This is a genomic window from Pseudomonas sp. NPDC087336 (assembly GCF_044744285.1).
In the GTDB taxonomy this organism is placed as follows: domain Bacteria; phylum Pseudomonadota; class Gammaproteobacteria; order Pseudomonadales; family Pseudomonadaceae; genus Aquipseudomonas.
Window position 1 is genome coordinate 1 of record NZ_JBIUYA010000005.1, and the last position, 114411, is coordinate 114411.

95 protein-coding genes, 1 tRNA gene and 2 pseudogenes (1 of these 98 only partly in view) are annotated in these 114411 nt (G+C 61.8%); 51 read left to right on the top strand and 47 right to left on the bottom strand.

Annotated features, from left to right (window positions below; genetic code table 11):
- Positions 1-155: 155 nt before the first annotated feature.
- The 4 genes from ACIO0C_RS06390 to ACIO0C_RS06405 form a co-directional block, all read right to left on the bottom strand.
- Positions 156-1223, bottom strand: a complete 1068-nt coding sequence (locus ACIO0C_RS06390; RefSeq protein ID WP_401309245.1) for an alpha/beta fold hydrolase — start codon at positions 1221-1223, stop codon at positions 156-158.
- Between the two features lie 166 nt (positions 1224-1389).
- Entirely contained in the window at positions 1390-2655 is a 1266-nt protein-coding gene (locus ACIO0C_RS06395) for an MFS transporter (protein ID WP_401309248.1), read from the bottom strand.
- 67 nt (positions 2656-2722) lie between these two features.
- Positions 2723-3778, bottom strand: a complete 1056-nt coding sequence (locus ACIO0C_RS06400) for a sugar phosphate isomerase/epimerase family protein (RefSeq protein ID WP_401309251.1) — start codon at positions 3776-3778, stop codon at positions 2723-2725.
- 111 nt (positions 3779-3889) lie between these two features.
- Positions 3890-5398: a PLP-dependent aminotransferase family protein gene (locus tag ACIO0C_RS06405; RefSeq protein WP_401309254.1), complete on the bottom strand. Its 1509-nt coding sequence runs from the start codon at positions 5396-5398 to the stop codon at positions 3890-3892.
- Positions 5399-5608: 210 nt separating this feature from the next.
- Here ACIO0C_RS06405 and ACIO0C_RS06410 point away from each other — a divergent pair, with 210 nt between their 5' ends.
- The 7 genes from ACIO0C_RS06410 (at position 5609) to ACIO0C_RS06440 (ending at position 11985) form a co-directional block, all read left to right on the top strand.
- Positions 5609-6589, top strand: a complete 981-nt coding sequence (locus tag ACIO0C_RS06410; RefSeq protein ID WP_401309256.1) for a quinone oxidoreductase family protein — start codon at positions 5609-5611, stop codon at positions 6587-6589.
- 13 nt (positions 6590-6602) lie between these two features.
- Complete coding sequence (locus tag ACIO0C_RS06415; protein ID WP_401309259.1) at positions 6603-7451, top strand: TauD/TfdA dioxygenase family protein; 849 nt, start codon at positions 6603-6605, stop codon at positions 7449-7451.
- An 87-nt stretch (positions 7452-7538) separates the two neighbouring features.
- Positions 7539-8591, top strand: a complete 1053-nt coding sequence (locus ACIO0C_RS06420) for a 3-keto-5-aminohexanoate cleavage protein (RefSeq protein ID WP_401309262.1) — start codon at positions 7539-7541, stop codon at positions 8589-8591.
- 88 nt (positions 8592-8679) lie between these two features.
- Positions 8680-9996, top strand: coding sequence for an MFS transporter (locus ACIO0C_RS06425; protein WP_401309264.1), 1317 nt, complete (start codon positions 8680-8682; stop codon positions 9994-9996).
- On the top strand, positions 9993-10655 hold the full coding sequence (locus tag ACIO0C_RS06430; protein WP_401309267.1) for a DsbA family protein: 663 nt from the start codon (positions 9993-9995) through the stop codon (positions 10653-10655). The genes ACIO0C_RS06425 and ACIO0C_RS06430 overlap by 4 nt, the downstream gene beginning before the upstream one ends.
- Entirely contained in the window at positions 10652-10978 is a 327-nt protein-coding gene (locus tag ACIO0C_RS06435) for a Rieske 2Fe-2S domain-containing protein (protein WP_008066685.1), read from the top strand. Before ACIO0C_RS06430 ends, ACIO0C_RS06435 begins: the two co-directional genes overlap by 4 nt.
- Complete coding sequence (locus ACIO0C_RS06440; RefSeq protein WP_008066683.1) at positions 10975-11985, top strand: YeiH family protein; 1011 nt, start codon at positions 10975-10977, stop codon at positions 11983-11985. The genes ACIO0C_RS06435 and ACIO0C_RS06440 overlap by 4 nt, the downstream gene beginning before the upstream one ends.
- A gap of 267 nt (positions 11986-12252) precedes the next feature.
- Here the strand turns inward: ACIO0C_RS06440 and ACIO0C_RS06445 are convergent, their stop codons facing one another.
- Positions 12253-13296, bottom strand: a complete 1044-nt coding sequence (locus tag ACIO0C_RS06445) for an AraC family transcriptional regulator (protein WP_401309271.1) — start codon at positions 13294-13296, stop codon at positions 12253-12255.
- A gap of 355 nt (positions 13297-13651) precedes the next feature.
- Between ACIO0C_RS06445 and ACIO0C_RS06450 the strand changes: the two genes are divergently transcribed.
- The 8 genes from ACIO0C_RS06450 to ACIO0C_RS06485 all read left to right on the top strand — a co-directional run bounded on the left by ACIO0C_RS06450 (position 13652) and on the right by ACIO0C_RS06485 (position 26586).
- Positions 13652-14218 carry an alpha/beta hydrolase gene (locus tag ACIO0C_RS06450; RefSeq protein WP_008064052.1) on the top strand — a complete coding sequence of 189 codons (567 nt, stop codon included), beginning with the start codon at positions 13652-13654 and terminating at the stop codon, positions 14216-14218.
- Positions 14219-14346: 128 nt separating this feature from the next.
- Positions 14347-16350 (top strand): DUF1302 domain-containing protein, encoded by a 2004-nt coding sequence (locus tag ACIO0C_RS06455; protein WP_401309274.1) that lies wholly within the window; start codon positions 14347-14349, stop codon positions 16348-16350.
- Between the two features lie 41 nt (positions 16351-16391).
- Complete coding sequence (locus ACIO0C_RS06460; protein ID WP_401309277.1) at positions 16392-17750, top strand: DUF1329 domain-containing protein; 1359 nt, start codon at positions 16392-16394, stop codon at positions 17748-17750.
- 112 nt (positions 17751-17862) lie between these two features.
- On the top strand, positions 17863-18951 hold the full coding sequence (locus tag ACIO0C_RS06465) for a WD40/YVTN/BNR-like repeat-containing protein (protein ID WP_401309280.1): 1089 nt from the start codon (positions 17863-17865) through the stop codon (positions 18949-18951).
- A gap of 16 nt (positions 18952-18967) precedes the next feature.
- Complete coding sequence (locus ACIO0C_RS06470; RefSeq protein ID WP_401309283.1) at positions 18968-21487, top strand: RND family transporter; 2520 nt, start codon at positions 18968-18970, stop codon at positions 21485-21487.
- Between the two features lie 6 nt (positions 21488-21493).
- Positions 21494-23272, top strand: a complete 1779-nt coding sequence (locus ACIO0C_RS06475; protein ID WP_401309285.1) for an acyl-CoA dehydrogenase C-terminal domain-containing protein — start codon at positions 21494-21496, stop codon at positions 23270-23272.
- 19 nt (positions 23273-23291) lie between these two features.
- Positions 23292-24935: a fatty acid--CoA ligase gene (locus ACIO0C_RS06480; protein WP_401309288.1), complete on the top strand. Its 1644-nt coding sequence runs from the start codon at positions 23292-23294 to the stop codon at positions 24933-24935.
- Positions 24936-25260: 325 nt separating this feature from the next.
- Positions 25261-26586: an OprD family porin gene (locus ACIO0C_RS06485; RefSeq protein ID WP_401309290.1), complete on the top strand. Its 1326-nt coding sequence runs from the start codon at positions 25261-25263 to the stop codon at positions 26584-26586.
- Positions 26587-26704: 118 nt separating this feature from the next.
- Here ACIO0C_RS06485 and ACIO0C_RS06490 read toward each other — a convergent pair whose 3' ends face one another.
- The 5 genes from ACIO0C_RS06490 to lldD all read right to left on the bottom strand — a co-directional run bounded on the left by ACIO0C_RS06490 (position 26705) and on the right by lldD (position 35700).
- A complete protein-coding gene (locus ACIO0C_RS06490) occupies positions 26705-30796 on the bottom strand; it encodes a molybdopterin-dependent oxidoreductase (protein ID WP_401309293.1) in 4092 nt (1363 codons plus the stop codon).
- Between the two features lie 410 nt (positions 30797-31206).
- A complete protein-coding gene (locus tag ACIO0C_RS06495; protein WP_401309296.1) occupies positions 31207-32913 on the bottom strand; it encodes an amidase in 1707 nt (568 codons plus the stop codon).
- Positions 32914-32997: 84 nt separating this feature from the next.
- Positions 32998-33516, bottom strand: a complete 519-nt coding sequence (locus ACIO0C_RS06500) for an HIT family protein (protein WP_401309299.1) — start codon at positions 33514-33516, stop codon at positions 32998-33000.
- Positions 33517-33738: 222 nt separating this feature from the next.
- The gene (locus ACIO0C_RS06505) at positions 33739-34506 is read right to left on the bottom strand and encodes a metallophosphoesterase (protein ID WP_401309302.1); all 768 of its coding nucleotides are present in this window, start codon (positions 34504-34506) and stop codon (positions 33739-33741) included.
- A gap of 48 nt (positions 34507-34554) precedes the next feature.
- Positions 34555-35700 (bottom strand): FMN-dependent L-lactate dehydrogenase LldD, encoded by a 1146-nt coding sequence (gene lldD, locus ACIO0C_RS06510; protein ID WP_401309305.1) that lies wholly within the window; start codon positions 35698-35700, stop codon positions 34555-34557.
- A gap of 172 nt (positions 35701-35872) precedes the next feature.
- On the opposite strand from lldD, the gene ACIO0C_RS06515 reads away from it, so the two are divergent.
- From ACIO0C_RS06515 to ACIO0C_RS06525, 3 genes are all read left to right on the top strand, one after another.
- On the top strand, positions 35873-36088 hold the full coding sequence (locus ACIO0C_RS06515; protein WP_401309308.1) for a hypothetical protein: 216 nt from the start codon (positions 35873-35875) through the stop codon (positions 36086-36088).
- Between the two features lie 185 nt (positions 36089-36273).
- Entirely contained in the window at positions 36274-36702 is a 429-nt protein-coding gene (locus tag ACIO0C_RS06520) for an NUDIX domain-containing protein (protein ID WP_401309311.1), read from the top strand.
- Complete coding sequence (locus tag ACIO0C_RS06525; RefSeq protein ID WP_401309314.1) at positions 36703-37224, top strand: GNAT family N-acetyltransferase; 522 nt, start codon at positions 36703-36705, stop codon at positions 37222-37224.
- Here ACIO0C_RS06525 and ACIO0C_RS06530 read toward each other — a convergent pair.
- From ACIO0C_RS06530 to ACIO0C_RS06575, 10 genes are all read right to left on the bottom strand, one after another.
- Positions 37211-37546, bottom strand: coding sequence for a hypothetical protein (locus tag ACIO0C_RS06530; RefSeq protein WP_401309316.1), 336 nt, complete (start codon positions 37544-37546; stop codon positions 37211-37213). The genes ACIO0C_RS06525 and ACIO0C_RS06530 overlap by 14 nt on opposite strands.
- Before the next feature lies 1 nt (position 37547).
- Positions 37548-38114: an SCO family protein gene (locus ACIO0C_RS06535; RefSeq protein WP_401309319.1), complete on the bottom strand. Its 567-nt coding sequence runs from the start codon at positions 38112-38114 to the stop codon at positions 37548-37550.
- A 3-nt stretch (positions 38115-38117) separates the two neighbouring features.
- Entirely contained in the window at positions 38118-39254 is a 1137-nt protein-coding gene (locus ACIO0C_RS06540) for a hypothetical protein (protein WP_401309321.1), read from the bottom strand.
- A 12-nt stretch (positions 39255-39266) separates the two neighbouring features.
- On the bottom strand, positions 39267-40799 hold the full coding sequence (locus ACIO0C_RS06545; protein WP_401309324.1) for a multicopper oxidase family protein: 1533 nt from the start codon (positions 40797-40799) through the stop codon (positions 39267-39269).
- 436 nt (positions 40800-41235) lie between these two features.
- Complete coding sequence (locus ACIO0C_RS06550) at positions 41236-42396, bottom strand: GGDEF domain-containing protein (protein WP_401309327.1); 1161 nt, start codon at positions 42394-42396, stop codon at positions 41236-41238.
- A 96-nt stretch (positions 42397-42492) separates the two neighbouring features.
- Complete coding sequence (gene otnI, locus ACIO0C_RS06555; RefSeq protein ID WP_401309330.1) at positions 42493-43278, bottom strand: 2-oxo-tetronate isomerase; 786 nt, start codon at positions 43276-43278, stop codon at positions 42493-42495.
- Between the two features lie 80 nt (positions 43279-43358).
- A complete protein-coding gene (locus tag ACIO0C_RS06560) occupies positions 43359-43997 on the bottom strand; it encodes an aldolase (protein WP_401309333.1) in 639 nt (212 codons plus the stop codon).
- A complete protein-coding gene (otnK, locus tag ACIO0C_RS06565) occupies positions 43994-45286 on the bottom strand; it encodes a 3-oxo-tetronate kinase (protein WP_401309336.1) in 1293 nt (430 codons plus the stop codon). The genes ACIO0C_RS06560 and otnK overlap by 4 nt, the downstream gene beginning before the upstream one ends.
- A gap of 10 nt (positions 45287-45296) precedes the next feature.
- On the bottom strand, positions 45297-46271 hold the full coding sequence (denD, locus tag ACIO0C_RS06570) for a D-erythronate dehydrogenase (RefSeq protein ID WP_401309339.1): 975 nt from the start codon (positions 46269-46271) through the stop codon (positions 45297-45299).
- A 15-nt stretch (positions 46272-46286) separates the two neighbouring features.
- Positions 46287-47597 (bottom strand): MFS transporter, encoded by a 1311-nt coding sequence (locus ACIO0C_RS06575; protein WP_401309341.1) that lies wholly within the window; start codon positions 47595-47597, stop codon positions 46287-46289.
- A gap of 162 nt (positions 47598-47759) precedes the next feature.
- Between ACIO0C_RS06575 and ACIO0C_RS06580 the strand changes: the two genes are divergently transcribed.
- Positions 47760-48542, top strand: a complete 783-nt coding sequence (locus tag ACIO0C_RS06580; protein WP_032831889.1) for a FadR/GntR family transcriptional regulator — start codon at positions 47760-47762, stop codon at positions 48540-48542.
- A gap of 224 nt (positions 48543-48766) precedes the next feature.
- Positions 48767-50320, top strand: coding sequence for an FGGY-family carbohydrate kinase (locus tag ACIO0C_RS06585; RefSeq protein ID WP_401309343.1), 1554 nt, complete (start codon positions 48767-48769; stop codon positions 50318-50320).
- A gap of 3 nt (positions 50321-50323) precedes the next feature.
- Here the strand turns inward: ACIO0C_RS06585 and ACIO0C_RS06590 are convergent, their stop codons facing one another.
- A complete protein-coding gene (locus ACIO0C_RS06590; protein ID WP_401309346.1) occupies positions 50324-51277 on the bottom strand; it encodes a LysR family transcriptional regulator in 954 nt (317 codons plus the stop codon).
- A gap of 287 nt (positions 51278-51564) precedes the next feature.
- Here ACIO0C_RS06590 and ACIO0C_RS06595 point away from each other — a divergent pair, with 287 nt between their 5' ends.
- From ACIO0C_RS06595 to ACIO0C_RS06630, 8 genes are all read left to right on the top strand, one after another.
- On the top strand, positions 51565-52080 hold the full coding sequence (locus tag ACIO0C_RS06595) for a flavin reductase family protein (protein WP_401309349.1): 516 nt from the start codon (positions 51565-51567) through the stop codon (positions 52078-52080).
- Between the two features lie 57 nt (positions 52081-52137).
- Positions 52138-53124, top strand: a complete 987-nt coding sequence (locus tag ACIO0C_RS06600; RefSeq protein WP_180204630.1) for an ABC transporter permease — start codon at positions 52138-52140, stop codon at positions 53122-53124.
- Positions 53125-53173: 49 nt separating this feature from the next.
- On the top strand, positions 53174-54124 hold the full coding sequence (locus ACIO0C_RS06605) for a sugar ABC transporter substrate-binding protein (RefSeq protein WP_401309351.1): 951 nt from the start codon (positions 53174-53176) through the stop codon (positions 54122-54124).
- A 23-nt stretch (positions 54125-54147) separates the two neighbouring features.
- Entirely contained in the window at positions 54148-55647 is a 1500-nt protein-coding gene (locus ACIO0C_RS06610) for a sugar ABC transporter ATP-binding protein (RefSeq protein WP_401309354.1), read from the top strand.
- Between the two features lie 29 nt (positions 55648-55676).
- Positions 55677-56474 carry an SDR family NAD(P)-dependent oxidoreductase gene (locus ACIO0C_RS06615; protein WP_401309357.1) on the top strand — a complete coding sequence of 266 codons (798 nt, stop codon included), beginning with the start codon at positions 55677-55679 and terminating at the stop codon, positions 56472-56474.
- Positions 56475-56678: 204 nt separating this feature from the next.
- Positions 56679-57782, top strand: coding sequence for an LLM class flavin-dependent oxidoreductase (locus tag ACIO0C_RS06620; protein ID WP_401309359.1), 1104 nt, complete (start codon positions 56679-56681; stop codon positions 57780-57782).
- Between the two features lie 69 nt (positions 57783-57851).
- Positions 57852-58742 carry a transketolase gene (locus ACIO0C_RS06625; RefSeq protein ID WP_401309362.1) on the top strand — a complete coding sequence of 297 codons (891 nt, stop codon included), beginning with the start codon at positions 57852-57854 and terminating at the stop codon, positions 58740-58742.
- A 3-nt stretch (positions 58743-58745) separates the two neighbouring features.
- A complete protein-coding gene (locus ACIO0C_RS06630) occupies positions 58746-59726 on the top strand; it encodes a transketolase family protein (RefSeq protein WP_401309365.1) in 981 nt (326 codons plus the stop codon).
- A 498-nt stretch (positions 59727-60224) separates the two neighbouring features.
- On the opposite strand, the gene ACIO0C_RS06635 is transcribed toward ACIO0C_RS06630, so the two are convergent.
- A complete protein-coding gene (locus ACIO0C_RS06635; RefSeq protein ID WP_401309367.1) occupies positions 60225-61130 on the bottom strand; it encodes an NAD-dependent epimerase/dehydratase family protein in 906 nt (301 codons plus the stop codon).
- A gap of 142 nt (positions 61131-61272) precedes the next feature.
- Between ACIO0C_RS06635 and ACIO0C_RS06640 the strand changes: the two genes are divergently transcribed.
- Both ACIO0C_RS06640 and ACIO0C_RS06645 read left to right on the top strand, forming a co-directional pair.
- A complete protein-coding gene (locus ACIO0C_RS06640) occupies positions 61273-62202 on the top strand; it encodes a LysR family transcriptional regulator (RefSeq protein ID WP_401309370.1) in 930 nt (309 codons plus the stop codon).
- A gap of 105 nt (positions 62203-62307) precedes the next feature.
- The gene (locus ACIO0C_RS06645) at positions 62308-63090 is read left to right on the top strand and encodes an SDR family NAD(P)-dependent oxidoreductase (RefSeq protein ID WP_401309373.1); all 783 of its coding nucleotides are present in this window, start codon (positions 62308-62310) and stop codon (positions 63088-63090) included.
- Positions 63091-63105: 15 nt separating this feature from the next.
- On the opposite strand, the gene ACIO0C_RS06650 is transcribed toward ACIO0C_RS06645, so the two are convergent.
- Both ACIO0C_RS06650 and ACIO0C_RS06655 read right to left on the bottom strand, forming a co-directional pair.
- Entirely contained in the window at positions 63106-65232 is a 2127-nt protein-coding gene (locus tag ACIO0C_RS06650) for a TonB-dependent receptor family protein (RefSeq protein WP_401309376.1), read from the bottom strand.
- 180 nt (positions 65233-65412) lie between these two features.
- Positions 65413-66366, bottom strand: a complete 954-nt coding sequence (locus ACIO0C_RS06655; RefSeq protein ID WP_401309379.1) for a LysR family transcriptional regulator — start codon at positions 66364-66366, stop codon at positions 65413-65415.
- A gap of 151 nt (positions 66367-66517) precedes the next feature.
- Between ACIO0C_RS06655 and ACIO0C_RS06660 the strand changes: the two genes are divergently transcribed.
- The 4 genes from ACIO0C_RS06660 (at position 66518) to ACIO0C_RS06675 (ending at position 70299) form a co-directional block, all read left to right on the top strand.
- On the top strand, positions 66518-67351 hold the full coding sequence (locus ACIO0C_RS06660) for an amidohydrolase family protein (protein ID WP_401309381.1): 834 nt from the start codon (positions 66518-66520) through the stop codon (positions 67349-67351).
- Between the two features lie 61 nt (positions 67352-67412).
- Positions 67413-68759 (top strand): MFS transporter, encoded by a 1347-nt coding sequence (locus ACIO0C_RS06665; protein ID WP_401309384.1) that lies wholly within the window; start codon positions 67413-67415, stop codon positions 68757-68759.
- Complete coding sequence (locus ACIO0C_RS06670) at positions 68759-69499, top strand: SDR family NAD(P)-dependent oxidoreductase (RefSeq protein WP_401309387.1); 741 nt, start codon at positions 68759-68761, stop codon at positions 69497-69499. Before ACIO0C_RS06665 ends, ACIO0C_RS06670 begins: the two co-directional genes overlap by 1 nt.
- Positions 69496-70299: a sugar phosphate isomerase/epimerase family protein gene (locus tag ACIO0C_RS06675; protein WP_401309390.1), complete on the top strand. Its 804-nt coding sequence runs from the start codon at positions 69496-69498 to the stop codon at positions 70297-70299. The genes ACIO0C_RS06670 and ACIO0C_RS06675 overlap by 4 nt, the downstream gene beginning before the upstream one ends.
- Positions 70300-70427: 128 nt before the next feature.
- On the opposite strand, the gene ACIO0C_RS06680 is transcribed toward ACIO0C_RS06675, so the two are convergent.
- The 4 genes from ACIO0C_RS06680 to ACIO0C_RS06695 all read right to left on the bottom strand — a co-directional run bounded on the left by ACIO0C_RS06680 (position 70428) and on the right by ACIO0C_RS06695 (position 76060).
- Positions 70428-71981: an amino acid permease gene (locus tag ACIO0C_RS06680; RefSeq protein WP_401309393.1), complete on the bottom strand. Its 1554-nt coding sequence runs from the start codon at positions 71979-71981 to the stop codon at positions 70428-70430.
- A gap of 139 nt (positions 71982-72120) precedes the next feature.
- Positions 72121-73284, bottom strand: coding sequence for an iron-containing alcohol dehydrogenase (locus ACIO0C_RS06685; RefSeq protein WP_401309396.1), 1164 nt, complete (start codon positions 73282-73284; stop codon positions 72121-72123).
- A 3-nt stretch (positions 73285-73287) separates the two neighbouring features.
- Positions 73288-74679 carry an aldehyde dehydrogenase family protein gene (locus ACIO0C_RS06690; RefSeq protein WP_401309399.1) on the bottom strand — a complete coding sequence of 464 codons (1392 nt, stop codon included), beginning with the start codon at positions 74677-74679 and terminating at the stop codon, positions 73288-73290.
- Between the two features lie 7 nt (positions 74680-74686).
- Positions 74687-76060 (bottom strand): glutamine synthetase family protein, encoded by a 1374-nt coding sequence (locus ACIO0C_RS06695; RefSeq protein WP_401309402.1) that lies wholly within the window; start codon positions 76058-76060, stop codon positions 74687-74689.
- Between the two features lie 216 nt (positions 76061-76276).
- Here ACIO0C_RS06695 and ACIO0C_RS06700 point away from each other — a divergent pair, with 216 nt between their 5' ends.
- The 4 genes from ACIO0C_RS06700 (at position 76277) to ACIO0C_RS06715 (ending at position 79983) form a co-directional block, all read left to right on the top strand.
- Positions 76277-76669 (top strand): GFA family protein, encoded by a 393-nt coding sequence (locus ACIO0C_RS06700; RefSeq protein WP_401309405.1) that lies wholly within the window; start codon positions 76277-76279, stop codon positions 76667-76669.
- A gap of 123 nt (positions 76670-76792) precedes the next feature.
- Positions 76793-77791, top strand: a complete 999-nt coding sequence (locus tag ACIO0C_RS06705) for a bile acid:sodium symporter family protein (RefSeq protein ID WP_401309408.1) — start codon at positions 76793-76795, stop codon at positions 77789-77791.
- Positions 77792-77912: 121 nt separating this feature from the next.
- Positions 77913-77987: transfer RNA gene (locus tag ACIO0C_RS06710), tRNA-Gln, on the top strand.
- 319 nt (positions 77988-78306) lie between these two features.
- On the top strand, positions 78307-79983 hold the full coding sequence (locus ACIO0C_RS06715) for an MFS transporter (RefSeq protein WP_401309410.1): 1677 nt from the start codon (positions 78307-78309) through the stop codon (positions 79981-79983).
- Here the strand turns inward: ACIO0C_RS06715 and ACIO0C_RS06720 are convergent.
- From ACIO0C_RS06720 to ACIO0C_RS06740, 5 genes are all read right to left on the bottom strand, one after another.
- Positions 79907-81061, bottom strand: a complete 1155-nt coding sequence (locus ACIO0C_RS06720) for a sel1 repeat family protein (protein ID WP_401309412.1) — start codon at positions 81059-81061, stop codon at positions 79907-79909. The genes ACIO0C_RS06715 and ACIO0C_RS06720 overlap by 77 nt on opposite strands.
- A 9-nt stretch (positions 81062-81070) precedes the next feature.
- Positions 81071-81256 carry a hypothetical protein gene (locus tag ACIO0C_RS06725; RefSeq protein WP_401309415.1) on the bottom strand — a complete coding sequence of 62 codons (186 nt, stop codon included), beginning with the start codon at positions 81254-81256 and terminating at the stop codon, positions 81071-81073.
- Between the two features lie 186 nt (positions 81257-81442).
- Positions 81443-82726, bottom strand: a complete 1284-nt coding sequence (locus ACIO0C_RS06730) for a DUF6396 domain-containing protein (RefSeq protein ID WP_401309418.1) — start codon at positions 82724-82726, stop codon at positions 81443-81445.
- Positions 82726-84543, bottom strand: a complete 1818-nt coding sequence (locus tag ACIO0C_RS06735; RefSeq protein WP_401309420.1) for a phospholipase — start codon at positions 84541-84543, stop codon at positions 82726-82728. Before ACIO0C_RS06735 ends, ACIO0C_RS06730 begins: the two co-directional genes overlap by 1 nt.
- A complete protein-coding gene (locus tag ACIO0C_RS06740) occupies positions 84540-87248 on the bottom strand; it encodes a type VI secretion system Vgr family protein (RefSeq protein ID WP_401309422.1) in 2709 nt (902 codons plus the stop codon). The genes ACIO0C_RS06735 and ACIO0C_RS06740 overlap by 4 nt, the downstream gene beginning before the upstream one ends.
- Positions 87249-87441: 193 nt before the next feature.
- Between ACIO0C_RS06740 and ACIO0C_RS06745 the strand changes: the two are divergent.
- From ACIO0C_RS06745 to ACIO0C_RS06760, 4 genes and pseudogenes are all read left to right on the top strand, one after another.
- Positions 87442-87606, top strand: a pseudogene (locus ACIO0C_RS06745) (DUF6124 family protein); the annotation flags it as partial.
- 130 nt (positions 87607-87736) lie between these two features.
- The gene (locus ACIO0C_RS06750) at positions 87737-87913 is read left to right on the top strand and encodes a hypothetical protein (protein WP_401309782.1); all 177 of its coding nucleotides are present in this window, start codon (positions 87737-87739) and stop codon (positions 87911-87913) included.
- A gap of 48 nt (positions 87914-87961) precedes the next feature.
- On the top strand, positions 87962-89344 hold the full coding sequence (locus ACIO0C_RS06755; protein WP_401309425.1) for an iron-containing redox enzyme family protein: 1383 nt from the start codon (positions 87962-87964) through the stop codon (positions 89342-89344).
- 15 nt (positions 89345-89359) lie between these two features.
- On the top strand, positions 89360-90304 hold the full coding sequence (locus ACIO0C_RS06760; protein WP_401309427.1) for a methyltransferase: 945 nt from the start codon (positions 89360-89362) through the stop codon (positions 90302-90304).
- A 12-nt stretch (positions 90305-90316) separates the two neighbouring features.
- Here the strand turns inward: ACIO0C_RS06760 and ACIO0C_RS06765 are convergent, their stop codons facing one another.
- Both ACIO0C_RS06765 and ACIO0C_RS06770 read right to left on the bottom strand, forming a co-directional pair.
- Complete coding sequence (locus ACIO0C_RS06765) at positions 90317-90472, bottom strand: hypothetical protein (RefSeq protein WP_401309429.1); 156 nt, start codon at positions 90470-90472, stop codon at positions 90317-90319.
- 78 nt (positions 90473-90550) lie between these two features.
- Entirely contained in the window at positions 90551-91075 is a 525-nt protein-coding gene (locus ACIO0C_RS06770) for a cupin (protein ID WP_401309432.1), read from the bottom strand.
- 193 nt (positions 91076-91268) lie between these two features.
- Here ACIO0C_RS06770 and ACIO0C_RS06775 point away from each other — a divergent pair, with 193 nt between their 5' ends.
- Entirely contained in the window at positions 91269-92015 is a 747-nt protein-coding gene (locus ACIO0C_RS06775) for a DUF72 domain-containing protein (RefSeq protein ID WP_401309435.1), read from the top strand.
- On the opposite strand, the gene ACIO0C_RS06780 is transcribed toward ACIO0C_RS06775, so the two are convergent.
- Positions 91999-93216, bottom strand: coding sequence for an MFS transporter (locus ACIO0C_RS06780; protein ID WP_401309437.1), 1218 nt, complete (start codon positions 93214-93216; stop codon positions 91999-92001). The two genes, ACIO0C_RS06775 and ACIO0C_RS06780, sit on opposite strands and share 17 nt — an antisense overlap.
- Before the next feature lie 88 nt (positions 93217-93304).
- Between ACIO0C_RS06780 and ACIO0C_RS06785 the strand changes: the two genes are divergently transcribed.
- Positions 93305-94126 (top strand): AraC family transcriptional regulator, encoded by an 822-nt coding sequence (locus ACIO0C_RS06785; protein ID WP_401309440.1) that lies wholly within the window; start codon positions 93305-93307, stop codon positions 94124-94126.
- Positions 94127-94237: 111 nt separating this feature from the next.
- Here the strand turns inward: ACIO0C_RS06785 and ACIO0C_RS06790 are convergent, their stop codons facing one another.
- The 6 genes from ACIO0C_RS06790 to purU are packed head-to-tail and all read right to left on the bottom strand — an operon-like array spanning position 94238 to position 100988.
- Positions 94238-94795 (bottom strand): sarcosine oxidase, encoded by a 558-nt coding sequence (locus tag ACIO0C_RS06790; RefSeq protein WP_401309443.1) that lies wholly within the window; start codon positions 94793-94795, stop codon positions 94238-94240.
- 3 nt (positions 94796-94798) lie between these two features.
- Entirely contained in the window at positions 94799-97696 is a 2898-nt protein-coding gene (locus tag ACIO0C_RS06795; protein ID WP_401309444.1) for a 2Fe-2S iron-sulfur cluster-binding protein, read from the bottom strand.
- Positions 97693-97992, bottom strand: coding sequence for a sarcosine oxidase subunit delta (locus tag ACIO0C_RS06800; RefSeq protein ID WP_401309447.1), 300 nt, complete (start codon positions 97990-97992; stop codon positions 97693-97695). Before ACIO0C_RS06800 ends, ACIO0C_RS06795 begins: the two co-directional genes overlap by 4 nt.
- A 13-nt stretch (positions 97993-98005) precedes the next feature.
- The gene (locus ACIO0C_RS06805; RefSeq protein WP_401309450.1) at positions 98006-99247 is read right to left on the bottom strand and encodes an FAD-dependent oxidoreductase; all 1242 of its coding nucleotides are present in this window, start codon (positions 99245-99247) and stop codon (positions 98006-98008) included.
- A complete protein-coding gene (gene folD, locus ACIO0C_RS06810) occupies positions 99229-100125 on the bottom strand; it encodes a bifunctional methylenetetrahydrofolate dehydrogenase/methenyltetrahydrofolate cyclohydrolase FolD (protein ID WP_401309452.1) in 897 nt (298 codons plus the stop codon). The genes ACIO0C_RS06805 and folD overlap by 19 nt, the downstream gene beginning before the upstream one ends.
- Positions 100122-100988 carry a formyltetrahydrofolate deformylase gene (gene purU / locus ACIO0C_RS06815; protein ID WP_401309455.1) on the bottom strand — a complete coding sequence of 289 codons (867 nt, stop codon included), beginning with the start codon at positions 100986-100988 and terminating at the stop codon, positions 100122-100124. Before purU ends, folD begins: the two co-directional genes overlap by 4 nt.
- Before the next feature lie 405 nt (positions 100989-101393).
- On the opposite strand from purU, the gene ACIO0C_RS06820 reads away from it, so the two are divergent.
- From ACIO0C_RS06820 to ACIO0C_RS06830, 3 genes are read left to right on the top strand one after another with little or no spacing between them, the layout of a single operon-like run.
- The gene (locus tag ACIO0C_RS06820) at positions 101394-102683 is read left to right on the top strand and encodes an NAD(P)/FAD-dependent oxidoreductase (RefSeq protein ID WP_401309457.1); all 1290 of its coding nucleotides are present in this window, start codon (positions 101394-101396) and stop codon (positions 102681-102683) included.
- Positions 102684-102708: 25 nt separating this feature from the next.
- The gene (locus ACIO0C_RS06825) at positions 102709-103263 is read left to right on the top strand and encodes a helix-turn-helix domain-containing protein (protein WP_008062942.1); all 555 of its coding nucleotides are present in this window, start codon (positions 102709-102711) and stop codon (positions 103261-103263) included.
- Between the two features lie 23 nt (positions 103264-103286).
- Positions 103287-104633: a glutamine synthetase family protein gene (locus tag ACIO0C_RS06830; RefSeq protein WP_401309460.1), complete on the top strand. Its 1347-nt coding sequence runs from the start codon at positions 103287-103289 to the stop codon at positions 104631-104633.
- A gap of 389 nt (positions 104634-105022) precedes the next feature.
- On the opposite strand, the pseudogene ACIO0C_RS06835 reads toward ACIO0C_RS06830, so the two are convergent.
- From ACIO0C_RS06835 to ACIO0C_RS06845, 3 genes and pseudogenes are all read right to left on the bottom strand, one after another.
- Positions 105023-105265: pseudogene (locus ACIO0C_RS06835) on the bottom strand (hypothetical protein); the annotation flags it as partial.
- 138 nt (positions 105266-105403) lie between these two features.
- On the bottom strand, positions 105404-106036 hold the full coding sequence (locus tag ACIO0C_RS06840; protein ID WP_401309463.1) for a response regulator: 633 nt from the start codon (positions 106034-106036) through the stop codon (positions 105404-105406).
- A gap of 7 nt (positions 106037-106043) precedes the next feature.
- Positions 106044-107414, bottom strand: coding sequence for a cache domain-containing protein (locus tag ACIO0C_RS06845; RefSeq protein WP_401309466.1), 1371 nt, complete (start codon positions 107412-107414; stop codon positions 106044-106046).
- Positions 107415-107724: 310 nt separating this feature from the next.
- Here ACIO0C_RS06845 and ACIO0C_RS06850 point away from each other — a divergent pair, with 310 nt between their 5' ends.
- The 4 genes from ACIO0C_RS06850 (at position 107725) to ACIO0C_RS06865 (ending at position 112337) form a co-directional block, all read left to right on the top strand.
- Complete coding sequence (locus tag ACIO0C_RS06850; protein WP_008062959.1) at positions 107725-109794, top strand: carbon starvation CstA family protein; 2070 nt, start codon at positions 107725-107727, stop codon at positions 109792-109794.
- Complete coding sequence (locus ACIO0C_RS06855) at positions 109784-109981, top strand: YbdD/YjiX family protein (protein ID WP_008051268.1); 198 nt, start codon at positions 109784-109786, stop codon at positions 109979-109981. The genes ACIO0C_RS06850 and ACIO0C_RS06855 overlap by 11 nt, the downstream gene beginning before the upstream one ends.
- Positions 109982-110605: 624 nt before the next feature.
- The gene (locus tag ACIO0C_RS06860) at positions 110606-111649 is read left to right on the top strand and encodes a GGDEF domain-containing protein (protein WP_401309470.1); all 1044 of its coding nucleotides are present in this window, start codon (positions 110606-110608) and stop codon (positions 111647-111649) included.
- A gap of 184 nt (positions 111650-111833) precedes the next feature.
- Positions 111834-112337: a hypothetical protein gene (locus ACIO0C_RS06865; RefSeq protein ID WP_401309473.1), complete on the top strand. Its 504-nt coding sequence runs from the start codon at positions 111834-111836 to the stop codon at positions 112335-112337.
- Positions 112338-112483: 146 nt separating this feature from the next.
- On the opposite strand, the gene ACIO0C_RS06870 is transcribed toward ACIO0C_RS06865, so the two are convergent.
- Entirely contained in the window at positions 112484-114049 is a 1566-nt protein-coding gene (locus ACIO0C_RS06870; protein WP_401309475.1) for an aldehyde dehydrogenase (NADP(+)), read from the bottom strand.
- A gap of 8 nt (positions 114050-114057) precedes the next feature.
- A protein-coding gene (locus tag ACIO0C_RS06875; RefSeq protein WP_401309478.1) for an isochorismatase family cysteine hydrolase crosses the window boundary here: on the bottom strand, positions 114058-114411 show its 3' portion. Its footprint extends 270 nt past the window's final position; only the last 354 of its 624 coding nucleotides appear in the window; its start codon lies off the right edge, out of view — the gene reads right to left on this strand; it ends in the stop codon at positions 114058-114060.

Below are 114411 nucleotides of genomic sequence, written 5' to 3' on the forward strand. Positions count from 1 at the left end.
CGCGTCACCGTTGCGCAGGGCTCACGTCATGCGTCGACAGCGGAACGCGGAGCGTCCCTGGCGGCATTCCCACGCAGAGCGTGGGAACGATCACACAGTAGAACGGGTACAGCCGCGAGCGATGGGTCGGTTGTCAGGCCCCTATCGCTAGGACCTCAAAGATGATCGGCATCGATCACCGCCTTGGCGAACGCTTGCGGGTCTTCCTGCGGCAAGTTGTGGCCGATGCCGCCGCTGATCAGGCGGAATTCGTATTTGCCGGTAAAGCGCTTGGCGTAATCCTCGGGGGCCGGGTGCGGCGCGCCGTTGGCATCGCCCTCCAGGGTGATGGTCGGCACGCTGATGGAAGGCGCGGTGGCCAGTTTCTGCTCCAGCGCCTCGTACCGGCTCTCGCCCTGGACCAGGCCCAGGCGCCAGCGGTAGTTGAACACGGTGATGTCGACATGGTCGGGGTTTTCCAGCGCCTTGGCGCTGCGGTCGAAGGTGGCGTCATCGAAGGCCCATTTCGGCGAGGCCAGTTGCCAGATCAGCTTGGCGAAGTCATGGGTGTTTTTCTCGTACCCGGCGCGGCCGCGGTCGGTGGCGAAGTAGAACTGGTACCACCACTGCAGCTCGGCCTTGGGCGGCAGCGGGTTTTTGCCGGCGGCCTGGTTGCCGATCAGGTAGCCACTGACCGAGACCAGTGCCTTGACCCGCTCTGGCCACAGCGCCGAAACGATGCCGGCGGAACGCGCGCCCCAATCATAGCCGCCGAGCACGGCTTGCTTGATCTTCAGGGCGTCCATGAAGTCGATGACGTCGCTGGCCAGCGCGGCCGGTTGGCCGTTTCGCAGGGTTTTTTCGGAGAGGAAATGCGTGTCGCCGTAGCCTCGCGCATAGGGCATCAACACGCGATAACCCTTGGTCGCCAACAAGGGCGCGACCTCGTCATAGCTGTGGATGTCGTACGGCCAACCGTGCAGCAGGATCACCACCGGGCCATCGGCCGGGCCCGTTTCGGCGTACGCCACGTTCAGCAGGCCGGCGTTGACATGCTTGAGCGGACCGAATGCCGAAGTGGCCGCTTGCGTGACGCCAACCGCTGTCGCGCCAGGCTGCGCGGTAGCGGACGTTTGCCCGTGGGCGGCACCCAGGACGCCGAACAGACTCAGCGCGAGGATCGATGCGCCGACCAGACCGCGGCGGGGTTTACCGGGTTTTTCGTTCTGCTGTGCCATCTTCATGATGATGCTCCTTTGCAAGCCGCTGGCCAGGGGATCCGGCCGATCCCCTTCAAACCCTGCCTGCATTTGAGCGTGGTGACGTATCTGGCCTGTGTCGAAGAGCGGGACCGGTGCAAGTATCTGTATCGCGCCGTCGTCCAGATACACAGTGATACACAGCGTCGTATCAAGCCTGCGCTGCACTCACCTGGCTGCTGGCCGTGGACTTCCTGCGCACCGATTGATACAGCAGGCTGGACACCATGAAGCCAATGATCGCCAACCCGCTCATCAGGCTGAATACATAGTTATAGCCCTGCTGGCCGGGGAAGTGGTCGAGGATGGCGCCATAGATCACGTAGGCGAACATGCCCGGTGCATAGCCGATCAGGCAGCCGATGCCGAAGGCCGAGCCGGTGATGTGTTGGGGAATGCCGACTTCACCCATGGGCGCCCAGAACACGCCGCGCATGGAAAACACGATCAGCGCAAAGGACAGCGTGGCGGCCATGCCGGCATAGAGGAAGCTCGGGCTCTTGGGAATCAGCAGGATGACGCCCATCAGTGGCAGCAGCGCCAGGAACGCCCACTTCAGGTAGCGGCTGGTGCTCTTGAACTGCTTGTCGGCGATGAAACCACCGGCAGGTCCGCCGAGGATCTTGAGGAAGTACTGGTTGATGATGCCGTAGGCGCCCACCAGCGCCACGGGTAGGCCGTACATTTCCTTGAGGTAGGGAATGAAGTAGGTCAGGCCGCAGTAGACGATGTAGACCATGAACACATTGAGGCTGACCAGCCAGATGCCCGGCACCTTGATGGCTTCGAACAGATTGGCCAGGCCGTTGCCGGGCTTGGCGGTCGTCTGTGTGCCTGCGCTCTTGAGCAGGAACCAGGTCAGGGTCCCGGCCAGGATGTCGATCACCGAGTAGAACAGGATCGCCGATTTCAGGCCGGCTTCGCCCGAACCCATGGCGACGAACACGCCCAGCGCGCAGAAAGCCACCAGGGTATCGATGACGCCACGTCCGCCTTCCAGCAGGCCGAACAGCCGTCCCTGTTCCTGATCGTCGCCCAGGTTGCGGATGGCCTTGAGCAACGAGGGCCAGAAGATGCAGTCGGCACACACCGCCAGCAGGCTGAACACGATAAGCAGGTTGCTGAAAGGCGGAAAGGTGGCCAGGTACAGCCCCAGGCTACCGGTACCGATCAGGCCGATGGGGATCAGTTTGCGGGTGTCGTAGCGATCGGCGAGCATTCCGCCGACCACGAACAACGCGGTGGCGATGATCGCGTTGGCGCTCAGCAGCAAGCCGATTTCAGTGTGGCTCAAGCCCATGAATTGCTGCATGGGCACATAGAAGGCGTCCTTGAGGTTGGCCAGTTTGTAGATGGTGCCGCCACCGAGGATGAGTATCAGGAATCTGAGCCATTTGGCCTTGTTTTGAGTTGTCATTATTTTTCTCCGGGCGTAATCGGTTCGTAGCGTCGGGTTCAGGCTTGGGGTTATTTGCCAGGGTTAGTCAGGCCAGTGTCAGTTCAGCCAGGGTGCGCAACTCGGCCAGCACGCCGCGCACGTAGGCCACCTGGTTGTTCGCCCAGCGGTGTTCGTCGGCCAGCATTCGTTCCAGCGAGAAACCGGCAGGCAGTGGCGTGTCACTCATTTCCCGATAGGCAATGAAGGGGTCGGCCGCCTCGAGGGCCTGGCGGAACGCCGGTGCCACGTAGTGGTTTTCCTGCTCGAGGATGAAGGCAATCACTTGCGGGCGGGTTTGGCCAAGCATCAACAGCTCGAACAGCAGGCGGGCACTGGGCAGGTCATCTTCGGCGCTGCCCTGCAGCACGCCGTAGTGCCCGAAGCCGTTTTGCTCGGGGACCACGCGCACGCCCTTGAGGTGGGCCTGGCGGATGTGCGGCGCCAGGTTACGCAGCGCCTGTAGCGGTTGTTCGCAGGCATTGATCATGTTGCCGAAGTCAAACAGGGCATGCAGGCGAGGGTGGTCGAGGCGGTTCAGCAGTTGGGCGATCTCGCCGCTCTTGAGCTCTTCGTGCTGCTCGAAGTCGAAGTACAGGTCGTGCTTGTCTGCCTGCTGCGCCAGGTACTGCAGGTCGGTTTCGATCAGGTCCATGACCCGCGAGAGCGTTCCCTCGTAGCGCGAGTAGACGCGGATGTTGCGCACGCCCAGGGCCAGGGCGATGGAGATCACTTGGTCGACATCTTTTTTCTGCGTGCTGCTGATTTCCAGATGCACATCCAGTCCCAGGGCACGGGCCTTGTCGGCAAACACCTGCAGTTGCGCAGGCGTCATCTGGCTCAGGCTGTTGGCCTCGCCGTCGAGCAAGTGCAGGCTCAGGCCTTGCAGCTCGTGGCGATAGGCGAAGTCGAGCAGGTCGGCGGGGGTGACACGACCGTGGGTGAGGTTGGTCAGCAGCGGGTAGGCGTGGGCAAACAGGCGCAGTTGCGCCAGTCGTTCGAGCAACTGCCGGGCCAGTGCGTCAGTCAGCACGGGTGCCGTGCCGTCCTCGACCACGTTGTGGCAAAGCAAGGCGTTGAATCGTTCCTGGATCTTATTGTTCATTCGAGTCGTTCCTGGTTCAGACACGGGTCTTGCGACGCAGCCTTTATCGCGCCAGTCAGGAACTCTCGATAGATCCATTATCAGTTAATTGTTAAGACCACTTGCCCTGTTTCAAGTGGCTTGCGTCAGGCAGCCCATCGCGTCCAGGGCCCGGGCCAGCGCCTCGACGCGCTCCCGGGCCTGGTGTTCGGGGGTGCCGGCAAAACCGATCAGCAGGGCAGGCGGCAGGACGTGCTCGATGCAGTAGTCACTCAGGGCGTAGGTGTGGATGTTGTATCGCGCCAGTTGCTTGGCAATCGCGTCGTCATCGAGCGCGGGAGGTAGCCAGGCGATCAGGTGCATGCCGGCGTCCACCGGAGTGATCCGCAAGAAACCGCCGAGCTGTTGTTGCAGCTGCTCGACCAGGGCCTGCTGGCGCGCTTGGTACAGCGCACGCAGGCGGCGGATGTGCCCCAGGAAGTGGCCTTCGCCCATGAAGTCCGCCGTCGTCGCCTGCAGCAGGGTGGGCGGGCTGCGATCCATGACCGCGCGCAAGGTGCAAAAGGGTTCGACCAGGGCCTGGGGCAATATCACGTAGCCCAGTCGCAGCGAGGGAAACAGCACTTTGCTGAACGTCCCGACGTAGATCACCCGTGCCATCTGGTCCATGGCATAGAGCGCGGGAAGGAGGCGGCCGCTGTAGCGCAATTCACTGTCGCAATCGTCCTCGATGATCCAGCTCTGTTGACGTGCAGCCCAATCGATCAGTGTCTGGCGTCGCGCATAACTGAGGGTCACGCCCAGCGGATGCTGGCGCGAGGGCGTGGTGAACACCAGGCGCGCATCCGGGCATTGGGCCAGGCCTTGCTCGACATCGATCCCCTGCTCATCGACAGGCAGCGGCACCACCTGCGCGCCCTGGGCCTGCAAGGCGATACGCGCCGCGATATGCCCCGGATCCTCCATCCACACGCGGTCCTGCGGATTGAGCAGCAGCATGCCCAATAGGTTGAAGGCTTGCTGCGCACCGGAAACGATCACCACTTGCCCGGCGTCACAGTCGATGCCCCGGGCGTCGAAGACGTACTCGGCAATGGCCGTGCGCAGCGCCTGCAAGCCTTGCAATTCGCCGTAACCGAGCATGGCCTTGGTTGGCTTGAGCAGGTGACGGTTCATCAGGCGCCGCCAGATCGCGTGCGGGAACGCGTCGTAGGTGCTGTGGCTGGGCAGGAAGGAGGTCGGGGTCGACGGATCCCAGTCGGCATAGGACACCCCGCGAAAATGATCGCTACGCAGCGACAGCATCGACTGGCTCAGGTCGGACAGGCGAGGGGGCTGGCGTGCCTGCCCGTCGTCGACAGCCGTGCGGTGTTCCCATTCGGTGCCGACGTAGGTGCCAGCGCCGGTGCGCGAGGCCAGGAAACCCTCGGCGATCAACTGATCGAAGGCATTGAGGATGGTGATGCGCGACAACGCCAGTTCCTTGCTCAAGGTGCGGGTCGACGGCAGGCGCACACCTCCCAGGATCCGGCCACCGAGGATTTGTTTGCGAATCTGCAAATACAGTTGGCGGTACAAGGGGATGGCGCTGGCACGGTCCAGCTCGATGGCCGACAGCAACAAACCTGCGGGGGATTTCATGAAGCGCTCGTCTGGACGGTGTGTCGTGGTGTGCAGGGTAGCGAGCGGCACCGGATAAGTCATCCACTGCCGTGAGCGTCACGGCGAGCACTGTCATGAAATGAAAAGCCATTGTCGTCTGATGAGAAGCGGCTCACCAGGCAGCGTCCTACAGTCCAATCAGCGCAAATCGACGCAGCAGCCAATATTGCAGACTGGAGAATAAGAAAAATGGCCAAGGCCGTACGCTTCTACGAAACCGGTGGTCCCGAAGTCCTTCGTTATGAGGATGTCGAAGTCGGCGATCCGGGTCCCGGTCAGGTTCGCCTGCGTCATGTGGCGGTCGGCCTGAACTATGCCGACACCTACTTTCGCAACGGCACCTACCCGATCCCGATGCCCAACGGGATGGGCGTCGAGGCGTCCGGTGTGGTCCAGGCCATTGGCGAAGGGGTGACCAACGTTCAGGTGGGGGACCGCGTCACCTACACCGGTTTCCTCAACACTTTGGGTGCCTACAGCACCGAACGACTGATCGCCGCCGCGCCGCTGATCAAGCTGCCGGAAACCATCAGTTTCGAAGCGGCAGCGGCCATGACCATGCGCGGCCTGACGTCTTCGTACCTGATGCGCCGCATCTACGACTTCAAGGAAGGCGACAGCATTCTGCTGCACGCGGCCGCTGGTGGTGTCGGCCTGATCGTCTCGCAGTGGGCCAAATTGCTCGGCCTGAATGTGATCGGCACGGTCTCGACCGAGGAAAAGGCCGAAATCGCCCGGGCGCACGGTTGTGACCATACGATCAATTACAGCCATGAAGACGTCGCCGCACGCGTTCGCGAACTGACCGACGGCGTTGGCGTGAACGTGGTGTTCGACAGCGTCGGCAAGAACACCTTCATGGGCTCGCTGGATTCGTTGAAACCCCGTGGCCTGATGGTCTGCGTGGGTACCGCCTCCGGACCGATCCCGGCGTTCGACCCGGTGATGCTGGCGATGAAAGGTTCGCTGTTCCTGACCCGCCCGGCCTTGGCCAACTACATCAGCGACCCTGCGGAAAAAGCCGCCCTGGCCGGTGAGTTGTTCGACCACGTCGGCAGCGGCCGGATCAAGATCGAGATCAACCAGCACTACGCCTTGCAGGATGCGGTGCAGGCTCATCGCGATCTTGAGGCGCGCAAGACCACCGGTTCATCGATTTTCGTCATTTAAGGAGCAGCCAGCCATGAAAGTCGAACAATTGACTTGCAGCATCGGCGCCGAACTGATCGGCGTGAACCTCGCCGACGCGGTGCATGATGACGGTCTGTTTGCCGAGATTCGTGCCCAGTTGCTCAAGCACCGGGTGGTGTTCCTGCGCGACCAGGACATCACGCGCGCCGAACACGTGGCCTTCGCCCGACGCTTTGGCGAGCTGGAGGACCATCCGGTGGCCGGCAGCGATCCGGAGCATCCGGGGCTGGTGCGCATCTACAAGAATCCGGACCAGCCGATGGACCGCTACGAAAACGCCTGGCACACCGATGCAACCTGGCGCGAAGCGCCGCCGATGGGCTGCGTGCTGCGCTGCGTGGAATGCCCGCCGGTGGGCGGCGACACGATGTGGGCCAACATGGTCCAGGCCTATGCGAACTTGCCAGATGACGTAAAGGTCAAGATCGCCGATCTGCGCGCCCGCCACAGCATCGAAGCGAGCTTCGGTGCCGCCATGCCGATTGAAAAACGCCTGGCACTCAAGGCGATGTACCCGGACGCCGAACACCCGGTGGTGCGCACTCACCCGGAAACTGGCGAGAAGGTGTTGTTCGTCAACGCTTTCACCACCCATTTCAGCAACTACCACACCCCTGAGCGGGTGCGCTTCGGCCAGGACGCCAACCCCGGCGCGAGCGAGTTGCTGCGCTACCTGATCAGCCAGGCGTACATCCCCGAGTATCAAGTGCGCTGGCGCTGGAAGCCCAACAGCATCGCCATCTGGGACAACCGCAGTACCCAGCACTACGCCGTCATGGACTACCCGCCGTGCCATCGCAAGATGGAGCGCGCCGGGATCATCGGCGACAAGACCTACTGATCGACCCTTTCTGCATACGCACTCGTAGACACGTCTGCCCGGCACGATCCCGGGTGGGCGGGACAATCATAAGAAGTGGAGTAAACCATGCAATTCTTCGACGATTCCCTGCACCCCGAAAACATGGAAAAAGTGGTCATCACCGTGGCCCCGTATGGCCCGGAATGGATGCCAGAAGACTTCCCTGAAGACATCCCGTTGACCATGGACGAGCAAGTCCAGAAAGCGGTCGATTGCTATGAAGCCGGCGCCACGGTCCTGCACCTGCATGTGCGTGAACTGGACGGCAAGGGCTCCAAGCGCCTGTCGAAGTTCAACGAGCTGATCGCCGGTGTGCGCGAAGCCGTGCCGGACATGATCATCCAGGTCGGTGGCTCGATTTCCTTCGCCCCGGAAAGTGATGGCGAAGCCGCCAAGTGGCTGTCCGACGATACCCGCCACATGCTGGCCGAGCTGACGCCAAAACCGGACCAGGTCACGGTGGCGATCAACACCACCCAGATGAACATCATGGAGCTGCTGTATCCGCAATACCTGGAAGGCACTTCCCTGGCCAACCCGATGGTCCAGGCCGCCTACAGCGAGATGACCGTACCGGCAGGCCCGGCCTGGGTCGCCGAGCACCTCAAGCGCCTGATGGACAACGACATCCAGCCGCACTTCCAACTGACCGGCATGCACGCCATGGAAACCCTTGAGCGCCTGGTTCGCAGGGGCATCTACAAGGGCCCGTTGAACCTGACCTGGATCGGCATCGGCGGCGGTTTCGACGGACCGAACCCGTTCAACTTCTTCAACTTCATCCACCGCGCGCCGGACGGCTGCACCCTGACCTCAGAGTCGCTGCTCAAGAACGTCATGCCGTTCAACACCATGTCGATGGCCATGGGCATGCACCCGCGCGTGGGCAATGAAGACACTATCATTGATCACAAGGGCGACCGATTCGGGTCGGTGGCGCAGATCCAGCAAACCGTGCGCATCGCCCATGAACTGGGGCGCGAAATTGCTAGTGGCAAAGAAGCCCGCGAGATTTATCGCATCGGTGTGAAGTACGACAGCATCGAAGAAACCCTGCTGGCCAACGGTATGGCCCCCAACCGCAAGGCTGGGCACAAAGGTGTGCCGCAACGCGGCTGACCGGTGGTGCGCACGAGAGGCCGTGACCACTCGTGCGCACTGCAAAACGCTTGATAACAAAAATAAATAAAAGCTTTGAGGAGGCTGCATGGCCTTTCACCCAATCGCCGACGATGACGACGCTGGTGGCGTCAACGTTGCGCGTAAATATGCCTGGATTGTTTTTGCGCTGACGTTCGGCCTGTTGATTTCCGATTACATGTCACGCCAAGTGCTGAACGCGGTGTTCCCGCTGCTCAAGAGCGAATGGGCCCTGAGCGACGGCCAGCTTGGCCTGCTCAGCGGCATTGTCGCCCTGATGGTTGGGCTGCTGACGTTCCCACTGTCGCTGATGGCCGACCGCTTCGGCCGGGTCAAGAGCCTGGCGCTGATGGCGATGCTGTGGAGCCTGGCCACCCTGGGTTGCGCGTTGGCGCAGGACTATCAGCAGATGTTCATCGCCCGCTTCATGGTCGGCGTCGGCGAAGCGGCCTACGGCAGCGTTGGCATCGCGGTGGTGATTTCGGTGTTTCCGAAACACATGCGGGCAACCCTGGCCAGCGCCTTCATGGCGGGCGGCATGTTCGGCTCGGTGTTGGGCATGGCGTTGGGTGGTGCGATCGCCGCCAAGCTCGGCTGGCGCTGGTCGTTCGCCGGCATGGCGCTGTTCGGCCTGCTGCTGGCCATCCTTTACCCGATCATCGTCAAGGAAGCGCGCATCGCACCGCAACGGGTTGCCAAGGCTGTCGCGGGGGCCAAGCGTCCGTTGCGTACGCTGTGGTCCAGCCGTTCGGTGGTGGCGACCTACGTCGCCAGCGGCTTGCAGCTGTTCGTCGGTGGCACGGTGATGGTGTGGATTCCCAGCTACCTCAATCGCTACTACGACATGCCCACGGACAAGGCCGGCGGCATGGCCGCGATCATCGTGCTGTGCAGCGGTGCTGGGATGATTGTGTGCGGCATGCTCAGCGATCGGCTGTGTCGCAACTCGCCGGAACGCAAGGTCAGCCTGGCCATCGCTTTTTGCCTGGGCAGTTGCCTGTTGTTGTCGGCGGCCTTCGCACTGACGGCAGGGCCTCTGCAACTGGCACTGATCTGCCTGGGCATGCTGATTGCCACCGGCACCACCGGCCCCGCGGGTGCGATGGTTGCCAACCTGACCCATTACTCGGTCCATGGCACGGCCTTCGCCACACTGACATTGGCCAACAACATGCTGGGGCTGGCACCGGGGCCGTTCATCACCGGAAGGGTCTCGGACCTCATCGGCCTGCACGCCGCTTTCCAGCTGGTGCCATTGGTCAGCCTTGCGGCAGCAGCCGTGTTCTTTTACGCCAAGTGTCATTACCACAAAGATATTGCCCGCCTTCAGGGTCAGCGCGTGCCTGACCCCGTCAGTCAAGCCGGGTTAGAGGTGAAGTTGTGAGTCGTCGTCTAGAGATTGATGTGTTTTTCGATTTTATCTGCCCCTGGTGCCTGATCGGCAAACGCCAGCTGGAGCATGCGCAGGTACAGTTCCGCAATCGCCATCCGGATGTGCAGATCAGCACGCAGTGGCATGGCGTGCAGTTGCTGCCGCAGTTGCCGTTGGAAGGTGAGCCCTTCGCCGATTTCTACCGCAAGCGCCTGGGCAATGCCGATGCCATGACCATGCGCCAGGCCCAGGTACAAAAGGCTGCGGCGGCGGTGGGACTGACCATCGACCTCAGCCAAATCGAGACGATGCCCAACACCGCGGACGCCCATCGCCTGTTCGAACGGGTCAGCGCATTGGGCAATGCTGCCCAGCGTGAGATGTTGCTCGAGCGGATGTTCGCCGCTTATTTCCGCAAACGCGAAAACCTTGGCTGTCGCGAGACCTTGCTTGCCATCGCCCGTTCCTGTGGCATCGATACCGACGCCGTGCTCGATTGCCTGAAGGGCGACGCCACGCCATTTGCCGGATCCCCCGGCGCGACCAGTGGCGTGCCGAGTTTCCAGTTCGATCGCCGCCTGACGGTGATCGGTGCCCAACCTGCCCAGGCGCTGCTCGGAGCCATGCACCAAGCCCTCAAGGAAGGTGAGTGCGAGCGGCAGCTGGCATGACCCGGCGCATTCCCGTACCTGCCGGCAAACACCCGCAGGCCGGTGGCCGGGCGCTGTTCGAATTCGAAGACAAGAGCCTGGCGTTGTTCAACGTCGACGGGCAACTGTTCGCCATCGACGACAGTTGCCCGCACCAGGGCGCCTCGCTGTGTGGCGGGCGTCTGGAGGGGCGGGTGATTCAATGTTGCGCCCATGGTTTGCGCTTCGATCTGCACAGTGGCTACCTGCTCAATTCCAGGCAGGTCAAGGTCAACAACTACCCGGTCGAGATCATCGACGGCCAGGCGTTCATCGTCATCGTTCCTGAGGAGTCCGCGCCATGAGCGCCATCGCCCTTACCCGTATCCATAGCCGCACGCGCGAACTGGCCCCGGGGTTTATCGTCAGTCTGATCGTGGCCGCCGCCGCGTCGTTCCTGTCCGAGCACTACGGTGCCCCCGTCATGCTGTTCGCGCTGCTGCTGGGCATGGCCCTGAACTTCCTCGCCGGCGACGGCGCCTGCAAGGCCGGCATCGAGTTCACCGCGCGTACCGTGTTGCGAATCGGCGTGGCGCTGCTGGGCATGCGCATCACCCTCGAACAGATGGCGGCGCTGGGTTGGAAGCCTGTGGCGCTGGTGGTGATCCTGGTGGTGGTGACCATCGGCGTGTCGGTGATCGCGGCCAAGGCGCTGGGCTTTCAGCGCTTGTTCGGCATGCTCACCGGTGGGGCCACCGCGATCTGTGGCGCATCGGCCGCGTTGGCGCTGGCGGCAGCGCTGCCCAATCACCCGCAGAAAGAACGCGCGACCCTGTTCACGGTGATCGGTGTCTCGGCGCTGTCGACGATGGCGATGATCGTCTACCCGATGATCGCCAACTGGCTGCAACTGTCGCCGCAGGTGGCCGGGGTTTTTCTCGGGGCGACCATCCACGACGTGGCCCAGGTGGTCGGCGCCGGCTACAGCATGTCCACCGAGACCGGTGACACGGCCACGGTGGTCAAGCTGATGCGCGTCGCCATGCTGCTGCCGGTGATCGTCACCGCCGCGATGATCACCCGCATGCAGGGCGCCGATCCGACCGGCAAGCGACCACCGTTGCTGCCGTGGTTCGCCGTCGGTTTTCTGATTCTGGCGTGCATCAACAGCACCGGGTGGATAGCCCCGGTGGTGCAGGGCTCGGTCAATGAACTGTCGCGCTGGTGCCTGGTGGTGTCCATCAGTGCCCTGGGCATGAAGACCCAGCTCAAGGAGCTGGCGGCAGTGGGCATCAAGCCGATCCTGCTGATGGTGGGGGAGACGGTGTTCCTCGTCGTGCTGGTGCTGTTGTTGCTGCACTGGGGGCTCTGACACCTGACGCAATACGCTTTCTGGAAGAGGGCCGCGCCGTGGTTGGCTCCTGGCTGCGGTGGTGTTCTCGACCGGTGTGGACAGCACCGGTTTTTCACGGCGACTGTACCAGCAGTCGCCGTTTTTTTTGTCCGGTGCGTCTGTGGGAGATTGTTGTCTGAGTACATATCCGTTACCGCAGGAATGGATATGTACTCATTCAACAAACAACAGATCGGCTGTTAGGCCGCCATCGCTGGCAAGCCAGCTCCCACAACAGGCGCGATATCAGTAGGGCTTGGGCGGGACAGCGTCCGTAGGGGCTTTTGGCGAACCTTGCTTTTGCGCGCGCCACGTCGCCGGTGGCATGCCGAACTGGCTGATGAACCACCGTGTAAACGAACTCGCCATCGAGTAGCCAAGCATGTCGGCAATGCGACTGAGCGAGTAATTCGGGTTGTCCAGATAACGCAGCACCAGGTCGCGGCGCACGTCGTTGATCACATCATTGAACGCACAACCATCATCCTTCAGGCGACGTTGCAGGGTGCGTACGTTCATGCCCTGGCTCTGCGCGACTTGCTCGATGGTGGCGCGGCCCATGGGCAGCAGCAGGTAGATGGCCTTGCGCACTTCGAACAGCATCGAAGTGCCTTGGTGGCCTTGCAGCGAATCGAGGTAGCTCTGGGCGTAGCGGGCCATGGCCGGGTCGGCATTGGGGTTGGTCATGTCCAGGCTGGCGCCTGCGCAGACGATGCCGTTGAACTCACTGCCGAACTCCAGGGTGCAGCCGAACAGGCGGCGGTGCAGTTGCAGGTTGTCGGGAGGCTGGTGGGTGAAATTGACGCTGTAGGGATGCCAGTGTGAGCCGAGCAGGGCGGCGCACAGGCGGAACATCACGCCGATGGCCAGCTCGGTGGCCTGTCGGCTGGGCAGCGGCGATTCGGTGACCACCTCTTCGCGAATGATCACCATCTTGCCGGCCTCTTCGATGAAGATGGCCAGCGAATCATTCATCAAGTGCCGGTAATGCACCACCACCTGCAAGGCATCACGCAGTGTGCGCTGGTGGCTGAGTAGCAGGCTGACCACGCCGAAGTCCGAGAGCTGGCGTGATTCGGCCATGCTCAGGCCGAAGGTCTGGCAGCCGCTGGCCGCGGCTGAATCTTCCAGCAGGCGCACGGCGGAATCGATGGGGATACGGTGTTCCGGCGCCTGCAGCAAGGTCTTGGTCAGCCCGACGCCGGCCAGCACATCGCGTGGGTTGAACCCCAGGTATTGAGTGACCTCCAGATAGTTGGTCAAGACGGCGGCGCGAACAAGCTTGGTCATGCGAAGGTCTTTCCTGGGCCGATTGCGATTCAAAAAAAGCGTGGCGACTATATCCAGCACATCAGCAATTGAACAGTTGTGAAGTGAGCGGGGTCACTCGCCCATTGCTGTCCGATTTACCACTCTTGCGCAAACCTCGTCTAGGCTCACCCATTGATTACAGTGACCCGCACAGAACCTGCCGGGATTTTAGACCGGTGGTCGCACCGCGCCACCAGCGGAGCATTTGTCATGAAAAGAAAAGTGCATGACGTCCAATGAAAAGCACCTCGGGTGGCCGCTCTTTAATGTCAGTCCTACAAAAAGCCCCTGGCGACAGAGCCAGTCGAGTCATCGAGAAAGCGTAGGTGTTGAAGTGAACAAACTGCAAACTGCCGCAACCATTCTGATCGTACCGGGCCTGCGCGAGCACGTTGCCGAACATTGGCAGACGTTGCTTGAAGCCAGGCTCAGCAAGGTACGTAGTGTGCCGCCGCAGGAGACCGACAAGCTCGATTGCAACAAGCGCGTGCAAGCGATCCAACACGCCCTGGAGCAGATCGACGGGCCGGTGATCCTGGTCGCCCATAGCGCCGGCGTACTGATGGTCGCGCACTGGGCCGCGCAGCACAGCCGGCCGATCAAGGGCGCGCTGCTGGCCGCTCCACCTGACCTCGATGCCCCTTGGCCGTCAGGCTATCCATCGCCTGAAACCCTGCGTAGCCAGGGTTGGGATCCTCTACCCAAAGGCCCGCTGCCATTTCGCAGCCTGGTGGCCGCCAGTACCAACGACCACCTCGCCAGCCTGCAAGCCGTTACGCACCTGGCCGAAGGCTGGGGCAGCGAACTGCTCAACCTGGGTGACGTCGGTCATCTCAATCCTGCTGCCGGGTACGGGCACTGGCCACAAGCCGAAGCCCTCATCCTCGAGTTGGATCGCTGATTCAGGCGCCGGTTGGCCCGCGCCATCCGGTATTTGCCCTCACTCCTGAAAAACGTAAACCCCTGGCACAAGGGGTTACGCGGGGGCAGCTGCGCTTAAAACAAATACAAAAAGGCGGAGACAACGCAATGCACAACAACAAGAGTCACGGGTTCACCGGTTCACGCTACACCTTGCTGGCCTCGGCCATTCTCGCGGCAACGGTGCCGATGGCCCATGCGGCAGAGATCGAGACGGGTAACCCGGACTGGACCGTTCGCCTGGATAACACCGTCAAGTACAACTACGGCGTACGCACCGAAAGCGCGGACAAACGCATGTTGGGTACGCCCAACAACAACGACGGCGACTACAACTTCCGCAAGTCCGGCACCAACATCACCAACCGTGTCGACCTGCTGACCGAGATGGACGTGGTCTACCAGAACCACATGGGCTTTCGCGTCAGCGCCGCCAGCTGGTACGACAAGGCCTACGAGAACACTGGTTCCAATTCCAACCCGTTCGTCAACGGCAACGGTTCGACCTCGGGTCTGATCGCCAACGACCCGCGGCTGGCCGGGGTCACCAGTGACAATGTCGGCAATGGCAGCCCGCACCTGAGCAACTATGCCCAGCGTTACTACAGCGGTCCGTCTGGTGAAATCCTCGATGCCTTCGTGTTCTACAGCACCGAAGTGGGCGAGGAATCGATGCTGAGCTTCAAGGCTGGCCAGCACAACGTGTTCTGGGGGGAGACCATTCTCAACCCTGTGCATTCGATCAGCTACGGCCAGTCCGGCCTCGACCTGGCCAAACTCGCCGCGTCGCCAGGTACTGAAGCCAAGGAACTGTTCGTCCCGCGCAACCAGCTGTCGATGACGTTCACCGTCAACCCGGAATTGACCGTGGGCGCCCAGTACTTCCTCGATTGGGACGCCGCGCGCCTGCCGGAAGCGGGCACCTACTACGGCGGTTCCGACCTGGTTGGCTTCGGTGCGCAATCGTTCTTGCTCGGCAACACCAACGGCGTGGTCCCGGGCAGCCCTCTGGGCTGTGGCCTGGCACCGTGCAACGGCTTGACCAACGTGCGTCGCGGGCATGACCTGACGCCGGACAAGCGCGGCGACTGGGGCCTCATGGCCAAGTGGTCGCCCGCCTGGCTGGACGGCACCCTGGGCGTCTACTACCGCGAAACCTCGGAAATCCTCCCGCAAGCCTGGCTGGATGCCCGCGGCCTGAGCTCGGCCAACCCGAACGGCACCCGTCCCGCCGGGCAGGTACCTGCGGTGATCAATACGCTCAACTCGCTGAGCACCGCCACCTATCAAATGGCCTATGCCGACAACGTCAAGATCATCGGCCTGAGCCTCTCCAAGGACGTCGGCGGGGTGAGCGTGGGTTCGGACCTGAACGTGCGGCACAACATGCCGCTGGCCAGTATTCCGGCGATTGTCAGCACCAACAGTCCGCTGGGCCTGGGCCAGGGTCTTGGCCTGTTGCCGGCGCGCACGCCTGGCACCGGTGTGATCTATGACACCCCGGAAAAGGGCGACAGCATGGCCGCCACCGGCGACACCCTGCACTGGACGATCAACGGTCTGATGACCATGCCGAAAACCCCGGTGTTCGATTCGGCGACCCTGCTCGCCGAGGTGTACTACAGCAACTTGCTCAAGCTCGATAGCAAGAACGAGGCGCTCTACAAAGGCAAGGATACCTACCGCGGCATCGATCAGCCGACCCGCGACAACTGGGGCATCGCGGTCAACTTCACACCGACCTGGTACCAGGTGTTTCCCGGTGTCGACCTCAACGCGCCGATGTCCGTCAACCTCGGTCTCGATGGCGTGTCACCGGTCTCCGGTGGCGGTGCCAAGGATACCGGTAACTACGCCGTCGGCCTCGGGGCCGTTGTGTACAACAAATACTTCGTCGACCTCAAGTACGTGGACTCTTTCGGCAAGGCCGACAAGTGCAACGTCAGTGGTGTGAGTACCGGCCCGACTGGGGGTGACGGCGCTACGCCGAACGCCTTCAGCGGCAACGAAAACTACGCCTGTTACGCCGGTGGCTACTCGTCCTTTTCCGGAGGTGGAGCCACGACTGAGGACCGTGGCGCCGTGTACCTGACGATGAAAACAACCTTTTGATTCACCACTGATTTGCTCAATGCAAGCAGGAGAATAACAAGATGAAATTCGTGAAAACCGTGTTGGCCGCTTCGCTGGCCATGGTCCTTGCCGCCCAGGCACAGGCCGCTGTTTCAACCCAGGACGCTGCCAAGCTGGGCAGCAGCCTGACCTTGGTGGGCGCCGAAAAGGCCGGGAACGCTGATGGTTCCATTCCGGCCTACAACGGTGGCCTGACCACGCCGCCGGCCAGTTTCAAATCCGGTGACAGCATGCGCCCGGACCCGTTTGCCAGTGAAAAACCCTTGCTGGTGATCGACGGCAAGAACGTCGATCAGTACAAAGGCATGCTCACCGCTACCACGGTTGAACTGGCCAAGCGCTTCCCGACGTTCCGTGTCGACGTGTTCCCGACCCACCGCACCGTTTCGCTGCCCAAGGCCATCCTCGATAACGGCGTGAAGAACGCCAGCGGTGCCAAGTCCCTCGAAGGCGGGTTGGCGATCGACAACGTGCTGCCGGGCGTGCCGTTCCCGATTCCGCAATCGGGTAACGAAGCGATGTGGAACTTCCTGTTGCGTTACCAGGGCGTGAGCATCAACTCCAAGTACGACTCCTGGAACGTTGACTCCGCCGGTGTGCCAAGCCTGGCCACCACCGGGCAGGCGTTCATTTCCTACCCGATCTACGAAAACCTTTCGCAGCCGATCAGCAGCGCCGACGTGTACTACCAGATGAAGCTGTCGTACACCGGCCCCGCACGTCGCGCCGGCGAAGCGGTGATGCTCAAGGACGCCGCCAACCCGCTGCAGCAACCGCGTCGCGCCTGGCAATACCTGCCAGGTCAGCGTCGGGTCAAACTGGCGCCGAACCTGGCCTACGACACGCCGAACCCGGGCACCGCGGGTGCAGGCACCTACGATGACGTGTTCGTGTTCAACGGTGCGCTGGATCGCTACGACTGGAAGCTTACGGGCAAGCAGGAAATGATCGTGCCCTACAACACCTACAAGCTGACCTACGCCCAGGATCCGAAGTCGCTGACCACCGCAAACCACCTGGCACCGGACTTTGTGCGCTGGGAAAAACACCGCGTCTGGGTCGTCGAAGGCACCCTCAAGGCGGGTGCCCGGCACATCTACGCCAAGCGCCGCTTCTACCTCGACGAAGACAGCTGGACTGCTCTGGCCTCGGATCAATATGACGCCCGTGGTCAGCTCTATCGTGGTTCCTTCGCCTTCCTCAGCCAGAGCTATGACAAGCAGATCCCGGACTCTACGCCCTTCATGATCTATGACCTGGTCGGTGGTTCGTACAACATCAACGGTGTAGTCGGCCCTTACGGCGGCATCAAGTACATCGATCCGCTCTCCAAGGCGCAGTGGTCGTCGGAATCCCTGGCCGGCAGCGGCATTCGCTAAGCCAACCGCAAAAACGCGCCCGCGCGGTCAACGTCGATCGTCGCGGGCGCCAGGTTCGAACGTCGGGCACACGGTTGTGTGTCCCGGCGCGGTTTTCCGAAGAGGACGCGGTATGTGTTCGTATAAGAATTTCAAGCACGTGGCGTTTGGCCTGGCGCTCGGCCTGTTGCAGGGCGTCACCCATGCGGCCGATTACGTCGATGTGCTGGACCTGCCGGCCAGGGTCAGTGCGTTGGCCAGCAACAGCCCGTTGTCCGGCATGGCCCGCGCCGGTGAGCGCGTGATCGCCGTTGGCCAGCGCGGCCACATCCTGTTTTCCGATGACGCCGGCAAGCACTGGCAACAGGCTGCCGTGCCGGTCAGTGCCGACCTCACCGCCGTGAGTTTTCCCAACGCCAGTCAAGGCTGGGCGGTCGGCAATGACGGCGTGGTGCTGCACACAAGCGACGCTGGCGTGACCTGGAACAAGCAACTTGACGGTCGCCAGATCGGTACCTTGCTGGTCAAGCATTACACGGCGCTGGCCAGTGCCGAACCGGGCAACGAGCAATGGCCACTGCTGGTCGCCGAAGGCCAGCGCCTGGCCGAGCAGGGCGCCGACAAACCGTTGCTCGACGTCTGGTTCGCCAATGACCAGGTCGGCTATGTGGTCGGCGTGTTCAACCTGATCCTGCGCACTGACGATGGCGGCCAGAGCTGGACGCCGTTCCAGGATCGCACCGACAACCCGCAAGGCTTGCACCTCAACGCCATCGCCTCCACCGGCGACGGTCTGTACATCGCCGGCGAGCAAGGCCTGTTGCTCAAATGGGATAACCAGACCCAACGCTTCGCCACCGTGCCGACGCCCTATCAGGGCAGCTTCTTCGGCGTGCTCGGCAAGCCTGGCGAAGTGCTCGTCTACGGCTTGCGCGGCAACGTGCTGCGCAGTAACGACGGCGGCCAGAACTGGACCGCGCTGGACAGTGGCCTGCACGTCAGCATCACCGCCGGCCTCGTCGATGCCCGGGGCAATTACCGCCTGTTCACCCAGGGCGGGCAGATGCTGGTCAGCCAGGGCACTGGCGCGCAATTGCATCTGGTGCAGCAACCGGCACGCACCCCGGTCGCCGGTGCCACCCAGGCCGCCGACGGCGCGTTGGTGGTAGCGGGCAGCCGTGGCGCCCAGGTGCTAGCCGCCGATCCAGCCCTCGAACTTTAATAGCGAGAACCCAGACATGGGCAATATCAAACAAGACGCCATGCCGGTGATCCGCGAGCTGCGCGATTTCGACCGCCGTTCCGGCAACCTGCTCGAACGCCTGGTGTTCAATTATCGGCCGCTGTTCATGCTGCTGATGGCCCTGGCCACCGTGGTCCTGGGTTTCATGGCCGTGACCCGCCTGGAACTGCGCCCCAGCTTCGAAAAAATGATTCCGCAGAGCCAGCCGTACATCCAGAATTTCCTCGAGAACCGCCAGTCGTTGCGCGGCCTGGGCAACTCGGTGCGGGTGGTGGTGGAGAACACCCAGGGCGATATCTTCGACCCCGGTTACCTGGACGTACTCAAGCAGGTCAACGACCAGTTGTTTCTCACCGAAGGCGTCGACCGCGCCTGGATGAAGTCGCTGTGGACGCCTGCCGTGCGCTGGACTGAAGTCACCGAGGAAGGCTTCCAGGGTGGCCCGGTGATGCCCGACACTTACGAGGGCAAGCCTGAGCAAATCGAACAGCTGCGCCAGAATATTTCCCGTGCCGGCATCGTCGGCAGCCTGGTAGCCAGCGACTACAAGTCGAGTATGCTGGTCGTGCCGCTGCTGGACAAGGCTTCGGCTACCGGCCAGAGCATCAACTACCACGCCTTTTCGCGGATGCTCGAAGAGCAGTTGCGCGACAAGATAGAGTTTGCCGGCGACAGCGCGGCGCGTAAATCAGGGGAAGAGGGCAAGGGCCCGTACAAGGTGCGGGTGATCGGTTTCGCCAAGCTGATGGGCGACCTGATCGACGGGCTGATTCAGGTGATGATGTTTTTCGGCCTGGCCGTGGTCACTTCGCTGATCATCATCTACGCCTACACCCGTTGTGTGCGCAGCACCCTGCTGGTGGTCGGCTGCTCGCTGATCGCGGTGGTCTGGCAACTGGGGATCGTCGCCTGGCTGGGTTACGCCATCGATCCGTACTCGGTGCTGGTGCCGTTCCTGATCTTCGCCATCGGCGTGTCCCATGCGGCGCAGAAGATGAACGGGATCATGCAGGACATCGCCCGTGGCACCCACAAGCTGATTGCCGCGCGCTACACCTTCCGCCGTCTGTTCATCGCCGGGGTCACCGCATTGCTGGCTGACGCGGTGGGCTTCGCCGTACTGATGCTGATCGATATCCCGGTGATCCAGGACCTGGCGATCACCGCCAGCATCGGTGTTGCGGTGCTGATCTTCACCTCGCTGTTGCTGATGCCGGTGGCGCTGTCCTATATCGGCGTTGGTGCCAAGGCGGCCGAGCGCGCGCTGAAAATCGACACCCGTGCCGAACACCACAAAGGCTTCGGCAAACTCTGGGACCTGCTTGATCGCTTCACCACACGCCGGTGGGCCACGGGTGCCGTGCTGGTCGCGGTGCTGATGGGCATCGGCGGCTTCATGGTCAGCCTGCAACTGAAGATCGGCGACCTTGAAAGCGGGGCGCCGGAGCTGCGCGCTGACTCGCGCTACAACCGCGATAACGCCTACATCACCAGCCACTACGCGCTGTCCAGCGACCTGTTCGCGGTGATGATCAAGACCGCGCCGGAAGGTTGCCTGAACTACAAGACGCTGGTCCTCGCAGATCGCCTGGCCTGGGAACTGCAGCAGTATCCGGGCGTGCAGGCGACGTCCTCGCTGGTCAACGCGGTACGCCAGATCACCGCCGGCACCTATGAAGGCAACCCCAAGCTCAACAGCATCCAGCGCAACCAGGACGTGCTGAACTACGCCGCGCAGCAAGCCTCGGTCAACTCGCCGGAGTTGTTCAACAACAACTGCTCGCTGATGCCGGTGATAGCCTTCCTCAAGGATCACAAGGCCGAGACCCTCGACGCCGTGGTGGCGATTGCCGACAAGTTCGCCAAGGAAAACAGCACCCAGGATCGTCAGTTCCTGCTGGCCGCCGGCAGCGCCGGTATCGAGGCTGCGACCAACATCGTGGTGCGCGAGGCCAACCGCACCATGCTGCTGTACGTCTACCTGGCGGTGACGCTGTTCTGCCTGATCACTTTCCGCAGCTGGCGCGCCACGCTGGTGGCGCTGCTGCCGCTGGTGCTGACCTCGATCCTCTGCGAAGCGCTGATGGTGGCCATGGGCATCGGCGTGAAAGTCGCGACCTTGCCGGTGATCGCCCTGGGCGTGGGGATCGGTGTGGACTACGCACTGTATCTGCTCAGCGTGCAATTGCACTTCCAGCGCCAGGGCCTGCCGCTGTCCCAGGCTTATCGCAACGCCGTGTCGTTCACCGGCCGGGTGGTCGGGCTGGTCGGTATCACCCTGGCCGCTGGCGTGGTGTGCTGGGTCTGGTCGCCGATCAAGTTCCAGGCCGACATGGGCATCCTGCTGACCTTCATGTTCCTGTGGAACATGCTCGGTGCGCTGATCCTGATTCCCTCCTTGTCGTACTTCCTGCTGCGTGAACGGGCGGTTGCGCCCACTGCCGTTGCGTCAGCCGAAACCACCGAAACCACTGAACGTCCCGGCATGCCCCATGCCGTGACCACTTCCGAGTAAACCAAGATGTCTGATTACAAAGCTCCCCTGCGCGACATGCGCTTCGTACTCAACGAGGTTTTCCAGGTGTCCCGGCTCTGGGCCCGGTTGCCTGGCCTGTGCGACGTGATCGATGAAGAAACCGCCGCCGCGATCCTCGAAGAAGCCGGCAAGATCAGTGGCGAAGTCATCGCACCCTTGAACCGCGCCACCGACGAGCAGGGCTGTACCTGGAGCAATGGTTCGGTCACTGCGCCAGACGGTTTTGCCGAGGCTTATCAAGCCTTCGCCGAAGGCGGTTGGGTCGGTGTCGGCGGTGATCCACAGTACGGCGGCATGGGCATGCCCAAGGCGATTTCAGCGCAGGTCGAAGAGATGGTCAACGCGGCCAGCCTGTCGTTCGGCCTGTACCCGATGCTGACCGCCGGCGCCTGCCTGTCGATCAAGGCGCACGCCAGTGAAGCACTCAAGGAACGTTACCTGCCGAACATGTACGCCGGCACCTGGACAGGTTCGATGTGCCTGACCGAAGCCCATGCCGGCACCGACCTGGGCCTGATTCGCACCAAGGCCGAGCCCCAGGCGGATGGCAGCTACAAGGTCAGCGGCAGCAAGATCTTCATCACCGGCGGTGACCATGACCTGACCGAAAACATCATCCACCTGGTACTGGCGCGACTGCCGGATGCCCCGGCGGGTCCCAAAGGCATCTCGCTGTTCCTGGTGCCCAAGGTACTGGTCAATGCCGACGGTTCCCTCGGCGAGCGCAACTCGCTGTCCTGCGGCTCGATCGAGCACAAGATGGGTATCAAGGCATCGGCCACCTGCGTGATGAACTTCGACGGCGCCACCGGCTGGATCGTCGACGCGCCGAACAAGGGCCTGGCGGCGATGTTCACCATGATGAACTACGAGCGTCTGGGCGTGGGCATCCAGGGCCTGGCGCAGGGCGAACGTTCCTACCAGAACGCCCTGGCGTACGCCCGTGACCGCCTGCAGAGCCGTGCGCCAACCGGCGCGCAGTGCAAGGACAAAGCGGCCGACCCGATCATCGTGCATCCCGACGTGCGCCGCATGCTGTTGACCATGAAAGCCTTGAACGAGGGCGGTCGCGCGTTCTCCAGCTACGTCGCCCTGCAACTGGACATCGCCAAATTCAGCGAAGACCTGACGGAGCGTAGCCGCGCCCAGGACCTGGTGGCTTTGCTGACCCCGGTGGCCAAGGCGTTCCTCACCGACATGGGGCTGGAAACCACCCTGCATGGGCAAATGGTTTTTGGCGGCCACGGCTACATCCGCGAGTGGGGCCAGGAACAACTGGTGCGCGATGTGCGCATCACCCAGATCTACGAAGGCACCAACGGCATCCAGTCCCTGGACCTGGTGGGACGCAAGATCGTCGGCAGCGGCGGGGCGCTTTACCGCCTGTTCGCATCTGAGATCCGCAACTTCACCGCCAGCGCCAGCGCTGACCTCGGCGAATTCACCCAGCCGTTGAACGCCGCCGTGGACACCCTCGACGAACTCACTGCATGGCTGCTGGATCGAGCCCAGGGCAACCCGAATGAAATTGGCGCCGCCTCCGTCGAGTACCTGCATGTGTTCGGCTACACCGCGTACGCCTACATGTGGGCACGCATGGCCAAGGCCGTCATGAGCGGCGATGCCGAAGACGATTTCTACATCAGCAAACTGGCCACCGCGCGTTTCTACTTCGCCCGGTTGCTGCCGCGTATCCACTCGTTGAGCGCATCGGCCAAAGCCGGCAGCGACTGCCTCTACGAGCTGCAAGCCGACCAGTTCTAAAGGACAAGGAACCTTAATCATGATGGCGACAAAAATAATTCCACCCGCCGAAGGCGCCTATGCCTATCCCTTGCTTATCAAGCAATTGCTGCTGTCCGGTGTGCGTTACGAACCGGGCCGGGAAATCGTCTACGCCGACAAACTGCGCTACAGCTACCAGACCCTCAACCAGCGCATCCGCCGCCTGGCCAATGCGCTGACTGCGGCCGGGGTCAAGGCCGGGGACACCGTGGCCTTGCTCGACTGGGACAGCCATCGCTACCTGGAATGCTTCTTCGCCGTGCCGATGATCGGCGCGGTGCTGCACACGGTGAACATTCGCCTGTCGCAGGAGCAAGTGCTGTTCACCATGAACCACGCCGAGGACGACCTGGTGCTGGTGCATGATGATTTCCTGCCGCTGGTCGAGCAGATCCAGGAGCGGCTGACCACGGTCAAAGGCTTTGTGCAGCTCACCGATGACCAGGCGTCCAGCACATCGTTGCCGGTGCAGGGCGAGTACGAGCAGATGCTGTCCCAGTGCCCTGACCAGTACGACTTTCCCGATTTCGACGAGAATTCGGTGGCGACGCTGTTCTACACCACCGGCACCACCGGCGACCCCAAGGGCGTGTATTTCACCCATCGCCAATTGGTCCTGCATACCTTGAACGCCGTGGGCACATTGGGCGTTTATCAGGGAACACCATTGCTGCGTTCCGACGACGTCTACATGCCGATCACGCCGATGTTCCACGTGCATGCCTGGGGCGTGCCCTACGTCGCTACCCTGATGGGCATCAAGCAGGTGTACCCCGGCCGCTACGAACCCAACAGCCTGGTCCGGCTGTATCAGGAGGAGAAGGTGACCTTTTCCCACTGTGTGCCGACCATCCTGCAAATGCTCCTCACGTGTGAGCAAGGCAAGTCCGCCGATTTCAATGGCTGGAAAATGCTCCTGGGCGGCAGCGCGTTCCCATTGGGCCTTGCCAGCGAAGCCAGTGCCAAGGGCATGGTGGTGCACGCCGGCTACGGCATGTCGGAAACCTGCCCGCTGCTGTGCCTGACTTACCTGCGCGATGAAGACCGCACGCTACCCCTCCAGGCCCAACTGCCGACGCGCATCAAGACCGGCACCCCGGTGCCGATGGTCGACCTGAAAATCATCGATGCCAGTGGCAATGACGTTGTGCATGACGGCGAATCCCTGGGCGAAATCGTGGTGCGCGCACCCTGGCTGACCCAAGGCTATTTGAAAGAGCCGCAAAAAGGCGCCGAGCTGTGGCAGGACGGTTGGCTGCACACCGGCGACATGGCTTCCATCGACCCGTTGGGCGGCGTGGAAATCAAGGATCGCATCAAGGATGTGATCAAGACCGGCGGCGAGTGGATCAGCTCCCTGGAGCTGGAAAGCCTGATCAGCGAACACGAGGCGGTGCTGTCGGTCGCGGTGGTGGGGATTGCCGATGAGCAATGGGGTGAACGACCCATGGCCCTGGTGGTGTGCCAGCCCGGGCAGTACCTGGACCGCAAGATCCTGGAGGTGCACCTGCAAGGGTTTGTCGAGCTCGGCCGGATCAATAAATGGGCAATCCCCAAGCAGTTCAAGTTCGTCGCCGAGATCCCCAAGACCAGCGTCGGCAAGATCAACAAGAAGCTGATTCGGGAACAGGCGCTTGCCTAAGCCGTGACGTTCAATACCTAAACATTGTAGGAGCCCGGCTTGCCGGCGAAGGGCTCGAAAGGTCTACGCACCCTTCGAGGACGCCTTCGCCGGCAAGCCGGGCTCCTACAAAGGCGCATTCGCCATACCTTTCATCGAGGTCTGGCACGCCCGATTTCAATGAAAATCCCCCCGCACGTTTTGCAAAAACCATGAGGTTGCGTACCTCATTGCGACAACTCTTATCCCTCTACGGAAATTACTTTCATCTCGTTTGAAGTTCGTGCCTCGAAATGTTCTAAGAGTTTCACAAATATTTCGACGTGACCCTCTTGAGGAGTACCGCATGTTCAAACGAGCAATACCCGCCGCCATCTTGTTGTTCAGCGGTTCGATGGGCGCACAGGCAGCAGAGCCTGGCACGCGCGGCTTTCTGGAAGACAGCAAGGCCAGCCTTTCCATGCGTACCCTGTACTTCAACAGCGACAACCGCGACGGCAGCGCCGCCCCTTCCAAAACCGAAGAGGCCGCCCAGGGTTTCGTGCTGCGTTATGAATCGGGGTTCACCCAAGGCACCCTGGGGTTCGGGCTCGATGCCCAGGCGTTGCAAGGGATAACCCTGGACAGCGGCGCCGGTCGCCACGTCGGCAGCGGCATGATTCCATCGAAGGGCGACGGTGCGGCCGATGCCTGGAGCAGCTTCGGCCCCACGGCGAAGATGCGCATCGCCAAGACCGAATTGCGTTACGGTACGTTGTTGCCGAAGCTGCCGATCCTGCTGTCCAACGATGCGCGGGTGCTGCCGCAGTCCTTCACAGGTGGCCAGGTCACGTCCAGGGACATCGATGGGCTGACCCTGACCGGTGGGGTGCTGGAGCACGCGGTCGGTCGCGCCTCGACCGATCGCACCGGCCTGTCGGTTGCCGGTGGCACCCGGGACAGCAACAAGTTCTACTTCGCCGGGGGCGACTACGTGGTGACCCAGGCGCTGAAGGCGCAGTACTACTTCGCGCAACTGGAAGATTTCTACAACCAGAACTTCATCGGCCTGACCCACAGCCTGCCCATCGACAGTGCAAGCGCCATTACCACTGACCTGCGTTATTTGCGCACCACCTCCAGCGGTGCCAACAGTTCCGCCGCAGGCAGAGCGCAAGGCTATCGCGTGTCGGGTTACACCGAGGACAACAACGGTGAAATCGACAACGACACCTGGGCCGCCATGATCACCTATACCAACGGTGGCCATGCCGTGGCGCTCGGCTACCAGCAAGTGGGCGATGGCAGCAACTTCGTCCAGCCCAACCAGGGCAGCCTGGTGGACAAAGGCGCAGGCGGCGGCAGCGTCTACCTGCCCACCGACCGCATGATCCAGAGCTTTGCCCGGGCCGGCGAGCAAACCGCTTTCGGTCAGTACACCTATGACTTCGCGCCCCTGGGAATCCCGGGCCTGAAAGCGTCAGTGGCGTATCTGAAAGGCACGGGCATCAAGGTGCAAAACGCGGCGGACCAGTCCGAGTGGGAGCGTGACATGACCCTGGACTACGTGATTCAGTCAGGTTCGCTCAGGGGGCTCGCCTTCAGCATGCGCAACGGCAAGTCGAACACTGATGCCGGGCGCAACGTTGACCAGAATCGCTTCATCATCAACTACACCCTGTCGCTGTTGTAATTGCCATTCCATCCTCACGGCGAATGAAACCTTTGTAGGAGCCCGGCTTGCCGGCGCAGGCGTCCGAGAGACCAGCGCAAAATTCCAGACCGCCTTCGCACCGACACCGACCCGCCACTCAATAAACATCCCGCAAATAACGCTTCTGCTCACTCATCTTGCGCCAGTAGTCAGCGGCGCCTTGCGGGTCCAGTCCGCCGTGGTGCTGGGCGACCTGGCGCAAGGCCTGGTCGACATCCTTGGCCATGCAGCTGGCATCGCCACAGATGTACAACCGGGCGCCGTCCTGCAGCCAGCGCCAGAGTTCGGCGCCTTGTTCGCGGATGCGGTCCTGTACGTAGATTTTCTCGGCCTGGTCGCGGGAAAAGGCCAGGCTCAGTTGTGTCAGCAGGCCATCGTGTTGCATGCCTTGCAGTTCATCGCGGTAGTAGAAGTCGCTGGCGGCGTGCTGTTCACCGAAGAACAACCAGTTCTTGCCCTGGTCGCCCCGCGCCCGGCGCTCCTGCAGGAAGGCGCGGAAGGGCGCGACCCCGGTGCCGGGGCCGATCATGATCATCGGCACATCGCCGTCGTTCGGCACGCGAAAGTGTTTTGACGGCTGGACGAAAACCGGTACCTCGGCGTCCTGCGCGCGGTCGGCGAGGAAGGTCGAGGACACGCCCTTGCGTTTGCCGTAGCGCACCGCGGCCACGGTGAGATGGACTTCCCGTGGATGTGCCTTGGCGCTCGAAGCGATTGAATACAGGCGCGGTTGCAGGCGCTTGAAGGTGCCCAGCAGTTCGCTCGCCGAGCAGTCCAGCGGATACTCCTGCAGCACGTCCGCCAGTTGCCGTCCCCACAACCAGTCTTTCATCTGGGCCTTGTGCTCATTGCCCAGCAGCTGTTTCAAGCCGGGGTTGGCGCTGCGCTCGGCGATGAAGGCCAGGGTGTCGCTGTTGGGCCGGGCGATTTCGAAGTGTTCGGTCAGTGCCTGACGCAATGACACCTCGCCGCGTTTATCGACACTCACCGGTGTCTCCCCATTCAGCCGGGTCAGGTCGAGCAGCTCGTCCACCAGTTCCGGGCAGTTGCGCGGATGGACGCCCAGCGCGTCACCCGCTTCATAGCCCAGTCCGCAATCCGCCAGGTCCAGGGAAAACATGCGGGTTTCCTTGTGCGGGCTCTGGCGGTTCAGGTGAAGATTGGCCAGCAGTCGCGAAGCATGGGGCTTGGCCTTGCCGGTCTCGGCAGCACTGTTGGTATGCGCCGGGGCGGCGACCACAGCCTCGGGCTTGAGGGTCTTCTGCAATTGCGCCAGCCAGGTATCGGCGCGCTCCTCGAATTCGGTGTCGCAATCGACCCGTTCCAGCAGGCGGGTGGCGCCCAGTTCCTGTAGGCGCTGATCGAGTTGCTTGCCATGCTGGCAGAACCGCTCGTAGGCCGGATCACCCAGGGCCAGCACGGCAAAGCGCAGCGATTCCAGGCGTGTCTGGGTGGTGCTGAGGGTGTGCCAGAAACCTTCGCCATTGTCCGGCGGATCGCCATCGCCGAAGGTGCTGCTGATCAGGGCCAGATTCTGCGTGCTGGCCAATTTGCTGGCCGGGAAGTCGGCCATCGCGCTCAGCTCCACGGCGAAGCCGCCGTCGCGCAGGCGTGCGGCCAGGCGCTCGGCCAGGGTCTCGGCATTGCCGGTTTGCGACGCCCAGAGCAAGGTCACGGCGGGGGCATCTTCTGCGGTGGCGGGCGACAGGGTTCCAGGCTGGTCAGCCATACCCGCATCGACCCGGCTGAACAAACCGCCCAGGAGTCCGTCCAGCCACAGCCGAGTCTCGGTGGCCAGGGGCGCGCTGGCCGGCAGCACCGGCACGCCAGCGGCCTGGCGACCGGCCGGGGATTGCAGGCCACTGAGAAAACCCGCGAGGTAGGTGCGTTCACTGTCGTTCAATTGCGGGGAGGGCAGGCGACGGATGCCCGCGAGATCGGCGAAGGTCTCGATGCTCGACATGGCGAGTTCCTCTGGTAAGGGGGATGAGTCGACGGTGGCAGGCGTTGGTGTTTGCAGGAACTGATGGTCGATCAGTTCGACACGTTGCAGGGCGACCGCACAGAATTTGAATTCAGGCTGCTGCGAGATCGGGTCGACGGCATCGTTGGTCACGGCATTGATCGCCAGGTTCTCGCCGAACACATCGTTCCAGTGAAAAGGCGCAAAACAGTTGCCTTGGCGCACACGGTCGCTCACCACCGCCGGCAGCACGGCCCGACCTCGCACCGAGCGTACCTCGACCGGGTCCTTGTCCTTGATGCCCAAGGCGCTGGCATCCTCGGGATGGATCTCGACGAAGGGACCCGGATTAAGCTTGTTCAGGGTCGCCACCTTGCCGGTCTTGGTCAGGGTGTGCCACTGGTGCTGCAAGCGCCCGGTGTTGAGCACGAAGGGAAAGGCTTCATCCGGCATTTCGGCGGGTGCCATGTGCGGCCGGGCGAGGAAGATGCCTTTGCCGCGCTCGGTGGCAAAGACGATCGCCGGCTGGCTGCCATCGGCATCGATCCTGAGCGTCTGGCTTACGCCATCGTTGAGGTAGCGAATCGGGTTGCGATCCGCCGCGGTTTCGCTGGCGCACGGCCATTGCATGGGTTTATCACGCAAGCGCGGGTAACTGGCACCGCGAATGTCATAACCGGTCTTGGGGTTCCAGGCCCGCTTGATCTCTTCGAATACCTCGTCGGCAGCGCTGTAGGTGAACGCCGCGGCGAAGCCCATCTCGCAGGCCACCCGGGCGATGATCTGCCAGTCGGGCAGCGTTTCGCCCGGGGGCTCCACGGCTTTTTGCATCAGCGTCAGGTTGCGCTCGGAGTTGATCATCACGCCCTCGGCCTCGGCCCAGAGCGCGCCGGGCAGCAGGATGTCGGCGTAACGGTTGGTCTCGGTGTCGAGGTAGGCGTCCTGGGTGATGACCAGTTCGGCCGCCTGCAGGCCGTCGATCACTTTCTGGCGGTTGGGGCCCGACGCCACCGGGTTGGTGCAGATGATCCAGCAGGCCTTGATCCGTCCGGCGCTCATGTCTTCGAACATCGCCACGGTGCCGCTACCGGCGGTGCGCGGCAGGCGGTCGCGCGGGATGCGCCACAAGTCCTCGATGAACGCGCGGTCCGCCTCCACCAGCATTGAACGCTGGCCGGGCAGGCCTGGCCCCATGTAGCCCATCTCGCGACCGCCCATGGCGTTCGGTTGCCCGGTCAGGGAAAACGGCCCGCTGCCCGGTCGGCAGATCGCCCCGGTGGCCAGGTGCAGGTTGCACAGGGCGTTGGTGTTCCAGGTGCCGTGGGTGCTCTGGTTCAACCCCATGGTCCAGCAACTCATCCACTGCGCGGCTTCGCCGATCCATCGCGCGGCCTGGCGAATGTCCGCCTCGGGCAGGCCGGTGAGGTGCGCGACCCTGGCCGGCGGATAGTCCTCGAGAAATTCCGGCATGGCCTCCCAGCCTTCGGTGAACGCCGCGATGAACGCCGGGTCGGTGTGACCGTTCTTCACCAGCAGATGCAGCAAGCCATTGAGCAATGCCAGGTCGGTGCCCGGCTTGATCGGCAGGAACAGGTCGGCTTTGTCCGCGGTGGCGCTGCGCCGTGGGTCGACCACGATCAGCTTCGCCCCGGCCTTGACCCGGTCCATCATGCGCAGGAACAAAATCGGGTGACAGTCGGCCATGTTGGCGCCGATGACGAAAAACAGGTCCGCATGATCGAAGTCCTGATACGAACCCGGCGGTCCGTCAGAACCGAGGGAGAGCTTGTAGCCGCTGCCGGCGCTGGCCATGCACAGGCGGGAGTTGGACTCGATGTTATGGGTACCGACAAAACCCTTGGCCAGCTTGTTGATCAGGTATTGGGCTTCCAGCGACATTTGCCCGGACACGTAGAACGACAATGCATCGGGGCCGTGGCGATCGAGGGTGTCGCGCAGCCGGCTCGCCGTCTCGCTGATGGCCTTGTCCATGGCGATGCGCACCGGATCGCGGCGGCGTTCGTGGCGCAGGTAGGCATGCTCCATCCGGCCCGACTCCGCGATGGCCTGGCCGCAGGTCGTGCCTTTGGTGCAGAGCCTGCCGGCGTTGGTCGGGTGGGCCTTGTCGCCGCTGACCTTGACGACCCGGTTGTTTTCGACCTGCATGACGATGCCGCAGCCCACACCACAATAGGGACATACACTGCGTACGGTTTTGCTTGCCATCCTCGCCCCTCGAATCTCTTGCCGGCCGTTGCCGATGCCGGAAACAAAAAAGGCGCCATGCAGCCCACCGTCAGAAAAAACGGGGGGACACACGGCGCCTTTGTCGTATGCATGCAATCAGCGTTGACTGCAGGGTTGTGGTGTTACTAGCAAGTCACGCGCCAGAAATGGCCTTGAGGTCGTGATCGTTGTTAATGGGCAGGCGGGCGGGGCTGCGAGGGCACGGCTTTGCCGGGTGAAAACCGCGGTCTTGTGGCGCTGCGGTGAGGGGAACGCCGGAGGGAAATCGTCGACCGACGGTTCAAGTGAAAGGTGCCTGCACTTTTATAAAGCGCCAGGTGCACCCGGGTGCACCAGTCGGTGGCGGTGGCGGGACTGGTGCCTGAAACGCTCCAGTCCCGCCCGCACTATCACTTGCCCAGCGGTGGGGTGCGCGGCGGGATCAAGCGCTTGGAACCGGTGGCCTCGAACGCCGACGCTAAACGCAACAGGCTCGAGTCGTCATAGGCGCGACCGGCAAAGGTCAGCCCCACGGGCATGCCGATGTCCGGCATGACGCCCATCGGCACGGTGACCGTCGGCACACCCAGGTGGCGAATCGCAAGGTTGCCGTTGGCCACCCAGACACCGTTGCTCCAGGCGATGTCCGCCGCTGCCGGATCGACGTCGGCATTGGCCGGGCCGACGTCGGCGACCGTCGGGAATATCACCGCATCGAGCCCCAGCCGATCCATCCACTGCTCAAGATCGATCTTGCGGGTCTGTTCAAGGCCGCGCAGGCCGTCCGGCACCGTCGGGATCTGGTCCCACGGGGTAATGCCGCGCTCGGCCATGCGCACGTACTCGTCCATGCCGGCGGCAAGGTCGCCCTCGCGGTTGGGCAGGGTGCCAGGGTCGTGGGGGAAAATCAGCGGCCCGTCGACATCGACCAGGCGGTTCAATTTCGGATCGCCATTGGCCTGCAGGAAATCGTCGAACGCCCAGGCCGTCAGGTCCCACAACTCGTGATGCAGGAACTCCTTGGACACGATCCCGCGATTGAACACGGTCGGCGCACCGGGACGATCGCCCTCGCAGTTGGAGACGAGGGGGAAATCGACCTCGATGACCTCGGCGCCAGCGGCTTGCAAGGCCTGGCGTGCCTGTTCCCAGAGCCCGATCACCGACGGCCGGGTGTGGATGCGCTGCCCGGTCGGGCCGCCGATGCCAGGGGTTTCGCTGGTGCCAGCTTCGGGGTCGGCGTTGATGTACATGCGCGGAACGCCCAGGCGCTTGCCGGCCAGTGCAGCGGCGTCGACCGCCAGGTCCTGGTAAGAATCAGGGCGCACCGAAGCGACAGCCGGAATCGGCACCCAGGGTTGCAGGCGCCACAGGTCGCCGCGGGTGTCGGCGTCCTCGGCCACCACCACGTCGAGCACCTCGAGCAGGTCGGCCATGGTTCTGGCAAACGGCACGACCACGTCCATGGTCGGCGTCAACGGCCAGTTGCCGCGCACCGAGATCACGCCGCGTGACGGCGTGTAGGCACACAAGCCATTGTTGGACGCAGGGCCGCGACCGCTCGACCAGGTTTCTTCTGCCAGGCCGAAGGCGGCAAAACTGGCGGCCGTAGCCGTCCCTGCACCGTTCGAAGAGCCCGAGGCGAAGGGGGCGGTGAGGTAGTCGGCGTTGTACGGGCTTTCTGCGCGACCGTAGACGCCACGCTGCATTCCGCCGTTGGCCATCGGCGGCATATTGGTCTTGCCCAGGCAGATGGCACCGCCGGCGCGCAAGCGTTCGATGGTGAAGGCATCGCGATAGGCAACCAGATCCTTGAAGGCCGGACTGCCGGAGGCGGCGGTGAGGCCCTTGACCAGGTAACTGTCCTTGGCCGTGTAAGGGATGCCATCAAGCGGGCCCAATGTCTGGCCCTTGGCTCGGCGGGCATCGCTGGCCTGCGCCTCTTGCAATGCATCGGGGTTGCGCACCACCACGGCGTTGAGTGCAGTGGGTGTCTGGGGCGTGTCGTAGGCATCGATCCTGGCCAGGTAGGCCTGGACCAGCGCAACGGCGGTGGTCTGGCCGGATTCGAGCGCAGCGCGCAGTTGGGCAATGGAAACTTCGGTGACTTCGATCATGCGGTGACTGCCGGCAGTGGATGGGGGATGCGCTGGGTGATGTATCCGGGTACGCCCGTCATGTTAGCACCGCGATCGCCGAAGTCAGCTGTCGACTTGAACAAGCAGGCGCTGGCTCACCGGACTGAAGGCTGTGCGCAAACGGTCGATGATTTGCTCGATCGAAGGTCCTTGAATGGCCGGTGGTTGCGCGCTCTCGCCAAATTCACGCCAGATGAACAGGGTCAGTTCCGCGCCGTCGGTCAGGGTGTGTGCGGTGGCGCTGGCGCCGAAGTTTTCCAGCAGCCTGTAGCGCTCATCCTGCCAGAACAGGTCTTCGACCCACTGATACACCGGTATGTAATGGAAATGGATGGGGAAGCGCGGATCATGGCCGAATCGGCTGATGTAAAGCCACTTGGGCTTCAACTCCACTTGCAGGGTTTTCTGGACTCTGGCGAGCAGCACGCCCATCTCGGCCAGGGCCTGCTCGGGAAGGTCAGACAACGAATTGGCGTTGTGCCGGGTTCCCAGGACAAGGTAGCCGGGGAGCGCCGAGGACATATGGTGGTTGAGGATCCAGTGGGCGGTTTCATGAATGATGAAACGGGGTGCGATGTCCATGGGTCAATGTCCGTTGGCGAAGCAGCCGAAAGGGGCGGGTGGGGTTGGCCACGATCGATTCTAAATCCAGCATTATCCAGTGCGAAACGCTTTTTGCGCTGAGGCCATGAGCGAGGCCCAAAAGGCTGTTCCCTTTGGGTGCGGGCAATGTAGGGGCAAACACTGCCGCCGGCCACTGGACAAGGGTGTGGCCGGTTAACGCTTTGGTATGAGGCCAGGGGATCATGGATTCAGGTCAATCACCTGGGCGACGTTGAATTGAGCGTTTTCATTGACACCCCCCTTGGCATAGCCCCGGGCGTTGCACATGACCCGTGTCTTGCCGATCCGGTAATCGAAGCTGCCATGGGTGTGCCCGTGCAGCCAAAGTGCGGGCTGCCACGTCTCGATCCGTTCCCGGAGGTCTGAAACGAAACTCGCGTTGATCGGCGAGTCGGCGAAAGCCGGGCTGATGCTCAACCGTGTCGGCGCGAAATGCGAGATCACCACCGTGGGGATGTCGGGGTCGGTGGCAAAGCAGTCTTGCAGCCAGGCGACCGTCTGCAAGAAAAGCATCTGGGAAATGGCCGGCGTGAACAGGTCTGGAAAATCCGGCGAAACCTTGATGCGGCTGAAGTCGCGGATGAGCCGGGTGGCCATGTCGATCCCCTGCGCCCGCGCTTGTGCCTGATCAAAGAGGCGATAATCGGACCACAGGGTACAACCCAGGAACCGTACGCCGTCGTGAATGTGCGCCGTGCGTTCCAGCACGCGGATCGGTGTGCCTTGCGACAACCTGTGCAACTGCTCGTAGGTAGAGATCAGGTCACTGCCATAGAACTCGTGATTGCCGGCCACGTACAGTACCGGTACCGGGCATGCCCTGGCCCACTCGATGGCCGCGGCCGGTCGGGATATGTCGCCGGCCAGGATCAGGATATCGGCATCCACAGCCGGGAAAGGCAGGGCATCCACGGACAAGTGGACATCGGACAGCAAGGCAATGCGCATGGAACGGTTCCTGGCAGTGTTGACAGTGGATGCGTACGCGCCGGCTCTTTACTTGAGGGGATGACGCACCAGAATCGATTCGTTGATCTGATCAATAGAGGTGACCCCCGTCAAGGTCATGGCCACGCGCATTTCCTTGGCGAAAATATCCAGCATGTTTTCCACCCCGCGTTGACCATCGGCCGCCAGTGCATAAGCCATGGAGCGTCCCAGGAGTACGCCTTTTGCTCCCAGGGCCAACATGCGCACCACATCCAGCCCCGAGCGGATCCCCGAATCGACCAGCACTTTTAGGTCATTGCCGACCGCTTGCATGATCGGCGGCAAGGCTTGGGCCGTGGAGAGCACGCCGTCCAGCTGGCGGCCGCCGTGGTTGGAGACAACAATGCCGTCGGCGCCAAAACTGACCGCATCCCTGGCGTCCTCGGGGTCGAGAATGCCCTTGATGATCATCGGGCCCTTCCAGAAATCGCGAATCCACTCCAGGTCGCTCCAGCTGATCGAGGGGTCGAAGTTGTTGGCCAGCCAGCCGATGTAGTCTTCGAGGGTAACCGCCTTGCCGAGATACTTCGAGACATTGCCCAGGTCATGGGGACGGCCCAGCAGGCCGACGTTGAAGGCCCAGTCAGGTCTAGTGATGGCCTGCAGCATCCGCCGCGACGAAGCATAGGGACCGGACATGCCCGAATGGGCATCGCGATAGCGGGCGCCGGGCGTGGGCATGTCCACTGTGAACACCAGGTTCTGTACGCCGGCGGCCTTGGCGCGTTCCAGGGCGTTTCTCATGAAGCCCCGGTCCTTGAGCACATACAGCTGAAACCAGATGGGTTGTTGAGTGTTGGCGCGGACTTCTTCGATCGAGCACACCGACACGGTGGACAGGCACAGCGCGATGCCCTTGTTTTCGGCGGCCTTGACGGCCTGCACCTCACCGCGGCGGGCGAACATGCCCGTCAAGCCTACCGGTGCCAGCACGATGGGCATCGACAGTCGTTGATCGAACAGGGTGGTTTGCAGGCTTAATGTTTCGACGTTCTTGAGGATGCGCTGGCGCAGGCTGACGTCCGCCAGATCGGCGCTGTTGGCCCTCAGCGTATGCTCGGCATAGGCTCCGCCATCGATGTAGTCGAACAAAAAACGCGGGAGCTTGCGACGCGCTGCCTCGCGATAGTCGGATGCGGACGAAATGATCATATTGCCGATGCCTTGAGCTGATGAGGGACGGTGACGTCTGTCGAGCGTGAAGGCAGATTAGCCCATGCCATCGCAACCCTGTTGAAAAGCCGTTCAAACCTTTTGTGGCTGCAACATGGACGCAACATAACGCGCCTATGATCCGCCTCAACCAAAACTCAGGGAACGACCCATGAATCGGCCATCAAGAAGCCTGCGCAAACTGCTCGACTCCGTCGCCGCCAACAACGAGGGCGCGGCGCTGGATGTGATGCGTGCAGCTGAACAGCTCAAGGACGAAGTGTTGCGCCAACGCTTGCTCAACCTGATTCATCGGCTCAACCAGGACGCCATCGATTTGCGGATTGCGCGCGATGAGATTCAGGGCGGTGGGATCAAGTTGGCGTGAGGGGCGCCCTTCAACCTGCTGAAAGGGCGCCAGGGGGCGGCCGATCCAGGTCGCCCTGAGAGCACTCGCTTTCAAGTGGATCAGCAGCGCAGTATTCAAGACCGCCTTCGCCGGCAAGCCTGGCTCCTACAAATACGTGTCAAAGGCCGTATGATGTTGGCTTCATTGTCGATAAGGACGTCGTCATGTCACCGAACAAGGCTTGCCCCGTCATCCTCTCCAGTACTGATCGGCCACGAATCCTTCTGTTCCGCCATCCCCAGGCAGGCGTGCAACTGGTCAAAGGCACCATCGAATCAGGTGAAACACCCGCCGAGGCCGCTCTTCGGGAATTGAGCGAGGAGTCCGGCATTGACGACGCCTTGGTGGTCAGTGATCTGGGTTGCTGGAACGCCGAACATCTCGAGCAGGTATGGTCATTTCAACTGTGTCAGGCACAGGCGCCGCTGCCGGAGCAATGGACCCATCAGACGCGCGATGACCACGGCCACGCCTTCAGCTTTTTCTGGGCGCCGTTTGATGAGTTGCCGGTTGCCGATTGTCATCCGGTCTTCCGCCGGGCATTACGGTATCTGACGGTCACACTTGGGCCTCATGCACTGGAGACTCGATGAATGAAGGCATTCAGAATTCGCGAGCTGAAAAGTTCGGATGCTCAAGCCTTGCTGGCATTTGAAATCCGCAACCGTGAATGGTTCGAATCCCATATCGATGCGCGCGATCCCTCTTTTTACTCAATGCAGGGTGTCGCCGAACATATTGAAGGCTACTTATCCGATTTTGCCATCGGCGCCTGGCATCCGATTGTTATTGAAGACGGCAGCGGAACAATTGTGGGTCGAGCAAACTTGAAAGGCATCAACCAATCGACGGGTTCCGCGGAAGTTGGCTATCGAATGGGTCGCGACACTTGCGGCCAAGGCCTGGCGACACAGGCGCTCAGACATCTGATCGAGCAGGCACAGAGTCGTTGGCAACTGACGCAACTGGTGGCTTATGTGTTCAAGGAAAATGCAGGTTCGAGAAAAGTACTGGCCCGGTGCGGATTCGTGCTGGAACAACCCTCCAGCAATGAAGCGTCGGAAGCCGAATGCCGATTCGTCCGTGCGCTCAATCCAGACCTTAATGCACGGTGATCGCCCAGGTGATAAACCCTGCAATGGCCGTTGTACAGGTCAAGGCGACCAGGAAAAGCACGTCGACCAGTTTTTCCAGAAAATGATTACGGTTCACGTTGCTGGTGCGCAGCGCCCAGTAGGATAGAAGTGTCGTAATCAAATACAGGATGGCGTTCATCGCAAGAAAGTCGTCACCCAGGGAATCTTCACTTCTCAGCGTGGTGACCACCTGGAAAATACCAATGACCGTAATGCACACGCCCACCATGGCCGCTGAAGCGGTAAAGACATGCACGCAGATATCTTCATTCAAGCTGATCGGCGACTTTTTTTCGTTCATGTCATGTTCCGTCAGCCAGCGCGGTGACCACCTGTTGCTCTATGTCCTTTTCATCCATCGCTCTCCCGAAATGCTTGAGGTAGCGGCCCTGACGGTCGAGTAAAAACAGGATGGTCGAGTGGTCCATCATGTACTGGTCCGGTTTATCGCCCGATGGCACTTTCTTGTAGTACACGTGGTAGGCATCGGTGATCTGGGCGATCTCTTGCGCCGAGCCGGTCAGGCCGACGAAATCGCTCGCGAAGTATTTCACGTAGGCCTTGAGTTTGCCGGGGGTGTCACGTTCCGGGTCGATGGTGACGAAGACCGGCCGCACCTTGATGCCTTGCCGCTGTTGCAATTGCCGGCTGATGCGGGCCATTTTCGCAAGGTCAGTGGGGCAGATGGCCGGGCAGGTCATGAAGCCGAAGTAGAGCAGCACCGGCTCGCCAAAGCTGCGCTCGTTGACCCGCTGGCCATTCTGATTGGTCAGCTGGAACGGCCCGCCGATGTCGCTGCGGGTTGCGGCGCCGGTACTGGTCACCAGCCCCATCAACAGCAGGATCGCTGCCACGCATAGCACTCTCATCGATCAATATCCTCCGGAATAAGTCAGCGCCAGGCCGACGAGCTCGGACATCTGGCCATCCTCTTTCTGGGTGCCGGCTGACAGCCCGAGCTTGATCTGCCCGGTGATGTTGTAGGTCAGGCTCAGCTCGTTCAGGTAATCCTGCCGATCGGCGCCCCCCGTTGATTGGCGATGCTTGTCGGTGCGGGTCGCGCCGAAGGACCAGTTACCGAAATCGAACGTCAGCGATGTGGTGAGGTAGCGGGTGTCGTTGCCCTTGATGCCATCTTCATTGTCGACATCGGCAAATTCGATGAAGGGCACGATATCGAAGTAACGCCCCTCCAGCGTCGGCTCAAGATCCGTGCTCGGTTCATAGGCCCAGATGTAGCGGGCGGACGCGATCTTGATGGTTTCGTCGTCTTCCCCAGGCGGATCGGGTTGCGTCTGGTCCTCGGCCTTTTTGTTGAACATATAGCCGGCCTGCATTTCCAGATAAGGCACCGCCGGGATCGCAATCCAGTTCACCATCAGCGCCCAGGAGTCGAGCTTGCCGGTATTGGAGGGACCGCCGTCGCTGCGTTGCAGTTTCTCGCCGTGGCGCAGATAGGGGCGACCGAGAAACGAATTGTCCGCGGTGTACAGGCTCAGGTTGGGCTCGATCATGCCCAGCTTCTGGTCGAAAAACCGGTACGCCACGGTGCCACCGAGCATGCCGTCGAGGTCATAGGTGCTGACGTAATCACTGGTGTAGAGGCCCGGCGCCTGATCCTGCGCACGTCCGAACGGCACGTGGAACTTGCCGACCGAGAACGCCGAGTTGGCGTTGTTCTGGTAGTAGTTGAGGTCGTTGATCACCAGTCCCACGTCTTCGAAATAGCGCTTTTGCCCGGGCTCGGGCCCGGCGATGGGATTGATCTCGGTGGACAGCTGGATCTGCTGGTCATGGGTGAAGCGAAAGTAGAACGTGGTGTTGATGTCCGGGTAGGCGTCCGTGCTGTTGCGATTGCCGCCCTGGGGCGAATCGGCATGCACGTGGTCATATTGAAAGGTCGCGTCGTAATCCATGCCGACGTTGGGGTATTGCCCGTCATCGGCCAGGCTTGCCTCGACGCCGCACACCGATCCCAGCAACAACACAGCCAAGCGATAGTTGCTCATGGCGCCCCCCCTTTATTTGATGAGCGGGCTGGACGCTTTCGGGTCCTGTCCGGTATTGCGCAGGTAGGAGCACAACTGGTTGTTTTCACCGTACAGGCCGCCCAGGGGTTCGAGCTTGACCGCCTGCTCGTAGTCCTCGGGCTTGACCACCTGGATCGCCTGCATCATGCCGCCGTCCTCATGTTCGAGGATGTGGCAGTGATAGACGAACTTGCCGAGGATCACCGGATCGCGGAAAGGGATACGCACAGTAATCGAACCCGTGGCGGGGATGAACACGTTGTCCCGATAGCCACTGAACTGCACCGCCTTGCCATTGATTTCGGTGACCTGGAAGTCCACCTGGTGGATATGGAACTGGTGCAATTCCTGGGACGGATTGAACAGTCGCCACTCTTCCACATCGCCGAGTTTCACCGTGGTATTGACCCGGTCCAGCTCGAAGCGGGTGCCGTTGATCAGGAACGCATTGGGGTCGGTGTCCGAGTCCTGGAAGGCGAACTGGCGCGTCTTGTTCACCGCGATCTTGCTGAAGTCCTCGGCGGGCGGGTAGGGGCTGGTGATCTGCTTCGTCGCCACCTGTTCACCGCTGGAGCGCAGGACCGCCAGTTTGGCCGAAGGGTAATCATCGCCTGCCGGCCCGGTATTGCCCGAGCCCGCTGCAACTTCATAGGTGCCCGCCGGCGGCCCGACAACCAGCACGCTGAAGCGCGCCGATGGCCCGATCAGCACCTGTTTGGTGTCGACCCGGCGGGTCACGGTATTGCCGTCGCGCGATAGCACCTGCATCGACTGGCCGTCGATGCGGATGCGGAAATACTGGTTGGCGGCGATGTTGATGAAATGCCAGAGCTGGGTTTCGCCCGGCTTGATGTCGATGGTGGGCACTTCCTGGCCGTTGATCGTGCGGATCGACGGGGCGCTGGTGATGATATCGCTGGCGACTTTGCCAGTCAGGGTTTTCTGAAAATTACGCAGGACCAGCACCTGTTCCTTGATGCCCTTGAGTTCGGGAAACGGGTCGAGCATGCCATCGACCAGGATCGGCCCGGCAATGCCCGCCGACACCTGGCGCTGGGAACCGCCATGGAAATGACTGTGGTACCAATAGGCGCCGGGGCTGTGAGCGAGTGGCAGTTTGACGTTGTACTCACCGACTTGATGCGGGCGGGTCACGCGGAAAATATTGTCGCCCTGGTCCAGGGGCGAGACCTGCATGCCGTGGAAATGCAGGTTGGTGATCTCGTCCATGCGGTTATCCAGGCGAATCGCCATGGTACCGCCGGGTCGTGTGCGAATCAGTGGCGAATCGTAGTCGCCGTTGAACACCAGGGACACGTAACGCTCGTTGCCTACATTGACCGGCTGCTCGGCCGCCGTCAGCGTGGCGTGGGTCACGCCGTTGGCATCGTAGGTGAATTCGGGGTTCTGCCGCAGGGGGGGGGACGCAGGTTCGGCGGAGCGCTGGGTCGCACAACCGCTCAATGCCAGAGCGAATACGCTCGCGCAGAGTGCAAAGGAACGGACGCTGAGAGTTCTGGGCATGATCGCGACCTTCGTTGGCTTGGCGAGGAACGACCTGTGTGGTCCGCCCGTGCGTTGCCGAAGGTGATCAGGAGACACACCGGGCAATGCGCAAGGCCACGTCCGGTGTGGCGAACAGTGTAATTGCGAACTTTTCGCAGTGTAGAACAGGGCGGGTGGCTCGCAAGTATTTTGGATCCAGCGTTGCGCCGAAACGATGAAAGGCGATTTTTTACCCAGCAATTACCGTCATTCGGCGATTTTCGACCGTTGTAGATAACGCGATTAGCCTGGCATCCCGTGGCGTGCTAAGGCTTTTCGCGAGCAGGCTAATCGTGGCAAACCCATTCATCGCGATTAGCTCAGAACCTCGTAGGAGCGAAGCTTGCTCCGGGTGGCGTTCCGACGATGGTCGTCAACGATGACGCGGGAAACCGGATGCCCCGCATTGCCTGCCTCAATGGCTGGCAAAGGTCTGATCGACCAGGCGAATGCTGTCGCGTCCACCACGCTTGGATTGGTAGAGAGCCGCATCGCCTTGCTCGATCAACGCCGCCAGGCTCGCTGGCGGATGGTCGAACAGGTTGGCGCCGATGCTCAGGGTCACGGCTACCGGTGTGGCGAACGACTGTGCGGCAGCGTGGTGAAACTGCTCACGCAGGGCGCTGCCCAGCCCGACGATTTGCTCATTCGATGCGTTGCGCAGCAGAACTACGAATTCATCACCGCCCAGTCGCGCCGCCAGTGCGCCTTCAGGCAGGACCGAACGGATCATCTCGCTCAACGTGACGAGCAGGCGGTCGCCAGCAGTGTGGCCGTACAGGTCGTTGACCTGTTTAAAGTTGTCGATATCGATCAGCAGCAAGGCGCCCGGTCGCGCCGTCGATACGTCATCGAGCAGACGCGGCGCTCGCACTTCGAAGGCACGGCGGTTGTACAGGGCGGTCAACGGATCGCGGGCGGCCAGCCGGGCGATGCGTTTCTCGCGCCTGTAGCGTTCGGTACCGGTCATGGACAAGGCGATGAGCATGATCGCCATCGCGCCCTCGACCAGGGAAATCTGAATGATCTCGCCACGAAACGCGGCAAGGTCGATCAGCGTGCCGGGAACGATGGCGGTGATCGACTTGGCCAGATAGAACAGCCCATGGACCAGCAGCACATAGCGCAATTGCACCGCTCCCACGCTCAACGACTTGCCATGGGGGCGCAGGAGGAAGCTGGCCCTGAGCGTCACCAGGGCGACCAGCAGCGAATTGGCCAGCAGCATGACCTTCGACCACGACGACTCGTCCGGCAACAACAGCAAGGCCACCCAGGCGACGAAGATCAGGTACCAGGCACGCGATAGCCGCGTCTGCGTGAAGCGCGCGACACCCAGCAGGAAACACCAGTGGGCCACCACCAGCAGGCCATTGGCGAACCAGATGCCGACCAGCAAAAGGCCGGCGCTGCGCAGCAAGGCGAGTGTCGACCCCAGGGTGATGGTTGCGAAACCCGCGCTCCAGAACAGCAGCGAAGGCTCGCGAATGCTCCGCCATTCGATCGCCAGGTACAGCGCGGCAGCCGCTGCGAGGGCGATCGAAATTGTCAACATCGTGGGTGGATCGAGCGCCATGACCGGTAGAACCTTTCTGATCTGCGATGAAAGGCGTGATTGTAAATGCTGGGCCGGTTTTTCGCAGATTTCAGCGCATTGAAAGGTGATGCCAGATCAGCGGGCCTGCCAATCGCGCAACCATTGCAAACCGTCACTGGTGTTGCCGCGTGGCCGGTACTCGCAACCCACCCAGCCGCTGTAGCCCAGTTGATCGATCAGCTCGAACAGGTAGGGGTAGTTCAACTCGTTGTGCAGGTCCGGTTCGTGGCGATCCGGCACGCCCGCGATCTGGATATGCCCGATGCCGACGAAATCCCGGCGCAGCTTCGTCGCCACGTCACCCTCGACGATCTGGCAATGGTAGATGTCGAACTGCACCTTGAGATTGTCGTTGCCGACGGCTTTGCAGATGGCCTGGGCCTGATCCTGGTAGTTGAGGAAAAACCCTGGAATGTCACGGGTGTTGATCGGCTCCAGCAACACGGTAATCCCGACCTTGGCCGCTTGCGTCGCCGCGTGGCTCAGGTTTTCCAGGTAGGTCTCTTGGTGTCGGGCACGGTCTGCTTCGCTCGCCAGCAGCCCGGCCATGACGTGGATGCGGTCATTGCCCAGGATCGCGGCGTATTCCAGGGCCTGGTCGAAACCTGCGCGAAACTCCGCCTCGCGCCCAGGCAAGGATACGATGCCTCTTTCACCTGCCGCCCAATTGCCGGGCGGTGCGTTGAACAGGGCCTGGACCAGGCCGTTGTCGTCCAGCCGCTGTTTAAGTTGTTGCGCGCTGTAGTCGTAGGGAAACAGGTATTCCACCGCCTGGAAACCATCGGCGGCGGCCGCGGCGAAGCGGTCGAGAAAATCGTGTTCCGGGTAGAGCATGCTGAGGTTGGCAGCGAAACGAGGCATGGTGACTCCTGAAATCAAAAAACACTGTAGGAGCGAGCCGGCTCCTACAATTGAACAGCATTAAGCGCAAGGCCCGGGGGTTACCATTGCACGCCAAAAACTTCGCGCAGTTCATCCAGTGCAGCCTGGTCGAGCGGGGCCGGCTTGGGGTTGCTCATCAGCCAGAGGCGCGCCGTTTCTTCCAGCTCCTCCAGGGCATAGCTCGCCTTTGACACCGAGCTTTCCCACAGCACCGGGCCCAGGCGCTCGAGCATGACCCCGCGCACGCTGTTGGCCAGTTGCGCCACCCGCTCGGCCACTTTCGGCGAGCCGGGACGCTCATAGGCGATCAGCGGGATGTGCCCGACCTTCATCACCTGATAGGGCGTCAGCGGCGGCAGGATGTCATCCTGCTGCCAGACCCCGGCCAGCGTCAACGCCACCAGGTGCGTGGAGTGGGTGTGGACCACGCCGCCGACACCCGGGTTGCGATCATAGACCTCCCGGTGCAAGGCCAGGGTCTTCGACGGTTTGTCGCCGCTGACCCATTCCCCGGCCAGGTTGACCTTGGAGAGGGCGGCCGGGTCCAGGCGGCCCAGGCACGCGTCCGTGGGCGTGATCAGCCAGCCATCGTCGAGCCGGGCGCTGATGTTGCCGGCACTGCCTACCGTGTAGCCACGGTTGTACAACTGCCTGCCGACGTCACAGATTTCTTCGCGCAGGGCGTTTTCGTTGCTCATGCTTGAACTCCCGCCAGGTGTTTCAAAGCTTTGGCGAAAAAGTCAGGGCCACCGAAGTTGCCGGACTTGAGCGCCAGGGCCAGTGGTTCCCCAGGTGTGCTGACACAAGCGGGCACGCCCGGGTCAATTTGCGCACCGATCTGCAATAGCTGGATACCCAGGGCTTGCACCACGGCCCCGGAGGTTTCCCCGCCGGCGACCACAAAGCGCCGCACACCGGCCTGGCGCAGCCCGCTGGCTATCCGGCCCATGGCCTGTTCGACCATGTTCCCCGCACGCTCGGTGCCCAGTTCACGTTGTACGGTCTTGACCTCATCCGGGGAGCTGGTGGCGTAGATCAGCACCGTTTGCGCCGAGTCAGCGGCGAAGGCCAGTGCCTGTTCGATCACCGGCGCTCCCGCAGCCAAGGCCAACGGGTCGATCCGAAAGGCCGGACGACCTGCCTGCAGCCAGCTCGCCACTTGCCCGTTGGTGGCTTGCGAAGCGCTGCCCGCGAGCACCACTTCGCCGCCGTCGACTGCGGGTACCTCGGCTGCATTCAGCTCGCGCAGTTTACCGGCCCGACGGAAGTTCTCCGGCAAGCCCAGCGCCAGCCCCGAACCCCCTGTCAGCAGGGCAAGACCGGCGCAAGCTTCGCCCAACAGATGCAGATCTGCATCGGACACGGCATCGGCGATCGCCAGGCGCACACCCTCGGCGCGAAGCTGCGTCATGCGGGCGCGAATGCTCTCCACGCCCCTGGACACCGTGTCATGGCGCAGCAGGCCGACTTTGCCCTGGCTCTGCGCTTGCAGCACCCGAACCAGGTTGGCGTCGGTCATCGGCGTCAGCGGGTGATGCTGCATGCCCGACTCGCTGAGCAACTGGTCCTGGACGAACAAATGCCCGCGAAACACCGTGCGCCCGTTTTCCGGGAAGGCGGGGCACGCCAGGGTGAAATCACTGTCCAGCGCGTCCAGCAGCGCTTCGCTGACCGGGCCGATGTTGCCGGCGGCGGTAGAGTCGAACGTCGAGCAGTATTTGAAGAAAATCTGTTCGCAGCCACGCTCACGCAGCCAGCGCAGCGCTTCGAGCGAGGCCTGCACGGCGTCGGCGGCCGGCACGGTCCGGGTCTTCAGGGCGATGACGATCGCGTCGGCATCGAGTCGTTCAGCAACCTCGGCACCGGGTATGCCGATGCTTTGCACGGTGCGCATACCGCCGCGCACCAGCATGTTGGCAAGGTCGGTGGCACCGGTGAAATCGTCAGCGATGCAGCCCAGCAGAGGGCGGGCAGGGGCATTCAACATGTCGGGCTCCTCATCCGGGCAGATATTCAGTCATGTACTGCTTGATCACGGCGCGGAAATCCTCATCCGCGGTGAAACCCAGGTCCCGGGAATAGGTGGCGCAAAAGGACCCTGGCCACGAACCGACGATGCGCTCGATCGCCGGATTGCGCTCCAGGCTGATCCGTTCGGCCACTTGCGCGCCCGCGACCTGACGCAAGGCATCGATCATCTGTGCGACGGTAATCGACAGGCCCGGCATGTTGATCACCCGACCCTCGGTCATCTGCTCGCCGGCCAGCTCATGACCCTGGATCAGGTTGGCGATCGCCTGCGCTGGCGACATCAGCCAGAGCCGTGTATCGAGTGGCACTGGACACACGCTGGATTGGCCATTGAGCGGTTCGCGGATGATACCGCTGGCAAAGCTGGAAGCGGCCAGGTTGGGTTTGCCCGGGCGCACCACGATGGTCGGCATGCGCAGGCTGCGACCATCGACAAAACCGCGCCGGCTATAGTCGGCGAGCAGCAGGTCGCTCATGGCTTTTTGCGTGCCATAGGAACTCTGCGGCGCCCACACCTGGTCATCGCGCACGCGTTCCGGCAGTTGCCCGCCGAATACCGCGACGGAGCTGGTCATCACCCATTTCGGGCAGGTGCCGAGCAGGCGAATGCGTTCGAGCATGTTCTGGGTCGCGGTGAAGTTGATGCGCATGCCCAGCTCGAAATCGCTTTCCGCCTGGCTGGAAACCACCGCGGCCAAATGGAAGATGCTGTCGGTGCTGGCGTCGATCAGGCTGTCGAGCACTTCAGGGTTGGCGATATCGCCACACACCACCGTTACCCGCGGATCATCGATGCCCTCGAGCGCGACCCTGTCGAAGGCGACGATTTGCCCGATGGGCTGGGACTGGCCTGCACGGTCGGTGAGCGAGCCGCGCAGCAGCAGGGCTTCGATCAGACGGCGGCCAAGGAAGCCGGCTGCACCGGTCACGAGAATTTTCATGAGTTGCTCCAAACGTCAACGGTTGACGAGTTTTCCGGGAATTCTGAAGACCAGCAGGGCGCCGAGGAACAGTGCGCTTGCCATCACATACATGCCGATCGTGGTGCTGTGGGTGGTGTCCTTGAGGAAGCCCATCAGGTACGGCGAGACGAAGCCCGCCAGGTTGCCCCAGGAGTTGATCAGGGCAATGCCGGCGGCCGCGGCGGTACCGCCGAGGAAGGCCGTTGGCAGGCTCCAGAACAGCGGCAGGGTGCTCATGGCGCCCATGGAGCCGAGGGTCAGGCCGATCATCGAAATGGTGAAGTTGTCGCTCCAGGTGGCGGAGATGAACAAACCGATACCGCCCAGCACCGCGGTCAGCGCCAGGTGCCAGCGACGCTCGCGCAGCCGGTCGGCGCTGCGCGACACCAGGATCATGGTCATCGCGGCGGCGGCATACGGGATGGCGGTGAGCATGCCGACCTGCAAGACATCGCTGACACCGGCCTGGCGGATCAGCGTCGGCAACCAGAAGCCCACGGTATAGAAGCCGGCGATCATGCAGAAATAGATGGCCGTCAGCAGCCAGATGCGCGGCTGCAGGAACACCTCTTTGAGGCTGTGGGTTTGATGGCCAGCGGTCTCGGCGTCGATGCGCGTCTGCAGCAGGGTTTTCTCTTCCCGGGTGAGCCAGCCGGCACTCGAGATGCGGTCGCTGAGGCAGAAGATCACCAGGATGCCGACGGCGATCGAAGGCAGCCCTTCGAGAAAGAACAGCCATTGCCAGCCGGCAAACCCGTGGTCACCGTTGAAGGCGCTCATGATCCAGCCAGACAGGGGCGCACCGATCAGGCCCGAAAGCGGCACGGCCGTGGCGAACAGGGCGTACATCTTGCCGCGGCGATGGGTCGGGAACCAGTAGGACAGGTAGAGGATGACGCCCGGGTAGAACCCGGCCTCGGCGATCCCCAGCAGGAAACGCATGATGTAGAAGGACATCGGCGTGCTGACCAGAGCCATGGCCGAGGAGATGATGCCCCAGGTGATCATGATGCGTGCGATCCACAACCGCGCGCCAACGCGATGCAGGATCAGGTTGCTGGGAATTTCCACGAGGAAGTAGGCAATGAAGAAAATCCCTGCGCCAAGGCCGTAGACGGCTTCGGAAAACTGCAGATCGTCGGACATCTGCAATTTGGCGAAACCCACGTTCACCCGATCCAGATAAGCGACGAGGTAGCACAGCAACAACAACGGCAGGATCCGCCACGCGGCTTTGCGATACGCAAGGTCCTCGAAGCGATCGACGGGCACCGTGGTGCCGGTTTGAATCACTGATTCAGTCATGTGTTTCCCCCATCCTTATTTTTGTAGTGGGTGACGTTGTTTTTATCGGACTTACATGAAGATCGGTTTTTTATCATAATACGTCATACGAATTCAAGGCGCAGAATCCAAAGAGGACGACGGGTCTAAAATGCAGTACCGTTCACCGATTTGAGCCCAGAGATGCCTATGCCAACTCCTGATAAATCCCCCTGTTCCGCCGAGGCGCTGGCCGTTTTGAAGGACTCCGCCAAGGGCACGCTGTCCGATCAGGTGACGGCGGCCCTGAAGGCCTATATCGCCAATGGCGAAGTGCTGCCGGGCGCTCGCCTGCCCACCGAGCCTGTGCTATCGGAGCGTTTCGGGGTGAGCAGGACGGTCATCCGCGAGGCGATCTCGCGCCTGAAGTCGGCCGGCCTGGTCGAGGTTCGCCAAGGCAGCGGCACCGTCGTCAGCGAAGGCGCGCACATCAAGGCGTTCACCATCGACCTGGATGTCAGCGGCTCGATCGAGGCGGTATTGCGGGTCACCGAACTGCGCCGCGGCATCGAAGGGGAGGCGGCGGCACTGGCGGCACAGCGGCATTCGCCGGCGCAACTGGAGGCCATCCACCAGGCGCTCAAGGCCATCGATGCCGCCGAGCAGGCGGGGCGCGACGGCGTCGAGGAAGACCTGGCGTTCCATCATTCCATTTCCAGGGCAACGGGCAATCCGCTGTACCCGTCACTGCACGAGTTCATCGCGCAGTACATCAAGGAAGCGATCCGCATCACCCGCTCCAACGAGGAACGCCGCCACGACCTGGCCAGGACGGTGCATGTCGAACACTCTGCCGTATACGAGGCCATCGCCGCACGCGACCCTGAAGGCGCGCGCCATGCCGCCCTCAACCACATCAACAATGCGGTCGAGCGGCTCAAGAGCGCCGATCCTGCGTTCTGGCAGAATCCTGGGGCGAGAACCTAGTAGCACCGCGCGCGCCGGGCATCGCCTCTGACCCGTGGGCGCCCGGCTTGCCGGCCGACATGGCTCTATACGTTTTCTGTTGGAGCTGTCGAGTACAACGAGGCTGCGATCTTTTGATCTTGAAAAATCAACATCAACAGATCGCAGCCTGCGGCAGCTCCACAAAAAAGCGTGTGCAAGAAAAAAACCAGCCACTGCCCCAGGTCCTTTGATCACAGTATCCTGTGCAAAACCCTCATCGATTCACTAGCGAGCGCCAACCCTTGAAGAGTCGAGCATTACTGGTTGGGGTGGACATGGGCACCTCCAGTACCCGGGTGGTGGTCGTTGACCAGGACGGCTGTCAGCGGGGGGCGGCGAGTCGGCCCGCGCGCTTGGCGAATCCGGCGCGGCAGGTGTTCGAGCAGTGCCCGGACGAGATGTATGCGTCGGTTTTGCTGGCCATCGCCGATGTCATGGCTCAGGCATCCATCAATGCCGGCGACATCGCTGGTATCGCGATCTGCGGGCAAATGGCCGGGATCTCGACCATCGGCCGCCACTGGGAAGCCACCACGCCCTACGACTCCTGGCTGGACTTGCGTTGCGCCAATCAGGTGCAGCGGCTCAAGGCTTTCGAGCCATCGATCATTGCACAGGCGGGCGGCCCCGTCAGCGCCAACCATGCCGCGAAATGGTTGTACTGGCGTGATGAGCAGCCCCGGGTCTATCGCAAGATCGGCAAGATCATCATGCCGGCGGCCTACGTCGCAGGGCGCATGTCGGCGCTGGACGCCGATGCGGCGTTCATGGATGACACCTACCTTGGGTTCAACAGTTTTGCCGACAACCAGGCGATGCAATGGAACACGGCGCTGCTCGATGAATTCCAGCTGGAGGTCGATCGACTCCCCAGGCTGGTGAAACCCTGGGATCGCATCGGCTCGGTGTGCGCAAAGGCGGCGCGCGATTGCGGGCTGTTGGCCGGCACGCCGGTTTTTGCCGGGTGCGCGGATATCGCTGCGTCCCTGCTCGGGACCGGGTCATTCGAGCCGGGGCAACTGTTCGACATTGCCGGTACCGGCTCGGTGCTGGCCACCTTGCTTGACCATTACGCGGTGGACGCGCAGCACCAGACCCTGACGACGTTCCGTCACTGCATCCCCGGGTTGTTTTATTCGATGGCCTACGTCGGTGGCGCCGGCATCACGCTCAAGGCATTCGGCCTGACGGACGCCGAATGCCAGCAACTGCAAGCGCGGGCCGGCGCTACGTTGTCCGAGCGCAACAAGCTGCTGTTCATGCCCCATCTCGGGGGGCGCCATGCGCCGTTCGATGCCGCGCTGGCCGGCGCGTTTGTCGGCCTCGACTGGCGCCACGACCGAACCGACCGGTACCGCGCGATGCTGGAGTCGATCGCCTACGAATACGCGCGTTTTGCGCAGTGCATGCAGGACATGCAGGTCGATTTCGGCAGCGGCGGTGTGATCAGCCTGGGCGGAGGGGCGAACAGTCAGCTGTTCCGGCAGATCAAGGCTGACGTGCTGGGGTTGCCTTATCGCAAACTGCCCGGCGCCGAGTACGGTGTGCTGGGCGCTGCGCTAGTGGCGGGACAAGGTGCGGGGGTGTTTACCGACCTCAAGCAGACGGCCATTGACTGGCAAAGACCGGACGAATGCGTGGCCTTGCCGGACGCGTCCCGGCAGGCGTTCTATGCGGGCATGCGCAAGGCGTACGAGCGCATGCTCAGTAATCTCAAGCCGGTGATGGCTGATCTGCAGGCGGTGCCGTTGGCTTGAGGGTCATGGCATCGTGTGTTCAAGACGGCGCACAGGCGAGGTCAGGATGTGCCGGGCTGGCATTTCCAGGTTCTTGAAGTACTGAACGGCAAAATCAACGAAGGATTTGACTCGCGCCGGCAGCTTCTTCCCGCCTTCGGTGAGCACATGAAACCCGGTGGTCGCACATTGATAGTCCTCGAGCAGCGGTACCAGTCGTTGCGCCTGAATGTCATCGCCCACTTCCCAGACTGACTTCCAGATAATCCCCAGGCCCTGTACCGCCCACTGGCGCAGGGTAAAGCCGTCGTTGGCCAGCCGATTGCCCTTGACCTGGATCGTGCTCGACTGGCCGTTTTTCATGAACTTCCAGCGATCGAGCGCGAAGTCGGCGCGCAGTTGCACCAGGCAGTTGTGCTGATGCAGGTCTTCGGGCACCCGCGGTGCCGGGTGCCGCTGCAGATACTCAGGCGAGCAGCAGACCATTGGCCGGTCGACGCCCAGGGAGCGGGCAATCAATGAGCTGTCTGGAAGATCGCCGAAACGGATCGCGATGTCCGAGCCCGACTCGACGAAGTCGAGAATCCGGTCGGTGAAAAACAGGCGGATGCTGACGTGGGGATTTTCGCGAATGAAGGCATCGACCAGTTGACTGACCCATTGCCGGCCAAGGTCGGTAGGGCAGGTCAGGCCGATGGTCCCGAGCAAGTCGCTGTGACCGTTCTTGATGATGTTGTCGAGGGCATCGACCTCCTCGAGAATCTTCAACGCATTTTCAAACAGCAACTGTCCTTCAGCGGTCGGGCTCAGGCTGCGGGTGTTGCGCTTGAGCAAGCGCAAGCCGTAGAAGTCTTCCATCGCCTTGAGGCGACCGCTCATGGCTGCTGGCGACAGCCCCATTTGCCGGCCGGCCGTGGAAAGGGAGCCTGTCTGCACCACCAGGCGAAACAGCCGCATGTCCTGTAATCGATCAACCATGATATTTCAACTCGCCAGGCTTGTTTTCTGATTGTTCGGAAAGTATCGATCGATTATTCACTTGATTCAATTAATTAAATGTCCAAGGGTTTTTTCCAGTAACGAACAAAGTGCTCTGGAATGGGCGTTTCGGTCGATATGTGAACTTGATTCAAATGAGTTTGTTGTTGGCTTCATCTTACCGAAAACTTGAAAAGTCATTTTTTTAAAAGTGAATAGAAAAGTAGAGGGGATTGTTAATAATGAATGCCTGAGCTTGTGAGTCACCCATAAAAGAGGGTTTAAGTATGCACGTTCAATATCAAGAGGCTGCCCCTTCGATCGACCTGGCCGGCCCATTCAAAATGGCAATGGGGCGTTTCGCCTCTTCCATAACCCTGATCACCACGCTCGACGATGACGGCCAGCCCCACGGTCTGGCGGCTACCGCTTTTTCCTCGGTGTCGATGGACCCGGCCTCGGCCCTGATCTGCATCAATCGCAGCGCCAGCGCCTCGCCGATCATCAAGCGCTCCGGGCTGTTCTGCGTGAACATGCTGCAAAGCCAGCACGAACCGATCTGCAAGATCTTCAGCCAGCCCGACCTGCGCGAACGCCGCTTCGTCGTGGGCGACTGGCGCACCGGAGTGCACGGCATTCGCTACCTTGTCGATGCCCAGGCGGCCATCTTCTGTGAAGTGGTGCAGGAGATTGAACACGGTACCCACACCGTGATGATCGGCAACGTGATCGATGTAATTACCCAACCTTTAGAGGAGCCGCTGCTGTACATGGGAGGGCGATACCGGCAACTGGGTCATTAATCGGCAAGTCGTGTAGTGCTCGGTCTTATAACAATTAGATAAGAAGTGGATGTGGGTATGAACAATCAGTTGTTGGTCAAGTCAAGGCTCGCCGGATCGATTCCAAAGTGGATCGGCCTGGAAACTAACGTGGCCGGCCCGATGGTCGGGCTTTTGTTGTTGTGTGCGGTGCTTACAGTCTTTACCGATAGTTTCCTGACCCTTAGCAACTTGCTCAATGTGCTCGATCAAGTGACCGTGCTGGGCATCATGGCGCTAGGCATGACCCTGGTGATTCTCATCGGTGGCATCGACCTGTCTGTCGGCGCGGTGCTGGCCGTGGCGATCATGGTCATGAGCTGGCTCGAGCAGGTGCTGGGGTTACCGATGTGGGTGGCCATGCTCGGGGCCATGGCCGTCGGTGCGGCCTGTGGATCGACCACGGCCTTGCTGGTGGTCAGGGCTGGCCTGCCGTCGTTCATTGCGACCCTGGCGATGATGTCCATTGCTCGCGGCCTGGCCTACATGGTTACCGATGGTGCGCAAGTCAGCGGCTTCCCGGAATGGTTCAGCAACCTCTCGGTGATTCGCTATGGCGGTGTGTTGTCGCTGACAGTGAGCTGCTTTGCCGTGTTGGCGCTGGTGTTCTGGTTCGTCCTCAAGTTCACGGTCGCCGGGCGCAGCCTGTACGCCATCGGCGGCAGCGCCAAGGTGGCCAAGCTCGCGGGTATCCGGGTCAAGGGCTACACCAGCGCGGTGTACATCATTTCCGGAATTTGCGCGGCCCTGGGCGGCGTCATCATGACCTCGCGGCTGGACACCGCCGGAGCGGGCGCGGGCGTCGGCTATGAGCTGGACGTGATCGCCGCGGTGGTGATCGGCGGCGGCAGCCTCAAGGGCGGGGCGGGCAGTGTGGTTGGCACCCTCATCGGTGTGCTGATCATCGGGGTGCTGCGCAACGGCTTGAACCTGGCCGGCATTTCACCCTTCGTCCAGCAAGTGGTGATCGGCGCCGTGATCGCCTTCGCCGTGATGCTCGATCTGCTCAAGCGCAAGGCCGACTGACCCCAGGCCCTCGCCCTCGTGTCCAAACCAGAACAACAAGGATAAAAACATGAAACTGCCTGCTTTTTCAGTGCGTCTGCTGTGGTTGCCGCTGCTTGGCTGCCTGATGTCGTCCGGTGTGAACGCCCAGACTAAACCCGTGGATCAGATCACCGTCGGGATGTCGATCCCGAGCTTGCAATGGGTGTTCTACCTGATGGTCCGCGATGGCGTGATGGAACAGGCCAAGGGCCTGGGGATCAACAATGTGCTGGTCGCCGACGCCCAGGCCGATCCGGCACGGCAGGTTAGCCAGATCCAGGACATGTTGAGTAAAGGCATCGATGTGCTGCTCTACACCGCCACCGGCAGCGCTGCTTCGGCCGTACCGGTGCGGTTGGCGCGGCAGCAGGGGGTGCCGGTGATCTGCATCGATAACTTCCCGAAAAATGTCGAGTGCGATGCCTATATCTCCACCGACAACCTGGCGGCGGCGGGTGAGCTGGCCCGGCAAATGATCAAGCTGACCGGTGGCAAGGCCGAGATCGGCCTGCTCCAGGGAACCTTGGGCGACTCGACCGAAGTGGCCCGGGCCAAAGGCCTGGACGCGGTGTTGTCCGAGGCGCCGGAGATGAAAATCGTCGACCGCAAGCCGACCGACTGGCTGCAGGACAACGGTTTCAAGGTGGCCCAGGACATGCTGCAGAAAAACCCGAAGATCAACGTGTTCATCGGCCGTTCCGATGCGCCGGCCCTGGGTGCGGCCCAGGCCGTCAAGGTCGCCAACATCGATCACAAGGTCTGGGTCTTCGGTTATGACGGCCTGCCCTCGGCCCTGGAAGCCATTCGCGATGGCAAGCTGGACATGACCATCACCCAGCAAGCCGTGGAAATGGGGCGTACGGCGTTGCGCACCGCGGTCGACCTGCAGCAAGGCAAGCCGGTGACCAAGACTCAACTGCTGCCGGCCTTCGTCACCACCCGCGAAAACGTGGCGACCTTTCTTGAGCAGCACCCTTGAGACCGGCGAAGGAGGGTAACGTCATGAGTGCGATCCAGACCGGGCAGGCACCGCTGTTTCGGGCCAGCAACATCGGCAAGTCATTCAATTCGGTCAGGGTGCTGGAAGACATCAGCCTGGATATCGGCTACGGCGAAGTGGTGGCGTTGCTGGGGGAGAACGGTGCGGGCAAGTCGACCTTTTCCTCCATCGTCGCCGGCGCCTTGACGCCGTCCAAAGGCACGATGTTCCTCGCAGGCGAACCCTACGCGCCGAACGGACCGGGGGCGGCCATGGCCCTGGGCATCAACATGATCCATCAGGAGATTCATCTGCTGCCGGACTTGAGCGTGGCCGAGAATGTGTTCCTCGGTCACCTGCCCACCCGCGACGGCATGATCGACCGCAAGGCCATGCACCGCGAAACCGAGAAACAACTGCGGCGCCTGGGCCTGGACATTTCCCCGCAAACCCCGGTGCGGCAACTGAAGATCGCCGCCCAGCAACTGGTGGAAATCGCCCGAGCCCTGACGCTCAACTCGCGCTTGCTGATCCTCGACGAGCCGACCGCCGCCCTGGGCAAGGATGAAACCGACCTGCTGTTCAAGCAGATCGAGGAGCTGAAAAAGGAGGGCGTGTCCTTCATCTACATCAGCCACCGGATGGATGAAATTGCGCGGATCGCCGACAAGGTCGTGGTGATGCGAGACGGGCACCTGATCGCCCGTCACGATAGCGGCTCGGCGGATGTCAGCGTGCTGGTGTCGCAGATGGTGGGGCGGCCGATCGAGCGCTTGTTCCCGGAGTTGCCGCTGCCCGGGGACGCGGAGGTGCTGCGGGTCGAGCAACTGTCGGACAAGGCCGGGCGCTTTCACGATGTGTCGTTTTCGGTCAAGGCCGGGGAGATCTTCGGGATTGCCGGCATTGTCGGCGCCGGTCGCACCGAGCTGGTCCAGGCGATTGCCGGGTTGAGTGCGCTGAGCCAGGGCAAGGTGATGCTGGGCGATCGGCCGCTGCCGGCCAACAACGTGCAGGCGGCGATCCATGCCGGCGTGGTGCTGATACCCGAAGACCGCAAATCCGAAGGCGTGGTGCTGAGCCAGACCATTGCCGAGAACCTGACCTACTGCAACCTGGACAGCCTGAGTTCCTGCGGGATCATGGCCAACCAGCGGGTCGCAGCTTTTGCCCGTGAGCGTATAGCGACACTGGGGATCAAGGGCGTGGCGGGGCAGATGCTCGACAAGTTGTCCGGTGGCAATCAGCAGAAAGTGGTCATCGCCAAATGGATCGCCCGAAATCCGAAAGTGATCATTCTGGATGAACCGACCCGGGGCATCGACATGGGCGCCCGTGCGGCGATTTACGAGCTGATCATCGATCTGGCGAAAACCGGTGTTTCGGTGGTCGTCGTCAGTTCCGATCTTGAAGAAGTCATTGGCTTGTCCCATCGGGTCATGGTCATGGCGCGCGGCTGCTCCCAGGGCATCCTGCATCGGCCGCAGATTGCTCCTGACAGCATCATGACCCTGGCCACCGCCTGATGACGGGCAGCAATCAAGGAGATTCCACCATGTCTGGTCCCTATCAAGCACTGCCGTACCGACCGTTCGCGCAGTTGCTGGACTTGTCCGGCAAGACCGCCGTCGTCACTGGCGGCGGCAGCGGCATCGGCCTGGCCATCAGTCGGCGCCTGGCCGAAGCGGGTGCCAAGGTATTGATTGGCAGCCTGGCGCCGGAGCGCAGCGGTGAACTGGTCGAGGCCGGATTTGCCGTTGAATTTCTGCCCACCGATGTCAGCCAGCCCGCCGATATCCAGCGCCTGGCGGACATGGCCGTCGAGCGCTTCGGCCGCCTGGATATCTGGATCAATAACGCCGGCGTCTATCCGCTCAAGCCCATCGACGAGGTCGATGCGGACTTCTGGGACCGGCTCCACGCCATCAACACGCGCGGGGTGTTCCTCGGTGCGCAGGCGGCACAGCGGCAGATGCGCCGGCAGCAAAGCGCCGGGGCGATCGTCAATCTGTCGTCGATCTGTGGCCACCGGTCCATGGCCAATCACTGTACCTACGACGCTTCGAAGGGCGCGGTACTGGCCATGACCCGCAGCCTGGCCAAGGACTTGAGCGCCTTCGACATTCGGGTCAACTCGATCTCGCCGGGGCTGACGGCGACCCCGGGCAACCTGGAGCCGGAACTGCTGGAGCAGCACCGGCAGAACAACGTGCTGAACAACATCCCCCTGGGCCGGGCAGCAGAGCCCTGGGAAATTGCCGATGCCGTGCTGTACCTGGTTTCGCCATTGTCCTCCTACGTGACGGGCACTGACTTGCTGGTGGATGGCGGGTGGCTGCTGCATGGAAGTTGACGCGTAACTGAACCCACCGAGGGCCGATGGCGTGCGTTGAAGCAACGCTCGGTCAGCCCCGGATATTGAACCCCTTTGCTTGAACGTTGCGACTCGCGGCGCCGGCACTGGCACGCCTGCGAAACGAGCGCTCGTCATGAAAACGCTGTGTTGCAGCAACCCTGTTCGCAACACAGCGGTCACTGAAAACAGCAGGAGAACGACATGAAACTCGCCATGTTCATGCAGCCACTTCATCACAAGGGCTGGGATTATCACGAGATGTACGACCAGGATATTGCCTGCGCCGTCCACGCCGACAGCGTCGGTTTCGATGAGCTTTGGGTCGGTGAACACACCTCACAACGCACGGAGCCGATCACCAATGCACTGCAATTTCTTTCCACGCTGATTCCGCTGACCCGGCGCATGAAGTTGTGCACCGGTGTACTCAATCTGCCCCATCATTTCCCGGCGCGTATCGCTGCCGATGCGGCGATGTTCGATCACATGTCCAAGGGGCGTTTCATCATGGGCATCGGCCCGGGCGGGCTGGCCTCCGACTTCGAGGTGTACGGCAGCAACGGCAAGGACCGCGGACAGATGATGGTCGAGTGCTACGAGATGATCCGGGCGATCTGGAACTCGGGCGCACCTTATGAGTTTTCGACCGAACACTATCAGGTCAGCCTCAAGGACTCGGTCCATCACGAACTGCAGATCGGCTACATGCCGACCCCGTTCCAGAAACCGTTCCCGCGCGTCGCGACCACGGCGATGAGTCCGTTCTCCGGTACCGCGAAACTGGCCGGCGCCAGGGACTGGGACTTGATGTCCGCCAACTTCAATCCAACGGCAACCGTGGCCTCGCATTGGCAAGCCTACTGCCAGGGCGCAGAAAATGCCGGCATCAAGGCCGACGCCAACAACTGGCGGGTGGCCCGTTCGGTGTTTGTCGCTGACTCCCAGGCCCAGGCCGAGGACTATCTGGCCATGGAGAGTTGCACCCTGCGGCGTTACTTCGACTACATGATCGATAACCTGGCCAGCAACCACTACACGAAGATCTTCAAGACCCGCCCCGACATGACCGACGAGGAAGTGACGGTCGATCACTGCATCAAGGAAATGGTGATCTACGGCGACGTGAATTCGGTCACCGAGCAACTGGTCGCGTTCAGCGAACAGACCGGGCCATTCGGCACCTTGATGACCACCTTCCATGAGTGGGACGACGCAGCGCTGTGGCGACGCTCCATGGAGCTGACCGCGCAGCAGGTCATGCCACGCCTCAATGACTACATGACGCCACGCTTGAAAGCGCAGTGATCGCCTGCGCTGGGCCCGGCCACATCGCGGATGTGGCCGAAACTCTGGTAATGCCCCTGGACACGACACATGACTGATTTGACGACGCAACACTTGCGCGAAAATGCACAGCGCGACTTTCAATTGACCGACGAAGAGCTGGCCCGGCTGCGGGAAAAGGCCCAGTTCATTCGCCTGGAAACCATTCGCCTGATCGAAATCGCCAAGGTTGGCCACTACACCTCGGTGTTCTCCGCCGCCGAGCTGTTCGCCGCCCTGTATTACGACGTGATGGACCTGCGGTTCGCCGAGCCGAAATGGCCCGATCGCGACCGTTTCATGATGGGCAAGGGGCATGCGGCGGTCGGCCTGTTTCCGGTGCTGGTGGAGTGGGGGTTCTTCGAGAAAGAGATCCTCGACAACTACACGCGCCTGGGCAACCCGCTGGGCGATCACCCGGACATGCGCAAGGTCCCGGGAGTGGATTTTTCTTCCGGTTCCATCGGCCATGCCTTGTCCGGCGGGCTGGGCATGGCCCTGGCTGGGCGAATGCTGGGCAAGTCGTTCACCACTTACGTGATGCTCGGCGACGGCGAAATGCAGGAAGGCCAGGTGTGGGAGGCGGCGCTGGGCGCGGCTCACCACAAGGTCCACAACCTGGTGGCGATCATCGACCGCAATGGCTATCAGCTCGACGGCAACGTGGATGACGTGATCGGCATCGAGCCACTGGCGGACAAGTGGATCGCCTTCGGTTGGGAAACCCATGTGGTCGATGGCCATGACCTGGCGGCGGTGACCAGCCTGCTGCGGCGCCTCAAGGCCGACACCACGCGCACGCAACCGGTGTGCGTCATCGCCAATACGGTCAAGGGCAAAGGCGTTTCCTACATGGAAACCGAGCCGGGATGGCACCTGGGTTATCTCGACCCGCAAGACGCACAACGCGCTATCGATGAAATCAAAAGCAAGGTGATCTAAGCCATGAATACCGCACCTCTGTCGAACAACTCCTGGCAGTACCGGGAACTGAACAGCCAGACCCCCAGCTTGAATGCCTTGTCCGATGCGCTGATCGAACTGGTCGAGCGCGGCGAGCCGGTGGTCGCCGGCACCGCTGACCTGCAGTACTCCAATGGTTTGTCGAAGTTCGCCGAACAGCATCCCGAGCGTTTCGTGCAGTTCGGCATTTCCGAACAGAACATGGTGTCCGCCGCGGCCGGGATGGCGGCGGTGGGCATGAAACCGTTCGTGGCGACCTTTGCGTCTTTCCTGCCGTTGCTGTGCTGTGAGCAGATCCGCATGGACGTGGCCTACTCGGCACTGCCCGTGCGCCTGATCGGCCACCACGCCGGCATCTCCCTGGGCTTCTATGGTACCTCGCACCACGCCACCGAAGACCTGGCGATCATGCGTTCGATCGCCGACATCACGGTGGTCGCACCGGCCGATGGCAATCAGCTCAAGGCGGCGATCCTGGCTTCGGCCAACTACCCGCAACCGATCTACTTCCGCATTCAGCGCGGGCGGGATCCGGTGGTCTATGACAGCGTTCCGGACTTTGTCTTCGGCAAGGCCACGGTGCACCTGACGGGCGATGAACTGACCATCATCGCCACCGGCTCCACGGTACACCCGGCCCTTGAAGCCGCGCGGGCCTTGAATGCCGCCGGACGTTCGGTGGGCGTGATCGACATGACCACCATCAAGCCGCTGGACCGCGAGGCGGTGCTGACTGCTGCGCGCAACAGCCGGGCGATTCTCACCGTGGAGGAGCACAACATCATTGGCGGATTGGGCGGGGCCGTGTGCGAAGTCATCGCCGAGGAGGGCATCGGTGTCAAAGTGCGGCGCCATGGCCTCTACGACGAATACAGCCTGATTGCGCCGCCCACCCATCTCTATCGGCATTACCGGCTGGATGCGGCGGGGATCGAAAGCGTCGCGCTGGAGGTGTTGGGTTAAGCCCATTTCTCCCTGACTGTGTTACCCCTTTTTAGGCTTTATGAGCCTGGCGTGCGGCGGGGGACTTCATTGATGAAGGCCCTGGTCGCACGTTTTTTTTTGCCTGGGATTTTTTGTGGGGAGTGTTTTGGTTTTGGGCCTGATGGGTCATGGGTGGGGGTTGAGTACATATCCATTGCTGCGGTAACGGCTGCTTATGGTTCCGCTCTTTCAGCGGGTCACTTTGAAAAGCGCAAAGTAACCAAAAGCTCTAGCCCCACCACTCGGTGCCTCGCTTATGGCTCGGCATGCCCTCTCTCTGGCATTGCTCTGTGGGCCACTGCGCAATGCCTGCGTTCGGCCAGCGTGGTTAACGGGGCGCCCAGATCAAAAACAAAAGCGAGGCGGCCTTAAAGCCGACCTGATTTCAAGTGAACACGTGATCGTTCCAACGCTCTGCGTGGGAACGATCACATCGCGGACACACCTGGAATCAGGTCGGCTATCAGGCCGCCAATATCACCACTGCACACCACTGTTCTCGATCCACTCCAGAATCGACTCACGCTTGGGCTTCCACCCCAACAACACGCGGGCGTTCACGGCGCGAACGCGGCTGTTGGAGCCAATGGCGAAGCGCGCCCAATCACCCAGCAGGGCAATGGCCTCATCCGCAGGCCAACTGCGGATCTCACCACCGAAACCCAGCGACTTGCTGATGGACGTGGCAATCTCGAGGAACGATGCTTCGCCGTTTTCAGCAAAGAACAGCGAGGCGGATGGGGCTTTCTCGATGGCCAGGCGATACAGCTCCGCCAGGTCCTCGATGTGCACATTGGACCAGCGATGCACGCCGGCACCCATGTACGCGCCGGCGCCGTACTTGCGCGATTGGGCGAACAGCTTGGGCAGTTGGTCGCTTTTGGACGGCATCCCCAAGGACTCGCCGTAGATCATGGTCGGGCAGAACACGATGCTGCGAATGCCCTGTTCGACGCCGGCGCGACGCACGATCTGGTTGATTTCGACCCGGTCCTTGCGGATGTCCATCGGGGTGAAGGGCGTCTCGTCGGTGAAGATCTCGGCGCGCTCATAAGCACCGCGTGCATCGTCACCGACCACGCTCGAGCCCGACGTGTGCAGCAGCACTTTTGCGCTGCCGCTCAATGCCTTGATGAAGGTTTGCACCGAAGCCAGGTGGTCCGAGTTCGCGGCGTTGACCACCGCATCGGCCCAACGTGCCTGTTCAGCGAGAATAAAGGCGTCATCCAGGGTGCCGAGCACCGGGCTGATACCCAGGGCCTGCAAGGCACTGCGCTGCTCCGGGTTGCGCAGCAGGCCCCGGACTTCATGACCCGCATCCACCAGGTATTTGGCCACGGAGCCGCCGATGTAGCCGGTCACGCCGGTAACGAAAATCTTCAATGTCTTGTCCTCGTCGCTTATGTGATTACCGCCCTTTGCCGAGCAGCGGGCGGGTATTCCAGTTTCAGGAACGCTTCACCATACGATTGGCCCCGCATATGAGCTAGACTGCTTGAAGGATAATCATCTGTGAATTCAGTTCGTGATAAACATCAAAGACATCAATCGATCCGGCGAGATGGAAGTCTTCACCCGGGTCGTCAACGCCGGTACCTTCTCCGAAGCCGCGAGGCAGCTGGACATGTCGCCCTCGGCCGTCAGCAAATTGATAGCGCGCATGGAGGCTCGCCTCGGCGCGCGCCTGCTGCATCGTTCGACCCGGCGCCTGGAACTCACCGCCGAAGGCGAGCGCTTCAACAGTGAATGCCTGCGCATACTTGAGCTGATCGATTGCGCCGAGCGCGATATCGCCAACGTGAGCAAACCCAGCGGGCTGATCCAGGTCAATGCGAACCTGCCGTTTGGCCTGCATTGCCTGCTGCCACTGCTGCCGGATTTTTTCGCGGCCTATCCGGACATTACCCTCAACGTGGAACTCACCGACACGGTTGTCGACCTGCTCGAGCGCCGCGCCGACATTGCGATCCGTACCGGGCCGATGAAGGAGTCCAGCCTGGTGCAGCGCCGCCTGGGTGAGAGCCGCATGCTCACCGTGGCTTCACCTGGTTACATCGCGCGCTGCGGCCAACCGCAGAACCTTGACGACCTGCAACGGCATAACCGCCTCAGCTTCGGTTTTCATCGACATTCCCAGGCCTGGGTGTTTCGCGGCACCGACGGCCAGCGCATCGAGATCGAGCCTAAGGGCAATGTCTTGCTCAGCGATGGCGAGAGCATGCGTCGCTCGGCACTGGCGGGCCTGGGGATCGCCCGCCTTGCGAATTTCCACATCCACGACGATCTGCAGGCAGGAAGCCTGGTGCCGGTGCTGCAGGCGTACGACAGCGGGGAAACCGAGGCGATTCATGCCGTGTTCATTGGCCCCGGCCAGCAGTTGCCGCACCGCGTGCGGGTGTTTATCGACTTCCTGCTGGACAAGGTCAGTGCGCAGTTGGCGAATGGCCGGGTGTGAGGCGCTTTCAGCCGTTGGCTAAATCAGTCTTCAGCAATCCTTGAAAATCGTCGAACCGGGTCTGGGGCATGATGGCGCGCATAACGACAAAAGAAGGCTGCCCCCATGGATTACCAACTGACTGGAAAAACCGCGCTGATCACCGGTGGCGCGACGGGCATCGGCAAGGCCATCGCCCGGCGTTTCATCCTTGAAGGCGCCCGCGTGGTCATCAGCGGGCTCAATGAAGAGGAGGTCGGTACGGCGCTGCAAGAACTGGGCGAGGGCAGCAGCGGCATGGTTGCCGACTTGACCGACAACGCAGAGGCCGAGCGTCTGGAGGCCCTGGCCAGCGAGGCGGGGCCGATCGATTTTCTGATCAACAACGTGGGCATCTTCGAGGTGCGCGACTTTTTTGCAACCGACGACGCCCAGTGGCTTCATTACTTCAACGTCAATGTCATGAGTGGCGTGCGCATGACGCGCCTGGTGATGAAGGCCATGCTTGAGCGTGGAGAGGGTTCGATCGTGTTCATCAGCAGCGAATCGGCGGTCAAGCCACAGCCGTGGATGGTGCACTACGGTGCGATGAAAACTTGCGTGCTGGGCATTTCTAGGGCGTTGGCGGAATTGACCAAAGGCACGGCCGTGCGCGTCAATTCGATACTGCCAGGGCCGACCGCCACCGAGGCGGTCAAGCGCTATCACCGGGAAATCGCGGGGCAAAAGGGCATCACCGCGCAGCAGGTGGTCGAGGATTACTTCGACGAAACCGAACCGACTTCACTGATCCGGCGCATGATCGACCCCGACGAGGTGGCCTGCAGCGTTCTGCACCTGGCGGCGTCACCGGCGCTCAATGGCATGGCGATGCGCATCGAAGGCGGGACCATACGCTCGATCCTGTAGGGCGTTGGGCGTCGCTTACAACAGGCTCCACGACACCCCGACATACACCCCCATACCTTCACCCGGCGTCGACCGCGCTGCGTCCAACCCTTTGTCGTCGTAGCCCGGCGTGACGGTGGCGGCGTAGTGCTTGTCGGTCAGGTTGCGCATGTCCACCCATGTTTGCCAGTCACCCTTGGGCGCGTTGTAGCCCAGGGTCGCGCCGAACAGCGCGTAGGGATCGGCGTAGTAGCTGTTGGCGTAATCGACCGCCACCTTGGACACCCATTGCGTATTGAGCGCGGCGAAGAAGCCCTGGGGCCAGTCGTAGCGCAGCTCGCCCTGGTAGTAGTGCATCGGCAGGCCCGGCAGACGGTTGTCGCCGAAGCGCTCGTCGTCCTGGTAGTGGAAGTCACTGAAGGTGTAGCTCTGGCGCAGGCTCAGTTGACCGCCATCGTCGCCGGACCACAGGTTGCTCAGCAGGCTGGCTTCCACGCCCTGGTGCACGGTAGGGCTGGCATTGAGCTCGTAGGGCGTGGTGGCGTTGGCATCCGGCAACACCGAGAGCAATTCGTGGCGCACTTGGGAGTAGTACCAGGCCAGGCTCCATTGGCCCATCGCGCTGTCGCCGCGACCGCCCAGTTCCAGGGTGGTCGCGGTCTGGTTTTGCAGCTCGACCGGATCACGCTGGGTACCGGTGGCGGGGCCGCTGCCGGCCGGGAATCGAATGTTGGAGCTGTAGATCAGCGACCAGGGGTGCGGCGCCTCGACCGAGCGGCTGAGGTTGCCGAACAGTTGCAGGTCGGGTGTCAATTGGTAGCGCAGGCCCAGGCGCGGGGCATAGTCCCAGTCGCCCTGACTGGTCTTGCCACCGCCTTGCGGGTAAGTCACCGCGCTTTCCCGGCGGGTGTAGATGGCAGCGAGGCCCGTGGTCAGCCACAGGTCGTCGGCGATCTCCAGGTCATTGCCCACATGCAGGACGCTGTCGGAACCCTGGTAGGTGAAATTGCGCATGGGCGTGCCCGGCGCATAACCTGCGGTGTTGCCGGTGGGGATGCGCACCTGCTCGCTGGCGCCGGCGTTGGGCAGGTGCTTGGTAACGCGCAGGCCCAGGGTGCTCTGGCTCTGCAGTCCCCAGAGGGTGTCGCGACGCTTGTAGTCGAAGGTGCCACTGACATCCGTGTACGCGACCTTCAGGCGGTTGGGACCCTCGCGCAAATCCATGGGATAGTCATGGTAGGCAAGGCCGGCCTGGATGCTCGAATCGTCATCGATGAACCAGGTGGTCTTGTTGCCGATGAAGGTGCTGCCCGGCTGTTCACGGCGATCGTCGCGCGCCACGTAGGCGGGGTTGGCCGCGCGCGGGTCGTGCTCGATGGAGTGCTTGGTGACCCGTCCGGCGAGGTCGTTGTCGGTCTGGCGGTAGCGCAGGTAGAAGCGCGTTTCCAGGTTCGGGTTGAAGCGATAGCCGAAGTTGGCGATGACACCCTGGCTCTCGCTGGCGGTGTGATCCTGATAGCCGTCCGCGCGAGCGTCGGTCAGGGCCAGGTAGTAGTCGAAGTCGCCCAGCACCTGCCCGGAGCTGACCTGACGCTGCTGATAACCGTGGCTGCCCGTGGCATAGCGTACCTGCAAGCGCGGTGCGTTGTAGCCGGTATGGCTGACGTAGTCGATGGCCCCGCCCAGGGCCAGGGCTCCGCGGTCGAAACCGTTGGCGCCGCGCAGCACCTCCACATGGTCAAGCCATAGCGGCTCCAGGAGCTCATAGGGCGTGCCGCCGGGGCCGGTCAGCGGCAGGCCGTCGAGCATGGCGTACAGGCCCGAGGCATGGGCGCCCGGCGCACGGTTGATGCCCGATCCGCGGATCGAGATCTTCACCCCTTCGTTGCCCGCCGACTGGGCATAGATGCCTGGCTGATAAGCCAGCACATCCTGATTGCTCGCCACCCGGCCCTGCAGGGGGCGGCGCATGTCGACCACGTTGGTGCCGCCAGGCACCTGGTCGAGCCGCGCCTTGGCGTCCTCGATCCCCTGGTCCTCGTCACTCGGATTATCGGCCCCGATCAGCACTTGCCCTAACTCCAGTCCCTGGCCCTGGGCGATCGCCGGACAAACAAGGGCCAGGCCCAGCAACGCGGCGGACAGGGATTGGGGCGAGGGCATTGATAAAACTCCAGACGGGGGAAAACGGGCAGTGAAGTCTGCGACGTATGAAAGAACGAAGGGAACACATCACGATTTTGCTATTTTGCCAGGAACAGGCTCATCGGCAGGGGCGAGCCTGCCGTGAAATTGCGAGCGCCGATGTCTGCGCGCCAAGCGCTTCAAACGGGCCTGCGCTGATCAGTCGAAGCTCGGCAACTCGACCCCGGGGATCGCCCGACCCAGTTTGACCGCCTGGCCATGCAGCACCTGCATGAGCTGTGCGGCCGACTGTGAAAGCGGCTCGAACCGCGAGTAGACGAAACTGATATCGAAGTGAATCGCTTCAACCAGCGGCACCACGACCAGGCCGCTGTCCTGGGCCACGAACTCATCGATGATGCTCAGGCCCATGCCTTGCTTGACCAGGGCTACCGCTTCGTTGGCATTGGTGAAGTTGAGCATCGAGTGCAGGTTCAGGCCCTGGCGTTCGATCTCTTCGGCCAGCAATCGGCCAAAAGGCATGTCGGGGCGAAACAGCAACAACGGCTGGTCGACCAACTCGTGCAGTGACAATGAAGCGCTGTCGGCCAAAGGGTGATCAGCCGGCATCACGCAGACCATGCGCGCGCGCATGAAGGCCAGTGAGTGCAGATGGTCGTGGATCAGCGGCAGGGCGGAAATGGCCAGGTCGACTTTCTTCGAGAGTATCTGGTTGGGCATGTCGCCCATCAACGTCGTTTGCCATTCGATGTTCAGTGACGGCATTTCTCGCTTGAGCCGGGCCAGGGCGACCGGGATGACTACCGTCGACAGCGATGCACTGCAGCAGATGCGCAGCTGGCGGTTCGGGCCGTTGGCCAGGGCCCGGGCGCATTCGTTGACCGCCAGTGCGGCCTGGTAGACACGCTCGACTTCGCGGTAAAGGGTCAGCGCCTCGGCGGTGGGCACCAGGCGATTGTTGATGCGCTGGAACAGACGGTAGACCAGCCGGCTCTCGATATAGGCGATCAGCTTGCTGACCGCCGGCTGCGACACGTAGAGCATTTTTGCCGCACCGCTGATCGAGCCAGTGAGCATCACCGCCCGGAACACTTCCATGTGCCGCAGCTTGAACACCATCGAGGTGGCGTCGGGGCCTTCGCCGTTGGGCATGGGTCATTAACCTTTGGTTATTGTTCGAGCGATCTGTGTATGAGCGCTATTCACCGCCTGGCCGTATCGTCACTGCAACGCATCGCCCAAAAGCGGCGAAACAATAACAAAGATCAGTGAGCAAGCGCAGTGACGCTTGGCAGGAGCAGCCTTGAGCATCTACGACGAACCCAAGATCGATTGCCATAACCACCTGTTCGACCCCGCGCGGTTTCCCTATCGCACCGACACAATCTACGCACCCGCCGGGCAGGAGGTCGCGACCCTGGAGCAGTTCGGTCGGGTAATGGACGCCTATGGCGTGCAACACGCGTTGCTGGTGGGGCCAACCAGTGGCTACCGCACGGACAACCGTTGCCTGCTGCATGCGCTGGCGCAAGGCGAAGGCCGTTTCAAAGGGATCGCGGTGGTCGAGCACGACCTCAGCCTGGACGAACTGGCAGCGCTCAAGGAACAGGGGGTGGTGGGCGTCGCCTTCAATCCGGCGCTGGAAGGCATGGCCAGCATGGTTGGCGTCGCAGGCCTCTTCGGCCGGCTCGCCGAGCTGGATTTGTTCGCCCAGATCCAGGTGCAGGGCAACCAGCTGGTCGAGCTGCTGGGCTTGATTGAATCGACTGCGCCACGGCTGCTGATCGACCACTGCGGCCGTCCCGAGGCCCGCGCAGGCGTCGCCCAGCCAGGGTTCCAGGCGCTACTGGGTCTGGCCGGTAGCGGCAGGGCCTGCGTGAAAATCTCCGGCATGCAGAAATTCGCCGCCCACGATCATCTCCAGGAGCAAGCCGGTGCGTACGTACGTGAGCTGATTCAGTCCTTTGGCCCGGATGCTTGTGTGTGGGGCTCGGACTGGCCGTTCATTCGCGAGCAATCGCGGGTGGACTACGGGCCGCTGCTCAAGCTGGCCGAGCAGTTGATGGCCGATGCCAGTGTGCGCAGGAAGGTGATGTGGGACACGCCGCGCCGACTGTTCGGATTCGGCGAGCGTTGAATCCGCCCTCGGGCGGGCTGTGCTGGCGCAATACCCCCGATAACAACAAGGAACAAAAACAATGACGACCGACAATCGATTCGTAGCGGCAACGCTCGCCTGTCCGGCGGCGCAAAGCGTCAGGACCCGCACCCGGTTCATGATCCTTGCGCTGATTTCCGGTGGCACCATGATCAACTACCTGGATCGCAGCGTGATGGGCATCGCCGCGCCCAGCATCAGTGCCGACCTGGGCCTGAACGCGGTCATGATGGGGCTGATCTTTTCCGCATTTTCCTGGACCTACGCCGCCGCGCAGATTCCTGGCGGCATTCTGATCGACCGCTTGGGCACCAAGTTCACCTACTGGCTGGCGCTGACCCTATGGTCGGTATTCACCGGCCTGCAGGGCCTCGCCCAGGGCTTTCTTTCGCTACTGGGCTTTCGCTTGCTAGTGGGCGCCACCGAGGCACCGTGCTTTCCCACCAACAGTCGGGTGGTCGCGACCTGGTTCCCGCAAAGCGAGCGGGCGCGGGCGACCGGCATCTATACCTTCGCCGAGTACGTCGGGCTGGCGTTTCTCACGCCGCTGCTGTTCTGGGTGCTGCACGCCTATGGCTGGCGCGTGTTGCTGGTGGCCGTGGGCATCCTCGGTGTTCTGTATGGCCTGGTGTGGTGGCGCAAGTACCACGAGCCCCACGAGTCGACCACGGCCAATCAGGCGGAGCTGGACTACATTGCCGCGGGCGGCGGGGTGGTCGATGGCGGGCAGAAGGCCACGCGCTTTCGTTGGTCGCAGATTCCGGCGTTGCTCAAGCATCGCAACATGTTGGGGATCTGCCTGGGGCAGTTTGCCTGTAACTCGACGAACGTGTTTTTCCTGACCTGGTTCCCTACATATCTGGTCACCGAGCGGCACATGCCCTGGCTCAAGGTGGGTTGGGTCGCGGTGCTGCCATTCATTGCCGCTTCCCTCGGCACCCTGGCCGGTGGCTGGCTGTCGGACGCCTTGCTGCGTCGCGGCTACTCGCTGAATGTCGCGCGCAAATTGCCGGTGATTGCCGGTCTGTTGACCGCATCAGTGATCGTGCTGGCCAACTACGTGGACTCCGACGCGCTGGTGATCGCCATTCTCTGTGTGGCCTATTTCGCCCAGGGCATGTCCGCACTGGCCTGGATGATCGTGTCCGACATCGCCCCCAAAGGCCTGCTCGGCCTGAGCGGTGGCGTGTTCAACCTGTTCGCCAATGCGGCTGGCATCGTCACCCCGCTGACCATCGGCGTGATTGTCACCACCACCGGCTCGTTCGTCTGGGCCCTGGCGTTCGTTTCCTCGATCACCGTGCTGGGCGCGCTGTGCTACCTGTTCATGGTGCGCGATCTGCGCCGCCTGCCTGAAATCCAATCCGTACAACAAGGAGCAGTTTGATGACTCGATACCTGGAAGGCCAGACGGCCATCGTCACCGGCGGCATGCGTGGCATTGGCCTGGGCATCGCCCGTCGCTTGCACAGCGCTGGCGCGCAGATCGTCATCTGGGACCTGGCGGTCGATGGCTGGGACAGCGTCGCCAATGGCTTTGAACCGGTGTTGCGCCAAGCCGTCAATGTCGCCTCGCTGGCATCCGTGGAGGCGGCTTTCAAGGAGGTCGTCGCCCAACAGGGTCGCGTCGATATCCTGGTCAACAATGCCGGGATCAATGGGCCGGTGATGCCTTCCTGGGAGTACCCGCCAGAGGCCTGGGACCAGGTCATCGCCATCGACCTGACGGGGGTGTTCTATTGCTGTCGCACCGTTATCCCACATATGCGCGAGCGTGGCTACGGACGCATCGTCAATGTCGCCTCGATGGCTGGCAAGGACGGCGTGCAATACATCTCGGGGTATTCGGCGGCGAAGGCGGGTGTCATCGCGTTTACCAAGGCGGCGGCCAAGGAATTGGCCCAGGACGGCGTGCTGCTCAATTGCATTGCCCCGGCCATGGTCGAAACCGGGCTGATGGCGGAAATGACCCCCGAGCACATTACCGCAAGCAAAGCCAAGATCCCCATGGGGCGTTTCCTGCAAATCGAGGAGATCGCCAACATGGTGACCTGGATCGCCGGGCCCGAGTGCAGCTTCACCACGGGGTTTGTGTTCGACCTCAGCGGCGGCAGGGCCACCTATTGAGCGGCCTCGGTGTAGCGCACCTGACCGCGCTGGAACTGGCGCCCATCGAGTGGGTACGCGAGGCGGCACGCGCCGGTTTCAGTTCAGTCGGGCTGCGCCTGCACCCGGCCATGGCGGGTGGCATCGCCTACCCGCTGTTGCCGGGCAGCCAGGCGCTGCGGGAGTTGAAGACTGCGCTGGATGCCGAGGGCGTGACGGTCAATGAGATCGAATTTGTCGAGCTCACACCGCAGGTGAACATCGCCGAGCTCGCGCCGCTGCTGGAGTCCGGGGCGCAACTGGGCGCGCGTTGCCTCACGGTATCGGGGGACGATCCGCAGCATTCGCGGCTCACGGATAATTTTGCCTCCCTGTGCCAGTCGGCGGCAGGTTATGGCTTGCGTGTCGATCTGGAGTTCATGCGCTGGCGCCACATTGCCAACCTGCAACAGGCCGTCGCGTTGATCGTGGCGGCGGGCCAGGCCAATGGCGGCGTGCTGCTCGATACGTTGCACCTGTTCCGCTCCGGCGGCGACGCCGCTGCCGTGGCCGGACTGGAACGGCGCTATATCCATGGCGTGCAGTGGTGCGACGCGCCAGCGCAGGCACCTACGGGGGAGGGCATCATCCGCGAAGCCCGCGAGGGTCGCTTGCCGGCGGGGCAGGGGCAACTGGCCTTGGCGGGATTGCTCGAGGTGCTGGCGCCGCAGGTGCACTGGAGTGTGGAGGTGCCGTGCTCCGAGATTTGTGCACCTGAGCGGTTGGCGCAGGCGTTCACGATGACCCGGGCGTGGTTGGACGGTTATCGCAAAAACCTGTAGGAGCCAGGCTTGCCGGCGAACCGGACCCCGGGGTGTATCTGCTGCACCGCGTCATCGTTCTTCGCCGGCAAGCCTGGCTCCTACGGATGAATCATGTTCCGCGGCGTGTCAGGCAAGCCGCCTTCGCTTCAGCGCTTGTCCAACGCCGCTTCCGCCGCCGCGATTTCAGCCTGGCGCTTGACGATCACGTCGCCCACCGGCGGTCCCTGGAAGCGTCGCGCTTCGAAACCGAACCAGACGATGGCCGTCAACACCAGGAAGCCGATAGTGATGTACAGCGCCCAGTCGTTTGGTGGCTGGATGCCGATGACGAAGATGATCACCATCGACAGGACCGAGAGCAGGGCGAACACCGTGTACCAGAAGCGCCCCATGTTCCACGGTCCCATGGTCGGCCATTTCGAGGTGCCGTAGGCGAACAGACCCAGTACGATGGGAATGACGAAGGAGAAGAACAGGAAGATCACCGTGCAGGAGACCACGATGGTGTAGACCGGCGTCTCGCCGATCGATATCACCGACGATCCCCAGACGAACAGCACCGCGAGTGTGGCACCGGTCCAGATGGCTGCCACCGGGCTGCGAAAGGTTGGCGAGACCGAGGCCAGCGCTTTCGAGCAAGGCAGGCCGCCGTCGCGGGAGAACGCGAAGATCATGCGTGAAACCGAAGTCACGGTCGCCAGGCCACAGAGCACCTGCGATATGAAAATCGCCAGGTACAAGCCGTCCTTGAGCAGCGGATTGACCTGGGTATTCATGGCCCAGAAGAACACGCTCCAGCCTTGCTTGGCCGCTTCGTCCATGCTTGGCAGCATCAGCACGAACGCACTGAGCATCACCCAGCCGAACAGCAGCGACCAGACCACCGACATGACCATGCCCCGCGGCACTGAAATGGCCGCATTGCGGGTTTCCTCGGAGGTGTGGGCGGAGGCGTCGTAGCCGGTGATGGTGTAGATCGGCAGCAGCAGGCCGAGCATGAAGATCCAGCCGTTGGAGACTTCCGGCCAAACGCCGCCACCCGCCGCGCCGGAGTAGTTGCCGAAGGTCACCAGCCGCGAGAACTCGAAACTGGGGGCGGAGATCAGGCAGACGATGGTCAGCGCCAGTGCGGTGGCGAAGATCAGGTAGCCGGAGAAATCGGTGAGCCTGGCGGTCAGGCCGATTCCCAGGTGATTGCACAGAGCCTGGAGGCCGGTGAGGATCGCCAGGAAAATCACCCGTGTCGTGGTGGTGTCTTCCATGCCCAGCGTGGGGCCGAAGGCGCCGAAAAAGAAATAGTAGGTGCCGACGTTGATCGCCCCGAGCACCGTGACCAGCCCCAGCAGGTTGAACCAGGCCGTGAGCCAGCCGGTGAACCGGTTGCCGAGGATCGAGCCCCAGTGATACAGGCCGCCAGCGGTGGGGTAGGCCGAGGAAATCTGCGCCATGGCCAGGGCGAACACCCCGGAAATCAGGCAACCGATCGGCCAGCCGATACCGATCGACGCACCGCCGGCGCCCGAGGTGCCCTGGGCGAGTGAGTTGATGCCGCCGGAGAGGATGCAGATGATCGAAAAGGAAATCGCGAAATTGGAGAAAACCCCCATTCGTCGCGAGAGCTGCTGCGCATAGCCCATGCTGTGCAGCACCTTGACGTCATCATCGTGCGCGTCGGTGCCGGGCTGGCTTGCTGGGTTCATTGTGGTGTGCCCCTTCAGGTTTTGATACGCAGCCACCCGGCGCTCCGGATGGATTGGCTTTCAACCCCTTGTCGTACTGCTCCTGTTTGCAACCGGTGAAACTTGCCTGCTTTTCTGTAGGAGAAAAGCTTGCTCGCTCCTACAGAAGACGGCCGTGGAAGGCCGCTTCGAAAATTTCCGCCACGCCGGCTCGGGTCAAGGGCAACGGGTTGCCACCGGCCGACGGGTCGACCACCGCCATGTCGGCAATCAGGTCGGCCTGCTTGTCATCCACCCCTAGCTCAAACAGCGTGTGCGGCACAGCGATGTCCTTGCGCAATTTGAGGACGAAGGCCAGGAAACTGTCGAAACCCGGGGAGGGCAGGTGCAGGTACGCGGCCAGGCGCGTGATGCGTTCCTCGATGGCCGGGCGATTGAATTTCAGCACATAGGGCATCAGGGTGGCGTTGGTCATGCCGTGGTGGGTGTCGTACAGCGCGCCGATCGGATGCGCGAGGGCGTGCATCCCGCCCAGGCCTTTCTGGAAGGCGGTGGCGCCCATCGCCGCCGCCGCCAGCATTTGCCCGCGTGCATCGAGGTCCGAAGGGGTGTGTACGGCGCGCACCAGGGCATTGCTCACCAGGCGCATGCCTTCGACCGCGATGCCATCGGCCATGGGGTGGAAGCCGGGGGCGCAGTACGATTCCAGGCAGTGGGCCAAGGCGTCCATGCCCGTGCCGGCGGTGACTTTGGCCGGCATGCCGACCGTCAGGGCCGGGTCGCTGATGACCACGCGCGGCATCATTTTCGGGTGGAAGATGATGCGCTTGGTGTGGGTACGATCGTCGATGATCACCGCTGCGCGGCCCACTTCGGAACCCGTACCCGCGGTGGTTGGCACCGCGATGACCGGGGCTATACGGCTTTCATCAGCGCGGGTCCAGTAGTCGCCGATGTCTTCGAAATCCCAGACCGGGCGGGTCTGGCCACTCATGAAGGCGATGAGCTTGCCCATGTCCAGGCCGCTGCCACCGCCAAAGGCCACCACGCCATCGTGGTTTCCCGCACGCCAGGCATCGAGCCCGCCTGCCAGGTTGGCTTCGACCGGGTTGGGCTTGAGGTCGCAGAACAGCGCGGCGCCCAGCCCTGCATTACGTAAAGCGTCCAGCGCAGCGATGGTGATAGACGCTCGCCCCAGGCCGCTGTCGGTGACCAGCAGCGGGCGCTGGATACCCTGGCTGCGACAGGCCTCGGCCAGTTCCGCGATGCGGCCGACACCAAAGCGGATGCTCGTGGGGTAGTTCCAGTTTCCAGTCAGGCTCATGGTTCAGGTCTCGTGGCGCAGATGGAAGGATTTGGCGCGGGTCAACTGTTCATAACCCAGGGCTGACAGCGTGACGCCGCGCCCACTGTTCTTCACTCCGGTCCAGGCCAGGGCCGGGTCCAGGTAATCGCAGCGATTCATGAACAGGGTGCCGGTGTCGATTTCCTCGCCCAGGCGTTCGGCGGCGGCCAGGTCCTGGGTCCAGATCGACGCACTGAGACCGAACTCGCTGTCGTTCATCAAGGCCACGGCTTCGTCGTCGCAGGTAACCGGCATGATGCCGACCACCGGGCCGAAGCTTTCGTCGCGCATGACCGACATTTGATGATTGACCTCGACCAACACTTGCGGGGCGAGGTAGGCGCTGCCCGGCGCGTCGGCGGCAAATGCCCGCGGGTCGATCAGTGCCTTCGCGCCCAAGGCCTGCGCATCGGCAATCTGTTCACGGACGAAATCCGCCGCGCCCGGGCTCACCATCGGGCCGAGGGTGGTGGCTTCGTCCAGCGGATTGCCCAGCACATACTGGCGGGTCAGTTCGGCGAAGCGTTCGACAAACGCCGGGTAGATTTTCTGATCGACGTAGATGCGTTCCACGGCGCAGCAGCTCTGTCCGGAGTTGAAGAAGCTGCCGTCGACCAGGTTCTCCACCGTATGCTCGAGGTTGGCGTCTGCCCGGACATAGGCCGGGTCTTTGCCGCCGAGCTCCAGGCCCACGCGCAGAAAACCATCGACCGCAGAGCGTTGCATTTCCAGGCCGGCCGCCACTGAGCCGGTGAAGTTCACCTGCTGCACCTGGTCGGAGCCGATGACCACCCCGGTATGGATGTGACTGAGCAACAGGTTCTGGAACAACCCTTCCGGTAGATTGGCCTGGCGCATGGCCTGGGCAAAACGCTCGCCCACCAGCAGCGTTTGCGAAGCGTGTTTGAGGATCACGCTGTTGCCGGCCATCAGCGCCGGAATAATTGTGTTGACCGCCGTCAGGTAGGGGTAATTCCACGGCGCGACCACCAGCACGGTACCCATGGGCTCACGTTTGATATACCGGCGAAAACCTGCGACCGGATCGCATTCGAGCGCCGCCAGGGCTTGCGGCGCAATGGCGATCATGTGCCGGGCACGCTCTTCGAAACCACGCAGTTCGCCGGCGCCATAGCGCACCGGGCGGCCCATTTGCCAGGCCAGTTCCGGAACGATTTCATCCTTCATGGCCAGCATGGCGTCCACGGCGGCGCTGCAAAACGCCGCGCGTTCGCTCAATGGCCGGCGCTTCCATTGCGCCTGGGCGCGGGCGGCCGCCGCCAGCGCCTGCTCGATCTGCACGATATCGGCGTACTGACGCTCGGCGACGAGCCGGCCATCGACCGGCGAAATGAGTTGAACAGTGTTGGTCATGGTGCTCTCAATAGCGCTCGAAGCCGCGCTGCAGTTCCCAGTCGGTGATTCGCCGGTCGTACTCTTTCTGTTCCCATTCGGCGGTATGCACGTAGTGGTCGATCACCTCGTCGCCGAAGGCCTCGCGCAACATGCTCGACTTCTGCAAGGCGGCACTGGCCTCACGCAAGGTCTTGGAGACCTCAGGCAAATGCTCGTCCACGTAGGCATCGCCCTCGAAGGGCGCAGCGAGTTCGAGCTTTTCATCGATGCCCGCCAACCCCGCAGCGATCAGCGCGGCGAAGGCCAGGTAAGGGTTGAGATCGGCGCCGCCGATGCGGCATTCGATACGGATCGATTTGCTGCCCTCGGCGCACAAGCGAAAGCCTGCGGTGCGATTGTCCCGGCTCCACACCGAGCGGGTCGGGGCGAAGGTGCCTGACTGGAAGCGTTTGTAGGAGTTGATGTAGGGCGCAAGAAAACAGGTGATGTCGTTGGCGTACTTGAGCTGCCCGGCCACCCAGGCACGCATCAGCTTCGACATGCCGAACTCGGCCTTGGCGTCGAAGAACAGCGGTTTCTTCGCGTTCTTGTCCCACAGCGAATTGTGGATGTGGCTGCTGGAGCCGGCGGCGTCATAGCGCCACTTGGCCATGAAGGTGATCGCCTTGCCCTGCAGCTGGGCGATCTCCTTGCACGCGTGCTTGATGATGACGTGATGGTCGGCCATGGTCATGGCGTCGGCGTAACGGATGTTGATTTCTTCCTGGCCCGGGCCCCATTCACCCTTGGAATTTTCCACCGGGATGCCGCTGGCCTGCAGGTGCTTGCGAATCGCCCGCAGCACCGGCTCTTCGCGGGTGGTCTGCAGGATGTTGTAATCCTCGATGTAGTGCCCGGCGGTTTTCGGCTTGTGGTAGTTGCGCTTGTGGATGGCTTCGTAGCTCTCGTCGAACAGATAGAACTCCAGTTCCGAGGCGAACATGCCGGTGTAGCCGCGTTCACGCAGGCGCTCGACCTGTTTTTTCAGGATCGCCCGCGGACTGTGGGGCAGATCCTGCCGATGGTGATGGTCCAGCACATCGCACAGCACCAGCGCCGTGCACTCAAGCCAGGGCACCTTGCGCAAGGTGCGCATGTCGGGCTTGAGCACAAAGTCGCCGTACCCTTTGCTCCAACTGGCGGCGGCATAGCCCGGCACCGGCTCCATGTCGATGTCGTCGGCCAGCAGGTAGTTGCAGCAATGGGTTTCTTCATGACCGCTGTCGATGAAAAACTCGACCTGGAAGCGCTTGCCCACCAGGCGGCCCTGCATGTCGACCATGCACACCAGTACGGTATCGATCTCGCCGGAAGCGGCAGCACGCTTGAGTTGGTCAAAACTGAGTAACGGCTCGGTCATCACGGCAATCCTGCGCAAATTGTCTGGGCCTGTCTGAGATAGCTGTTGCAGACGCTCTCCAGAAAAACCAACAACTGCCGCCGCGAGCATCGTAGGCAATAAGCTGAGCGTAAGCTTAGCCTACTGTCGCTTTTCGCAAGTTTTTGCTGCGCGGGGTGTGTGACCCTCTACAGTCGTTGAACGGCGACTTTCGAATCCTGGAAGAGGAGGGGCGGCATGCAACGATTTACGGGCGGTTGCCTGTGCGGCAATGTGCGGATTGTGGCGTCGGGTCAGCCTTACCGGGTTGGCCTCTGTCACTGCCTGGACTGCCGCAAGCATCACGGTGCCCTCTTTCACGCTTCGGCGATTTTTCCTGAGGACGCGGTGACGATAGAAGGCGAAACCCGGGATTACGCCGGGCGCTATTTCTGTCCGCGCTGTGGCTCGTCGGTGTTTGCCCGCACCGCCGATGAAATCGAAGTGAACCTGGGCTCACTCGATGCCCCTGACCAGCTGGTGCCCACTTACGAAAGCTGGACGGTGCGGCGCGAGGCCTGGTTACCGGCGTTCCCGCTTGCTCGGCGGTATGAGCGCGATCGCGAGGGCGGTGGTCGATCTGAAGGCTGAGTCGCGCTGGTGCCATGGTTCTTGCTGTCCGTTAGGCGACATCTCCTGGCTTGTTAGCGTTAGTCGGTAATCTGAGGGCGCGCTAGAGTGGTCGCAACATTTCCGGCCGCCTGGATGATCCTGATGACCCGCCCCCGTTTCCTGCCCGACAACTTCACCCTGACCCTGATTGGCGTGGTCCTTCTCGCCAGCCTGCTGCCCGCCAGTGGCCAGGTGGCCGTGGGCTTCGGCTGGTTGACCAACATCGCCATCGCGCTGCTGTTTTTCCTGCACGGTGCAAAACTGTCCCGCGAGTCGATCATTGCCGGTGCCGGTCACTGGCGCCTGCACTTGCTGGTGTTCGGCCTGACCTTTGTCCTGTTCCCGCTGCTGGGCCTGGCGCTCAAGCCTTTGCTGTCACCGATGATCGGCGCGGACCTGTACATGGGCATGCTCTACCTCTGCGCGCTGCCGGCCACGGTACAGTCGGCGATTGCCTTTACCTCCTTGGCGCGAGGCAACATCCCGGCGGCGATCTGCAGCGCGGCGGCGTCCAGTCTGTTCGGCATCTTTCTCACGCCGTTGCTGGTGACCTTGCTGCTGGACGTGCACGGCGAGGGCGGCTCGACCCTCGACGCCATCGTCAAGATCAGCGTGCAGTTATTGCTGCCATTCATTGCCGGGCAGATCGCTCGCCGCTGGATCGGCGCCTGGGTGGCGCGCAACAAGAGCTGGCTGAAATTCGTCGACCAGGGCTCGATCCTGCTGGTGGTATACGGTGCCTTCAGCGAAGCGGTGATCGAAGGCATCTGGCACCAGATTCCATTGCGCGATCTGGCCGGGCTGGTGGTCGCCTGCTGCGTGGTGCTGGGTCTGGTGTTGATGGCCTCCACTGTGCTGGGCAAGGCCCTGGGTTTCAACCAGCAGGACCGCATCACCATCCTTTTCTGTGGCTCGAAGAAAAGCCTGGCCACGGGCGTGCCCATGGCCCAGGTGCTGTTCGCCGGCAGCACTATCGGCGTGTTGATTCTGCCGCTGATGCTGTTCCACCAGATCCAGTTGATGGTCTGCGCGGTGCTGGCCCAGCGCTTCGCCAATCGCCCGGAATCGGTGCCGGAATTGATGGGGCAGGTCGACCCTTGATGGTAAGTCGCTGTTTTAAAATAAAATAATTTGGCGAGGGGGTTCCCAGGCGGCGTAAAACTTGGTAAATTGCCGGCCATTCCTGCTGAGGGCCTTCCCCGGCTCTCCAGGCAGCAGCTACAGGGGCGTCGCCAAGCGGTAAGGCAGCAGGTTTTGATCCTGCCATGCGTTGGTTCGAATCCAGCCGCCCCTGCCATATTTCTGAAAAACAGCACTCGTGCATTGCGCGGGTGCTGTTTTTTTCGTTCTGTAAATCCCTGCGCAACAAAACACTTTCCCACGGCACCATATCTCCATTGCAGGCTCGTTCCTCGATCCCGTTCGCCCGTGATGGCGAGTGGATATCTGCAAGAAGCCGATTATGCTCAATGAAACCTTGCAGCGATGCGAGGCCGTCAGCCTGTGTGCATGCTTTGCGCAATCCGTAATCCGACGACTTCAGCCCCAGGGCCTGGGTGCGGCAACAAGAAAGTGGGGTACTCCGGCCTAAAACAAGAGAAAGACGGAGAACACTCATGGCCGCAATCGACAACACCACCACGGGCAGCGCGCCCAACCGCGGGATCACCAGGGAGGAGCGCAAGGTCATTTTCGCCTCGTCCCTGGGTACCGTGTTCGAATGGTACGACTTCTACCTCTACGGCTCCCTTGCCGCGATTATCGCCAAGCACTTCTTCGCCGGCGTCAACGAGACAACCTCCTTCATCTTTGCCTTGCTCGCGTTCGCCGCAGGTTTTGCCGTGCGGCCCTTCGGCGCCATCGTGTTCGGCCGACTGGGTGACATGATCGGGCGCAAGCACACCTTCCTGATCACCATCGTGATAATGGGTGTCTCTACGGCCGTCGTGGGCTTTTTGCCCGGTTACGCAACCATTGGCGTGGCGGCGCCGATCATCCTGATCACCCTGCGCCTTTTGCAAGGCCTGGCCCTGGGTGGCGAGTACGGCGGGGCGGCGACCTACGTGGCCGAACATGCACCCAAGGGCAAGCGCGGCTACTTCACCTCGTGGATCCAGACCACCGCCACCCTCGGCCTGTTCCTGTCACTGCTGGTGATCCTGGCCTGCCGCACAGTCCTCGGCAACGAAGCATTTGAGGCCTGGGGCTGGCGGATTCCCTTCCTGCTGTCGATCCTGCTGTTGATCATCTCGGTCTACATCCGCCTGCAGCTCAGCGAGTCGCCGGTGTTCTTGAAGATGAAGGCCGAAGGCAAGTCCTCCAAGGCGCCGCTGACTGAATCCTTCGCCCGCTGGGAGAACCTCAAGATAGTGATCATGGCGTTGCTAGGCGGTACCGCCGGCCAGGCCGTCGTCTGGTACACCGGGCAGTTCTACGCGTTGTTCTTCCTGCTGCAAACGCTCAAGATCGACGCGCAGACGGCCAACCTGCTGATTGCCGGTTCGCTGCTGATCGGCACGCCGTTCTTCGTCATATTCGGCAGCCTGTCCGACCGCATCGGTCGCAAGGGCATCATCATGGCCGGCTGCATCCTCGCGGCGCTGACCTACTTTCCGATCTTCAATGCGTTGACCCAGTACGGTAACCCCGACGTGTTCGCCGCGCAGGAGAAGAGCCCGGTCACGGTGGTCGCCGATCCCGACCAGTGTTCGTTCCAGTTCGACCCGGTGGGCAAGGCCAAATTCACCAGCTCCTGCGACCTGGCCAAGACCGTGCTGGCGAAAAGGGCCATCCCCTACAAGAACGAGAAGGCTGAACCTGGCACCGTCGCGCAGGTGCGCATCGGCGACAAAGTGATCCAGAGCTTCGAAGGCACCGGCATGCCGGCCGCCGACTTCAAGACTCGCAACGACGCCTTCGTCGCAACCCTCGGCACCGCCCTCAAGGACGCCGGCTACCCCGAGAAGGCCGACCCGGCCAAGACCAACTACCCGATGGTGCTCCTGCTGCTGACCATCCTGGTGATCTACGTGACCATGGTCTACGGCCCGATCGCCGCCTGGCTGGTGGAACTCTTCCCGGCGCGCATTCGCTACACCTCGATGTCACTGCCTTACCACATCGGCAACGGCTGGTTCGGCGGCTTCCTGCCGACAGTGGCCTTCGCCATGGTCGCGGCCACCGGCGATATCTACTATGGGCTGTGGTACCCCATCGTCATCGCGGTGATGACGGCGATCCTGGGCACGTTCTTCCTGCCGGAAACCAAGGACCGGGAGATTCATCACACCTGAGGCCCTGCATGCTTGGAAACACTGCACTGTAGGAGCCAGGCTTGCCGGCGAAGAGGCCCTCGAGGACGCCTTCGCCGGCAAGCTTGGCTCCTACTAGCGAACCAGACGCTGCGTTGCATCTGCCGCACCGCATAATCGTTCTTCGCCGGCAAGTCGGATCGCCGCCCGCTCGCTCTGAGCTCGGACAGACTTGACCGCTATAGCAGTACGGCGCGGATAAATGAGCCTGGCTGAATGCAGCTGAACCCGGAAGTCCCTTGCCGGTGGTCGGGTCCAGGAGTTTGGCCTTGGCCAGTTGGTTGATCAGCGCTTGGCTGGGCTTTTCCGGCGGGACGTTGGCCCGGCGTGCTTCGAGCCATTGGAGCTTGCTGTCCCAGGCTGGGAGCTTTGCCGGGGGTAAAGGGACGATTTCGTTGATTTCGGGGACTGTGGGGTTGGCGTAGGAAGCTCTCGCGAGTATTCGCCATATTTTTTCATAGCGTTCGGCGCGTTCAGGGTCTTCTTGTTGCCCGAGGTAATCCAGCTTGTTAGTAACTGGAGGGCCTCGGAATGCATCGTCCAAGCGGCCGGCGGCTTCGCTGTTACCTGCGGCGACCCCCATCTGGAGTACTTCAAGCGCTTCCCGATACTGCTCTTTGTGTTTAAGGTAAATACCTAATGCGACGGCCGCTTCGTCATGACCCTGCTCGGCTGCACATTGGTACATCTGGACCGCGATCTCCGGTGCAACATCAATCGGGTCGAGCTTATCTCCCACATAGTATTGTCCTTGTGCACTTCCCTGATCAGCAGACCTGCGGTAGTAACGCAAGGCCATTTCCGGGTCCTGCTTCAACCCCGCAGAACCCTGCTGCAAGAAGATCCCCACGAAGTAATATCCCGTCGCAACACTGGCTTCGATCAGTTGTTGGCTCAGGCGCAAGTGTTCATGGCCGTGAAGCTTGAAATGCTGACGCATCGCTCCGTTCTGAAGGTTGATGTTGGCTTTGTAATGGCCGTTTTCGGCGGCGATGCGGTACAGCCGTTCGATCTCGACGTCGACGCTCTTGTCTTGCTTTAGCTGATTGTTCTTCTGCAACCAGCGGGCTTACTGGAACAGCACATCTGTTTCGGCTGAGGGGGGAGGAATTTTTTCGTGGACGCAGGTAAAGGCGAAATTGGCCTTGATTTCGGTAAGTGGATTCACGTGAGGGTTCTTTTTCATATAGGTAAAGGCATTGCGGCTATCACAAGCAGCCAGCAGCAGGCACAAAAGCAAGAGCACGAGACGCATCAGTCGAGATCCTTCGGGTGGCTTTGTCGTAATAAAAATCGACGAGCGAAGCACAGGGCGCATCCTTCTTTTACTGATCGTTCCCACGCTCTTCGTGGGAATGCATCCTGTGAGGCTTCGCGTCACCATTGCGCAGGTGTCGACAGCGGGACGCAGAGCGTTACTGTCCTGTTTGAGCTGGATTTCTCATCCGAGCAGGCACCATTCAACCGCTTGCTCAGATCGTGTGATCTTGTCGGAGAAGGGCCAGATACGTGGCTGGTAACGTTCGACCAGTTGCTTGGGCAAGATCACGCCCTGCTCGAAATACCGAATGCCGTTGCCGTCCTTAACTGAATGGTGGCGAGGTAGCCAGCCAACCTGCCAGTACCCACTTACCGGACAGACTTGACCGCTATAGCAGTACGGCGCGGATAAATGAGCCTGGCTGAATGCAGCTGAACCCGGAAGTCCCTTGCCGGTGGCCGGGTCCAGGAGTTTGGCCTTGGCCAGTTGGTTGATCAGCGCTTGGCTGGGCTTTTCCGGTGGGACATTGGCCCGGCGTGCTTCGAGCCATTGGAGCTTGCCATCCCAGGCTGGAAGCTTCGCCGGGGGTAAAGGGACGATTTCGTTGATTTCGGGGACTGTGGGGTTGGCATAGGAAGCTCTCGCGAGTATTCGCCATATTTTTTCATAGCGTTCGGCGCGTTCAGGGTCTTCTTGTTGCCCGAGGTAGTACATCGTATTAGTGGAAGGATGACCTCGAAATGCGTTCTTCAAGCGGCCTGCGGCGCTCTCATTGCCTCCGGCTACGCCCGTCTGCAGAATCTCGATTGCTTCGGTGTATTTCCCCTCATCCCTTAGGTAAATCGACAGCATGACGGCTGCGTCCCCATTGCCTTGTTCAGCGGCGCAACGGCGCATCTGACGGGCTACGTCTGGCGCGATATCGCTCGGCGCCAGCTTGTCGCCTACATATGCCTGGGCTTGGGCACTTCCCTGATCGGCGGCCTTGCGGTAATAACGTAACGCCATTTCCGAATCCTGCTTCAACCCAGCCGAACCCTGCTGCAAGAAGATCCCCACGAAGTAATATCCCGTGGCAACACTGGCTTCGATCAGTTGTTGGCTCAGGCGCAAGTGTTCATGGCCGTGAAGCTTGAAATGCTGACGCATCGCTCCGTTCTGAAGGTTGATGTTGGCTTTGTAATGGCCGTTTTCGGCGGCGATGCGGTACAGCCGTTCGATCTCGACGTCGACGCTCTTGTCTTGCTTTAGCTGATTGTTCTTCTGCAACCAGCGGGCGTACTGGAACAGCACATCTGCTTCGGCTGAGGGGGCAGGAATTTTTTCGTGGACGCAGGTAAAGGCGAAATTGGCCTTGATTTCGGTGAGTGGGTTCACATGAGGGTCCTTCTTCATATAGGTAAAGGTGCTGCGGCTGTCACAAGCAACCAGCAGCAAGCACAACAGCAAGAGCACTCGGCACATCAGTCGAGATTCTTCAGGGTGGCTTTGTCGTAATAAAACTCAATGAGCGGGGCATAGGGCACGGGGGAGCATTTGTCTTCTTGACGTTTTTTGTTTTCCTTGACGATGTCCTGCCAAGCCTCGAATGCTAGTACCGGATCATCCTGCGCCCCCATCCCATTCGTATGCATATCCCACAACCGCAGCCGCAGCGTCTGGGTCACGCTCGCCCACTCATGGGCAATGTTCAGCTCGCTGTCCACCTGCATGCTGCGGGTGTTGATGTTGGCCGAGCCGTGGGTGGTGAACACGTCGTTGACGATCATCAGCTTGGAGTGGATGTACACCGGCATCCATTTGTCGCCGGCCTTCAGGTCGTTGGCGACCAACGAGCACACATGAACTTTCAGGTTGGGAATGTTCTCCGGAACAAGGGTGCTGTCCTTGATTTGCCGGATGTGCCAATCGAGTTTTTCCTGCCACTGGGCAAGCTCCTGATGCCCGACGCGATCGCTTGGCTCGGGCCGTGGTCGGGGTGGTGCGTCGGCTTTGAACTTTTCAATGCGTTGTAACTTCGTGACTTCGGGAATGGTGTCGGCGCGCCCGAGGCTCTCGAGCATGCGTTGGGTCTTCACCGCGCCCGGGCCGAGGCCTTGTTCTGTGTCATTGGTGATAACGAACAGATGCAGGCTGCCATGCTCCACAGGATCACGCCCGGCTCTGGCCTGGCTGGCGGCGACGTCCTTGATCAGGTTAGCCAGGGGTGGCCAGCGGAAATACTGGTTCTCGATGTAGATAAATTGGGTCGCGTTGTTGACGGCTTGCAGGTAAAGCTTTTCGATATCCCGCTTGCCTTCCTGGGGTTGGGTGCGCAGCAGTTGAGCCAACTGCCGGGTGGCGCCGGGCAGGCATTGAAGATGTGGTCCCACCTGCTTGGCCTGCCGTAAAGCGAGCAGGTCCTCGCCGGTTTCCTTGCGCCAGGCGCTGGCGAAGTTGTGGTGCAGGTGTTCGAGAATCGGCCCGCTGACCTGACTGGAAATATCCTGACGTGGCGTATCACCACGCGGGCCATGGTCGGGTCTGGGCTTGCTGTTCCTGGATCGATTTAGCGCGGTATGCCTGTCAGTGTCCCAGTACTCGTCGAGCATGTTGTGGCCCATGACGAAACCGATGGCACGGTCTGGCAGCTCATAATCGACCAGCACCGTCTTTTGGTGGTGTGACGCTGTAAACCGCAACGCTTGGCGCATATTGGCGCTGATCTGTGGGTCGAGACTTTCATATTTCACCCAGTGGGAAATTTCAGCTCGCTCTTTCCAACTGAAGCCGCGACTGACAAACAGCGGCAGGCCACTCGTACTTCGTTGGGCAGCATCGAGGTCGGCGACTGCGCAATCGGCAAACCACTGCCGATCATAGGCATATTGGTTATCCGTGGAAGGTTGCATCGCTCGGTTGTAGATTCGGTACGGGCCTTTCCCGGGTAGATTGGCTTCACCCGCCCAACCCGCGCTGTTAAACAATATCTCCCAGCCCAATATCCGCACCTTGACGCTTTCCAGAGCCTTGGCCTTGAGCAGTTCACCGATGCATGGTGCCTTGCCATCACGAATGAAAAACATCGACGGCTGAAAACCCCAGCAGATGATGTCGACCGTTTTCGTGGCTTGGGCGATGGCAAGATGAACAGCCTTGAATGTCTCTTCGCCGTTGACCAACGGCTTATAGGTAGCCATCGCGGGGTGATACTCGGTATTGCACACATACCAGGGCGAACAGCAGGTGGCCTCTTGGGTGTGCTGAAGAGCGACCGGGGTAACGATGTCGGTTGGCCTCATGGTGTTTTCCCTTGCTGATCTTTGATTCCTTCCATCACCGCGGCGTACAGGGCCCGATGATCGGTGTGCGAGGTGGGCTCACTCACCTCGGCATTGGTTCGCGAGGGGTGGTTTTGCAAGCCTCGATTGGCCAAGTGCGCCTGTTCGGGATTGCGGTAGTCGGTGGGAACCGGAATCTGATAGGCAACTCCGTTGGCCATCACCAGCCGATAGGTTTGAGTAACCACCTGGTGGTCAATCAACAGTTGCCCGGTCTTGTCCAACACACCTCGCTTGAGTACCGCGCCGTCGGCGTACAGGGTGTAGGGCATGCCTGCCCAGCCTTCGCTGGAAGCGTTTGGGGCTTGCGGCACATTGAGTCGCAGAACTTGTTTGGACAGGCTTTGCGGATAATCTGGATGGGCGGCGGTCATGTTGGCCGGGCCGCTAAAGGCGAAGTGCGCAGCCTTGACCTTGTGGTCGCCCGCCGTCCCCGATTCGATGCCGCCTGCATCGAGGCTGAGATAGCTGCCCCCGCCATTGAGGGCGATTTTCTTTTTCGCGGTGATATGGATTTCGTCTTCGGTGCTGGTAATCGACAGCCCGTGGCGAGCGAGCAGTTCCAGGGAGTCGTTCTGCGCCTGCACGGAGATCGGTCCCTGGTTGGCAAACAGCTTGATCCCCAGTTTGCGCACAAACAGGCTAAATCCCTGGCCCACACCCATGAACAGGCGCTTGACCACGCTGATGTCGGCTTCGCCGCTGGCGTTGAGCATCAGGTTCTCCTGTGCTGCCAGTTGCAGGTGCTCGCCACTGCTCAAGGCGATGCCTTGGGGCGCGCTGAGCAGGATCACCTGAGCCTCGAGTTCGTCGAGTTGCTCATGCAGGAGTGACAATTGGGCCTGCACATCGGCGGGATCAGCGTGGGCCGCCTGGGCGGCGCTGGACAGGCCTTGCAGTTGCTCGCCAGCCTGTTGCAAGCGTCCCAGCGCGGCCTGCATGTCCAGCACCTGCCCTTGGGCCTTGGGCTGCAGGTCGGCACTGATGAACACACCTTTGCCGCCACGGATGGCGCCGTGCCCATCCGTGCGCAACTCAAATCCTTCGCCACGCTTCTGTTTCTTGGCATCCACCAGATGCCCCAGGTTCAGCTGACTCTTGCCACCGTGCTCAGTGCTGAGCTTGACGTGCTCTTCCCCACGGTTGTCCTCCATGCGCAGCTTGTTGTTGGCCGGGGTGCGCAGCACGTTGCGTTTGTAGTTGCGCAGGGTCACGTGGTCCGGGTGTTCGCTGTCGTGCAGGGCGTGGGCGATGTAGGGGCGGTCGGGGTCGCCCTGTTCGAAGGCGATGGCCACTTCGGTGCCGCAGATCAGCGGCAGGTGCAGGCCGTGGGTGTCGCCGGCGTAGAGGCGCGCCTGGCGGAGCCACATGCTTTCCTGGCCGAGCTGCCACGGGTCGCGATCGAACAGGAAGTTGACCTTGTAGCGGCCTTCGAGGTCGATTTCGGCGTAGGGATCGTTGGCTTTGCCGCTGGTGACGCGGGCCGGCAGGGTGCCGGCGATGATCGGTTTGGGCGGGACCGGCGGGCGGAAGCAGACCATTTCCGCGTAGGGGATGGCCTCGAAATTTACTTCGATGCTGCGGTCGCGGGCGGCGCGGGTGTGCAGGGCGGTGATCACCGCGCCGGGGGCAAAGGCCTGGGGCGCGTCGGCGATTTTCAGCACCTGGCCCGGCGCCAGGGTGGCGCTGCTGCTGGCGCCGCGCAGGTGGGTCTGGCTGTTGAGGTAGCGTTCGTGGCGCAGGCGGGCGTAGAAAAAACCGCTTTCGCTTTGCAGGTCTTCGTCCTGATCGAGGCGATCGCCGAGCACGCGGTAGGGTTCGGCGTAGTGGTAGGCCTCGCCGTAGGTGGTGGTCGTGGTGCCGCGGGTCTGGTCGACCTCGCCATCGAGCCGGGCCCGGGCGTCGCGGTGGTGATAGGCACGGAAGTTGATGGATTTTTCCACCACCTGATGACGTGTCTGCAGATCCCACACACCGTCCTCGCCGCTGGCGAAGCCGGCCGGTGCACGCAACGGCAGCTTCACGCCGAACTGGTAGTGGCGCTGGTCGTCGTGGAACTCGACGACGTCGATCTGCAGGCGGTCATCGTGGCTGAAGCAGTACCAGATGCCGACCTCGGCCAGCAGCCGTTCGATGAACGCCAGGTCGCTTTCGCCGTATTGCATGACCTGCTCGCGACGGGGGTATTCGCGCACCAGCTGGAACAGGAAATGCTGGCCGAGAAAGTCATGGCGGCTGCGCAGGATGTGCTCGACGATCTCCGGCACCGACTGATGCTGGTACAGGCGGTACTGGCGGCCACGTGCGAGCAGCGCCAGGCGCGGTTGCAGGGTGATTTCGTAGCGGGCTTCGTCGCGGGAGCTGGACAGGCGCTGGAAGCGGTTGACCATGCCGTACAGGCTGCGCAACGGCTTGTACTCGGGCGCTGGCAGGCCTGGGTAAGGTGGCTTGGGCGGCAGGGGGTAGAGGCTGAAACTGGCGTCCTTGTTGAGCATCTGCTCGGCGCTGAGGTCCTGCTCGGTGCAGGTGAATTCGATACGGTAGGTGAAGGGTTGGCTCAGGTGTTCCTGGCCTTCGAAGGCCAGGACGTCGAACACGGCGTCGAACCAGCGGATGGCGAATTTGTGGCGAGTGTGGTTGAAGAAGATGCGCGGTGTGCTGGACAAAAATCAGTCCTCCCTGGGCTGGATGCATACGGGGAGGTTTGGTTTTCCCCCCTCGTTCAAGCACCCGACAGCTTTCAGGAATCTGATAAAGGTTGGGATAGGATGCTTCTGATGAGCGCGTAGGATGCGTCGGAGATGGCTGCGCGTCGGATCTGTAGGATTATTTTCGGGTTTGAGGAAGGGAGGGCGCGCGGAAACTCTGCTGGCCCACGCCTGTGAGTCTCTGGCTTCGGCCAATGTCATGACCTTGCATTTGGCGGATCATATGGCAGGGACGAGTCGCAATTCCCTGCTGGGGATTTCCCAGGTCATCATGCTGGGCGAACTGGCGGTGAATCGGGCGCTGGATCGGATTGATCGGGCGCCTTCGCCGGCAAGCCGGGCTCCTACAAGGGCATGCCGCTCGTCTACTCGAAGGCACGCTGACGCCTGGACACCTTCAAAGCTGTACGACCCGGAAAACCCGGGTCCGGTTTGTGAGGTGAGACATGTCCAGCGAGTCGACTTTCCAGGGCAATAAACAAGACCCGAAAGATCCGGGCAAATACGATCCCCTGACCCAGCCCGACCTCGAAGAAGACGAGGACGCGCGGGATTGGAGTGAGCGCGACAGGAAGCTTCCCGAAGCAGATGAGCAAACGCCTTTGTCCGATGACAGGCGCTAGAAAAAAGCGCCCGGTGTTAACCCGCCGCACCGCCCAGGAGAACAGCCAATGACCCTATTCACGCCCTTGACGGGTTCGCCTTCGACGCTTGCAGATGCCGACGCCGGCGGTAGGTACCGCGAGTTCTACGATTTGCTGTACAGCAATGATCCGCAAGCAAAAGAGCGGGGCGAACAGTTCTTGCGCGAGCAACTGGCCCTGGCCGCCGAGCTCCCCTGTGACCTGCCCGAAGCGCCAGAACAGTTGTCGTCATGGACGCAAAAACATTGCGCCGCTGTGGCGCGCGACTATGCCATCTACCTCAAGGCGCGCAAGCAGGGCGGGCCACGTCGGTATTTCTCGAACAAGGCCCATGCCCTGTTTTTCCTGCAACGAGTGGCACCGACCAAGGAGGTCGACGGCGCTTGGCTGACCGGTGTGCTCGAGCACTGGCAGGACATGCGTTACAACGGATTGCTGAGCACCTATCTGGAAGAGTTGGGCAACGGTGGCCCGCGGCACAATCACGTGGTGATCTACCGCAAGCTGCTGGCCGCTCACGATTGTGGCGACAGGCAGGGACTACTCGACGAACACTTTCGCCAAGGCGCGATTCAACTGGCCCTGGGGCAGTGCAGCGCGATGTTCATGCCGGAGGTGATTGGCTACAACCTCGGCTACGAGCAACTGCCGCTGCACCTGCTGATCAGCGCCTATGAGCTGCGTGAGCTGGGGATCGATCCGTATTATTTCACCCTGCACGTGACCATCGATAACGTCAGCAGCGGTCACGGGCGCAAGGCGATTGAAGCGCTACTCGAGCTGATGCCCATGGCGCAGGGGAGGGAAGAGTTTTATCGGCGTGTCGCCGTCGGCTATCGACTCAATGACCTCGGGCCGGGCTCGACGGCGGTGATTGCAAGCTTCGATCTGCAACAGGAAGTGGTCGCCATGCTCGAACGCAAGCGCCGCTTCGGCCAGCACATGCATTCCGATTATTGCCAGGTCGAAGGCAAGACCGTCAATCAGTGGCTGGCGACCCCTGGCCATATCGAAGATTTTCTCGGCGCGCTGCAACGCAAGGGCTGGATCAAGCGGCAATGCCCACCCGGGGAGAGTCGCTTCTGGCAATTGATCGAGGGCGATCAGGCGGCCATGTTCGGTGTGTTCAGCGGCTTTGAGAAACAACTGCTGCACGACTGGATTGCCGGTGACTGGCAAGCACCGCAGCGGCGGCCAGCGATACGCCGCGCGCCATTCGACGATGCCCGGGCCGATGAAATCGGCGCAGACGATCCCGAGCTCAATACATTGCAAGAATCCCTGCACGACCAGTCACCGCGACAGCAATTGCAAATGCTGATCCCGTGGCTCTCGGCACAGCGTCATTGTCGGCCCGCCGGACTTTTCGCCACCCGGCGCTTTATCGAATGCGTGGCCCATCTGCGCTGATTTCAGGAGTCATGCATGTCAGTACAACAGATCGCTGATCGGACGTTGCTCGAGCTGGGCCTGCGTCTGGTTGCCAAAGGCTACCGTTTCATCACGCCCACGCCCTTGACCCATGAACGGGTGTGCCAGCGGTGTGCGCCAGCCTTGGCCAAGGACCTGCGCGACGTGTTCGGTTGGTCGATGCCCTTCGAACACACGCTGTTTTCCCAGGAAGAACTGGCTGATCTACAGCAGGCGCACATCGTCGAAAAGGACGGTTCGCTGTGGCGCAGCACGGTGCGCTGGTCGAGCCTTGGGCACTTGTTGATTGCACATTCGGCTTTCCCGACCACGCAGTCCGATTCGGTATTTTTCGGGCCCGACAGCTACCGCTTTGCACAGTTGATCGAAGCTTACTTGCAAAAGTGCTCCGAGCCCGTGCGGCGGGTGGTGGACATTGGTTGCGGGGCGGGCATCGGTGCGCTGGTCGTTGCTCGTGCCCGCCCGGAGGCCGACGTGCTTGCAGTGGATATCAACCCACGGGCGCTGCGGTTGTCGGCGGTGAATGCCGAGCTGGCCCAGGCCTGCAATATCAGTGCTTACCACAGCGATGTATTGGGTAGTGTCGAAGGGCTGTTCGACCTGATCATCGCCAACCCGCCATACATGAACGACAGCCAGCAACGCGCGTATCGCCATGGCGGTGGCGCGTTGGGGGAAGCCTTGTCACTGCGCATCGTCCGCGAATCGCTGCCGCGCCTGCAAAAGGCGGGCAGCTTGTTGCTGTACACCGGGGTGGCGATGGTGGCCGGGACGGATCCCTTTCTTGAAGCCATCCAGGCACAGCTTGGCGACGACAGGTTCAGCTGGACTTATCGAGAGCTGGACCCTGACGTGTTCGGCGAGGAACTGCTCAAGCCCGGATATGAGCGGGTGGAGCGCATCGCCGTGGTGGCGTTGACCGTGACCCGGCGGCATTGATGCGACGCCGGTTCAATTGCCGTCCGCCACTTTGCGTTCTATCTCGGCAACTTTTTGCCTTAGATCCTCGGCTTCCTCCTCGGTGGTTTCGGGGGGAGAGTGCTCAAGCGTCTCATCCTCCTCGGTGGGCGGGGTGTCGGCGGGGGTGACGCGGTCGTCGTTGTTCATGGTGCTTGCCTCCAGTGTCTTCACGTTGGATCGGGGACTTGGCTGGGAGTTCGAGATTTATCGACAAATACCCCAGGGCTAGCCTCTGGACCAACACTCGCTCACCGCGCCGTGGGCACCTTGCACCGGGTCCTGGTCGGGGAACGGAAGGGTGTCGATGCTCTGCTGTTGCGTGGCGCTCGGCGCTTCACGGCAAATGTCGGCATGCTGGCCCGGCGGATAGGCACCGACCACCAGAAAGTCGTCGCTGGAATCCAGGTTGCAATGACCGGTTCCGGCCGGCAACAGCAGCGCATCCCCCGCACTGACTTCCAGCATTAGGCCATCGGGGCCGCCCAGCATCAGGCGTGCATGCCCGCTGGCAATCCCAAGTACTTCATGGCCTTCGGTGTGGTAGTGGTGAAAGTCATAAACGCCATAGCGCCATTGCGGCGGCCAGCCGTTGGCACTGAAGGTTTGCTCGAACAGGGCCGCTGGATCGTCGCCCTGGACAGCGATGGCCTTGGGATAGACCAGTACCGGCAGGCGAGGGTTGTTCGGCACCCAGCCATTGCGTTCAAACATGAATTTTTGCGCGGGAGTACGCGCTTGCGAGCTGGTCATCTGAGATCTCCGCCGTTGCTCCAACGATCTGAAGGCAATCTTTGAAGTGTCTATTGAACAGAGACATTGCCTGGGCACGGGCGGTTCGAAAAATCGCCACTCACAACGCCCGACCATCGATCAGGTGCCATGGATGAAAAAAGGAACCGATGCATCCGCGCCACGCCCTTAGTCATAAGCGGGGTAGAGGCAGATGGACGTGAACATTCAGTCAATTTTCACAGGCTGTGCCGGCTGGAGCCTGGGCAGGGACTATTCAGCCGCCTTCACGGCAGAGGGCACCCACCTGCAGCGTTATGCGGCGCGACTGAACTGCGTCGAGATCAACAGCTCGTTTTATCGCCCGTATCGCGTCCAAACCTACCAGCGCTGGGGCGCCAGCGTGCCGGCCGGTTTTCGTTTCAGCGTCAAGGTGCCCAAGCTGATCACCCACGTACAGCGCCTGCAGGACTGTGACCAGGCGCTCGAGGAATTTGTGCAGCAGTGTTCCGGGTTGGGCGATCGTCTGGGCTGCCTGCTGGTGCAGCTGCCGCCGTCGCTGGAATTCGTCGAAGGGGTGGCCGAGGGTTTTTTCGTCAGTCTCAGGCGGTGTTTTTCCGGGCTTGTGGTGCTTGAGCCCCGACATGAATCCTGGACGGGGGCCGAGGCTCTGCTGGTGCACCATCGCATCGCCCAGGCCGCGGTGGATCCTTCGTGCATCAGCACCGACTCATCGCCACGGGGTTGGCCGGGGTTCAAATACTGGCGGCTGCATGGCTCGCCGCGCATCTACTACAGCCCCTATGACCCGCAGCGGCTGGAACGCCTGGCAGGCGAGATGCAGGCAGCCGCCGCCGATGGGTTGGCTGCCTGGTGCATCTTCGACAACACCGCCAGCGGCGCGGCCTTGGGCAATGCCTTGACGCTGGCGCAATGCCTGGCCGCTAAACGCCTTTGGTAGACGGCAACAGGATCGTCAGGATGCCCAGCAGCGGCAGGAACGAGCACAGCGTGTACACGTATTCGATGCCGTGGATGTCCGCCAGGTGCCCGAGCAGCGCCGCGCCAATACCGCCAAAACCGAACATCAGGCCGAAGAACACCCCGGCAATCATGCCGACGTTGCCGGGTACCAGTTCCTGGGCGAAGACCACGATGGCAGAGAAGGCCGAGGCGAGGATGAAACCGATGATCATGCTCAACACGCCCGTCCAGAACAGGTCGACATAGGGCAGGGTAAGGGTGAAGGGTGCAGATCCGAGGATCGAGAACCAGATCACCTGCTTGCGCCCGATCTTGTCGCCGATCGGTCCGCCGAAGAAAGTGCCGGCCGCCACCGCGCCGAGGAACAGGAACAGGTACAGCTGCGAACTGGCCACCGACAGGTCGAACTTCTCGATCAGGTAGAAGGTGAAGTAGCTGGTGAAGCTGGCCATGTAGAAATACTTGGAGAACACCAGCAAGGCCAGGACCACCAACGCGAAAGTCACCCGTTGCCTGGACAGGCCATGGGTGGCCTTGGTGCCTTGCTTGAGCTTGAACAGGTTCAGGTGGTTGCGGTACCAGCGGCTCAGGCCGTATTGCACGAGGATGGCGAACACCGCGAACAGGCCGAACCAGGCGACGTTACCCTGGCCGTAGGGGATGACGATGGCTGCTGCCAGCAGCGGGCCGAAGGCGCTGCCGGCGTTGCCCCCGACCTGGAAGGTCGACTGGGCCAGGCCGTAGCGTCCGCCCGAGGCCAGGCGCGCAACGCGGGAGGTCTCCGGGTGGAAGGTCGAGGAGCCTATGCCCACCAGGGCCGAGGCCACCAGGATCGCGCCGAAGCTGCCGACCATGGCCAGCATCAGGATGCCGATCAGGGTGCAGACCATGCCGGCCGGTAACAGCCACGGCTTGGGGTGGCGGTCGGTGTAGTAGCCGACCCAGGGTTGCAGCAGCGAAGCGGTCAGTTGAAAGGTCAGGGTGATCAGGCCGACCTGGGTGAAGGTCAGGCCATAGGTGGCCTTGAGCATCGGGTAGATCGACGGCAACACGGCCTGGATCAGGTCGTTGATCAGGTGCGCCAGGGCACAGGCGCCGATGACGCGCATCACCAACGGGCTGGCCTGGCTGGCCACCGAGGCGGTGGCAGTGGGGGAGGCGGTGGTACTGATGGACATGGGATCCTTCCAGATAAAAAAGCACGGCGGGCACTGGGTAAAAGCGCTAGCCATTTCAGGGTTCAGCGCTATCCTAAGTGCCGTCCGATTGCCTGTCTCGCGCAATTCGGGAATCGACTATCGCAAAAAGGGCATCATGATCAAGTCGCTGGATGAATTCCTCAGGGAGATCGACGGACGAGCCTGTGCCGTGAGCAGCAGCGCTACCGACTATCCGGAGAACTGGGTGATCGAAGCGCATTCCCATCAAGCCCACCAACTGATTTACGCCATCGAAGGCGTGATGGTGGTGCACTCGGGATTGAGCCAATGGACGGTACCGCCCAGCCGCGGGATATGGATGCCGAGCCGGCACATTCACTCGATTCGCTGCGTCGGTCCGTTGAAAATGCGTAGCCTGTTCGTGCGTCCCGAGGCGTTTGCGGACATGCCGAGCGAACCCAGGGCGGTGAGTATTTCGGCGTTGCTCAGTGAGCTGATCAAGGTCTCGGTGGATATCACCGCACCTTACGACGCGGATTCGCGCGAAGGCCGGGTCATGCGCCTGATCCTCGATGAACTGAGGATTTTGCCCACCTTGCCATTGCACCTCCCCCAGCCCTCGGATCCACGGATCAAGGCGGTGTGTTCAGCGTTGCAACGCGATCCCGGCGATGGCTCGACCCTGGCGCACTGGAGCGCACGCCTGGACCTCGACGAGAAAACCATCCAGCGCCTGTTCCGCAAGGAAACCGGGATGACCTTCGGCCAATGGCGTCAGCAGGCGCGTTTGCTACTGGCCCTGGAGCGCATCGCCGTCGGCGAGAAGATCATCGACATTGCCGGGGAGCTGGGATACGACAGCCCCAGTGCGTTTACCAGTATGTTCAAGAAGCAGTTCGGCAAGACACCCAGTCATTTTTTCAGGTAGGTGCTGCGGTGTACCTGCTGCACCGCGTTACCGTTCTTCGTTTTGTAGGAGCCAGGCGCTGCGGTGTGTCTGCTGCTGCGCGTTATCGTTCTTCGCCCGCAAGCCTGGCTCCTACAAGGCATCCATCAGCGCCTCGTGAAAGTAAGCCTTCGATGCCCGGTCGCAGAGGATGAACAACCTCGGCTGCTGCACGGTTGTCGCGTTGATCACGATCACGTTGATGCGCGCCGCCGAGGTTTGCGCCACGGCGCCGGGGCCGAACACCTGGGGGTTCAAATCGACGCCGCAGAGTTTGGCCATGACCTCGGGAAAGTGCTGGCCACTGAGCTGGAACCAGGCATGGCTGTCCTGGCGCGGCAGCAGGTAATTGGCTTGCTGGTCCAACGCCCAGCAGTCCTCTTCATCGGCAATGCGTTGGCCCTGGTCCTGCGCACTGCCCAGCAGCAGGTATTCGGTCTGGGACAGGCGCACGGTATAGCTGCCGTCCACCTGGGCGACGGCGCGGTTGGGCGCGTCCGGCAGCACGAAGTCCCGACTCTGCAAATAGCGCGCGCTGTCGGCGCCGCGAAACCCGACCCGGGGCAGATCGGTCAGGTCGGTCAGCGCACAGGTGGGCAGGAGGGCGAGGGCCGGTTGCCCGGCGCTGTGTTGTTGTCTCAGGCTGGTCATGGCTCAAAGCTCCTGGCGCAGGTTGGAGGGGTCGAAAAAGGGTAAGGGCACCACATCGGCGTGCACCACGCGGCCACCTTCGACGCGGATCGCAATCCGTTGCCCGGGTGTGCTCTGGTCGATGCCCGCGTAGGCCAGGCCAATGATCTTGCCCAGGCTCGCCGAGTACTCGCAGGACGTGACGTTGCCGCTGATGTCCGGACCATTGAGCACCAGATGACCTTCCAGCGGTTGCGCGCTGTCCTTGGGCAAGGTGAAACCCACCAGTTTGCGTGTTTGCGGCTGGGCTTCGAGGATGTCCACCGAGCGCCGTCCGACGAAGAACGGTTTGTTGCGACTGACGGCCCAGCCCATGTCGATTTCCGCAGGATGGGTCATGCCGTCGGTGTCCTGGCTGATGATCACATGGCCTTTTTCCAGGCGCAGCAAACGCTGGGTCTCCACGCCGAACGGGCGGATGTCATGGGCCTTGCCGGCCTCCATCAGCGCGTCCCACAGCTTGAGGCCATGGCGCGCCGGCACATGGATTTCATAACCCAGTTCGCCGACAAAACCGACTCGCAGCAATCGGGCCTTGATCCCGGCCACGGTGCCTTGGCGCACGCCGAGGTAGGGGAACGCTGCAGCGCTCAGGTCGAGGTCGCCGCAGACCTTCTCCAGCACTTTGCGCGAATCGGGCCCGGCGACATTGACCGCGCAGATCGCCGCCGTGACGTTGGCGACGTCCACGTCCAGGCGCCATTGCGCGTTCCACTTGAGCATCTGCTGGTAGATGCGATCCACGCCGCTGGTGGTGGCGGTGACGTAGAAGTGGTTGTCGGCGAAACGCGCGCAGACGCCGTCGTCGATCACCACCCCGTGCTCATTGGTCATCAGCGCATAACGGGAGCGACCGATCGGCTGCTTGAGGAAGGCGAAGGTGTACATCCGGTTGAGCAGTTCGGCGGCGTCCGGGCCGCGCACATCCAGGCCGCCCAAGGTCGAGACGTCGATGATCCCGACCCTGTTGCGCACATGCAGGGCTTCGGCTTGCATGCACGCCTCGCGGTCCCTGGCATCGCCGTAGTAGGCCGGACGCTGCCAGATGCCCGCCGGCATCATCTTCGCACCGGCTTGCAGGTGCCGGGCATGCATGGGTGTTTGTCGATACGGATCGAACGCTCTACCTGCGACGTGGGCCAGTTTTTCCGCGACAAAGGGCGGGCGCGCGGTGGTCACGCCGGTTTCGCTGATATTGCGTTGAGTCGCCCAGGCCACCAGGCGCGCGGTCGGCAGCGCCGAGTGACGCCCTTGCGAAGGGCCCATGCCCACCGTGGAATAACGCTTGACCAGCTGCACGTCGCGATAGCCGATGCGCGTGGCGTTAACGATGTCCGCCACTTGCAGGTCCTCGTCGAAATCGACGAAATCCTTGCCCTTGGGGTGGGGGAAGATCGGCCAGTTGAAATTGACCCGCACCTCGCTGCCCAGCGGCGCCCGGTGCACACCGACCTCCAGCCCTAGCGCAGAGGCGGCATCGGCACCGGCATTGACGCCATCGGCGATCACGTTGTCGAGGCGGTGACGGCCATTGACGGAGCCTGCGACCGTGAGGTTCTGCGGCAGCCCGCTGAGGGTGAATTCGGCGCGCTGATCATCGTAGGCCAGCTTGCCACCGGCCTGGCACAGCAGTTGATAGACCGGCATGTAGCCGGCGGACATGCACAGCAAGTCGCAGTCCAGGCGTTGCCCGCTCTCGGCGACCTGGCCCTGGGCAGTGATCTTGCGCACGTCGACACCGTTGACATGACGCAGGCCTTTTTCGTGCAGGGCTTCATACACGGTGCTGTTGCGCAGGCAGGGGATCTTGCGCTGCGCCAGCGCGCCCAGCAGGGCCTCATCGCCCGGGCCATGGCGCAGGTCCACCACCGCGGCGACTTCCACGCCCTGATCAAACAAGTCCAGGGCGGCGAGGTAACCGTCATCGTTGCCCGTCAGCACCACCGCGCGCTTGCCCGGCTTGACCGCGTACAGCTTCATCAGGCGCTGTGCGGCGCTGGTCAGCATCACGCCGGGCAAGTCGTTGTTGCGAAACACCACCGGCTGGTCGAACGCACCGCTGCACACCAGGCACTGTCGCGCGCGTACCTTGTACATGCGTTTTCCCTGGATCACCGGGAGGTAATTGTCGGTGAACCAGGCGTTACAGGTCGCCTCGGTGAGGATGCGAATATTGGCGTGCTGCTGCACTGCCGCAAGCAGTTCGCCGCGCAAGGCGTCGGCGCGTTTGCCCGGTATATCGAAGCGGGCATAGGTCAGTGAACCACCGAGGACCGGCTGTTGTTCGATGAGCAACACCTTGGCCCCGGCATTGGCCGCGGTCAGTGCCGCGTGCAGCCCGGCGGGACCGGCGCCGATCACGGCCAGGTCGGTGAACAGGTAGGCCTTGTCGTAATACTCGGGCTTGAACGTCAGGTCGAGTACGCCCAGGCCGGCCTTCTTGCGAATGATCGGCTCCCAGACTTTCCACATGCCCTTGGGCTTGTAGAACGAACGGTAGTAGAAGCCCACTGGCATGAACTTGGAAAATTTGCCCAGATAAGCGTCGCGGTCGTTGTCCAGCGAGCCGTTGACGTTCTGCGCCGTCACCTGCAAACCGGCCGCCAGCGCGTGTGCATCGGCCAGTACGTTGGGCTCTTGGGGCAATTGCACCAGGCTGTTGGCATCTTGCCCGGCCATGGTCAACGGGCCACGCGGGCGGTGGTATTTGAACGAGCGGGAAATCAGGAAACGTCCGTTGGCGAGCAGGGCGCTGGCGATGCTGTCGCCTTGCAGGCCCTGGTAGGGTTGGCCATCGAAACTGAAATCGAGCGGCTGGTCACGGTCGATCAGCAGGCCCATCGGGGCGGGTAGGCGATTCATCCGGCGATCTCCTGTGCGGCGTTGAAGTTGACGCGGGCAGTGAAAAGTTCTTTGGGGTCGAAGGTGCGCAGGATCTCGTCGGTCACGGTGTGACGTTCGGCGAGAAACCAGTAGCTCGATGGCGTGTGCATCCACCATTCGCGCACCACGCCGGCGAGGTTGTCGGTATTGAATACGTAGTCGGCCCACTCGGCATCGCTGCAGCGCAGCGCGTCGGGCATCGGCTTGAACTCGCCGCCGTAGGTGAATTCGCTGATGTTGCGTGGCCCGTTGAGCGGGCAAATGATGATTTTCATGGTCCGCTCTGCCTCAGTGACTGGCCGCCGTAGCGCCCATTTCGTTGACTTGCCGGAAGGTCGAGAAGCGTTCCAGGCCGAAGGGCTTGATCAGCTCCGGTACCTTGCCGCCGCTGGCCACCAGTTCGGCCATGGTCTTGCCGCAGATAGGCGTCGCCTTGAAGCCCCAGGTGCCCCAGCCGGCGTCCAGGTAGTAATTTTTCACCGGCGACAGGCCCATGATCGGGCTGTAGTCCGGGGTCATGTCGGTGATCCCAGCCCACTGGCGCATCAGCTTGGCGTTGGCCAGGAACGGGAACATCTCGATGGCGTGGGCCAGCAGGCTTTCCTTGAGGTCCAGGGTCGATCGGGTGTTGAACAGCGGGTACGGATCGGAGCCGCCGCCAAACACCACTTCACCGCGGCTGGTCTGTTGCACGTAGCAATGCAACGCCGAGGAGCTCACCAGTGGATCGAGGAAGGGTTTGAACGGCTGGGTGACCATGGCTTGCAGCGGGAAGGTCTGGATCGGCGAGCGGATCCCGGCCTTGGCCATCAGCAGCGAACTGTGCCCGGCAATCGCTTGCACCGCGCAGCCGCACTTGATGGTGCCGCGATTGGTTTTTACGGCGGTGATTGCGCCGTTCTCGATGATCAGGTCCTGCACTTCGGTGAGCTGGTGGATCTCCACGCCACGCTTGGCCGCCTGCTTGGCGTAGCCCCAGGCCACCGCGTCGTGGCGCGCGGTGGCACCGTCGATGTGCCAGAGGCCGGCGATAACCGGCAGGTGGCCGGGGTCGAGGTTGAGGCTGGGCACCAGTTCACGGATCTGCTGGCGGTCGATCATTTCCGTGCGACCGCCGAAGTGCTTGTTGACCTCGGCCCGCTGGCGGAACGAACGCACGGTGGCATCGGTGTGGGCCAGGGTCAGTTGGCCGCGCTCGGAGTACATGATGTTGAAGTCGAATTCGTTGGACAGGCCCTGGAACATCCGCACCGATTCGGCATAAAAACGCACGCCTTCGCTGGTCAGGTAGTTGGAGCGGATCACCGCGGTGTTGCGCGCGGTATTGCCGCCACCCAGATAGGACTTTTCCAGCACCGCGATGTTGGTGATGCCGTGATATTTGGCGAGGTAATAAGCGGTGGCCAGGCCATGGCCACCGGCACCGATGATCACCACGTCATAGCTGGATTTGAGTTCACGCGGTTGCGGCAGATCCACTTCGACCGGGTACTCGGAACTCAGCCCGTACTTCAGGAGATTGAATGGCATACGGCCTCCGATGGGCTGTGCTGTTGCATAAGGGCTGCGGTCACGGTGTTTTTCATCAGGAAGGCAATGGTCATCGGCCCGACACCACCAGGTACCGGGGTGATCGCCGCGACCTGGGGCAGGGCACTGTCGAAGTCGACATCGCCGACCAGGCGGCTGCGACCGGCGTCGTCGATGCGATTGATGCCGACGTCGATCACCACCGCACCGGGCTTGAGCCAACTGGCGTCAATCAGGCGCGGACGTCCCACGGCGGCAATCACGATGTCTGCCTGGCGGCAGAGGGCCTGGGGGTCGGGGCTGCGCGAATGCAACACCGTCACCGAGCAGTCGGCCTTGAGCAGCAGCGCCACCATGGGTTTGCCGACGATGTTCGAGCGGCCGATCACCACGGCGTGCTTGCCGCGCAGATCGCCGCAGGTTTGCTCCAGCAGGTACAGGCAACCGCTGGGTGTGCAGGGCGCGAGCACCGGGCGGCCCTGGCTGAGGCCGCCGACGTTTTCACTGTGGAAACCGTCGACGTCCTTGCCCGGATCGATGGCTTGCAGCGCCCGCAGTTCATCGACATGAGCGGGCAACGGCAGTTGCAGGAGAATGCCGTGGATCGAGTGATCGGCATTCAGCCCGGCGATCAGGTCGAGCAGCTGTTCGGTGCTGGTGTCTGCAGTCAGCCGATGTTCCAGGGAGCGGATGCCGACCTCTTCTGCGCGCAGGATCTTGTTGCGCACGTAGACCTGGCTGGCCGGGTCGCTGCCGACCAGGATCACCGCCAGGGCCGGCTGGATGTCTTGTGCGCGCAGGCGCTCGACGTCCTTGCGGACCTCGATCAACACCCGGGCGGCGGCGGCTTTGCCGTCAATCAGTCGGGGGGCGTTCACCGGAAGATCACCGTTCTGTCCTGGTTGAGGAAAACCCGGTGCTCCAGGTGGTACTTGACCGCCTTGGACAGGGCTACGGTTTCGGTGTCACGGCCGGTGGCCACGAGATCATCCGGCAGGTAGACGTGATCGACCCGCTGCACCTCCTGCTCAATGATCGGACCTTCATCGAGGTCGCTGGTGACGTAATGAGCGGTGGCGCCGATCAGCTTCACGCCGCGCTGGTACGCCTGGTGATATGGCTTGGCGCCCTTGAAACCGGGCAGGAACGAATGGTGAATGTTGATCGCCCGACCGGAGAGTTGCTTGCACAGGTCGTCGGAGAGGATCTGCATGTAGCGCGCCAGCACCACCAGTTCGGTGCCGGTGTCGTCGACCACCTTCATCAGCTCGGCTTCCTGGCGGGCCTTGGTGTCCTTGGTGACCGGCAAATAGATGAAGCGAATGCCCTCGCGCTCGGCCATGGGCCGAAGGTCCAGGTGGTTGGAGACGATGGCGGTGATGGTCATGTCCATCTCGCCCTTGTGGTAGCGGTAGAGCAGATCGGTGAGGCAGTGGTCGAACTTGCTCACCATCAGTAGCACGCGCATCGGTTCGCGGGTGTCGTGCAATTCCCAGTGCATGTCGAAAGCCTGGGCGACGTCACTGAAACCGTCCTTGATCTGCTGGATATCCCCCACGTGGCCATCGTTGAAGCGGAACACCGCACGCATGAAAAAGCGGCCGCTGAAATCGTCGTCGAATTGCGCCATCTCCCCGATGTAGCAACCGTTGTCCGCGAGGTAGGTGGTGACGGCAGCGACAATGCCGGACACCGCGGGACAGGTGATCTTGATGATGAAAGGGTTCTTTTCGTGTTGCATGACACGTCCTCGGGATGATGGCGGCAGCTCATCGCATAGCGAAAAAATGTCAGCGGACAACGAGGCTCATTCCTTGAGCGCATTTTCTTGTTGGGAATAAAATATTCCTGTTGGTGGCTTTATAGGGGAATGACGGCAGTGCGTCCAGAGGTTTTGTGAAAGTTTTTTAACTGGTGGGAATTTTATTGGACGATCGATGCGCTGTACGAATGCCTGTCGACGCTGGACCTTGTAGGAGGCAGGCTTGCCGGCGAAGGGGTCCTTGAGCGTTGCGGTGGTCTTTCGGACGCCTTCGCCGGCAAGCCGGGCTCCTACGAGGGTGGCTTCGCCTCGCCTCTTGCGCGCATGAAATTAAACCTGTATTTTTTCATGAAATTAAAACTATAAAATTTCATGGAGCCGGTAATGTTTCAGCAATCCACCCAGCATGTCGCCAGCTACTACGCCTACACGTGCGCCGATCGCCTGGACAATCGGGCGGCGTTGGAGGGCGAACAGGACACTGATGTGCTGATCATCGGCGCCGGCTTCAGTGGTTTGCACACGGCGCTGCGACTGGCCCTGGCCGGCAAGCGCGTGACCCTGCTGGAGGCCAGCCGGGTGGCCTGGGCCGCGTCGGGACGTAATGGTGGCCAGGCCATTCTCGGTTGGTCCTGTGACATGCCGCCGCTGGAAGCCGCGCTGGGTCATGAGCGCGCGCGGCGGTTGTGGGACGGCATGCGCTGGGCGGCAAAAGAGTTGCGCGAATTGCCCGTGCGCCACGGTTTCGATTGCGACTACCGGCCCGGCCACCTCTGGACTTCGGTGATGCCGCGGCGGGTCGGCCTGTTGACCGAATGGCAGCACGAGGCCAGCCACAAATGGGGACATGACGGTTTGCGCTTCATCGAGCGCGCCCAGTTGCCCGAGTGGGTGGCCAGCGAGCGTTATCAGGCCGGTTTGTACGACCCCGAAGGCGGGCATTTGAACCCGCTGAAACTGGCCCTGGGGCTGGCCGCCGCGATTGAGCAGGCCGGTGGTGTGATTCATGAACAAAGCAAAGCGTTGAATTATCGCGAGGAGGACAATGGCTACTTGGTGACGACTGAACGCGGGCGTATCCGCGCCGAGGTCCTGGTACTGGCCTGCAATGCCTACCTTGACCGGCTCGACCCGCAGCTTTCGAGTTGCGTGTTGCCTGTCGGCACTTATCAGGTGGCAACGGCGCCGATGTCCGAGGCGCAGGCGACCGCGCTGCTACCCAGCAACGTCTGCGTCACGGACAACCAGTTCGTGCTCGATTACTTCCGCCGCACGCCGGACAACCGGCTGCTATTCGGCGGCGGCTGCACCTATCTGGGTGGCATGCCCAAAGACATCGCCGGCGCCACCCGACCGTGCCTGGAAAGGGTGTTTCCACAATTGAAGGGCATTGAGTTGGAGTACGCCTGGGGCGGTCACATCGACCTGACGCTCAAACGTACGCCCGACATCGGTCGGCGCCGCGACCTGTACTGGTTGCAGGGCTATTCCGGCCACGGCGTGCTACCGACCCTGGCCGGGGCACGGGCGGTGTCCGATGCCATTCTCGGCCAGCCGGATGAGCTGGCGTTGTATCAGGGGTTGAGCAACGGCAGCTTTCCCGGCGGCAAATACATGGCAGCGCCGCTGGAAGCCATCGGCAAAGCCTGGTACCGGCTGCGCGACAGCATTTGAATCGGCCATTTCTGGAAGCTTTTAGATGGACATGCAAGAAGAGATTTCGGCGCTGGCGATCCTGATCCAGGATCTGCGCAAGCACAAGAAGTACACCTTGAAGGATCTGGCCGACAAGATCGGCCGCTCCGTGGGTTTTCTTTCCCAGGTCGAGCGCGGTTTGTCCCGCCCCACGGTGGCGGACTTGACCGCCATCAGCGAGACCCTCGGTGTGCCGACCACCTATTTCTACAGTCTGCCCAAACCCATGGCGCTGCCCTGGGTGACCCGGCCGGATGAGCGTCGCACGTTGTATTACGCCGATGGCATCACCGACATCCTGGTCTCGCCAAAGATGCGCGCGTCCTTTTCCATGCTCGAAAGCCAGCTGGAGCCCGGCGCCAGCAGCGGCGACCGGCACATGAAGGACAGCTCGGAGCAGGGCGGCTATGTGCTGGAAGGGGAACTGACCCTGTGGCTGGATCAGGACGAGCCGGTGACCCTGCGCGCCGGCGACAGCTTTCAATTGGCCAGTCATGCCCATTGCCGCTACGGCAACCTCTCGGACCAACTTACCCGCGTACTTTGGGTTTACACCTGATAAAAACAACAAGGAACAAAATGATGGATGCTGTGTGCTCTGATCTGTTGGCCGAAGTGCGTGGGTTTCGTCAGCGCTACCCCGATGTGCGCCATGTCGACCTGATTTCCCTGGACATACCGGGGCATTTCTACGGCAAGCGCTACCCGATCGAAATGCTCGAAAAAGTGGCCGCTGGCAGCGCCCTCAAGTTGCCGCAAAACTGCGTGTTGCTCGGCACCCAGGGCGGGCTGTTCAAGATCGGCGACTACTGCTTCAACGATGGCGATCCGGACGCGCTACGTCGGCTGGTACCGGGCACGCTCAAGTTGGTGAGCTGGGAGAAGCAGGCGCTGGGGCAAATGCTGATCACCTCCGATGGCACGGAAAAACCGATCGTCTTCGAGCCCCGTGAAGTCCTCGCGCAGGTGTTGGCGCGACTTGGCCGCAAAGGCATTTTCCCGGTGGTGGCGTTCGAGCTGGAGTTCTATCTGTTCGATAGCCGATTGCGCGATGGATTACCGCAGTTTGCCCGCGACCCGCTGACCGGGGATGCGGACGACCAGCCGAACATGCACATCGAACGACTCTCGCGATTTGCCCCGGTACTCGACGAAATGGTCGAGACCGCGCGTGCCCAAGGCATCGATGCCACGGTGATCACCGCCGAACTGGGCCCTGGTCAGTTCGAGATCAATTTCGGTCATCTGGACGACGGCCTGCGCGCCGCCGACTGGGCAGCCCTGTTCTGCCGCAGCACGCGAGGCGTGGCACTCAAGCACGACTACCGCGCCAGTTTCATGGCCAAACCTTACTTGCAGCACCCCGGCAGTGGCATGCATGTGCACGTCAGCTTTTACGACGAGGCGGGCAACAACCTGCTGGCGGCGAACGGGCAACGAGCGTTGCGACATGCGGTGGCCGGTTGCCTGGATGTGTTGCCGCACTGCATGCCGATCTTCGCGCCGAACCACAACGCGATGCGTCGCCTGAGCGCTACGGTGAACGTCGCCTCGCGCGCCAGTTGGGGTTTCGAGGATCGAGACGCGTGCCTGCGGGTGCCGGAGTCGGACGCCAGGAACCTGCGGGTCGAACATCGCCTCGCTGGCGCCGATGCCAACCCGTACCTGGTGCTCGCCGCGATCCTGGTGGGGATGGAGCAGGGCCTTGAACAGGGGCATGAACCAATCGCCCCGCTCAACGAAGATCGCAACAGTGGCATCGACTTTCCACTGGAAATGCTCGAGGCCGTGAAAGCCATGCAAGGCAATCAAAAACTGCGTGAAGGCCTGGGTGCGGAATTCGTCGATGTGTACTGCGAGAACAAGCGCCAGGACCACTTGGCTTTCCTGAACGACATCAGTGCGCGGGAGTACCGCTGGTTCCTGTAGTTAAGATGGTTTCGAGGTTAACCGTAAAAAATGTCTGGATATATAACAGGTTAGAGATTTTAGTAACTGAACGGTTAATCAAAATATCTTGTTACAGGGCGAAACATTGCGTAATATCCGCCCCGCGTTCACCACCACGGTTTATGCATTTTTAAGTCCCGGGCGTCCATCAGCTGCCCGGGATTTTTTTTGCGTGCGGTTTTTTCAGTGTCGACCTGCCATCAGGACCTTCGTCCCCAGCACGTAGAGTGATTGCCTTCCTGAAATCCCTCGAAGTCTCGATTGCAAAACTCTGAGTCCAGGTTTAACGCTTGACTAATTATCACAGGCACAAAAAGCCCGGCTGATCAGGCCGGGCTTTTCGTTAGTACGGTGAAGCGATGGATTCAGGCGATGCTGTTGCCTTGCAGGCGGTCGGAGCCATCGGCGGCGACGGTGTTGCCTTGCAGGCGGTCGGAGCCATCGGCAGCGACGCGATTTTCGATCAGGCGGTCAGAACCACCCTCAGCCACGCGGCTTTCAATCAGTCGATCCGAGCCGCCTTCAGCGACAACAGGCGCAGCAGAAGTAGCGGCAAAAGCGTTAACTGCAAAAACCGAGAAAGCGATGCTGAGGAGGGTTTGGCGTTTCATGATCGTGTGCTCCGGGGTGTTGTGGGTTGGTATGGAGCCAATGTTACGCCGCAGAGTTTTTAAGAGAACTTCATTGAGTTAATGGTGACTATTGACGCAGTCAATGGAGGATTCGGTGATCCCACAGGGTTCGAGGCGTTAGCGCGATATGAGCCCGTGATCAATCGCGTACTTGACCAGCGCCGCTGGCTTGTCGATGTTGAGCTTGCGCCGAATGCTCAAGCGATGGGTTTCCACGGTGCGCACGCTGATGTCCAGTTCCCGGGCCATTTCCTTGTTGTTGAGGCCCTGGGCCATTTTCGCCAGCACCTGGCTTTCCCGTGGTGTGAGTTCGTTGTCGGTGTTCCTGTCGGCGATCAGCCGTTGGGCGATGTCGGCGCTGTAGAAGGTTCCGCCGCTGGTGATGGCTTCGATGGCGGCGATGATTTCCCGGGACGGCGCGTTCTTCAGCACGTAGCCGCTGGCACCAGAGCGCACCGATTCACTGACGTATTCGTAATTGTCGTACATGCTCAGAACCAGCACCTTGAGCGACGGGTACTGGCTGCGCAGCACGCGGGTCAGCTCCAGGCCGTTCATGTCCGGCAGGCTGATGTCGACCAGCAGCAGGTCGGGCTGGCAGCGTCCGACCATCTCGATGGCCTCGGCGCCGTTTTCTGCTTCGCCGACCATTTCCAGGGGCGACATCACGGCCAGTAGCGCCTTGATGCCGTCGCGGACCAGGGAGTGATCGTCGACCAGGGCGACGCGGATCGGGGAGGGCAGGTTCATGCACGGTTCACTCTTGTAGTTTTGCGCCAGGTTTCATCGGCAGCCGTACGTCCAGCTCGCTTCTGCCCGGCATCGAGATCAAATCAAAGCGCCCGCCAAAATGCTCGACGCGTTCGCGGATGTTACGCAAACCAATGCCGGCCTGGCGACGTTCGACTTGGGCAACATTGAAACCGATGCCGTCATCGACCAACGTCAGCCGCACGGACTGTTCACAACCGCGCAGGCTGATGGACACGTTTTTCGCCTGGGCGTGACGTTCGATATTGGTCAGGCCTTCCTGGACGATGCGGAACAGCGCAACAGCGGCGCCGTCGACCAGTTGGCAGTCGAATTCATTTTCGTTATAGGTCACGGTCAAGCCGCTGCGCTGCTGGAATTCCGCGGCCAATTGGCCAATGGCGGCTGGCAGGCCGAGGGTATCGAGCAAGGATGAGCGCAGATCGTGGGAGAGACTGCGCACTTCGCCGATGGCATCGCCCAGGCGCTCGGTGGCGTCCTTAAGCGTGTTCAAGCCTTTGTCGTGGTTTTGTCCGCTTTCCAGCAAGTGGCTGGCCAGTTCGAACTGGAACTTGATCGAGACCAGCACCTGGCTGATACCGTCGTGCAGCTCGCGGGACACCCGCGAGCGCTCTTCCTCCTGCAGGCTGACGATACGCTGGGTCAGGCGCTGGAGCTTTTTGTCCGCCAGGCGATGCTCGCTGACATTGAGGGTCATGCCGGTGGCGAAGACAAACAGCACCGCCACCAGCGCCACCACGGCGATCGCCATCATGGTCTTGCGGATGCCTTGGGCCACTTCGGCACGGGCTTGCTGGGTGGCGCGCTCGACATCCTCAAGGTAGATGCCGGTACCGAGCATCCAGCCCCAGCGATCGAGCATCACCACGTAGGCCAGTTTGTCAGTCACCTGGCCGGAGGAAGGTTTGTTCCAGGCGTAGCGTTGAAAACCTTCGCCCGACTGCGCGCTTTTGAGCAGTGCCTGGATCACCGGCAGGCCGTGCGGATCTTTCATGTCCCACAGGTATTTTCCCACCAGTTCCGACTGGCGCGCGTGCATCAGGCTGCGGCCTTCATGGTCGTAGACGAAGAAATAGCCGTTGATGCCAAAGCTGAGTTTGCGCAGCTCCTCCAGCACCTGTTGCTGGGCGCGTGCGTCACCCTGGCCGTTGTCGTACAGCGGCTCGATCAGGCTCTTCGCCATTTCGACGTAGTTTTTCAGTTCCGCGCGCTTGCTCATCAGGATGCTGTCTTCGATCAGCTGTGCCTGTTGATCGCCCAGTTGGCGATTGAGGGAAATCACCAGTGCGCAAATGACCGCAATGGCCAACACCAGCGGCAAAATGCCGAGGGCGACGATCTTGTGTTTGAGCTGCATGTTCACTCCTGGCCCGCGCGAGGGGTGGGGATCATATGCCAAAGAGAGGCATTGTAGGAGCGAGCTTGCTCCGGGCGGCGATCCGACGATGGTATTTCAGGCGCTGAGTGGCGTCGGCTGTACCTTTTTCGCGAGCAAGCTCGCTCCTACAGGGGTGGGGGTCATCTACGTAGAACTACGTAGAGATCGCGTACGTAGTAACGCGGATTTATTTGTGGACGACATGCGCGGATATTGGGCCAGCTCCGCACAGCGGACACAATTATAAAAATTACCGCCGCAGTCACGAGCTGTCGGCAGGAGACCCTCTATGCCCCGTCTGGCTAAACACCTCGCCTGGTTTGCCGTGGCTGTCCTGGGAGCGATCGCGCTTAGTGTCGTGGCCCTGCGCCGCGGCGAAGCGATCAACGCCCTGTGGATCGTCGTCGCAGCCGTCGCCATCTACCTCGTTGCGTACCGCTACTACAGCCTGTTCATCGCCAACAAAGTGATGCAACTGGACCCCAATCGCGCCACTCCCGCCGTGCTCAACAACGATGGCCTGGACTTCGTGCCGACCAACAAGCACGTACTCTTCGGTCACCACTTCGCGGCCATCGCCGGCGCGGGGCCGCTGGTCGGTCCGGTACTGGCGGCGCAGATGGGCTACCTGCCCGGTACGCTGTGGCTGATCGCCGGGGTGGTGCTGGCCGGTGCCGTCCAGGACTTCATGGTCCTGTTCATGTCCACCCGCCGCAACGGCCGCTCGCTGGGCGACATGGTTCGCGAAGAAATGGGCCGCATTCCCGGCACCATCGCGTTGTTCGGTTGCTTCCTGATCATGATCATCATCCTCGCGGTGCTGGCGCTGATCGTGGTCAAGGCCCTGGCCGAAAGCCCTTGGGGCATGTTCACGGTCATGGCGACCATCCCGATCGCGATGTTCATGGGCATCTACATGCGCTACATCCGTCCGGGTCGCATCGGTGAAATCTCGATCATTGGTGTGTTCCTGCTGCTGGGCTCGATCTGGCTGGGCGGGCAGATTGCTGCTGACCCGGTGTGGGCCAAGGCCTTTACCTTTACCGGCATCCAGATCACCTGGATGCTGATCGGTTACGGTTTCGTGGCTGCCGTTCTGCCGGTTTGGCTGATCCTGGCACCGCGTGACTACCTCTCCACCTTCCTGAAAATCGGCACCATCGTAGCCTTGGCCATCGGCATCCTGGTGACCATGCCCGAGCTGAGAATGCCAGCCCTGACCCAGTTCGTCGACGGTACGGGCCCGGTGTGGAAGGGCGGTATGTTCCCGTTCCTGTTCATCACCATTGCCTGTGGCGCGGTATCGGGTTTCCACTCGCTGATCGCATCCGGCACCACGCCGAAATTGCTGGCCAGCGAAGGTCATGCCCGTTACATCGGTTACGGCGGCATGCTGATGGAGTCGTTCGTGGCGATCATGGCCATGGTCGCGGCCTCGGTGATCGATCCGGGCGTGTACTTCGCCATGAACAGCCCTGCGGCGATTGTGGGCTCCGATGCTGTTTCGGTGGCTCAGACGGTCAGCAGTTGGGGCTTTGCGATTACTCCGGAAGCGCTGCAAGCCGTAGCGAAGGACATCGGTGAAACCACCATCCTGGCCCGTGCCGGCGGTGCGCCGACCCTGGCGGTGGGTATCGCGCAGATCCTGCACCATGTCCTGCCAGGTGAAAACACCATGGCGTTCTGGTACCACTTCGCGATCCTGTTCGAAGCGTTGTTCATCCTGACTGCGGTCGACGCCGGTACCCGTGCCGGGCGTTTCATGCTGCAGGACCTGCTCGGCTCCTTCGTGCCAGCGCTCAAGCGCACCGAATCCTGGACCGCCAACCTGATTGCCACCGCCGGTTGCGTGGCCATGTGGGGTTACCTGCTGTACCAGGGTGTGATCGATCCGCTGGGTGGCATCAACACCTTGTGGCCGCTGTTCGGCATCTCCAATCAGATGCTGGCGGGTATCGCGCTGATGCTCGGCACCGTGGTGCTGATCAAAATGAAGCGTCAACAGTATGTGTGGGTGACTCTGCTGCCAGCGGTATGGCTGCTGATCTGCACCACCACCGCCGGTTTCATCAAGCTGTTCGACGCCAACCCGGCGATCGGCTTCCTGGCCCTGGCGAAAAAATACAGCGATGCCCTGGCCAACGGTCAGGTGCTGGCGCCGGCCAAGAGCATTGACCAGATGCAGCACGTGATTTTCAACGCCTACACCAACGCCACGCTGACCGCGCTGTTCCTGTTCGTGGTGTTCAGCATCCTGTTCTTTGCGCTCAAGGTCGGTATCGCCGCCTGGGGCACCAAGGAACGCACGGACAAGGAAGCACCTTTCCAAGCGCTGCCGATGCCTGATCATGTTCAATGACCTCAGTCGCCTGGGTAAATACCTCGGTCAGGCCGCGCGCCTGATGGTGGGGATGCCCGATTACGACAACTACGTCGAGCACATGCAAAGCAAGCACCCGGACAAACCGGTGATGGACTACGAGGCGTTCTTCCGCGAACGCCAGGAGGCCCGTTACGGCAGCAAGGCCGGACCGAAGTGTTGTTGAATGACTAAAGAAACCCGGCCGAACAGGCCGGGTTTTTTGTTTGGTATTTCGCGTGTTGGATTGGGTTTACCTCTTTTTCGGCGTACATATCCATTCCTGCGGTAACGGCCACCCAGGGTTTCGCTCCTACAGCGAGTCACTTGGAAAGCCCCAAGTAACCAAGGGCTCTTGCCCCTGGCGTTCGGTGCAACAGCAGAAGCGAGGCGGCCTTATAGCCGACCTCATTCCAGGTGTGTCCGCGATGTGATCGTTCCCACGCTCTGCGTGGGAATGCCGCCAGGGACGCTCCGCGTTCCGCTGTCGACGCATGACGTGAGCCCTGCGCAACGGTGACGCGCAGCGTCACAGGATGCATTCCCACGCAGAGCGTGGGAACGATCATGTGTTCACTTGAAATCAGGTCGGCTTTAAGGCCGCCTCGCTTTGGCTTTGGATCTGGGCGACCCACGGAGCAATGCCACAGCGAGGCACCAAGTGGTGGGGCTGCGCGCTTCATCGGCGCGTGCCGCTTCGATGGCGGCTCAAAACCGGCTTTGAAGGTAAAGCGGGATAGCCGTTTGTCAGGCGTATCGGTATGCTCAGCGCACAGTCCGAATGCCAATGATAAAAAACCACAGTGACGCCATGAGCTCATCAGAAACGCGTGCGAATATCCTAGCGCTGTATCCGGAAGACTCCCGCGAGGCAGCGGCGCTGCTCAAGCAGGCCGTGCCCCTGATGGTTCGCCATAACATCCCGCCCAATCCCGTGCACTACGCACTCTGGTACACCTACAGCAAGGGCCAGGACCCGGAGCTCAATCGCCACCTGGACCGGGTGGTCAGAGACTTCGACGGTTGCCCGCCAGAGGCTGCAACCCGGCTGTTTCGCCAGTACATCATTCGTGACGAGCTCGAGGAGGCCCGCGGCGAACAGCATCAGGTCATCAGCCTGGTCGATGGCATGGAACGGGATGTCTCGCGCAGTGTGGAAGGCAGTGTCCATTTTCAGAACCGCTTGGGGCAGTGCCTGGAAATGCTCGACGAACCGGCCAGTGATCGCCTGCCGGGCATCTTGAGCGAGCTGCAGCAGAGCACCCGGTTGATGCAGAGCCAGCAGGAACACTTCCTCGCGCAGCTGCACTCGGCGCAGGACGAAATCAAGACCCTGCGCGACAAACTGCAACGCGCGCAACTGGCCGCGACCCTTGATGGCTTGACCGAGCTGCTCAACCGCACGGCGTTCACCCGCCTGCTGGAGCAGGCGCTGGGCAAGCCTTCCCGCGGGGTAGCCTTGGTGATCCTGGATATCGACCACTTCAAGCAATTCAATGACCAGTACGGTCACCCACTGGGCGACCGGGTCCTGCAGCATGTCGCCCAGGTGCTGCGCGGCGCGTTGCCAGCCACTGCTTTTGCCGCGCGTTACGGCGGCGAAGAATTCTGTGTGGTCCTGCCCGATTGCGCCGACCTGGGCGTTGCCTGTGCCTTCGCCGAGCACCTGCGCCTGAAGGTCCAGTCCCTGCGCATCAAGGCGCGTGGCACCGACACCGTGCTGGACACCGTGACCGCATCCTTCGGTGTGGCCCTCGCACAGCCCGGTGAGCACCTGGAAAGCCTGCTGACACGCGCCGATGACGGGCTGTACCAGGCCAAGCGCAGCGGGCGTAATCAGGTGTGTGCCTTGTAAATAGGGGCGGCGACCACCTTATCCGACCTGAGACTGATCACCTCAGACTCGTTGCACGGCCTCAGGCCAAAATTACAGTGTCCTAGCCCATTTCCTACAATTTTGTGGGATCTCGCCGACTTGTGATAGTTGCCTTCCGTCTGTAATTTGCTAACTCGGCACAGGCGATGCCAAAGGGGTTTTGATGCTCGACATTTTGCGTGGCACACCACTGTGGGTTTACGCAGTTTTTTCAATCGTGACGTATTACGGCGTCATGGCCTGCTTCAAGAATCATGAAACGAAAAAATCGTTACTGCTGACACCGGCGATATTCGTCGCCATCTCCCTAGCCTCGCTGAAAATCTCCCAAGGATTTGTGGTTCCCCTTTCGGTTTATGCGCTGGGGTTGCTGGTTGGGTGGTTGCTGGCTTTGCGTTTTTACTCGTTCCACAACGTGAAGCATGAGGGTGAGAGGCTAGTGCTGGATGGCACGATCAGAGTGTTGCTTGTGTATTGGTGCTTCTTCGCCTGGCGTTACTACAGCGTTTACCAGGAGACGGTGCATCCGGAACTGGCCAACGAAGTTTCGTCAGTCGCCTGGTCGTCACTGGGGTCTGGGCTTATCAATGGTTTGATAGTTGGACGGAGTTTCAGGTTATTGCGTTTTTTCAAGTCCGATAATGTGCCAGCGGTATCTTCTAAATGACGGCTTATCTGGAGGCTTGCCCCTGGGTGTTGGCCGAGTTGCCCGAAGAGGGAGTGTCAGGTTAATTGATCTTGACTGACACTTCCTCTTTGCCGGATCGCCGCGCCGCCGCTCCCAAATAAGATTATTGCCAGGCGCGAAACCGCTTATCGACCGTCGACGCTTCGCGGCACACCAAACGGATTGCTGTCGCGCAGTGCCTCGGGCAGCAGCGCATCGGGGAAGCCCTGGTAGCATACCGGCCGCAGGAAGCGCTCGATGGAGGTCATGCCCACCGAGGTGAAACGGCTGTCTGACGAGGCCGGAAACGGTCCGCCGTGCACGCTGGCGAAAGACACCTCCTGCGGATGGGCGAAGGCGTTGACGACAATCCGCCCGGTGCGTCGCTCCAGGATCGGCAGCAAACGACGGGCCAGTCCGAGGTCCTCTTCTTCAAGGTGCATGGCGGCGCTGAGCTGACCGCGAAGCGCACGGGCGACCGCGAGCATTTGCGCCTCATCCTCGACCTTCACCAGAAGGGCTGCCGGGCCGAAGACTTCCTGGGCCAGGACTGTTTCGTCGAGAAAGCGCTGGCCGTCTACCTCAAGCAAAGCGGCCTGGCCGTCAAGCGCTGCCGTGGCGGCCAGGCCTTCGGCAGCGGGCCTGGCACCGGCGCCGTGCAGCTTGTCCAGACCGCTCAAGTAGGACCCATGAATGCCCGGCGTCAGCATCGGACGTGCCGGTGCCGCGGCCACGCGACTGATCATGGCGGCGCGCAACGGCTCGAAACCGGCCCCGGCGATGGCGATCAGGATCGCCGGTTTGAGACAGGCTTGCCCGACATTGACCAGCATGCGCTCGATAAAACCGTCGCCGATCTGCGCGCCACGCTCAGCCAGTGCCTGGGGCAGGATGAACGTGGGGTTGACGCTGGCCATCTCGGTGAACACCGGGATCGGCTCAGGGCGTTGTTGCGCCCGGCGATAGAGCGCCATGCCACCCTGCTCGGAGCCGGTGAAGGTCACCGCCTTGATCAACGGATGATCGACCAGGGCTTCGCCGATCGCGTTGCCGGCGCCGCGCACCATCGAGAACACGCCTTCAGGCAAGCCGCTGTCCTGCACCGCCTGGCGGATGGCCCGTGCCTGGATTTCCGAGGCCCCTGGGTGAGCGTTGTGGGCCTTGACGATCACCGTCGCGCCCGCCGCCAGGGCCGCGGCGGTGTCGCCTCCGGCCACCGAGTAGCTGATGGGGAAATTGCTTGCGCCAAACACCGCCACCGGGCCGAGAGCGATACTTTGCAGGCGGTGATCCATGCGCGGGCGCGGCTGGCGTCCGGGCTGGGCCGGGTCGATCGCCACCTGGAGGAAGCGTCCCCGGCGTACGACCTCGGCGAATTGCCGGAACTGGCTGGCGGCCCTGGCCGCTTCACCCTGCAGCTGTACTTCGGGCAGGCCCGTTTCCAGCGCGGCCCGTGCAGCGAGCGGCTGGGCGACGGCATCAAGATTGTCGGCGATGCGCTCCAGAAATGCCGCGCGCTCGGCGAGCGAGGTATGGCTGTAGTGGTCAAACGAGGCGTCGGCGAGCTGCGCCGCCATGTCCACTTCGACCGCGCCACCGAAGGCGAAATCCGGCTCGATCAGCTGATGGGTGGCGGGGTTGAGCGCTTTCATCGTTCCGGCGCTGGCGGGGACTTCGTTGGCGCCGAGTAACAGGTTACCAGTCAGTTTCATGGGCGTGCTCACGACTTGAGGGTGGCGATGAGTTGCTCGGTCGTCACGATCGAATGGGCGAAGGTCGGGCCGTTCAGTTCATGGGCGGCGTGCATCATTTCCGGTTTGAAAGCGGCGGTTGCATCGCGCACCAGGGTGACGTGGTAGCCCAGTTCCTGGGCGTAACGGGCGGTGGCCTCGATGCAGGTATTGGCCAGCAGGCCGACGATGATCACGTGGGTGATGCCTTTCTGCTTCAGGCGAAAGTCCAGGTCGGTGTTGGCAAAGCCGCTCGACCCCCAATGCTCCTGGACGACGATATCGCCTGGCTGGGGCGCGAAATCGGGGTGCCATTCACCGCCCCATTCGCCGCGCGCGAAGTG

What these genes read in the sequence shown, in the direction of transcription:
- ACIO0C_RS06790 (WP_401309443.1), bottom strand. Translation starts at nt 94,795, where the DNA reads ATGACCAGCCTGAGACAACAACACAGCGCCGGGCAACCGGCCCTCGCC.
- ACIO0C_RS06400 (WP_401309251.1), bottom strand. Translation starts at nt 3,778, where the DNA reads ATGAACAATAAGATCCAGGAACGATTCAACGCCTTGCTTTGCCACAAC.
- ACIO0C_RS06415 (WP_401309259.1), top strand. Translation starts at nt 6,603, where the DNA reads ATGAAAGTCGAACAATTGACTTGCAGCATCGGCGCCGAACTGATCGGC.
- ACIO0C_RS06840 (WP_401309463.1), bottom strand. Translation starts at nt 106,036, where the DNA reads ATGAACCTGCCCTCCCCGATCCGCGTCGCCCTGGTCGACGATCACTCC.
- purU (WP_401309455.1), bottom strand. Translation starts at nt 100,988, where the DNA reads ATGCAACACGAAAAGAACCCTTTCATCATCAAGATCACCTGTCCCGCG.
- ACIO0C_RS06410 (WP_401309256.1), top strand. Translation starts at nt 5,609, where the DNA reads ATGGCCAAGGCCGTACGCTTCTACGAAACCGGTGGTCCCGAAGTCCTT.
- ACIO0C_RS06545 (WP_401309324.1), bottom strand. Translation starts at nt 40,799, where the DNA reads ATGCCCAGAACTCTCAGCGTCCGTTCCTTTGCACTCTGCGCGAGCGTA.
- ACIO0C_RS06715 (WP_401309410.1), top strand. Translation starts at nt 78,307, where the DNA reads ATGGCCGCAATCGACAACACCACCACGGGCAGCGCGCCCAACCGCGGG.
- ACIO0C_RS06705 (WP_401309408.1), top strand. Translation starts at nt 76,793, where the DNA reads ATGACCCGCCCCCGTTTCCTGCCCGACAACTTCACCCTGACCCTGATT.
- ACIO0C_RS06620 (WP_401309359.1), top strand. Translation starts at nt 56,679, where the DNA reads ATGAAACTCGCCATGTTCATGCAGCCACTTCATCACAAGGGCTGGGAT.
- ACIO0C_RS06655 (WP_401309379.1), bottom strand. Translation starts at nt 66,366, where the DNA reads ATGCCCAACGGCGAAGGCCCCGACGCCACCTCGATGGTGTTCAAGCTG.
- ACIO0C_RS06805 (WP_401309450.1), bottom strand. Translation starts at nt 99,247, where the DNA reads ATGCCATTCAATCTCCTGAAGTACGGGCTGAGTTCCGAGTACCCGGTC.
- ACIO0C_RS06465 (WP_401309280.1), top strand. Translation starts at nt 17,863, where the DNA reads ATGTGTTCGTATAAGAATTTCAAGCACGTGGCGTTTGGCCTGGCGCTC.
- ACIO0C_RS06515 (WP_401309308.1), top strand. Translation starts at nt 35,873, where the DNA reads ATGAATCGGCCATCAAGAAGCCTGCGCAAACTGCTCGACTCCGTCGCC.
- ACIO0C_RS06855 (WP_008051268.1), top strand. Translation starts at nt 109,784, where the DNA reads ATGTTCAATGACCTCAGTCGCCTGGGTAAATACCTCGGTCAGGCCGCG.
- ACIO0C_RS06470 (WP_401309283.1), top strand. Translation starts at nt 18,968, where the DNA reads ATGGGCAATATCAAACAAGACGCCATGCCGGTGATCCGCGAGCTGCGC.
- ACIO0C_RS06475 (WP_401309285.1), top strand. Translation starts at nt 21,494, where the DNA reads ATGTCTGATTACAAAGCTCCCCTGCGCGACATGCGCTTCGTACTCAAC.
- ACIO0C_RS06625 (WP_401309362.1), top strand. Translation starts at nt 57,852, where the DNA reads ATGACTGATTTGACGACGCAACACTTGCGCGAAAATGCACAGCGCGAC.
- ACIO0C_RS06760 (WP_401309427.1), top strand. Translation starts at nt 89,360, where the DNA reads ATGTCAGTACAACAGATCGCTGATCGGACGTTGCTCGAGCTGGGCCTG.
- ACIO0C_RS06690 (WP_401309399.1), bottom strand. Translation starts at nt 74,679, where the DNA reads ATGACCAACACTGTTCAACTCATTTCGCCGGTCGATGGCCGGCTCGTC.
- ACIO0C_RS06820 (WP_401309457.1), top strand. Translation starts at nt 101,394, where the DNA reads ATGTTTCAGCAATCCACCCAGCATGTCGCCAGCTACTACGCCTACACG.
- ACIO0C_RS06590 (WP_401309346.1), bottom strand. Translation starts at nt 51,277, where the DNA reads ATGGTTGATCGATTACAGGACATGCGGCTGTTTCGCCTGGTGGTGCAG.
- ACIO0C_RS06540 (WP_401309321.1), bottom strand. Translation starts at nt 39,254, where the DNA reads ATGAGCAACTATCGCTTGGCTGTGTTGTTGCTGGGATCGGTGTGCGGC.
- ACIO0C_RS06645 (WP_401309373.1), top strand. Translation starts at nt 62,308, where the DNA reads ATGGATTACCAACTGACTGGAAAAACCGCGCTGATCACCGGTGGCGCG.
- ACIO0C_RS06480 (WP_401309288.1), top strand. Translation starts at nt 23,292, where the DNA reads ATGATGGCGACAAAAATAATTCCACCCGCCGAAGGCGCCTATGCCTAT.
- denD (WP_401309339.1), bottom strand. Translation starts at nt 46,271, where the DNA reads ATGAAAATTCTCGTGACCGGTGCAGCCGGCTTCCTTGGCCGCCGTCTG.
- ACIO0C_RS06750 (WP_401309782.1), top strand. Translation starts at nt 87,737, where the DNA reads ATGTCCAGCGAGTCGACTTTCCAGGGCAATAAACAAGACCCGAAAGAT.
- ACIO0C_RS06505 (WP_401309302.1), bottom strand. Translation starts at nt 34,506, where the DNA reads ATGCGCATTGCCTTGCTGTCCGATGTCCACTTGTCCGTGGATGCCCTG.
- ACIO0C_RS06630 (WP_401309365.1), top strand. Translation starts at nt 58,746, where the DNA reads ATGAATACCGCACCTCTGTCGAACAACTCCTGGCAGTACCGGGAACTG.
- ACIO0C_RS06860 (WP_401309470.1), top strand. Translation starts at nt 110,606, where the DNA reads ATGAGCTCATCAGAAACGCGTGCGAATATCCTAGCGCTGTATCCGGAA.
- ACIO0C_RS06730 (WP_401309418.1), bottom strand. Translation starts at nt 82,726, where the DNA reads ATGTGCCGAGTGCTCTTGCTGTTGTGCTTGCTGCTGGTTGCTTGTGAC.
- ACIO0C_RS06485 (WP_401309290.1), top strand. Translation starts at nt 25,261, where the DNA reads ATGTTCAAACGAGCAATACCCGCCGCCATCTTGTTGTTCAGCGGTTCG.
- ACIO0C_RS06615 (WP_401309357.1), top strand. Translation starts at nt 55,677, where the DNA reads ATGTCTGGTCCCTATCAAGCACTGCCGTACCGACCGTTCGCGCAGTTG.
- otnI (WP_401309330.1), bottom strand. Translation starts at nt 43,278, where the DNA reads ATGCCTCGTTTCGCTGCCAACCTCAGCATGCTCTACCCGGAACACGAT.
- ACIO0C_RS06425 (WP_401309264.1), top strand. Translation starts at nt 8,680, where the DNA reads ATGGCCTTTCACCCAATCGCCGACGATGACGACGCTGGTGGCGTCAAC.
- ACIO0C_RS06550 (WP_401309327.1), bottom strand. Translation starts at nt 42,396, where the DNA reads ATGGCGCTCGATCCACCCACGATGTTGACAATTTCGATCGCCCTCGCA.
- ACIO0C_RS06595 (WP_401309349.1), top strand. Translation starts at nt 51,565, where the DNA reads ATGCACGTTCAATATCAAGAGGCTGCCCCTTCGATCGACCTGGCCGGC.
- ACIO0C_RS06795 (WP_401309444.1), bottom strand. Translation starts at nt 97,696, where the DNA reads ATGAATCGCCTACCCGCCCCGATGGGCCTGCTGATCGACCGTGACCAG.
- ACIO0C_RS06670 (WP_401309387.1), top strand. Translation starts at nt 68,759, where the DNA reads ATGACTCGATACCTGGAAGGCCAGACGGCCATCGTCACCGGCGGCATG.
- ACIO0C_RS06535 (WP_401309319.1), bottom strand. Translation starts at nt 38,114, where the DNA reads ATGAGAGTGCTATGCGTGGCAGCGATCCTGCTGTTGATGGGGCTGGTG.
- ACIO0C_RS06755 (WP_401309425.1), top strand. Translation starts at nt 87,962, where the DNA reads ATGACCCTATTCACGCCCTTGACGGGTTCGCCTTCGACGCTTGCAGAT.
- ACIO0C_RS06665 (WP_401309384.1), top strand. Translation starts at nt 67,413, where the DNA reads ATGACGACCGACAATCGATTCGTAGCGGCAACGCTCGCCTGTCCGGCG.
- ACIO0C_RS06865 (WP_401309473.1), top strand. Translation starts at nt 111,834, where the DNA reads ATGCTCGACATTTTGCGTGGCACACCACTGTGGGTTTACGCAGTTTTT.
- ACIO0C_RS06700 (WP_401309405.1), top strand. Translation starts at nt 76,277, where the DNA reads ATGCAACGATTTACGGGCGGTTGCCTGTGCGGCAATGTGCGGATTGTG.
- ACIO0C_RS06870 (WP_401309475.1), bottom strand. Translation starts at nt 114,049, where the DNA reads ATGAAACTGACTGGTAACCTGTTACTCGGCGCCAACGAAGTCCCCGCC.
- ACIO0C_RS06395 (WP_401309248.1), bottom strand. Translation starts at nt 2,655, where the DNA reads ATGACAACTCAAAACAAGGCCAAATGGCTCAGATTCCTGATACTCATC.
- ACIO0C_RS06530 (WP_401309316.1), bottom strand. Translation starts at nt 37,546, where the DNA reads ATGAACGAAAAAAAGTCGCCGATCAGCTTGAATGAAGATATCTGCGTG.
- ACIO0C_RS06770 (WP_401309432.1), bottom strand. Translation starts at nt 91,075, where the DNA reads ATGACCAGCTCGCAAGCGCGTACTCCCGCGCAAAAATTCATGTTTGAA.
- ACIO0C_RS06850 (WP_008062959.1), top strand. Translation starts at nt 107,725, where the DNA reads ATGCCCCGTCTGGCTAAACACCTCGCCTGGTTTGCCGTGGCTGTCCTG.
- ACIO0C_RS06605 (WP_401309351.1), top strand. Translation starts at nt 53,174, where the DNA reads ATGAAACTGCCTGCTTTTTCAGTGCGTCTGCTGTGGTTGCCGCTGCTT.
- lldD (WP_401309305.1), bottom strand. Translation starts at nt 35,700, where the DNA reads ATGATCATTTCGTCCGCATCCGACTATCGCGAGGCAGCGCGTCGCAAG.
- ACIO0C_RS06800 (WP_401309447.1), bottom strand. Translation starts at nt 97,992, where the DNA reads ATGAAAATCATCATTTGCCCGCTCAACGGGCCACGCAACATCAGCGAA.
- ACIO0C_RS06575 (WP_401309341.1), bottom strand. Translation starts at nt 47,597, where the DNA reads ATGACTGAATCAGTGATTCAAACCGGCACCACGGTGCCCGTCGATCGC.
- ACIO0C_RS06405 (WP_401309254.1), bottom strand. Translation starts at nt 5,398, where the DNA reads ATGAAATCCCCCGCAGGTTTGTTGCTGTCGGCCATCGAGCTGGACCGT.
- ACIO0C_RS06440 (WP_008066683.1), top strand. Translation starts at nt 10,975, where the DNA reads ATGAGCGCCATCGCCCTTACCCGTATCCATAGCCGCACGCGCGAACTG.
- ACIO0C_RS06775 (WP_401309435.1), top strand. Translation starts at nt 91,269, where the DNA reads ATGGACGTGAACATTCAGTCAATTTTCACAGGCTGTGCCGGCTGGAGC.
- ACIO0C_RS06520 (WP_401309311.1), top strand. Translation starts at nt 36,274, where the DNA reads ATGTCACCGAACAAGGCTTGCCCCGTCATCCTCTCCAGTACTGATCGG.
- ACIO0C_RS06390 (WP_401309245.1), bottom strand. Translation starts at nt 1,223, where the DNA reads ATGAAGATGGCACAGCAGAACGAAAAACCCGGTAAACCCCGCCGCGGT.
- ACIO0C_RS06845 (WP_401309466.1), bottom strand. Translation starts at nt 107,414, where the DNA reads ATGCAGCTCAAACACAAGATCGTCGCCCTCGGCATTTTGCCGCTGGTG.
- ACIO0C_RS06825 (WP_008062942.1), top strand. Translation starts at nt 102,709, where the DNA reads ATGGACATGCAAGAAGAGATTTCGGCGCTGGCGATCCTGATCCAGGAT.
- ACIO0C_RS06495 (WP_401309296.1), bottom strand. Translation starts at nt 32,913, where the DNA reads ATGATCGAAGTCACCGAAGTTTCCATTGCCCAACTGCGCGCTGCGCTC.
- ACIO0C_RS06580 (WP_032831889.1), top strand. Translation starts at nt 47,760, where the DNA reads ATGCCTATGCCAACTCCTGATAAATCCCCCTGTTCCGCCGAGGCGCTG.
- ACIO0C_RS06525 (WP_401309314.1), top strand. Translation starts at nt 36,703, where the DNA reads ATGAAGGCATTCAGAATTCGCGAGCTGAAAAGTTCGGATGCTCAAGCC.
- ACIO0C_RS06560 (WP_401309333.1), bottom strand. Translation starts at nt 43,997, where the DNA reads ATGAGCAACGAAAACGCCCTGCGCGAAGAAATCTGTGACGTCGGCAGG.
- ACIO0C_RS06420 (WP_401309262.1), top strand. Translation starts at nt 7,539, where the DNA reads ATGCAATTCTTCGACGATTCCCTGCACCCCGAAAACATGGAAAAAGTG.
- ACIO0C_RS06735 (WP_401309420.1), bottom strand. Translation starts at nt 84,543, where the DNA reads ATGAGGCCAACCGACATCGTTACCCCGGTCGCTCTTCAGCACACCCAA.
- ACIO0C_RS06460 (WP_401309277.1), top strand. Translation starts at nt 16,392, where the DNA reads ATGAAATTCGTGAAAACCGTGTTGGCCGCTTCGCTGGCCATGGTCCTT.
- ACIO0C_RS06650 (WP_401309376.1), bottom strand. Translation starts at nt 65,232, where the DNA reads ATGCCCTCGCCCCAATCCCTGTCCGCCGCGTTGCTGGGCCTGGCCCTT.
- ACIO0C_RS06445 (WP_401309271.1), bottom strand. Translation starts at nt 13,296, where the DNA reads ATGACCAAGCTTGTTCGCGCCGCCGTCTTGACCAACTATCTGGAGGTC.
- ACIO0C_RS06830 (WP_401309460.1), top strand. Translation starts at nt 103,287, where the DNA reads ATGGATGCTGTGTGCTCTGATCTGTTGGCCGAAGTGCGTGGGTTTCGT.
- ACIO0C_RS06780 (WP_401309437.1), bottom strand. Translation starts at nt 93,216, where the DNA reads ATGTCCATCAGTACCACCGCCTCCCCCACTGCCACCGCCTCGGTGGCC.
- ACIO0C_RS06455 (WP_401309274.1), top strand. Translation starts at nt 14,347, where the DNA reads ATGCACAACAACAAGAGTCACGGGTTCACCGGTTCACGCTACACCTTG.
- ACIO0C_RS06435 (WP_008066685.1), top strand. Translation starts at nt 10,652, where the DNA reads ATGACCCGGCGCATTCCCGTACCTGCCGGCAAACACCCGCAGGCCGGT.
- ACIO0C_RS06765 (WP_401309429.1), bottom strand. Translation starts at nt 90,472, where the DNA reads ATGAACAACGACGACCGCGTCACCCCCGCCGACACCCCGCCCACCGAG.
- ACIO0C_RS06685 (WP_401309396.1), bottom strand. Translation starts at nt 73,284, where the DNA reads ATGAGCCTGACTGGAAACTGGAACTACCCCACGAGCATCCGCTTTGGT.
- otnK (WP_401309336.1), bottom strand. Translation starts at nt 45,286, where the DNA reads ATGTTGAATGCCCCTGCCCGCCCTCTGCTGGGCTGCATCGCTGACGAT.
- ACIO0C_RS06680 (WP_401309393.1), bottom strand. Translation starts at nt 71,981, where the DNA reads ATGAACCCAGCAAGCCAGCCCGGCACCGACGCGCACGATGATGACGTC.
- ACIO0C_RS06600 (WP_180204630.1), top strand. Translation starts at nt 52,138, where the DNA reads ATGAACAATCAGTTGTTGGTCAAGTCAAGGCTCGCCGGATCGATTCCA.
- ACIO0C_RS06695 (WP_401309402.1), bottom strand. Translation starts at nt 76,060, where the DNA reads ATGACCGAGCCGTTACTCAGTTTTGACCAACTCAAGCGTGCTGCCGCT.
- ACIO0C_RS06490 (WP_401309293.1), bottom strand. Translation starts at nt 30,796, where the DNA reads ATGGCAAGCAAAACCGTACGCAGTGTATGTCCCTATTGTGGTGTGGGC.
- ACIO0C_RS06500 (WP_401309299.1), bottom strand. Translation starts at nt 33,516, where the DNA reads ATGGACATCGCACCCCGTTTCATCATTCATGAAACCGCCCACTGGATC.
- ACIO0C_RS06725 (WP_401309415.1), bottom strand. Translation starts at nt 81,256, where the DNA reads ATGCGTCTCGTGCTCTTGCTTTTGTGCCTGCTGCTGGCTGCTTGTGAT.
- ACIO0C_RS06610 (WP_401309354.1), top strand. Translation starts at nt 54,148, where the DNA reads ATGAGTGCGATCCAGACCGGGCAGGCACCGCTGTTTCGGGCCAGCAAC.